Here is a 107,354-nt window from a genome sequence, read left to right on the forward strand (position 1 = left end):
TTGCCGCGAGCGTGGGTGCTACGGCTGGGCCGGCGCACGCCGACACGGTCGTGCGGGAGCGTGGCTTCGATGACTGCCCGGCCCTCTCCGAGCTCCCCGAAGGCGCCGATCCGGCGAAGTGGCGCTGCGAGGCCATGACCGCCGTCGGGCATCTGACGCTCGGCCGCGTCGATGTACCGATCGAGCGCCCTCTGGGGATCACCTTCGCGGAGGGCACGGTCGACGGCGAGTTCCGTCAGGTGTTCGGCGCGATGGCCGCCACTCCCCTACGGGTCCGGGGCACACCTCTGTCGATCACGCCCCGGTACGGCGGCTATTCGGACTTCGAGTCGAACGACGAGCGGCGCGGCGAGCTGGCTCTGACGTTCCGGATAGCCGGTCCCGGGGTGCCGCCCGGTTGCTCGATAGGCACCGAGGCGGCCCCGGTCCACCTGGTGCTCAAAGAGACGGACCCGCCGAGGGTCGTCACGCCGGAGCCGCTGGTCGTCGCCTTCGGTATCGAGGACAACCGGTTTGCGGCACCGGGGACTTCGGGCTGCGGCTGGCTGGGCCCCGTGCTCGACAGGGCCCTGCGGCTCCCGTCACCGTCCGGCGCGAACGGCATCGACCAGGATGCCCGGGTGGCGCTGCGCTCGTACGGCGAGGCGGGGTAGCCGAGCGCGGTGACCAAACATGGCAGCCGAATGCGGTGGTCGAACGCGGCAGCCGAATTCGGTAGTCGAACACGGCAGCCGAACGCGGTCTCGAACGCGGCAGCCGGTTCTTCAGCCCAGCAGCTCCCGCAGGACCAGTACCAACCCCCGGAACGCCTTCCCCCGATGGCTGATCGCGTTCTTCTCCTCCGGGGTCAGTTCCGCGCAGGTTCGGGTGTCGCCGTCCGGCTGGAGGATCGGGTCGTAGCCGAAGCCGTGGGAGCCGGCGGGCTCTCGGCGTAGCGTCCCCCGCAGCCGTCCCTCCACCACTCGCTCCGTACCGTCCGGCAGGGCCAGTGCGGCGGCGCAGGCGAAGTGGGCGGCGCGGTGTTCGTCGGGGATGTCGCTGAGCTGGTCGAGGAGGAGGGTGAGGTTGGCTCGGTCGTCGCCGTGGGAGCCGGACCAGCGGGCGGAGAAGATGCCGGGGGCGCCGCCGAGGACGTCGACGCACAGGCCCGAGTCGTCGGCGACCGCCGGGAGGCCGGTGGCCTGGGCGAGGGTGTGGGCCTTGAGGAGGGCGTTCTCGGCGAAGGTGACGCCGGTTTCCTTGACGTCGGGGATGTCCGGGTAGGAGTCCGCGCCGACGAGGTCGTGGTGCAGGCCTGCGGCGGCGAGGATCGTCCTCAGCTCGGTGATCTTTCCGGGGTTGCGGGTGGCGAGGATCAGGCGGGTCATGGTTCTCACCCTAGCCAGCCGGGCCGCGCCGCCCGGCCTGGTGGGCCGCGCCACTCGCGCGGCCCCCGCCCGTGTCGCGGTGTGCCGCTACGGCGTGCAGACCTTCGTGAGCTCGCCCGCCGCGTCGGTCACGGGGCTGATGTCGGGCGTCTCGTCACCGTTCTTGATGGCGTCGCGGACGTTGGTGACCGCCGTCTGGAGGTCGTCCACGGCCTTGTTGATGTCGGTGTCGTCGGTCTTGTCGCCGATGGTGTCGAGGTTCTTGTCGATGGAGTCGAGCGCCTCGTCGGCCTGCGTCGGGTCGTTCGCCGCGTTCTCCACGGCCTGCTGGAGGTCGGTGACGCTGTCAGCGATCGTGTCGGCGGTCTGGACGCAGTCCAGTGCCTTGTTGACGGCGTCGCAGCCGGTGGTCAGCCCGGCCGTCAGCGCGACGGCTGCCACGGCTGCGGCGATGGCAGTGGTACGGCGGGCTCGGCGGCGGCTCGCGGCCATGGAACGGTCCTCCCGTTGGTCAGGCCCCACGGGCCCCGTTGGTCCGGCCGGGGCCGGTGGGGCCCCGTCTGGTACTGGCCGGGCGTACAGCGGTGTGCCGTACGCCCGTACTCGTAGGGACGCGACGGCCGGTGCCGTGGTTGCCCGCGGCGGGGCGGCTGTCTTGGTGCGTCCTTTACCTTTCCAGGACCGTATCAAGTGCCTTGCGCTGGGCGACAGCGAGTTCCGTACAGCCCAGAACGGCCAGATCGAGAAGGGAGTTGAGTTCCTCGCGGGCGAACGGCTCGGCCTCCGCGGTGCCCTGGACCTCGACGAAACGGCCGTCGCCGGTGCAGACGACGTTCATGTCGGTGTCGGCGCGCACGTCCTCCTCGTAGCAGAGGTCGAGGAGCGGTACGCCGCCGACGATGCCGACGGAGACGGCGCTGACGGTGCCGGTGAGGGGCTGGCGGCCGTGCTTGATGAGTTTCTTGCCCTGCGCCCAGGCGACGGCGTCGGCGAGCGCGACGTACGCGCCGGTGATGGCGGCGGTGCGGGTGCCGCCGTCGGCCTGGAGGACGTCGCAGTCGAGGACGATGGTGTTCTCGCCGAGCGCCTTGTAGTCGATGACCGCGCGCAGGGAGCGGCCGATGAGGCGGCTGATCTCGTGCGTACGGCCGCCGATCTTGCCGCGGACGGACTCGCGGTCGCCGCGGGTGTTGGTGGCGCGGGGAAGCATGGAGTACTCGGCGGTGACCCAGCCCTCTCCGCTGCCCTTGCGCCAGCGCGGGACGCCCTCGGTGACGGAGGCGGTGCAGAAGACCTTCGTGTCGCCGAAGGAGACGAGGACGGAGCCCTCGGCGTGCTTGCTCCAGCCGCGTTCGATGGTGATCGGGCGGAGCTGTTCGGGCGCGCGGCCGTCGATTCGAGACATGGCGTCGAGCCTAGTCGTATACGGGTGAGGGGCCGCCCCCGGTAACGGAAGCGGCCCCTCAGGTGTGAGGCTTCATGAGTGTTCGTGAGGCCTCGGGAGTCTTCGGGGTGAGCGTTCAGACCCGCGGTCCGCGCCCCCGAGCCGGCGTCGGAGCCCGGTGGTTCAGCCCCGGAGCCGGCGCTGGAGCCCGGTGGTTCACATCATGTCTTCGATGTCCGCGGCGATCGGGTCCGCGTCCGTGCCGATGACGACCTGGATCGCCGTGCCCATCTTGACGACGCCGTGGGCGCCCGCGGCCTTCAGGGCGGCCTCGTCGACCTTGCTCGGGTCGACGACCTCGGTGCGCAGCCGGGTGATGCAGCCCTCGACCTCTTCGATGTTGTCGATGCCGCCGAGCCCGGCGACGATCTTCTCAGCCTTGCTGGCCATGTCCCTACTCCCTGATCCGAACCGCTTTGTCGCAGTAACCCACAGTTGGCCCATCTTCGCGAGCGGTCATGTCACCCGTACCGAATGATGGCGATCACGACAGCTCAACCGTTCGCCGACTGGTCTACACCAGTTTTCAACGACCGCCAAACCCGGCCCCGTTCCAGGGAGCGAGGGAAGGTGCACAGGGGCGCGGTGGGGCGCGGGAGGACGCAGGGAGGAACGCCGATGAGTGCCGACAGCGCGGCCGCACCCGAGCGCACTCGGTGGAGCAACCTGTTCCAGGGCCTGCAGAAGATGGGCCGCAGCCTCCAACTGCCCATCGCCGTGCTGCCGGCCGCGGGCATCCTCAACCGCCTTGGCCAGCCGGACGTGTTCGGGGACGACGGTCTCGGCTGGACGAACGTCTCGAAGGTGATGGCGGGCGCGGGCAGCGCGCTGCTCGACGGTTCGCTCGGGCTGCCGCTGCTGTTCTGCGTCGGTGTGGCCATCGGCATGGCGAAGAAGGCGGACGGTTCGACGGCGCTGGCGGCCGTGGCCGGGTTCCTCGTCTACTACAACGTGCTGCGCCAGTTCCCCGAGGACTGCGCGAACGGGGCGAAGGAGGTCGCCACCGGATGCCAGGCGGCGGACGGCACGGTGACGGCGTTCACGTACCAGAACCCGGGTGTCTTCGGCGGCATCATCATGGGCCTGATGGCGGCCTATCTCTGGCAGCGCTACCACCGCACCAGGCTCGTCGACTGGCTCGGCTTCTTCAACGGGCGGCGGCTCGTGCCGATCATCATGGCGTTCGTGGCCATCGTGTTCGCGGCGCTGTGTCTGTGGGTGTGGCCGCCGATCGGGCGGGGCCTGGAGGACTTCAGCGACTGGCTGGTAAGCCTCGGGGCGTGGGGTGCCGGAGTCTTCGGCGTCGCCAACCGGGCGCTGCTCGTGATCGGGCTGCACCAGTTCCTGAACGTGCCCATCTGGTTCCAGTTCGGCAGTTACACCAAGCCGGACGGGACGGTCGTGCACGGTGACATCAACATGTTCCTGGCGGGCGATCCGGACGCGGGACAGTTCACGTCGGGGTTCTTCCCCATCATGATGTTCGCGCTGCCGGCCGCGTGCCTGGCCATGGCGCACTGCGCGAAACCCCACCGCCGCAAGGAAGTTGGCGGCCTGATGCTCTCGGTCGCGCTGACGTCGTTCGTCACGGGCATCACCGAACCGATCGAGTACTCCTTCGTGTTCATCGCACCTCTGCTGTACGCGGTGCACGCGGTGCTCACCGGGGTTTCCATGGCGGTGACCTGGGGTCTGGGTGTCCACGACGGCTTCAGTTTCTCGGCGGGCCTGATCGACTACGTCATCAACTGGAACCTCGCGACCAAGCCGTGGGCGATCATTCCGATCGGGCTGTGTTTCGCTGTCGTGTACTACGTGATCTTCCGGTTCGCGATCACCAAGTTCGATCTGCCTACTCCGGGGCGGGAGGCGGAGGAGGAGGTCGAGGACGTAACCAAGGCGTGAGCGCTCCGCTGGGTTGGGCGGGTTCGTCGGGTCGTGGGTGACGTGCGGGTCGTAGGGGGCTGAGCGCGCCCACGCGGCGGAGCCGCATATGTCACAGCCCCGCGCCCCGAAAGGGGCTTTCGCCCCACATGCGCAAAGTCCTCAGGTATGCGCCAGGCCACAAAATTCGCGGGTTCCTTATCTCACCTTCACCGTGCTACAACAGGTCTACACCACTGAGTGGTGTAGACCACGTGGATGCTTCCCGTCCCCGGCAGCACCCAGCACATGGAGGAACCATGACCACCGCCACAGCACCGGCGGCCCCCACGAAGAAGTGGGGCTCCGGCCTGTTCCAGGGCCTGCAGAAGGTCGGCCGCAGCCTGCAGCTCCCCATCGCCGTGCTGCCTGCGGCCGGCATCCTGCTCCGTCTCGGCCAGCCCGATGTGTTCGGCGCGGACGGACTCGGCTGGGACAGGGTCGCGTCCGTGTTCGCCACCGCTGGCGACGCGGTCTTCGCCAACCTGCCGCTGCTGTTCTGCGTCGGCATCGCCATCGGCTTCGCCAAGAAGTCCGACGGTTCCACCGCCCTCGCGGCGCTCGTCGGCTTCCTGGTCTACAAGAACGTCCTCACCGCCTTCCCGATCACCGAGGCCAAGGTTCAGGACGGCGCGGACGTCGCCGCGACGTACAACGACCCCAAGGTCCTCGGCGGCATCGTGATGGGCCTGATAGCCGCCGTCACCTGGCAGCGCTTCCACCGCACCAAGCTGCCCGACTGGCTCGGCTTCTTCAACGGCCGCCGGCTCGTCCCGATCCTGATGGCCTTCATCGGCACCGCCGTCGGCGTCTTCTTCGGTCTGGTCTGGGAGCCCATCGGCGACGTCATCACCAACTTCGGCGAGTGGATGACCGGCCTCGGCGCGGTCGGCGCGGGCATCTTCGGCGCCATCAACCGCGCGCTGCTCCCGGTCGGCATGCACCAGTTCGTGAACACCGTGGCCTGGCAGGAGATTGGCTCCTTCAAGGACTCCGCCGGCGCTGTCTGGCACGGTGACCTGCCGCGCTTCTTCCACGGCGACCCGACGGCCGGCCAGTTCATGACGGGCTTCTTCCCCATCATGATGTTCGCGCTCCCGGCAGCCGCCCTGGCGATCACACACTGCGCCCGGCCCGAACGCCGCAAGGCCGTCGGCGGCATGATGATCTCCCTCGCGCTGACCTCCTTCGTCACGGGCATCACCGAACCGATCGAGTTCGCGTTCATGTTCATCGCGCCGGTCCTGTACGTGATCCACGCGGTCCTGACCGCCGTCTCGATGGCCGTGACCTGGGCGCTGGGCGTGCACCACGGCTTCAGCTTCTCCGCCGGCGCCATCGACTACTTCCTGAACTGGAACCTCGCCACCAAGCCATGGATGATCATCCCGATCGGCCTGGTCTTCGCGGCGATCTACTACACGACCTTCCGCTTCGCGATCATCAAGTTCAACATCGCGACGCCGGGCCGCGAGCCCGACGAGGAGGTCGAGGACCTCACGAAGGCGTAGGCCCCGCCGCGCCGCAAGAGGCATGACGAAGGCCCCCGGAACCGATCGGTTCCGGGGGCCTTCGATCGCGTACGAGCCGCTGTGTACCCAGGAGGTACCCACGAGGTACCTACGAGACGTACGAGGCCGTCAGATCTCGTACGTCACTCGCGGCGCCGCCAGCTCCACCGGTCCCCCGTACACCGCGCGGGCGTCCGCCAGGTTCACCTGGGGGTCCGTCCACGGTGGGATGTGGGTGAGGACGAGGCGGCGGGCCGCGGCGCGGGTCGCGGTCTCGCCTGCCTCGCGGCCGTTGAGGTGGAGGTCCGGGATGTTCTCCTTGCCGTGGGTGAACGCGGCCTCGCAGAGGAACAGGTCGGTGTCGCGGGCGAGTTCGCCGAGCGTGTCGCACACGCCCGTGTCCCCGGAGTACGTCAGCGACCGCCCGCCGTGCTCCACGCGGATGCCGTACGCCTCCACGGGGTGGCTCACCTTCTCGGTGTGCACCGAGAACGGGCCGATCTCGAAGGAGCCCGGCTTGACGGTGTGGAAGTCGAAGACCTCGCTCATGGAGGAGGCGGAGGGGGTGTCCGCGTACGCAGTGGTCAGGCGCTGCTCCGTGCCCTCGGGTCCGTAGACCGGGATCGGATCGCAGCGGCCGCCGTCATGGCGGTAGTAGCGTGCGACGAAGTACGCGCACATGTCGATGCAGTGGTCGGCGTGCAGGTGGCTGAGGAAGATCGCGTCAAGGTCGTAGAGACCGCAGTGGCGCTGCAGCTCGCCAAGGGCACCGTTGCCCATGTCGAGAAGCAGCCGGAAGCCGTCGGCCTCGACGAGGTAGCTCGAGCAGGCCGATTCCGCGGACGGGAACGACCCCGAGCAGCCGACGACGGTGAGCTTCATAAAGCAGAAACCTCCGCTGGCGGGGAGTGAAGACGGGGGTCGTGCGGTCCGTCGAGCGTAAGGCGCAAAAGGGTGGGTCGCTCCTCCGTCGAGGGCTGTTGTGGGGGAACTCACCTGCGGTGTCACCGGTTCGGGGGCCAGCGGGGTGGACAAGCGTGGGCCAGGTCACGCTTGTACCGTCATATGCATGGACACGTCGTGGTGGCTGGCGTTGGCGGCGGTGGTGCTGCTCGCGGTTGTCGCGGCGCTGGTGGACGGGTGGGGGCGGCGGCGGCCGTCCGGACGGGTCCGTCCGCCGGGGCGGGGCCGTAGGCTCCGCCGGTCCCCTCGGCCTCGGCCGGGCGAGATCTGGTGGGCGAATGTTCCGTACGAGGACCGGCCCGGTGCCAAGGACCGGCCCTGCCTGGTGCTGGCCGTGCGTGGCCATACCGCCGTCATCGCCAAGATCACCAGCAGGGAGCACGGCGAGCGGGACGGGATCGTTCCGCTCCCGCCGGGGTCCGTGGGCGATGCCCACGGCCGGGCGAGCTTCCTCGAGACCGATGAGCTGCGGGATCTGCCGGTGTGGGATTTCCGGCGGAGGGTGGGGGTGGTGGATCCGGTGGTGTGGGATCAGGTGCGGCACTTGGCCGGCTAGGGGGTTTTCGCCCCCGCCGCCCCTACCCGTCCCATCCTTCTGGGGCTCCGCCCCAGACCCCGTTCTCGGGGGCCGGCCCCCCAACCCCCGCTCCTCAAACGCCGGAGGGGCTGAATTTCAGCGGGGGTCTGGGGGTGGGAAGGCTACGCCCAGAGCTGGCCCTGCAGCGTCTCGATGGCCTCCTCCGTGGTGGCGGCCGTGTAGACGCCCGTGGAGAGGTACTTCCAGCCGCCGTCGGCCACGACGAAGACGATGTCCGCCGACTCCCCCGCCTTGATGGCCTTCTTGCCCACGCCGATCGCGGCGTGGAGGGCCGCCCCCGTGGAGACGCCCGCGAAGATCCCCTCCTGCTGCAACAGCTCCCGCGTACGGGTCACAGCGTCGGCGGAGCCGACCGAGAAGCGGGTCGTCAGCACGGACGCGTCGTAGAGCTCGGGGACGAAGCCCTCGTCCAGGTTGCGCAGACCGTAGACCAGGTCGTCGTAGCGCGGCTCGGCGGCGACGATCTTGACATCGGGCTTGTGCTCGCGCAGGAAGCGGCCCACACCCATCAGCGTGCCCGTGGTGCCGAGGCCTGCGACGAAGTGGGTGACGGAGGGGAGGTCGGCCAGGATCTCCGGGCCCGTCGTCGCGTAGTGCGCGCCCGCGTTGTCGGGGTTGCCGTACTGGTAGAGCATCACCCACTCGGGGTGCTCGGCGGCCAGTTCCTTCGCCACGCGCACCGCCGTGTTGGACCCCCCGGCCGCCGGAGACGGGATGATCTCGGCACCCCACATGGCGAGCAGCTCACGCCGCTCCTGGGAGGTGTTCTCGGGCATGACGCAGACCATGCGGTAGCCCTTGAGCTTCGCGGCCATGGCGAGCGAGATGCCGGTGTTTCCGGACGTCGGCTCGAGGATCGTGCAGCCGGGCGTCAACCGGCCGTCCTTCTCCGCCTGTTCGATCATGTGGAGCGCGGGCCGGTCCTTGACCGAACCCGTCGGGTTCCGGTCCTCGAGCTTCGCCCAGATCCGTACGTCCACGGACGGCGAGAGCCGCGGCAGGCGCACCAGAGGGGTGTTGCCCACCGCGGCGAGCGGGGAGTCGTAACGCATCAGCGATCAGAGCCCGGGCCCGGTCAGACCATGCCGCCGGCGACGGCCGGCAGGATCGTGACGCTGTCGCCGTCGGTGAGTTTGGTGTTGATGCCGTCGAGGAAGCGGACGTCCTCGTCGTTCAGGTAGACGTTCACGAAGCGGCGCAGCTCGCCTCCGTCGACGATGCGGGCCTGGATGCCCGTGTGGCGGGTCTCGAGGTCGGAGAAGAGCTCGGCGAGAGTCTCCCCGCCGCCCTCGACGGCCTTCTGACCGGCGGTGTAGGTGCGGAGGATGGTGGGGATGCGGACCTCGATGGCCATGGTTGCGGGCTCCTGTCGGGAGGAAGTCAGGTCGGTGGGCGCGCGGCAGCGCGGAAGTGCGTGGGTGGTACGCAGGTTGGGCGCCGCGGCTCACGGCCGTACGGCGGCAGGCGGCATCAACAGATGGCGCTGGCGAGCCTGCACAGGTCGACGTGCAGCCGCGCCACGAGCAGCATGCCCGGCGTCTTGTCGCTCACGTCGTGGGAAACCATGGGGTCATCGTATCGATTCCCGGTCCGGGTCCTGGAATGTGATCTCAGATAGTGGATGAATTCTGACCGAAATGCGGGATGCGGCAGGGCACGGCAGGGAACGAGGGTCGGATCCGGCGAGGGTCGGACGGAGTCAGTACGCCTCCACGATCTTGACTTCCTCCTCCGTCACCTCGCCCTCCACGATCCGGAACGAGCGGAACTGGAAGGGTCCGGCGTCGTCCGTGTCCGCCGTGGAGACGAGGACGTAGTGCGCGCCGGGCTCGTTCGCGTACGAGATGTCGGTGCGGGACGGGTACGCCTCGGTGGCCGTGTGGGAGTGGTAGATGACGACCGGCTCCTCGTCGCGGTCGTCCATCTCGCGGTACAGCTTGAGCAGGTCGCCGGAGTCGAACTCGTAGAAGGTGGGCGAGCGCGCGGCGTTGAGCATCGGGATGAACCGCTCGGGGCGGTCGGTGCCCTCCGGGCCGGCGATCACGCCGCACGCCTCGTCGGGGTGGTCCTGGCGCGCGTGCACGACGATCAGGTCGACGAGCATCTGGGTGATGGTCAGCATGACGGTCAGGATAAGCAGAAGGGCCACCTCGTACCGAAGGGTGGTACGAGGCGGCCCACATGCTGAGCCACGAGCTCAACATGGCCCCGGAGAGATTCCGGAAGAGGCCTCGGAAGAGACCTTGAGAAAGACCCGTCAGCCCATCTCAGCCGGTCTCAGCCGACCTTCTCGAAGACCGGATCGCGGCGCTCCGCGACCTCCGGGTTCCGTGACTTCAGTACGGCCCAGCCGATGCCCAGGGCGGCCGCCCAGCCCGCCATCACGTACAGGCAGACGCGGGAGTCGGCGTCGTACGCGATGAGGCCGGTGACGAAGAGCAGGAACGCGACCGCGACCCAGCTGAACTTCGAGCCGCCGGGCGCCGGGAAGGACGAGGCGGGCAGGCGCCCGGCGTCGACCGCGCGGCGGTACAGGATGTGGCTGACGAGGATCATCAGCCAGGTCCAGATACCGGCCGCGGTGGCCACCGAGGTGACGTAGCCGAAGGCCTTCTCCGGGACGATGTAGTTCAGGACCACGCCGATGCCCATGAAGAGCATGGAGACGGTGATGCCGAGCGCGGGGGTCTTGGTGGAGGACAGCTTGTTGAAGACCCTCGGGGCCTCGCCGTTGTCCGCCAGGGTGCGCAGCATGCGGCCCGTGGAGTACATGCCGGAGTTGCAGGAGGAGAGGGCGGCGGTGAGGACGACGAAGTTGACGATGCCCGCGCCCGCCGGGATGCCGATCTTCGCGAAGGCCTCCACGAAGGGGCTGACCCCTGGGGCGAACTCCGTCCACTTCACGACGCAGAGGATGACCGTGAGCGCGCCGACGTAGAAGAGGGCGATGCGCCAGGGCAGGGTGTTGATCGCCTTGGGGAGGGTCTTCTCCGGGTTCTCCGACTCGCCCGCCGTGACGCCGACCAGTTCGACGGCCAGGTACGCGAACATGACGCCCTGCAGGGTCATCAGGGACGAGCCGATGCCCTTGGGGAAGAAGCCGTCGAAGGCCCAGAGGTTGGAGACCGCGGCGGAGTCGCCCGCCGAGCTGAAGCCGAAGGTGAGCACGCCCAGGCCGATCACGATCATGCCGATGAGGGCGGTGACCTTGACCATCGAGAACCAGAACTCGATCTCGCCGAAGAGCTTGACGGAGATCAGGTTGGCCGCGAAGAGGACGATCAGGAAGACCAGGGCCGTGACCCACTGCGGGATGGCCGGGAACCAGTAGTTGACGTAGATCGCGGCGGCGGTGAGCTCCGCCATGCCGGTGACGACCCACATCAGCCAGTACGTCCAGCCGGTGAAGTAGCCGAAGAACGGGCCGAGGAACTCGCGGGAGTACTCCGCGAAGGAGCCCGAGACCGGCCGGTAGAGCAGGAGCTCGCCGAGAGCCCGCATGATGAAGAAGATGATGACGCCCGCCAGGGCGTACATGAAGATGAGACTGGGGCCCGCCTTGGCGATGTTCGCCCCGGCACCCAGGAAGAGGCCGACGCCGATGGCGCCGCCAATCGCGATCATCTGGACCTGACGGCTGCCGAGCCCGCGTTCGTAGCCCTCTTCGGGGGCGCCGCTGCCCGCGACGCCATTACCGTCGTGCCCGTCGTGATTCTTACCGACCTGCACTGAGGTCATGTGTGCTGCGCCTTTCTCCACGCCGATCCGAGCCGGCTGTGCGGCCTCGGATCGGGTCCCGATCCCCCCGGATATGGATGGAGCCTGTGCCTGGCCGGCGATCAACCGGCTCGGTGGCGCCTCTGACCGGACATGGGTGGTCCCGTCAGGCGGTCGTGAAGATTTATCACGGCGGAAACGTTGATCGACTGCGCGGCGCGTGGCGCACACCACAGGGAGAACCGGACAAACGTCGAACCGCGCCCCATAGGGCGCGGCCACGGTGACGCGATCTTTATCCGGATTTGAGTGTCCGTTGAGCGAACAGCAGTTGTCTTTTGTCCCGACAACTCAGGGCATAAGGGTTCAGGGCATCAGGGTTTCGACGAGCGTCTCCTGAAGCCCGCCCAGCCACAGATACGCCATCACCATCGGCTTGCGCGGATCCTCGTCCGGCAGCCGGTAGAGGAGGTCGGTGTCCTCCTCGTCGACGACGTCGAGGCGGGAGCCGATCGCCAGGCGCAGGTCGTTCAGGGCGCGCAGCCACTGCTCGGACTCCTCGGCGGACAGCTTGAGGATCGCGCCGCCCTCGCCCTGGACCGTCAGCGCGTCCAGGGAGCGGATCACCGCGAGGGCGTTGTCGCGCTTGCCCGCGCGCAGGTCGTTCTCGGTGAAGCGGCGGAACTCCGCGGAGTACGCCCGCTGCTCCTCGGCCTGCTCCGGCGAGTTCGCCTCGACGTCGGGTCCGCTGTACGCGTCCGGGAAGAGGCGCTGCAGCACGGGGTCGGAGGGCGGCTCGCTCGGGCCCTCCGCGAACAGTTCGGCGAGCGGATCGTCGGAGGAGTCCTCACCGGGGCCCGGTCCGATGAGCTCCAGGAGCTGTACGGCGAGGGAGCGGATGATGGAGATCTCGACCTCGTCGAGCGCGACGGCCGCGCCGCCGCCGGGGAGCGGTTCGAAGTGTCCTGGCATCAGGTTGCGTCGCTACTTCCGTACTGCGCGCTGCGTCGGGTTGTTGCCGGTCCTGTTGTTGTTTCCGGTGCTGCGGGGCCTACTGCGTCCGGTGTTACTTCCGGTCCTGCTGGAGGGTGGCCCACAGACCGTAGCCGTGCATGGCCTGTACGTCGCGTTCCATCTCCTCACGGGTGCCGCTGGAGACCACGGCCCGGCCCTTGTGGTGGACGTCGAGCATGAGTTTGGTGGCCTTGTCCTTCGAGTAGCCGAAGTACGACTGGAAGACGTAGGTCACGTAACTCATCAGGTTGACCGGATCGTTGTGGACGATGGTCACCCAGGGGACGTCGGGCTCGGGTACGGCGAAGACCTCCTCCGCCGACTCGGTCTTTTCGGTCTCTAGGGGTGCGGGAGCCGTCACACGGCCCATGCTGCCACCACAGGTGGGTACCCGGCCAAACGAGCCCCACAAATCGTCAGAGTGACGAGATTAGGGGTAGCATCCTTTGCCATGAACACTGCGGACCTAGGGCTGCCGGTGGACGTGCCGTCGACAGCGCTCTTCACGGACCACTACGAGCTGACCATGCTGCAGGCCGCCCTCAAGGGCGGCACCGCCGACCGGCGTTCGGTCTTCGAGGTCTTCACGCGCAGGCTGCCCGAAGGGCGCCGCTACGGCGTCGTGGCGGGGACCGGGCGGGTGCTGGACGCGGTCGAGAACTTCCGCTTCGACGCGGACGTCCTCGGCTTCCTGCGCGAGCGCAACGTCGTGGACGGCCCGACCCTTCAGTGGCTGGCCTCGTACCGCTTCAGCGGCGATGTCTGGGGCTACCCGGAGGGCGAGGTGTACTTCGCCGGCTCGCCGATCCTGCGGGTCGAGGGCTCGTTCGCGGAGTGCGTGCTCCTGGAGACCGTGATCCTCTCCATCCTCAACCACGACTCGGCGATCGCGGCCGCGGCCTCCCGGATGGCCTCGGCCGCCGGCGAGCGCCCGCTGATCGAGATGGGCGCCCGGCGCACGCACGAGCTGGCCGCGGTGGCCGCGTCCCGGGCGGCGTACGTCGGTGGCTTCACCACCACCTCCGACCTGGCCGCGGGCTTCCGCTACGGCATCCCGACGGTCGGCACCAGCGCCCACGCCTTCACCCTGATCCACGACAGCGAGCGGGACGCCTTCCGGGCCCAGGTGGACTCGCTCGGCCGGGGCACGACGCTGCTCGTCGACACGTACGACGTCGCCGAGGCCGTCCGGCTGGCCGTCGAGGCGGCCGGGCCCGAGCTCGGGGCCGTGCGTATCGACTCCGGCGACCTGCTGCTCGTGGCGCACCGGGTGCGGCAGCAGCTGGACGAGCTGGGCGCCACCAAGACGAAGATCATCGTGACCTCGGACCTGGACGAGTACGCGATCGCCTCGCTGGCCGCGGCGCCCGTGGACGCGTACGGCGTGGGCACGCAGCTGGTGACGGGATCCGGCCATCCGACGTGTTCGATGGTCTACAAGCTCGTGGCGCGCGCCCACTCGGCGGACCCGAAGGCTCCGCTCGAACCGGTGGCCAAGAAGTCGACGGGCGGCAAGACGTCCATCGGCGGCCGCAAGTGGGCCGCGCGACGGCTCGACGAGTACGGGGTCGCCGAGGCCGAGGTGATCGGCACGGGGGCCGTCCCGGCGGAGCTCAGCGACCGTCAGCTCCTTGTGGAGCTCATAAAGGGCGGCCAGGTCGTCGCCCGCGAGCCCCTCGACGTCGTACGCGACCGGCACGCGGCGTCCCGCGCGAACCTGCCCCTCTCCGCGACCCAGCTCTCCCGCGGGGAAGCCGTCATTCCGACGGAGTACGTGTGAGCCGCGTGGGCCCGGCCCGGCGGGGTACCCAGGACACACCTCCAGCCAACCCGTGCCCGTACGCGCCCGTACGGGAATGAACGGGCGAGGAGAGGGAATGCAACCTCGAAGCCTCTCGGCTCGGTCCAACGGCCGCGCCCCCTCAAGGGGCGCGGGGAACTGCGCGACCAGCCCCCACGACCCGCACGTCACAACCGGCCTCCCCGCGGGGCGCCCCGCCTGCCAAGCCAAAGGACACCGACCATGCGCCGCGCATTGATCGTCGTAGATGTGCAGAACGACTTCTGCGAGGGAGGCAGCCTCGCGGTGACCGGAGGGGCGGACGTGGCGGCCGCGATCACGGAGCTGATCGGCCAGGCCCCGGCCGGCTACCGCCACGTCGTGGCGACCCGCGACCACCACATCGCCCCCGGCGGCCACTTCGCCGACAACCCCGACTACGTCCACTCCTGGCCCGCGCACTGCGTGGCGGGCACCGAGGGCGTGGGCTTCCACCCGAACTTCGCACCGGCGGTCGCCTCCGGCGCGATCGACGCCGTCTTCGACAAGGGTGCCTACGCGGCGGCGTACAGCGGCTTCGAGGGCGCCGACGAGAACGGCGTACCGCTGGGCGACTGGCTGCGCGCCCGCGAGGTCACCGAGGTCGACGTGGTGGGCATCGCCACCGACCACTGCGTCCGCGCCACCGCCCTGGACGCGGCCCGCCAGGGCTTCCGCACCCAGGTCCTGCTCGACCTCACGGCCGGCGTGGCCGAGGACACCACCGAGCAGGCCCTGGAGGAGCTGAGCGAGGCAGGCGTGGAACTCAGCGGCAAGCCGATCGTCTAGCAGCGCCCCCGTAAGGGGCTTGGGGCTGTAACACTATGCGGCTCCGCCGCGTGGGCGCGACAAGCCCCCACGACCCGCAGACGAAGCACAAGCTCCCAGCGGAGCGCTACCGCACAGCGGTCCGGATCAGCGCCCGGATCGGATGCCACAACTCCGCCGCGCAGGCATCGGCGCCGGGGGCCGTGCGCCATATGAGCCCGTCGGGATGGTGCAGCACCGCGGTGATCTCGTCCGGGGTCGGAGGCTCCGCGTTACCCCGCAGATACACCGCCCGCAGGCCCAGGTTGCGCAGCCGCGTCAGCGCGCGGGCGCGGTTGTGGGCGTGCACGAGCACGCGTACCGAGCCGCTGCCTGCGGTGGACGGGCTGGGCAGGTTCAACGCCACCACCACCGTGCCGTTCGGCAGCTTGCAGAAACCTCCTGCGGCCATGCAGTCACACCCCCGTGAGAACCTGTGTCAATAAGAGAGTCACAGGGGGCACCTAAACACGATCGGCCGCAACCCGCCAGGGGGTTGCGGCCGATCATGGTTTGACCTGCGAAAACGCTTCTTACTTCGTCGCGGCCGAGACCTTCACCGTGATCGACGAGCCGTCGCGGGGCTCCTTGACGATCGCGATCTTGGTGTTGGTGTCAGTTATCTGGACGCCCGCGTACGGGGTGGCCGGGTCGTAGTACGTGTTCGTGTGGTCGTTGAAGATCCGGTTGCCCGGGAGCGACGGGATCTTCGTGGCGACGTCCGCCTTGTGCAGCGTGAACCCGTCCGTCCGGTAGGAGCTGAACGGCGAGTCGTACGCCTGGATGCGGCTGCGCATCGCCGTGCCGTCGGCCCACTTCAGCGCCTTCGGGTGGGCGTCCACCGGCAGCAGCAGGCCCTTGCCGGGGTGCGCGCTGACGTTATTGTCCCGCTGGGAGGTGTCCCACTTCCAGACCAGCAGACCGTTCTGGTAGGGGAAGTGCTCCACCCAGGACGGACGCGTGTTCGCGAAGCCGAAGTTGTACGGGCCGGTCTTGAGGGTCTTGTCGTACGACACGTACTGGCGGTTCTCGGCGATGTAGTACTGCGCGTAGTCCTTGGTGAAGGACGCGCCGATACGGGAGAAGCCGGTGGCCTTCCAGGCGGCGTCCGCGGTCTCGGCGTTGTCCGAGAAGAGCGGGGAGCCGTCGGCGGTGACGGTGATCTGGTCCGCCGCGAAGCCCTTCTGCGCCACACCGCCGTCGGTGGAGTAGCGGAAGCGCAGGTCGATCTTCTTGCCCGCGTAAGCGTCGAGCGGGTACGACAGCTTCTTGTACGCGTCCACGGTGCCGGTCAGCGCGGGGCTGCCGCTGGCGTCGCGCGGGATCGCGGCGCCGTCGACCGTGCCGTCGACCGGCGTCCACTTGGCGCCGCCGTCGGTGGAGACCTCGGTGTAGAGGTAGTCGAAGTCCGTCTCGATGTCGTACCAGCCGTCGAGGGTCAGCGTGGCCGAGGACTTGCCGGTGAGGTCAACGGAACGAGTCAGCGTGTTCTTGAGGTTGTTCGCGCTGCCGCTCCACCACTGGGTGGCGCCCTGCGCCGGGGTGACGACCTCGGTGGCGACCGCCTTCTTCGGCAGTTCGACCACCAGCGCCTGCGCGTTCCTGGTGTTGTACTCCGCCACGCCCAGCTTGTGGGTGGAGCGCGTCGCGGCCTTGGCCGTGTCGTACTTCAGCCAGCCCAGCTGGAGCTTGTCCCAGGCGGTCATGTCACCGGGCAGGTCACCGATGGCGTCCTTGCCGGTGCCGAGCCAGGAGCCGGAGGACATCAGGGTCCAGAAACCGGTCGAGTTCTCGGCCGAGTTGGTGGTGTCGTAGTGGTCCGGCAGACCCAGGTCGTGGCCGTACTCGTGGGCGAAGACACCGAGTCCGCCGTTCTCCGGCTGGATGGTGTAGTCGCCGACCCAGATTCCGGAGTCGCCGATCTGCGCGCCGCCCATCTTGTTGCCCTCGGGGCCGGTGGCGCCGGCGTCCGTGCCGAACGCGTACCAGCGGTGGGCCCAGATGGCGTCCTCGCCCTGGGCGCCGCCGCCCGCGGACTCGTCCTCGCCGGCGTGCACGATCTGGAAGTGGTCGATGTAGCCGTCGGGCTCGTTGAAGTTGCCGTCGCCGTCGAAGTCGTTGCGGTCCCACTTGTCGTAGGCGGACAGCTCCGACTTGATCTCGGCGTCGGTCTTGCCGGCCGCCTTCTGGGCCTCGACCCAGGCGGTGACACCGTCGGCGACGGCGTTCCACGCGCAGGTGTCCGGCTCGCACTTGTTGGAGCCGTAACGGGCCTCGTTGTAGGGCACCTTGACCCAGTCGGAGACCGCGCCGTCGATGGAGTAGCGGCCCGAGGACTGCTTCTCGTAGTACTTCTTCATCGACTCGACACCCTTGCCGGTGCCGAAGTAGAGCTTCTCGAAGTGTTCCTTGTTGTAGTCCGCCTGCCAGGCCGTGCTGTTGTCCTCGGCACGGTCCGGCTCGGCTATCTGGTTGTGCAGCGGACCGGGGGTGCCGCCGTAGCGGGGGTCCGTCTTGTCGCCGAACTCCACGAGGACCGTGAAGATCTGGTCGGTCTTCTCGCGGCCGAGCTCCACGTACTTGCCGTCCTGGAGCTTCACGACCTGCGAGCCGCCACGCTTCGTGACTGCGGCGTCGCCGGATATGACCTGCTTGAGCGCCTCCTCGCGCTGGGCTTCCTGACGGTCGGTCAGCGGGCCCTTGAGGTCGTGCTCGCGCTCGGTGTGCTCCTCGGCACGTGCCGGGTCCTGCCGGTTCGCGGCCGGATCCTGAAGCTTGGCTGCCGCGGCCGGCTGGTCGCCGCTGTCGGCCTGCGCCACCGCGAAGGTCGAGAACGTGGCAGCGGCCGCCGTGAGCGCCACACCCACCGCGGCTGCTCTGAACGTCCATGGTCTGCTGGTCACTTGATGCAGTCCTCCCCCGCGCCCGGGCGCGCGGAATGGAGGGGTGTCCAGGTCATGGAGTCCGCGCGCGCTCTATGCGCGTCACAAGTGACGCCATTCGACCGGAGTTGAAGGAGAAAAGACAGACCTTGACTTGAACAGGTCAAATGGACTATGTACCTCCGGCCGCGCGCTGTACACCACCGTCCGGCCGCTCCGCGGCGATTGGTGTACCGCTCAACAGGCGCGTTCGAACGTCCACTTGGTGGACGCCATGACTCCGTGCGCCCCCTGTGCACCGGCACCGTGGGTTAGGTCACGCTTACCGCTCGTTCCACTCGGGCAGACAGGCGAATAGAGTCGGTTGGCGGCTCGCCGGATTTCCGACGGTTTGCCAACCCGACACCGTTGTCGAACCCCCGATTCTTATCCGCACCCTCCCCCATCGCGAGAGGCACGGGGGGAGACCCCCATCCCGAGGACGGAATAGCCATGCCTCGTCCGACCGCCGCACAGCTCGTCTACGGTTCCTGCACCGTGATCTTTTCCACGCTCGCCATGTTGCTGCTGTCACAGACGAGTTCGGGCCCGGGAGTCGTATTGATCGCGCTCTCCGCCCTCGTGCTCGGCCTCCTCGTGGCCATGACGGTTCCCGTACCGAAGCCCGCAGCGCGGGTTACGCCGACCCCTGCCTCTACTTCTGTTTCCTCTTCTGCTTCGACTCCTGCTTCGGCTTCTGCCGCGCCTGCCGCCGTCACGGATCAGCGCGTTCCGGAGCGGCGTATTCCGGTGCAGCGTGAGACCGTCGCCGCCGCGAGCGCGCCCGAGCCGGTACGCGAACGCGCCTGAGCCCGAACCCCACAAGCCCGGAAATGTGAAGCGGTACGCGAACCGGCGAGCCCGTCGACCACGGACCCGCCGGTGTCGTGAGACCGCCTTCTCTCTCTTGCAGCCCTCTCAGCCGCTGCTCCGGCCACCGACCGCGCCGCTCAACTCGTGCTGACCACCACCGTTTTGGCGGCCTTGTCGTGCAGGCCCTGTTTGTACGGTTTGTCGAAGAAGCTCCAACCGCCCGCGATCGCGGTCCAGATGCACGCGCAGCAGAACGCGAACGGCACCCACAGGACCAACGCGCGGACCAGTGAGGTCTGCACGGAGGGCGTGGAGCCGTTGTCGAGGTTCGCCACGCGCAGATGCAGCCACTTCTTGCCGAGGGTCTGCCCCGACTTGGCGGTCATGAAGGTGTCGTAGCCGATGTAGAGCAGCGCGGCGATCAGGGACTGGCCGAACGAGTTGCCGTAGTCGATCTTGTCCGTGTCGACGTCGTACTCGTTGACGTTGAAGCCCCACGTCAGCAGCCACACCACGATGATGACGAGGATCATGTCGATGATCCGGGCGAGCACGCGCTTGCCGCTGTCGGCGAGCGGCGGCATCCCGGCGAGCGGGTCGTTGCCGTGCGGGCCGCCGCCGTAGGGGTCACCGTAGGGAGAACCACCGCCGGGCGGGGGCTGGTTGCCGGACGAGGGGCCGAACGGCGGGCCCTGGCCCTCGCCGCCGCCCGAGGGAGGCGGGGGGCCGTACGGGGAGCCGTCGCCCTCGCCGGGTGGCGGCTGCTTCTTCTTGAACGGGTCGTCTTCCGGAGGGGGCGGCGGCTCGGTGGTCATACCCCGAGTCGACCGCGAACCCTCCGACTGCGCAATGGGGGGCGGCCGTCCGGGGTAGCCGTCAGCCGGCGACGAACGTGTGGGCCGCCTTGTCGTGCCAGCACTGGCGCCACGGGCGGTCGAACAGGCCCCACACGACACCCACGACACCGATGGCGAGAATGCCCGGGACGCTGTAGACGAGCCAGCGGCGCAGGGCCAGCCCGAACGACGGGGGTTCGCCGCCCTCGATGTCCCGCACCTGCAGGCCGCACAGTTTCTTGCCGAGGGTGCGGCCCCACTTGGCGGTGGGCAGCGCCTCGTAGAGGACGCCGAAGAGGAGCAGGACGGCGAGGATGATGCCGAGATAGACCGCGGTCGTGCCGTCCAGCAGCCAGACCGTGACGGTCTCGCCGGAGAGCTTGGCGGCGTCGATCTTCTCGTTGACGTGGTCGAGGGCCTTGGTGCCCAGCGGTACGGCGGCGGCGCCCGTGACGCCTGCCAGTACGACGGTGTCCACGAGGCGGGCTGCCAGCCGCTTCCCGAGCCCCGCCGGACGCGAGTTCGCCTGCGAGCGGGCCGCAGCCTGGAACGGGTCCTCCCGCACCGGCTTCCACGGCACGACGGGCGGCTCGTTCTCGGCCCCGGCCAGCCGGTGCACCTGCTGGGCCCAGGAGGGCTGTCCGCCGCCGGCGCCCGCGGTCATGGGGGCGCCGGTGCCGGACTGCGGGGGGACGGTGGGGGTGGAGCCGGCCGCGGAGGCCTGGGCTGCCGGAGGCTGGGTCGCGGACGGGGTGGAGGGCTGGGCGGAGGGCTGGGACCCGCGCTGCTGTCCCGCTCGCGGCGATACGGCCCTGAAGGTCATCGTGCCCTCGGAGGCGAGGGGCTCACGAGAGCCGGGGATGCCGGGCCGGTCGGGGCCCGTGGAGTTGCCGGCGCCGGCCGGGGCCGTACCTCCGGCCGCGGCGTCCGTGCGCCCGGCGCCGGATGTGCCCGCGACATGCGCGCGCCCCGCGCCCATGGCTCCGGCCGCCTTGCCCGCTCCCCCGGCCGACCCGTCCGAGCCCGCGGATCCGGTGGGGCGTACCGGTCCGGTGGGCCTGCGGAACACCACCGTGCCGCCCGAGGCGGGCGGCTTGACGGCCCCCGAATCCCCGTCCGCCTCGGACGCGCGGAACGTGGCCGTGCCGTCCGTGCGGTCCGACTTGCCGTCCGGCTGGGACGGCTGGGCGGGCCGATCCGGCTCGGACGGTACGCGCGGGTCCGGCGAGCCCCAGGCGACCCGGCGGTCCGGGTCGCCGCCGAAGCCGGTCTGCCGGGAGCGGTCGGCGCCCCACGCGGACGCGGGCTCGGGACGGCTGCCGTGCTGGGCGTCGGCGGGCGATGGACCGGCCGTCGGCGGGTCCTCGTCGAAGAAGTGCGGGCCCGTCTCCTCCGTGGAGACGGGGCCCGGCCGTGCGTCACCCGCGGGCGACGGGAGCGGCAGGCCGTCGGACGGCGCCGGTCGGCTGGTGCCCGGCACCCACGAGGCACCGTTCCAGTACCGGACATATCCAGGAATGGACGGGTCCGGGTAATACCCTTCGCGGGGCCTGTCGTCGCCGGGGGCCGGGGTTGGGGCGCTCATGTCCGTCGTCCCGTATCTGCTCGGGGGTCGTGTTGAGCAACCACATCTATCAGACGGGGGCAAGCGCCACTGCCGCTCCTGCCGTACCTCCCCCCTTCGAGCAAGGTTCTGCCACGCTTTGCCACCGCACGCGGCCGTATGGCGGAGCCGTAGGAAAAAAGTTCTGCGCACCCGCGTAATGCTTCGAACCCCGCGCCCTCTCCACTCGTACGGGCCCACCCACAGGGCCCCGGACGCGAGAGGAAACGTACGACATGTACACCGTGGTGGAACGCGAGCTCGAGCTCAAACTGGTCCTGTCCCCCGAGCGCAGCATCCCGGTCCCGGCCCGGCTGAGCTTTCGGACCGACGATCCGTACGCCGTCCACATCACCTTCCACATCGGCTCCGACCACCCCGTGAACTGGACGTTCGCGCGGGAGCTGCTCGTCGAGGGGGTGTTCAGGCCGTGCGGGCACGGGGACGTGCGGGTGTGGCCGACGAAGGTCGGCGGACGGAGCGTCGTCCTGATGGCGCTGAGTTCACCCGACGGGGACGCCCTGCTCGAGGCGCCCGCCGCGCAGGTGTCGGCCTGGCTGGAACGAACCCTGCGGGCGGTCCCTCCGGGCTCTGAGGCCGAGCAGCTCGGCATCGACCGCGGCCTCGCCGAGCTGCTCGCGCCCACCCCGGCCGACGATCTCTGGCTGCGCGACCCGTGGCCGTCGGACGAGTCGAAGGACGGTGAGTGAGACGTATGGGACGCATGGGACGAATGGGTGGTGCTTCAGAACAACTTGCCCGGGTTGAGGATGCCCAGTGGGTCGAACGCCGCCTTGATCGCCCGCTGCATCTCCACACCCACCGGGCCGATCTCCCGCGCCAGCCACTCCTTCTTGAGGACGCCCACGCCGTGCTCGCCGGTGATCGTGCCGCCGAGTTCCAGGCCGAGGCCCATGATCTCGTCGAAGGACTCGCGGGCGCGCCGGGACTCGTCGGGGTCCTGGGCGTCGAAGCAGACCGTCGGGTGGGTGTTGCCGTCGCCGGCGTGGGCGACGACCCCGATGGTCAGCTGGTACTTCTCGGAGATCCGCTCGACCCCTTCGATCATCTCGCCGAGCTTCGACCGCGGTACGCACACGTCGTCGATCATTGTCGTGCCCTTGACCGCTTCCAGCGCGGTGAGGGACAGCCGGCGGCCCTGGAGGAGCAGTTCCGACTCGGCCGCGTCGTCCGCCGGTACGACCTGTGTGGCGCCCGCCGCCTCGCACAGCGCGCCGACCGCGGCCAGGTCGACCGCGGGGTCGAGCGTGTCGAAGGCGGCGAGGAGCAGGCCCTCGGTGGTCTCCGGAAGGCCCATGTTCGCCATGTCGTTGACGGCCTTCACCGTCGTACGGTCCATCAGTTCGAGGAGGGACGGCACGTGCCCGCCCTCCATGATCCGGCAGACCGCGTCGCAGGCGGCCGACGCCGACGCGAACTCGGCGGCCAGCACCAGCTGCTGGGGCGGCTGCGGCCTCAGGGCCAGCGTCGCCCGTACGACGATGCCGAGTGAGCCCTCCGAGCCGACGAAGAGGCGGGTCAGGTCGTATCCGGCGACGCCCTTCGCCGTACGGCGGCCCGTGGACATGAAGCGGCCGTCGGCGAGGACGACGTCCAGGCCGAGGACGTACTCGGCCGTCACCCCGTACTTCACACAGCACAGGCCGCCGGAGGCCGTGCCGATGTTCCCGCCGATGGTGCACATCTCCCAGCTGGAGGGGTCCGGCGGGTAGTAGAGGCCGTGTTCGCCCACGGCGCGGGAGAGCGTGGCGTTGATGACGCCCGGCTCGACGACCGCGATCCGGTCGACCGGGCTGATCTCCAGGATGCGGTCCATCTTGACGAGGGACAGCGCGATGCAGCCCTCGGAGGTGTTGGCGGCGCCCGACAGGCCCGTACGGGCGCCCTGCGGGACCACCGGGACGCGCAGCTCGGTGGCGATGCGCATGATGTGCTGGACCTGCTCGACGGTGCGTGGCAGGACGACGACGGCGGGGGCGTTGGCCTCGCAGAAGCTGGCCATGTCGTTGGCGTACGAGGCCGTGACGTCCGGGTCGGTGAGGACCGCCTCGGCCGGCAGGCCCGCGAGGAGACGGTCGACGAGGTTGCCCGTCGCTTCGTCGCGTGGGGCTTCGATACGGCTCATGATCACAGCGTCGCACCCGGGGCCATCGGTGTGAACCCCGCCCGCGAGAGGCTTTCCGTGCCGGGGTGGTGGCCGGATGTGCTCTTCGTATTGACGCACAGTGAGCGGCATGGAGAGCGCCGTGGAGAACGAGCAGGCTTCTGATTCGGTGACTGGTCCGGCGAGGCGTGAAGTCGGCCTGCGGTGGGCGCTCGTCGGCTCCCTCGTGGGGTGCGTCGTCCTCGGTGGTGTGCTGATGGCGATGCCCTCGGGGCAGGGCGGACCGCCGCCCGCGCCCGGGCCGGTGGCGCGGGCCATGGGCGCGGTCGGGGCCGGGACGCCCGCCTCGCTGCCCGATCTGGCGGCGCTCATCGGTGACCGTGAGGCGCATCTGCGGGCCCATCCGGGTGATGTGCAGTCCTGGGCGGTGCTCGGGGCCGCGTATGTGGAGCGGGGCGAGCGGACCGCCTCGACGCGGTACTACCCGAAGGCCGAGAAGGCGTTGCGTACGTCGTTGAAGGCGAAGCCGAAGGGGAACGTGGAGGCGCTCGGCGGTCTTGCCGCGCTCGCCAACGCCCAGCACGACTTCCGGGCGGCGCGGAAGTGGGGCGAGGCGGCGGTTGCGGCCTCGCCCAAGCGGTGGACGGCCTATCCGACGCTGATCGACGCGTATCGGGGGCTCGGGGACTACAAGGCCGCGCGCAAGGCGCTGGCCCGGCTTGTCGAACTGCGGTCGGGGGCGCGGGGGGCGGGAGCCCGGGGGTCGGGTGCGCAGGTGTCGGGTGCCCGGGGGTCGGGTGCGCAGGTGTCGGGTGCGCAGGTGTCGGGTGCCCAGGTGTTGATGCGGGCCGGGCTGGTGTACCGGGATCGGGGGTGGCGCGAGGATGCCGGGGCCGCGCTCTCCGACGCGGCGGCGCTCGCCGCCACGCCCGCGGAACGGGCGGCATGTCTCGTACGGGTCGGGGAGCTGGCCTGGGAGCGGGGGGAGCCTGCCGAGTCGTTGCGGGCTTTCGACGCCGCGTTGCGGGCCGATCCCGACGGGCACGCCGCGCTGGCGGGGCAGGGGCGGGCGCTGGCCGCGCTGGGGCGGATCTCGGAGGCGTTGCGTGCGTACCAGTCCGCGTTGACCAAGCGGCCGTTGCCTCAATACGCCCTGGAGTTGGGCAAGTTGTACGAGTCGCTGGGGTTGGGTGGGGCGGCTCGGGCCCAGTACGACGTGTTGCGGACCCGGGTGCGGGAGAGGGCCGCCGGGGGTGTGAACGACGAGCTCGTTCTTGGGCTCTTCGAGGCGGACCACGGTGATGCCGAGGCCGCGGTGGGGCGGCTGCGGGACGAGTGGAGGCGGCATCCCTCCGTCCAGGTCGCCGATGCCCTCGGGTGGGCGCTGCATCGCTCCGGTGCCGACGAGGAGGCGTTGCGCTTCGCGACGAAGGCGATGGACGAGGAGCGCGGGGGTGGGGTGCGCAGTGCGTTGTTCGCTTATCACCGGGGGGTGATCGAGCGGGAGTTGGGGCGGTACGGGGCGGCTCGGCGGCATCTTGAAGAGGCGCTGCGGATCAATCCGGAGTTCTCGCCGCTGTTGGTGCCTTTGGCGGAGGAGGCGTTGGAGGCGTTGGGGGAGCCGGAGGAAGGGGGGCCGGAGGGGGTGGAGGGGAGTGAGGTTGAGGAAGGGAGTGAGGTTGAGGAAGGGGCTGAGGTTGAGGAGGGGGCTGAGGATGGGGCTGAGGCTGAGGAGTAAGGCCGGGGTTTCTCTTCCGGGTTACAGCTCGGCCGTCCCGATCAGCGCGTTTCGCGTGACCAGGCCGGTCAGCTCGGCTTCGGACATGGAGTCCGTATCGGCGGGCCTGCGGGGCAGCACCATGTAGCGGGTCTCCGCGCTCGAGTCCCAGACCGTGATCTCTGTGTCGTCGGGGAGGTTGAGCCCGAACTCGGCCAGCACGGCGCGGGGTTCGCGGACCACTCGGGAGCGGTATGCCTCGGACTTGTACCAGGACGGGGACGGGCCGAGGAGGCGTAGCGGGTAGCAGGAGCACAGGGTGCAGACGATGACGTTGTGGGTCTCGTCCGTGTTTTCCACTACTCGCAGGCGTTGGAAGCCGCCTTCCATGAAGCCGAGTTCGCGGACCGCCGCCGTGCCGTCGGCGAGGAGGCGGGACTTGTACGCCGGGTCCGTCCAGGCGCGGGCCACCACCCTCGCGCCGTTCGCCGGGGAGGCGCCCGACAGGGACGCGTCGATGATCTCGTCCAGCTGGGCGCCGGAGAGTACGCCCTTCTCCTCCAGGAGGGTCTCCAGCCGCCGTACCCGGCGGGCGATCAGCGTGTCGGGGTGGTGATCAGCGCTCGTCATCCGCGTCCGCCTCCAAGTAGCTTTCCCACAGGTCCAGTACGACGTGGTGGTCGCCCTCGCCCCACAGGTCGCGCGCGGCGAAACGTACCGCGTAGATCTGCTCGACCGGCGCGTCGCCGCGTCCCTGCGCGCTGATGTCGGCGAGTTCCGCGTGGCCTTCGGGTTCCACTACTACGCCGCTCTTGCCGCGTGCGTACCGTGGCAGTCGGGTGTGGTGCGGTGGGTCGTGGCGGAACGTCCGTACTCGTGTGCCCGGTGCGAAGCGGTCAGTCATCGAGCTCACCCGGCTCGATCACGCCCTTGCGCTCCAGCAGCGTGCAGATCGCCTTGAACCATCGCTCGTAGTACGAGGTCGCCAGGTACTCGGCGGGGGGCATGGACTCGATGGCGTCCCTGAACTCGTTGGTGTTGAACACGTCTTGGGCACGGAGGGCGTTGAAGAGGCCTACTACGCGGGCCTCCCAGTCTGCGTGGAACGGCTCGGTGTCTTCGGTGGTGTCGATGGGGCCGAAGCCCTGCATGCCGCCGATGTCGTTCATCCTGGCCATGGGTCGACAGTAGTGCCGGGGTGGGGGTGGGCGCGTGGGCGCGCGGCGTCGGTGTGTGGGTCGGGGCCGTGCCGGTACGTCGAGTCCGCCACCACTGGGTATCCGGCTGTGGTTTTGGAGGGTGGCGTTTCCTGGAGGAGCCCTACGTGGCGGACTGCGACGTACCGGCACGGCCCCTCCCGTGCGATGGCGACTGCGGGTGCGTTGTGCGTGGGGTGGGGGTACGCACGGCGGGTTGGGCTGCGGCCCCACGGGGCGTGGGTTCCGTAGGGCCGTGAGGTCCGGTGAAGTCGCTGCGGTTCGGCGGCACCCTGAAGGGGCGCGGGGAACTGCGCGACCAGCCACGATGGCGCCGCAGACGATCGACGGCACATCGCGGCACTTCCAGCGGAGCGCTAAGGCTCAGAGGTTGCCGCGCTTCTCCTGCTCTCGTTCGATTGCCTCGAAGAGGGCCTTGAAGTTGCCCTTGCCGAAGCCCATGGAGCCGTGGCGTTCGATGATTTCGAAGAAGACCGTCGGGCGGTCCTGGACCGGCTTGGTGAAGATCTGGAGCAGGTAGCCGTCCTCGTCGCGGTCGGCCAGGATCTTCAGTTCGCGGAGGGTGTCGAGGGGGACGCGGGTTTCGCCCACCCACTCGCCGAGGGTGTCGTAGTAGGAGTCCGGGGTGTCCAGGAACCGGACGCCTGCCGCGCGCATCGTGCGGACCGTCTGGACGATGTCGTTGGTGTTGAGGGCGATGTGCTGGACGCCTGCGCCGCCGTAGAACTCCAGGTACTCGTCGATCTGGGACTTCTTCTTGGCGATGGCGGGCTCGTTGATCGGGAACTTGACCTTGAGCGTGCCGTCGGCGACGACCTTCGACATCAGGGCGCTGTACTCGGTGGCGATGTCGTCGCCCACGAACTCCTTCATGTTCGTGAAGCCCATGACCTTGTTGTAGAACGACACCCATTCGTTCATGTGGCCCAGTTCGACGTTGCCCACGCAGTGGTCGATGGCCTGGAAGGTGCGGTGGGCGGGTGGTTCGACGATCGGGTCGGCTGCCGTGAAGCCCGGGAGGTACGGGCCGTCGTAGCCGGTGCGCTCGACCAGGGTGTGGCGGGTCTTGCCGTATGTGGCGATCGCGGCCAGGACTACCGTGCCGTGCTCGTCCTTCAGCTCGTACGGCTCGGTGACCGAGCTGGCGCCGTGCTCGACTGCGTACGCGTACGCGGCTCGGGCGTCCGGGACCTCGATGGCGAGGTCTACGACGCCGTCGCCGTGCTCCGCCACGTGCTCTGCCAGGAAGTGGCCCCAGGGGGTGGTGGCCTTGATGACGGAGGTGAGGACGAAGCGGGCTGATCCGTTCTCGAGGACGTAGCTCGCGGTCTCGCGGCTGCCGTTCTCCGGTCCGGAGTAGGCGACGAGCTTCATGCCGAAGGCGGTGGAGTAGTAGTGCGCCGCCTGCTTGGCATTGCCCACGGCGAAGACGACCGCGTCCATTCCCTTGACCGGGAAGGGGTCTGCCTGCCGCGCGGTGTCGGGGGTGTGGTGGGTTGTCTGTGTCATGGCCGCAGGCTCTCTCCGTTCCGCAAGGTGCGCAATAGTTTGCGGATTGGCTGAGCAATTTGCCTAGTGAGATGCTAGTGCAGGCGGGCGTTGTGTACAGGATGACCATTCCGGAGGGCACCATGGCGATCGATCATCTGGACGGGCAGCTGCTGGTGCTGCTCGCTGAGGAGCCGCGGATCGGGGTGCTGGAGATGTCGCGGCGGCTGGGGGTCGCGCGCGGGACCGTGCAGGCGCGGCTCGACCGGCTTCAGTCGAATGGAGTCATCCGGGGGTTCGGGCCGCAGGTGGATCCCGCGGCCCTCGGGTATCCCGTCACCGCCTTCGCGACGCTTCAGATCCGGCAGGGGCAAGGCGCGGACGTACGGGCGCACTTGGCGACCGTTCCCGAGGTGCTGGAGCTGCACACGACCACGGGTAGCGGGGACATGCTGTGCCGGCTCGTGGCGCGGTCCAACGCCGATCTTCAGCGTGTGATCGACCGGGTTGTCGGTTTTGATGGCATCGTCCGGGCCGCGACCGCGATCGTCATGGAGAACCCCGTGCCGCTGCGGATCATCCCGCTGGTGGAGCAGGCCGCGGAGGACCGTGACTGACAGGAGTCCGACGGGAGTGGTGGCGTGTGGGGTGACCGTGTGCGGGGTGAGCGCGGGTGAACTTCTGGGAGTACCTCGGCAGTCGCCATCAGCAGCTCCTCATCGACGCCTACCAGCACGCCAGTGCCGTCTTTCAGTGCATGGTCGTCGCGACGGTCGTGGGTGTGGTGATCGGTGTCGTCACCTATCGGAGTGAGTGGGCCGGCAATCTCGCCACGACCACGACGTCCACGATTCTGACCATTCCCTCGCTCGCCATGATCGGTCTGCTGATTCCGATCGTGGGGCTGGGGGTGCCGCCGACTGTCATCGCACTGACCCTCTACGGGCTGCTGCCGATCGTTCGTAACGCCATCGTCGGGCTGCGCGGGGTCGATCCGTCGCTGGTCGACGCCGCGAAGGGCATCGGGATGTCCCGGCTCGCCCGGCTCGCGCGGGTCGAGCTGCCGCTCGCCTGGCCGCCGATCCTGACCGGGATCCGGGTCTCCACGCAGATGCTGATGGGGATCGCCGCCATCGCCGCCTATGCCTCCGGCCCCGGTCTCGGCAATGAGATCTTCCGCGGTATCGCCTCCCTGGGCAGCAAGAACGCGCTCAACCAAGTGCTCGCGGGCACGCTCGGGATCATCGTCCTGGCGCTGCTGTTCGACGCCGCGTACGTCCTTGTGGGGCGGCTGACCATCCCTAGGGGGATCCGTGCCCGAGACGACTGAGGTGGCTGGGGTGAGTGGAGTGGCTGGGGTGGGTGCGAAGGGTGCCGTTTTCGGCGCCGCCATCGAGCTCGAGAACCTGACCAAGCACTATCCGGGGAGCTCCGCCCCCGCTGTGGACAGCGTGAACATGCAGATCGACGCCGGTGAGCTCGTCGTCTTCGTGGGGCCCTCGGGGTGTGGGAAGTCCACCACCCTGAAGATGATCAACCGGTTGATCGAGCCCACGGGCGGGCGGATCAGGATCGGTGGCGAGGACGTCACCGACATGGATCCCGTGAAGCTGCGGCGGAAGATCGGGTACGCGATTCAGGCCTCGGGGCTCTTCCCGCACATGACGGTCGCTCAGAACATCGCCCTCGTACCGAAGATGGTGGGGTGGGAGAAGGGGCGGATCAGGGCTCGGGTCGAGGAGATGCTCGATCTGGTCGGGCTGGATGCGGGTGAGTTCCACGGGCGGTATCCGCGGCAGTTGTCCGGTGGGCAGCAGCAACGCGTGGGGGTGGCACGGGCGTTGGCCGCCGATCCGCCCGTGCTGTTGATGGATGAGCCCTTCGGGGCCGTGGACCCCATTACCCGTGATCACCTTCAGGACGAGTTGATCCGGCTCCAGCACGAGTTGCACAAGACCATCGTCTTTGTCACTCATGACTTCGACGAGGCCATCAAGCTGGGTGACCGGATCGCCGTGTTGCGGGAGCGGTCGCACATCGCCCAGTTCGACACCCCGGAGGCGATCCTCACCAATCCCGCCGACGATTTCGTGTCCGGGTTCGTGGGCGCGGGGGCCGCGTTGAAGCGGCTCAATCTGTCGCGCGTACGGGATGTGGAGATCACCGGATATCCGACGGTGATCGTCGACGATCCGCTCCAGGAGATCTTCAACAAGCTCAAGTCGAGCGGTACGAACGAGATCCTGCTGCTCGACAGGCGCGGGCGGCCCTACAAGTGGCTGCGGCGCGGGGATCTGATGCGGGCCAGGGGCTCGCTGGCCCGGGCGGGCACCCTGGTGCACGACACGGTGACCCGGGACGCGACGTTGCGGGACGCGCTGGAGGCCGTGCTCACGGACAACGCGGGGCGGGTCGTGGTGACCGGGCGGCGCGGGGAGTACACGGGCGTCGTGGACATGGAGACGCTGATGAACTCCGTGCACGAGCTGCTGGAGGCCGACCGGCTCGACGCCCTGGAGCACCAGCACGAACTGGAGGAGACGCGAGCCGAGCAGACCCGTCACGAGCAGGAGGGCGTGGACGGCGGGGAGGCGAAGGCATGAGGGCTTCCGAGGCAGATCCCGGGTCTGAGGTGGACAGCGGGTCTGAGGCGGGCAGCGGGTCCGGGGTGGAGGGCGGATCTGGACTGGGCAGCGGCTCTGGGCCGGACGACGGTTTTGAGGGCGGCTCCGGGGGTGCCGAGGCCGGTAGTCCCGCGCCCTCCGAGTCCAGTGCCCTCAGGGTCGGTTGGCAGAAGCTCACCCTTCTGCCCGCCGTGCTCGTGGCCGTGCTGCTCGCCACCTGGCTCTGGTTCCGGCAGGCGGATCTGGACCCGCTCTCCGAGAACGCGCTGTCGGGCGGCCAGGTGTGGAAGGCGCTGCGGCAGCACATCGAACTGACCGTGATCTCCACGTTCTTCGTGCTGATCATCGCGATTCCGCTGGGCATTCTGCTGACGCGCAAGGCATTCAGGAAAGCGACCCCGGTCGCCATGGCCGTCGCCAACATGGGGCAGGCCACCCCGGCCATCGGCCTGCTGGCCCTGCTGGTGATCTGGCTGGGCATCGGCCGTAAGGCGGCGCTGATCGGTATCATCGCGTACGCCGTCCTGCCGGTCCTCTCCAACACGATCGCCGGGCTGAAGGCGAACGACCCGACGCTCCTGGAGGCCGCCCGGGGCATCGGCATGTCGCCCGCGGGCGTGCTGACCCGCGTCGAACTCCCCCTCGCCGTACCGCTGATCCTCGCCGGCGTCCGTACGGCACTCGTCCTGAACGTGGGCACGGCGACGCTCGCCACCTTCGGCGGGGGCGGTGGTCTCGGCGTACTGATCACGACCGGGATCACCAACCAGCGGATGCCGGTCCTGATGCTCGGCTCGATCCTGACCGTCGTGCTGGCGCTGCTGGTGGACTGGCTGGCTTCGCTGGCCGAACTGCTGCTCAGTCCGCGCGGGTTGGAGGCGGGGGCATGAGGCGACGGCGTACGGGTCTGGTGGCCGCCGGGGCAGTGTTGCTGGCGTCGGCCGGGTGCGGGCTGACCAGTGGGTCGCCCATGGTCGACGACGTGCGGCCCGGCTCGATCGGAGAGGGGGCGCCCCTCAAGGGCGCCGATCTCACCGTGACGTCCAAGGAGTTCACCGAGCAGCTGATCCTCGGCGCGATCATGGGCATCGCCTTCCAGGCGGCCGGCGCGGACGTGCTGGACCGCACCGGCATCCAGGGCTCCATCGGCGCCCGCGAGGCGGTGAAGGGCGCGGACGCGGACGCCATGTACGAGTACACGGGCACCGCCTGGATCACGTACCTGGGCAACTCCGAGCCCATCCCCGATCCGCGGAAGCAGTGGGAGGCCGTGCGCGACGCCGATCTGAAGAACGGGCTGACCTGGCTGCCGCCCTCGTCGCTCAACAACACGTATGCGCTGGCGATGAACCAGGCCAACTTCAAGAAGTACGGCACGAAGACCCTCTCCGACGTGGCCGCACTCTCGAAGTCCCAGCCGAAGGCCGTCACGGTGTGCGTGGAGAGCGAGTTCGCCAACCGGGCCGACGGGCTGCCGGGCATGGAGAAGGCGTACGGGATGAAGCTGCCCGCCGGGAACGTCACGCAGATGGACACCGGGATCATCTACACGCAGGCGGCGAAGGGGAGTTGTACGTACGGGGAGGTCTTCACCACCGACGGGCGCATCAAGTCGATGAACCTGGCCGTGATGGAGGACGACAAGAAGTTCTTCCCCAACTACAACGTGGCCCCTGAGATCAACTCCAAGTCCCTGAAGAAGCATCCGGCGATCGCGGCCGTGCTTGATCCGATCACAAAGCGACTGAACAACGATGTGGCCCAGGAGCTGAACGCGAAGGTGGATGTCGACGGGGAGGACCCGCATGCGGTGGCACTGGACTGGATGAAGGAGGAGGGGTTCGTGAGGGAGGGATGAGCCCTTGTTTGTGAGCCCTTCGCGCGGGTTCCGGACGGCCTCAGCGCCCTGGGTGGCTCCCGCCCACTAACAGCTCGGTACCGAGCCCGATCCCTTCTCCAGCGCCACCAGCGCGTTGACCGCGCTCTTCAGCGTCGACACCGGAATGAGGCGGAGCCCCTTCGGCAGCTCCGACTTGGCATCCGAGCACTCCGCCTTCGGGACCAGGAAGACCGTCGCGCCGTCGCGGCGGGCGGCCTGCGTCTTGAGGGCCACTCCGCCGACCGCGCCGACCTTCCCGTTGGCGTCGATCGTGCCCGTACCCGCGATGGTGCGGCCCCCCGTGAGGTCGCCGCCGCTGCCGTCGCCGTCCAGTTTGTCCACGATGCCGAGGGAGAAGAGGAGGCCGGCGCTGGGGCCGCCGACGTCGGCGAGCTTCAGGGTGACCTTGATGCCGTCCGAGTCCTCGCCGAGGTGGTTCAGGGCCGCCTCGGTGGCGATGTCCTGGGACTTTTTCATCTCCTCGGCGTTGTACTCCTCGATCTCCTGGACGCTGTCGCCGCTCGGGTACACGGAGTCGCGCGGCATCACGGCCCGGTCCGTGGCGAACCAGCCGTCGAGCACGTCGCCCAGGTTCACGTCCTGGTCCGGTCCCGTCGCCTCGATGGTCGTCATCCGGAGCTGCCCGCGCGTCTCGCGGCTGTCCGCGCCGGAGATCGTGATGACCGGGTCGCCCTGGTTCTCGCCGAGGACGTTCGCCGTCATCCCGGGCTGGGCCACCGAGAAGGGCAACGGCGCGAACGCCGCCGCGGCGAGCAGAGCCACGACGGGGAGGGCGCAGACGGCGACGGCCTGGGGGCGCGTGAAGCGAGAGAGCACGGGATCAATCTAACGCGAGTACGAATTCCGCTGACGAGCCGGGCAGCGCCCCGTAAGGGGCGCGGGGAACTGCGCGACCAGCCACGACGGGCCCGCAGTGTCCGTACAGCCCTTCCCGCGGATCGTTTAGCGCCGAGCAGCAGTCGGATCCGCCGTCGGTCAACCGCTCAGACCCACGTCAGCCCCCGCACCGATCAACCGCTCAGGACCAGCGTCAGCGCAACGCGTCGGCCACTTCCTTCGCCGCGTCGACCACCCGTGGACCCACCCGCTCGGGTACGGCGTCCGCGAGCATGACCACGCCGACGCTGCCCTCGACGCCCGTGACGCCGAGCAGCGGCGCCGCCGCCCCGCTCGCTCCGGCCTCCAGTTCGCCGTGGGTCAGGGTGTATCCGGGTTCGTCCACGGAGGCGACCCGGGCGGAGAGGATCGCCTTGCCCGCGGCGCCCCGGTCCAGCGGGTGCCGGAAACCCGCGCGATAGGCCACGTGGTAGTCGGTCCACGTCGGCTCGACCACGGCGACTGCGAGCGCCTCCGTGCCGTCGACCAGCGTGAGATGGGCAGTCGCCCCTATGTCCTCGGCCAGCGAACGCAACGCGGGCAGCGCGGCTTCGCGTACCAGCGGATGCACCTGCCGCCCGAGCCGCAGCACGCCGAGCCCGACCCGGGCGCGGCCGCCAAGATCACGGCGTACGAGAGCGTGCTGCTCCAGTGTGGCGAGCAACCGGTACACGACGGTCCGGTTCACCCCTAGTTTGTTGGACAACTCGGTGACGGTCAGACCGTGGTCGGTGTCGGCGAGCAGTTTGAGGACACGTAGTCCCCGGTCGAGCGTCTGGGAGGTCTCCGCGGTCACGACGCCCACTCCTTAGTGGTGAGAGTCGACGGCCCCCTACGCGGCGGTTGCGTCACCGGTCCCATCGGCGACGCGCGTCAGAGGCCGCCGGTCGGCAGCGTCCCGGGCACTCCCGGGCGGGCACCGGCTGCGCTCCGCGGCGGCGCTGCCACGGGGCGTGTGCGTAGCGGGACAGTAGCGAGCTGGTTCGCTCAGCGGAAGTCTCCGTCCAGAATCCGGGCATCAGCAGGTACGGACCGCTTTGGCTTACCCCGGGTTAGGTTCACTTTTGTCCCGATGTGACCGGCGCGCGCCGTCCGACGTGCACCACCTCCGCACAGAGCGCACAGAGCGCACAGACGCGGGAGCGCCGGTGTCGTGACGACACCGGCGCCCTTATCTCCGTACCCGAGGTACGAACGTCTTCGTGTGTGACGTGCGAACGTCACCGCTCGCGACATCGCGACATGCGAACGTCACCGCATACGGGTGGCCCACTCCTGCACCTTGGCGATCCGCTGCCGCAGCTGGCCGGCCGTCGCTTCCGCGCTCGGCGGGCCGCCGCACACGCGGCGCAGCTCGGTGTGGATCACGCCGTGGGGCTTGCCGCTCTGGTGGACGTACGCGCCGACCATGGTGTTGAGCTGCTTACGGAGCTCCAGCATCTCCTTGTGGGAGACCACCGGCCGTCGCTCGGCGGGGAGTTCGAGGAGATCGGCCTCGTCGTCCGGCTTCTTGCGGCTGTGCGCGATCTGCCGGGCCTGCCGCTTCTGGAGGAGCAGCTGGACCTGGTCGGGCTCGAGGAGGCCGGGGATGCCGAGGTAGTCCTGCTCCTCCTCGCTTCCCGGGTGGGCCTGCATACCGAACTCGGCGCCGTCGTACAGGACCCGGTCGAAGACGGCGTCGGACTCCAGCGCCTCGAACGGCAGCATGTCCTGCTCGCCGGTGTCCTCGTCCTGCTCCTTGTTCGCCTCCTCCATCTCCTTCTCGGATTCGGCGTACGGGTCCTCCTCGCCTTCCTTCTTCGGCTTGTCGAGGACGTGGTCGCGCTCGACCTCCATCTCGTTGGCGAAACCGAGGAGGTCGGGGACGGTCGGCAGGAAGACGGAGGCGGTCTCGCCGCGCCGCCGGGACCGTACGAAACGGCCGACGGCCTGGGCGAAGAAGAGCGGGGTCGAGATGGTCGTCGCGTACACGCCCACCGCGAGCCGCGGTACGTCGACGCCCTCGGACACCATGCGGACTGCGACCATCCAGCGGTCGTTGTTCTGGCTGAACTCGTCGATACGGTTGGACGCGCCGGCGTCGTCGGAGAGGACGAGGGTGGCCTTGTTGCCGGTGATGTCGCGGATGAGCTTGGCGTAGGCGCGGGCCGAGTCCTGGTCGGAGGCGATGACGAGGGCGCCCGCGTCCGGGATGGCCTTCCTGACCTCGGTGAGGCGCTGGTCGGCGGCGCGCAGCACGCTCGGCATCCACTCGCCGCGCGCGTCGAGTGCGGTGCGCCAGGCCTGGCTGATGGCGTCCTTGGTCATCGGCTCGCCGAGCCGGGCGGCGATCTCGTCGCCCGCCTTCGTACGCCACCGCATGTTGCCGCTGTAGGAGAGGAAGATGACGGGCCGCACGACGCCGTCGCCGAGCGCGCTCCCGTACCCGTACGTGTAATCGGCGGCTGACCGCCGGATCCCGTCGTTCCCCTCCTCGTACGTGACGAAGGGGATGGGGTTGGTGTCGGACCGGAAGGGCGTACCGGTGAGCGCGAGCCGGCGGGTGGCGGGCTCGAAGGCCTCGAGGCAGGCCTCGCCCCAGGACTTGGAGTCACCGGCGTGGTGGATCTCGTCGAGGATGACGAGGGTCTTGCGCTGCTCGACGCGGTTGCGGTGCAGCATGGGCCGCACACCCACACCCGCGTACGTCACGGCGACGCCCTGGTACTCCTTGCTGAGCGGCCCCGCGCTGTATTCGGGATCCAGCTTGATCCCTATCCGTGCGGCCGCCTCCGCCCACTGCTTCTTCAGATGCTCGGTCGGCGCGACCACGGTCACCTGCTGCACGACATGGTGGTGCAGCAGCCACGACGCGAGCGTCAGCGCGAAGGTCGTCTTGCCTGCGCCGGGTGTGGCGACGGCGAGAAAGTCACGTGGCTGCTCCTGGATGTACTTCTCCATCGCCCCCTGCTGCCACGCGCGCAGCTTGCTGGCGGTACCCCAAGGGGCGCGCCCGGGGAACGCGGGTGACAGGTGATGCGAAGAAGTGGCACTGGCGGCGGTGGTAGTCACGGTCTCCGTGGGGTGGTTGGGCGGCTCGGCTACGTATGGCAACGGCTGTGTATGACAACCGGGCCACCCTACCGGCGGCCCGGCGGCGTCAACGCGCGGACGACGCCGGGTCACCCCTGGATGGGATCCAGGTCACAGTGAGCGCAGGCGCTCCGCGATCACCCCGATGTCGCCCTCGGCACCGGAGGCCACGTCGATGACCAGGTCGTACGCCGTGTCCTGGTCGCATGCCGCGAGGTCCACGCCGTTCAGGGCGAGAAAGGTCGCGGCTGCCAGCCAGGCGGTCCGCTTGTTCCCGTCCACCAGGGGGTGGTTGGTAGCGAGGGCGTGGAGCAGCGCCGCGGCCTGCTCGTACGGGTCCTGGTAGGCGGCCGTGCCGAACATGCGGGCGCGGGGGCGGTGCACGGCCGAGGCCAGCAGCCCCGGCTCGCGGGCCTCGGGCGCCCGCCCGCCGAAGGCGATCTCGGCGATGCCGGTGACGTCGGCGACGGTGAGGTGGCGGGTCGCGGCCGCCACCGAGTCGTTCCGCGTCATTCGCCCAGCCTCCTCAACAGCTCCGCGTGCTCCTTCGCGAGCCGCTCGGCGAGGGCACGCACGGGTGCGCCCTCCTCGTGCAGGTACCTGAGCACGGCTTCCCGTGCGAGCTCTTCGGGCAGGCGGTCCCGCGCGTCCGCGAGGTCGGCGAGCGTCTGCTCCACGGCGGGGTCGAGGCGAAGTTCCATGGGGCCGAGGGTAGGACTCGGCACCATCCGGTTTCGCCCTGTTTACGATCACCGCGTCCCGTTTACGATCACCGCTCCCGCAGCCGCGTCGTCACCCAAGCCCCCACCAGCGCTACCCCCGCCATCGGCAGGAACACGGCGGCGAAGGCGGCCGGGTGACCGCCGGAGGCCTCCGTGGCCGTGTGCGTGACCGTGCCGCCGCCCAGCGCCGCGAAGGCCGCGCCGCCCGCGGACAGGAGGATGACGTTCGAGAGGCCGTCGGAGATCTGGAGGGCGGCGGAGTTGGTGCCGGCCTCCTCGGGCGGGGAGAGGTGGAGCAGGAGGACGCTGGTGGAGGAGATCACCAGACCCATCCCGAAGCAGCCGAAGGCCCACGCCACCGCCAACGTCCACACCGGCACCCCGTCGATCAGCACGCTCGGCGCGGCGGCGATCGAGGCCGCGACCAGCACCATGCCGAGCAGCATCAGCCGGTCTCGGTACGGCTCCACGCGCGCCCTGGACTGCACGAAGGACCCCAGCGCCCAGGTGCCCCCGCCCGCCGCCAGCGAGAACCCGGCCAGCGTCGGCGACAGCCCGCGCTCGGTGACCAGCATCAGCGGCACGAAGGACTCGGCCGCGATGAAGGACCCGGCAGCGACCCCGCGCAGCAGCACCACGGACGGCAGGCCGCGCGCCGCCCGGTAGGTCCCGCGCGGCAGCAGCCCGAGCATCGCCGGGACCAGCAGCGCGGCCCCTGCCACAGCCGGGACCAGGGACAGCCACCGCACCCTTTCGTCGGATACGGCCTGGGCCGCGTACTGCAACAGCCCCGCACCCAGCGAGATGCCCAGCGCCAGCCGGATACGACGCCGGTCGAAGGGCGCTGCGACGGTTCCCTCCGTCGGCCCGGACGCCCGGCGCCGTATCTGCGGCAGCGCGAGCGCCAGCGGCAGGACGACCAGCACAGGTATCCCGACGAACACCCAGCGCCAGCCGAGGTGTTCGGTCACCGCGCCGGAGGCGAGCGGCCCGACCACGGACGGAATCACCCAGCTCGCCGCGAACGCCGCCATGATCGACGGCCGCAGCCGCTCCGAATAGGCCCGCCCCACGACCACGTACAACGCGACGATCACCAGCCCGCCGCCGAGCCCCTGCACGGCCCGCCCGAGGATGAACAGCCACATCACCCCCGCCGTCCCGGACAGCAACAGGCCCGCCGCGAACGCCCCGATCCCCGCCGTCAACGACCCCAGCGGACCCGCACGGTCCGACCACTGCCCGGCCAGCACCATCCCGAACAGACTGGTCGTGAAGTACCCGGAGAACGCGAACGCGTACAACGACACCCCGTCGAGCTCCCGCGCCGCCACGGGCATGGCCGTCCCGACCGCCGTCGCCTCAAAAGCGATCAGCAGCACGACGGACACGATCCCGATGCTGAGCGCCCGGTGGGAGCGGCTGAGGACACTGTCCTGGGTGACGTCTTCGGTGGGTGCGGTCGGTGCTGTCGGCGCGGTCGATGCGGTTGGAGCGGTCGGGGTGTGCGCGACGTCGGTGTCGCTCGGTTCCGGGGTGGTCATGACCGTCAGCGTAAGGGGCACCACTGACGTTGACCCCTGTCGGGAGACGGTGCTCGACCGGGACCTTGGTCGTACGACCACTCTTCGGCCCTCCTCTCGGCCGTCCTTCTCGGCCCTCCTTTCATGAACGCCGTGTGGCAGTCCCGTTGCAGCCCCGGCCCATTCCTTGAGCCCTCGCCCGACCGCCGCCTACGGTCGACACATCGAGTTCGGAACGAGCACTTCGGAGCAAGCGAAACGCAACGTTCCCAACCCGGCCGTGTGCCCGAGTGGTTGAGGGGCTCGCCTGCAAAGCGAGTAACGCGGGTTCGATTCCCGCCACGGCCTCTCAGTGCGGTGGTGGGCTCGGCCGTTGTCAGGTCGGGCTCAGAGCACCCCGCCGGCCTCGTCCTGGAACAGCTCAGTCCAGTAGTGCCACTCCCCCTGCGGGGCGGAGCCCGTGGGGTCGATCGTCGAGAGGGTCTGGGTCATCGTCGTGGCCAGTTGGTCGTAGACCTCCGAGGTCAGTGCGTGGGAGAGGGACTCGTCGATCGTCTTCTCGCGGTGGAGCAGCCAGAGGGTGAAGGCCAGGGTGGAGATGTCCGTGTTCAGGGCGTACAGGGTGGCCTCGGGCTCGCTCCAGTTGAGGATCGCGCCCGTCGCGCCGTCGACGACCAGGCTGTTGTCCTCGATGAGGTGGCCGAGGCGTATCAAGTGGTCGGCAGTATCGGGGAGTTCGTCGGTGTACTCGCCGGGGCGCTCGTCCTCGTAGTACTCGGCGAGGGTCGGCAGCGGTACGTCCGTGTCCAGCTGGAACAGGTGGCCGTCCTCGGGCAGGCCCGTCTCGCGCAGGAAGCGGCGGGTCGGCTCGTGCGTGAGCGCCGCCGGGAAGTCGACGTCCTCGAAGCGCACGACCCGGCCCTGGCCGAACTCCTGGTCCAGCAGGCGGGCGGACAGGTCCAGGGTGAGCGCCGAGTCCGCGGGCGGGCCCGCGATCAGGGCCAGTGGGCGGATCAGCGCCGCCATCCTCCAGAACGGCGGGACCTCGCCCCCGGTGCCCTCCTCGAACACCGTGCGCAGCTGTCGCGACGCCTCCGTGACCGCCTTCGGCCCGAACCGGCCCTCGTAGGCGGCGAATTGACCGCGCCGCGCCGTCATCTCCTCCGTCGCCGTCACGAACTCCGTCAGCGTCCGGAGCGACGGCGCGAGCGGGCGGCGGTCCATGAGGTCGGGGCGGTCGTGGAGGAAGTAGGTGGTGGACACCTCGCCCGTCGCTCCGTCGAGCAGGACCGACTCCGCCTCGGCCCCGGCGGGGCCACGGAGCGCGCCTATCACCAACTGGTCCCGCAGCGACTCCGGCAGGCGGTCCGGGTCTCCGGTCGAGTCCGCCACCGTCCGCAGGCCGTCGACGCGCAGTGCCTCGAAGGTCAACAGGCCGCTGTCATCCGGCAGTCCGGGGCCCGCCAGCCAGCGCCGTGTCGGTGTGTGCGCGACGTACGGATCGAGTTCGCCCTCGGTCAGAGTGATCGTCTTGGTGCCGGTGTCCGTCGTGCTCATCGTTCCCCCGCGCATGGTTGTTCACAGTCCCCCGGCAGGACCGAGCCAGGCGGCAAGCACGCGGAAAACCCCACGGAAAACCCACGGAAGATGTCCCGCCGCCCAGCGGTCCTCCCCACTGCCCAGAACACTACGCGGCACCACTGACAACGCCCCGGCACAGCCGTGACCAGCGGACTCGCAGCAACTCCCGGCCGGAATCGGACCTCAGCCGAAGTACACGCCGCCCGCGACGACCACCACCGCCGCCAGCACGAACACCAGCACCCACAGCGTCAGCTTCCCGACGCCGGGCCCGGGCTCGTACCGCGGCGGCCCGGACGGCTGCCGCTCGGACCGCGGCGACCCGGAAGGCTGCGGCTCGGACCGCTGCGGCTGCGGTGACTCGGTCACTGCGTCGCCGTCACCACGGCTGCCTGTGGACGTATCGGCAGACGGTTCACCGGACGCCCGGTGGCCGCCCGTACCGCGGACGCGACCGCGGCCGGGGACGTGACCACCGGCACCGCGCTGACGGCCTTCGCGCCGAAGGGGGCGACCACGTCGCGCTCCTCGACGAGTTTGACGATGCGGATGTCGGGGGCGTCCAGGGCGGTCGGCAGCGAGTACCCGGTGAGGTCGGGGTGGCGCACCAGCCCGCGCGCGGTGCGCAGGTTTTCCGTGAGGGCGACGCCGATGCCCTGGGTGACGCCGGCCTCGATACGGGCGGTGAGCTGCGCGGGGTTCAGCACGCGCCCCACGTCCTGGGCGAGCGCCAGCTCCACGACCCGTACGGAGCCCAGCTCGATGTCGACGTCGACGACCGCGCGGATCGCACAGAAGGCGAGGCCCACGAAGGCGTCACCCTGCCCGGTGCCGTCCAGCGGCTCGGTGGGATGCGGGCGGCACTGCGCGGTGGCCCACAGCTCCTTGCCGTCCAGCGCCTCCGTGACGGTGGTCGACAGCACGCCGTCGTACGAGGTGATCTTGCCGTCGGTGATCTGGAGCAGCTCGGTGGACATGCCGAACTTGTGCGCCAGGGGCTGCAGCAGTTGCGTACGGACCATCTTGGCGGCCCGTTCGACCGCGCCGCCGGAGACCCAGGTGTGGCGACCGCGGCAGCCCGGCCCCGCCGGGGGCTGATCGGTGTCCACGGAGGCGACGTGCACCTCCTCGACGCCGAGCGTCTCCTGGACGATCTGCCGGGCCAGCGTGGTGAAGCCCTGGCCGGTCTCCACGGCCGCGCAGAGCACCGTGGCGACACCGTCGTGGACCTTCACGGTGGCCGTCGAGACCTCGTCCGCGCCCTCGGCGCCGAGCATGTGGACCATGCCGAGCGCGTAGCCGACGCCGCGGCGTACGGCACCGGGTTCGCCGGCGCCCTCGGGGCCGCCGGGCAGCAGCCACTCGTCCTCGGGCGTGTCCTTCGGGAGGGCGGGCAGCGGGAAGTCCTGTACGGCTTGCAGGAGTTCGGCCACCGGGGCCGGGCAGGTCACGGTCTGGCCGGTGGGAAGTACGTCCCCCGTAGCCATCGCGTTGCGCAGGCGCAGCTCGGCCGGGTCGATGCCCAGCTTCTTCGCCAGCTTGTCCATCTGGGCCTCGTAGGCGGCGCACACCTGCATGGCGCCCTCGCCGCGTACGTGCCCGGAGGGCGGGTTGTTGGTGCGGACGGCCCAGCCCTCGATGAAGGCGTTCGGGACGACGTACGGACCGCAGGCGAAGGAGACGGCGGCGGCGAGAGCGTCGGACGACGTGTCCGCGTACGCGCCCGCGTCGAGCAGGATCTGCGCCTCGACCTTCACCAGCTTGCCCTCGGCGTCCGCGTGGTGCCGGTAGCGCAGCAGTGTCGGATGCCGGTGGACGTGGCCCAGGAAGGACTCTTCGCGCGTCGCGGTGAGTTTGACCGGACATCCGGTCTGCAGGGCGAGCAGCCCGAGAGGGAGCTGGAAGCCCTGGTCCTCGCGGTCGGCGGTGGCGCCGGGCACGCCGGTGACGACGACCTTCACGCGCTCCGGTTCCAGGCCGTAGCAGGCGGCGGCCGTGTCGCGGTCGGCGTGCGGGTCGGTGGACGCCACGTAGAGCTCGACCCCGCCGTCGGGGCGGGGCACGGCGAGGCCGGCCTCCGCGCCGATCGGGGCCGGGTCCTGGCGGCCGATGCGGTACAGGCCCTCGACGACGATGTCACCGGCCGCGTCCGGGTCGCCGTGGCGCAGCGGGATGTGGCGGATCAGGTTGCCGTCGGGGTGCAGGGGTTCGGCCTCGAAGGCCTGCTCCGGGTCGGTCACCGGGTCGAGTACTTCGTACTCGACGATGACGGCGGCCGCGGCCATGCGCGCGGTGTCGGGGTGGTCGGCGGCGACGGCCGCGATGGGCTCCCCGTGGTGGCGTACGACCTCGGAGGCGAACACGGGGCGGTCGGCCTTGCCGCGGCCGTGCAGTGCGGCGCCGGGCACGTCCTCGTGGGTGATGACCGCCCGTACGCCGGGCATCTCGCGCGCGTGGGTGGTGTCGATGGACAGGATGTGCGCGTGCGGGTGCGGTGACCTGAGGACGGCCGCCCACAGGAGGCCCTCGGCCCACAGGTCCGCCGCGTACGGGAAGGTGCCCTCCGTCTTGGCGCGGGCCTCCGCGGGCAGCAGAGACACGCCGAGGCCGTGCGGTGGCGGCTCCGGGGCGGTGCCCGGCTCCGCGGTGGTCGCGGTGGCGGTGTCGTTGCTCACGCCTGGCCTCCGTCCTGGCCGTACGGCTGCTCGTGCGGCTGTGGTGACTCGAACGCGGACGGGTTGACGCCACCGGCGCCCGGGCCCGCCTGGTGCGGGATACGGGCCTCGTCGGCGTCCTGGGCGGACTCGGCGGACGCGTGGGCCTCGCGCTCGGCGACGACCTCGCGCACGGCGTCCAGGACACCCCGGTAGCCGGAACAGCGGCACAGGTTTCCGCACAGGGCCTGGCGGGTCTCCAGCTCGGTCGGCGCCGGATTGCCCTCGAGGAGGTCGTGCACGGTCATCGCCATGCCCGGGACGCAGAAACCGCACTGCACGGCGCCGCACTTGGCGAGCGCCCGCTGGACGTCCGAGGGCTGCCCGTCGGCGGCGAGGCCCTCGACCGTGCGCACCTCGCTCCCGGCGGCGGTCACGCCGGGCACGAGGCAGGACGCCACGAGCCGTCCGTCCACCTGCACGTTGCAGGCCCCGCACTCGCCCTGCGAGCAGCCGTCCTTGGCGCCCGCGAGACCGAGCCGTTCGCGCAGTACGTAGAGCAGCGATTCGCCGATCCAGGCGTCGGTCACGGGCCGTTCCACGCCGTTCACCCGCAGGATGTACGAGGCGAGGGGGTGGTCGATGTGCGAGGACGCGCCCTGGGAGTCGTCGGCCGCGGGCTCCTCGGCGGTGTCGTCGGGCGCCTCGGCGGACTCCTCCGGAGAGACCGCTTCGGGCTCGGCGGCAGGTTCGTCGGCGGGCTCCGGGGTGCCGTGTCCCGCCGGTGCCTCCGCGGGTTCCTCGTGCACCGGTTCTTCGCGCTCTACGGAGACGGCGATTTCGTCGGCGTGCTCTCCGGAGACGGCGATGATCTCGGCGGCGTCGTGCTCGGCGCGGGGCGGCGCGATGTCGTGGTCGGCGTGCGGCGCGACGGCGTGCTCGGCGCGGGACGCCGCCTCGTCGGCGGACGGCGGCTGGTCCGGGGCGGGCTGCTGGGCCCAGGGCTCGTTGGCCCAGGGCGCGGCCGCTCCGCCCGGCAGGGTGGCCGGCGGGGTGCCGCCCCACTGCTCGACCAGCGACGACGTGGTGAACTCGCCGGACTCGTCGGGCAGCTCACCGTCGGCGACGGGGATGGACCACTGTCCGGTCACGTCGTGTCCGGGCGCGCCCTGGCCTCCCTGGCCGCCGTGTGAGGGCTGGTCGAAGGTCCACTGGCCGGTGGCCCCGGGGTTGTACGAGAACGCGTCCTGGGCGGGCTGCCGGTGCTCTTCAGGCATGGCGTTCGGGTCGGGCCACTGCACGGTCTGCGGCTGCCCGGCGTCGGCGACCTCGGGCGGTACGGCCCAGGACCCGGAGGCGGCCGGGTCGGTCCCCGTGTCCGTGGTGGGAGCGGCCGTTATCGGCGGCGGTACGTAGCCGTGGCCGGGCGCGGCGAGCGGCGAGTCCGCGAGGAGGGCGTCGATGCCCCCTTCGGGGAGCTTGACGAAGGCGGTGGCGCCGTCGTCGTAGTCGCCCTGAGGCAGCGGATCCCAGCGGCTGCCCGCCTGAGGGGCGCCCTCTCCGTGCTGGTCGTCGGTCACGAAAGTGCCCTCCCCAGTGCTCGTCGGGCCAGCGCGGCGACAGTGCGCCGCAGGTGCAGTACGGCGGGCGGCAGCTGCTCTACGGAGCCGTCCTCGGCGGGGGCCGGGTCGGGGATGCAGGCCGCGGCGACGTACTCCCCGAAGGCGGTCAGCGCCTCGGGGACGATCGCGCGGTTGTTGTCCCAGTCGATCAGCGAGGCGACCCACTGCTCGGCGTCCAGGGGACGCAGCGGCATCGGCGCTATGGCCCCCACGGCGCACCGCACTCCGCGCCGGGCGGGGTCGAGGACGAGCGACACGGACGCGATGGAGCGTCCGGGGCCGGTCCGTCCGGTCGCCTTCAGGAAGACCTGCGGGGCGTGCAGCAGCGGCACGCGCACGTACCCGATGAGTTCGCCGCCGCGGAGCATCTCCATGCCCGCGAGCAGGTGCGAGACGGGGATCTCACGGCGGGCGCCGCCCGGGCCCGCGATGATGAGTGTCGCCTCCAGGGCGGCCAGTACCGGAAGCGCGTCCCCCGTAGGGGATGCCGACGCGATGTTGCCGCCCAGGGTGCCCGCGTTGCGGATCTGCGGTGGTCCCGCGGCTCTCGCGGCGGCCGCGAGGGCGGGGATGAGGGCGGCGAAGTCGGGGCGTCCCATGCGGGCGTGGGTGAGGCCCGCGCCGAGGAGCGCGTGGCCGTCCTGGTACTGCCAGCCGCGGATCTCGCTGATCCGGCCGAGGCCGACGAGCGCGGCGGGCCTCATCTGCCCGGAGTTGACGGCGGCCATGAGGTCGGTGCCGCCGGCCACGGGAACGGCGGCCGGCATGGCGGCGAGCGCCGCCACTGCCTCGTCCAGCGAGGCGGGCAGCGTGACGGCCTGCGCCGCCTGCGGTGCGTGCGTGGTCAAAACCGGCTGCCCCTTCCCGCTGCCCCACCTGGTCCCACCTGTGTTGCCGTACGGTACGTGCTGACAGGGCGGACGTGGCAACTCTGGCACATCTTCCCCGTCCCTCGACGCGGGGGTCCGCTAGGAGGCATTCCTACCCGCCACCGGCGGATGGTCCGTTTTCGCACCACATCGCCCGTCAGCGTGAATTGACATTCTTCGATGCCTCTTGGGCACCTTTCTCCTCGGGGGCCACCGTCCCAGGGCAACCGCTTCGGACGACACCCTGTGGGAGCCACCTCACACGTTTGGAGGCGCCCCCTCGATCGGGCGTCCGAGCACACCGGGGCGTCGCTGCCACGGCAACGGCCCGGTGGGCGGGCGGTAGGCGACCCCCAGGGCGTCAAGTCGCCGGTAATGGGCGGTCATCCGTCGCTCGAAGTCAGTGAAGTCGCGTTCGGCGGGGGCGGGCAGGGCGCTCCAGGCGACCTCGGCGAAGGCCGCGAGCCGTGGGAACGCCTGGTAGTCCACGCGCGCGTGGTCCTCCATCACCTCGGTCCACAGGTTTGCCTGGGTGCCCAGGACGTGCCGCGCCTGACCTGGGGTCAACTCCGGTGGTACGGGCTCGAAACGGTAGACGTCCTCCAGGGTGCGTACGTAGCCGATGGGCACCGGCTCGTCCGGGCCGCCGTGCTGACGGTGGTCCAGGTACACCTGCTGCTCGGGGCACATGACGACGTCGTGGCCCGCCCGTGCTGCCGTGATGCCGCCCTGGTAGCCGCGCCACGAGGACACCGCGGCACCCGGAGCGAGGCCGCCCTCCAGGATCTCGTCCCAGCCGATCAGTCGGCGCCCGCGCGCGGTCAGCCACGTGTCGAAGTGCCGGATGAACCACGACTGCAGTTCGTCCTCGTCCGCGAGCCCGAGTTCCTCGATCCGCGCCTGTGCGGTGGGCGACGCCTTCCACTGCTCCTTGGCGCACTCGTCGCCGCCGACGTGAATGAACTGCGAGGGGAACAGGTCGAGGAGTTCCTCGAAGACCCCCTCGTAGAAGCGCAGGGCGTTGTCAGTGGGGGCGAGTACGTTTTTGGAGACGCCCCAGGTGTCCCAGACGGAGAGGGAGGTCGTGTCGATGACGTCGGTGTTGCCGAGTTCCGGATATGCGGCGATGGCGGCCTGCGAGTGGCCCGGGATGTCGATTTCGGGGACGACGGTGATATGCCGCTCGGCCGCGTACGCGACGATCTCGCGGATGTCGTCCTGGGTGTAGAAGCCCCCGTGCGGCTTCTCCTCCCAGAGGGGCGAGGCACGATGGCCGAATTTCGTGCGCGCCCGCCATGATCCGGTCTCCGTGAGCTTCGGGTACCGCTTGATCTCGATGCGCCAGCCCTGGTCGTCGGTGAGGTGGAAGTGGAAGACGTTCAGCTTGTGCGCGGCCATCAGGTCGAGATAGCGCAGGACACCGTCCTTGGGCATAAAGTGCCGTGAGACGTCGAGCATGAGGCCGCGCCAGCCGAATCGCGGGGCGTCATCGATGATCTGGAGCGGGATGCCGTAGGTGGTGTCCGGCCGGACGGGAGCCCGCCGGAAGGCGTCCGGACCGATGAGCTGACGCAGCGTCTGGGCGCCCCAGAACACCCCGGCGGGGCCGCCGCCGCGGATCTCGACGCCCCGGTCGGCGACGACACTGAGTTTGTAGGCCTCCGGTTCCAGGGTGCCGTCGATACGCAGACGTACGGAGTTCTCGGCGTCCTCCTCGCCGGGCGGCAGGGAAAGTCCCAGGGCCATGCCGAGCGTCGCGCGCAGCCAGCGTTCGGTGGTGCCGGTACCGGGCCCGGCCCACAGCGAAGTGCCCGCGTCGAGCGGGACGCCTCGGCGCATGGGGCCCTCGACGGCGGAGGGCGCCGGAATCACATCACTCACGTCAGTCCTTCACCGCGCCGCCCAGTCCGGAGACCAGCCGTCGCTGTACGAGTACGAAGAAGATCAGTACCGGAATCGTCATCACCGTGGACGCTGCCATCACACCGCCCCAGTCCGGGTCGTCGGGCTTGTAGAAGACAAGGAGGGCCATCGGCAGCGTGGACTGCGAAGTGTCGCTGATGATGAAGGACTTGGCGAAGAGGAAGTCGTTCCAGGCGGAGATGAACGAGAAGACGCTGGTGGCGACGAGCCCCGGAAAGACCAGCGGGAAAAGGATCTGCCACAGGAACCGCGTCCGGCTCGCCCCGTCGATGTACGCCGCCTCCTCCAGCGCCTCCGGGACGGCCTTCACAAAGCCCCGCAGCATCCAGATCGCGAAGGGCAGCGAGAAGGCGATGTGCGGCAGGATCAGCGCGCCCAGCGTGTTGAGCTGCCCGAGGTCCCGCATCTGGAAGAAGAGGGGGATCGTCAGGGCCTCGATGGGCACCATCTGCGCGATCAGGAACATGATCAGCAGGGTGGTGCGGAAACGGAAGCGGAATCGTGTCACGGCGGTCGCCGCTAGAAACGCGATGAGGGCCGAGACGGCGACCACGGTGACCGCCACGACAAGGCTGTTGAGGAAGTAACGGCCGAATTCCTGCTGCCCGAAGACGCGTCGGAAGGAATCCAGGGACGGGGACAGCGTCCAGGGCCGCGGCTCGGTCGACTCGATCTCTCCGGCGGGCTTGAAGGCGCTGAGCGCCATCCAATAGAGGGGGAATGCGACGACGGCCGCGATCAGCAGTGCCGAGGCCTCCGCGGCCAGCCGCCACGGTCGCTGTACGGAACGGCGTACGAAACCGCGTACAAAGCCCTTGGTCTGCACGGGAGTTGCGGTACTCGCGGTACTCGCGAGCCCCGTCGGACGCGTGGAAGTCGTGGAAGTGGTGGAACTCATGGAACTCACAGCTCCTCACCCTGCCTTCGCAGCAGCCTCAGATATACGAGCGTGACCGCCAGCAGAATCAGCAGCATCACCACTCCGATCGCCGAGCCGAGGCTGTACTGCGAGGACGCGAAGGCCTTCTGGTAGGCGTACACGTTCAGGACGAGGTTCTGGCCGGCGATGCCGCCGCCGTTGGTCATCACATAGATCTGTGTGAAGACCTTGAAGTCCCAGATGACCGACTGGATGGTGACGACCACCAGGATCGGGCGGAGCATCGGCGCGAGCACCGAGCGCCAGATCCGCCACTGGGAGGCACCGTCCAGGGACGCGGCCTCCAGGACCTCGGCCGGTACGGCCCGGATGCCGGCGTACACCGTCACCATCACGAACGGGAAGGAGCACCAGACCACTTCGAGCAGGACGAGGGCGAAGGCGCTGTAACGGCCGTACGTCCACGAGTGGTCGCCGAGCCCGAGGATCCGGTTGACCGGCCCGAAGTCGGCGTCGAACAGGAGCAGCCACACCGTCGACCCGGTGACCGCGGGCGTCGCCCACGCGCCGAGCCCGGCCAGCATCAGCGCGAGCCGTGGCACGGCACGGACACGTGTCAGGAGGACGGCGAGCGCGCAGCCGACCGCCAGGGTCGACACGACGCACGCCGCCGCGAACAGCACGGTGGCCAGCAGCACTTGCCAGAACTGCTGGTCGCCGAAGAGCGTCGCGTAGTTCCCGAACCCCTGGAAAGTCGTCGGCTCCCCGCCGCTGACCTGCGCCTGCGTGTACTCAAGGAACGAGATCAGCCCGAGCTGGTAGACGGGGTAGACGAGCAGCCCACCCAGCACGACGAGAGCGGGCGCGAGATAGAGCCAGGGCGTCCAACCGCCCCGCGCGAGCGGCGACTTGCGCCGCGCCGCCGCGCCGCGGCCCGGCCGGGGGGCGGCGGGCGGCCGCGACCCCTTCGCCGACTGCTCGGAGCTCGCCGCCTCCCGGACCGCGACCGACACCGCGGCCCCCGACCGGCCTGCGCCGAGATCACCCGCCGCCCCAGAGCCAACACCCGCCACCGGAGAACGAAGCCCTCCGGGTGGAGTGATGCCCGCGGAACCGGCACCGGCCGCCAAGCGGGACACCTCCTGCCCGCCAGACAGAGCCCCCTCGCCAGGCAGGGCCTGCACCGGGCCGCGCCCGGCGGCGTCCGGCGCCGCCGCCTCGCCCGGCCCGGGCACAGCCCCGGACTCGGCGGAAGCCGCCTTCTCTGGTTCGGCCGACCGGGCCTCCCGGGGCCCCGCCGCCGGGGCCTCACCGGGCTCGGCCGCTCCGGCCGCCCTGTCGCCCCCGGCCGGAGCCGGCTCACCGGCCCGCCGCGCAGGGACACCGCGGCCGGGCGGTGGGGCGGATCCGGGAAGCGGACGGTTCGTCATCCGGCTCACCCCGCGGAGCTGAACGCGGCGTTCATCTTCTTCGCCGCGTCCTTCGAGGCCGCCGCCACGTCCTTACGGCCGCTGACGATCTCCTGGAACATCGTCGGCAGGACGAGGGACGCGTCGATCTGGGACCAGGCGGGCGAGGCCGGCACGAACTTGGCGCCCGCGCCGAGGGTCTTCACGAAGGGCTCGACGTACGCCTCGCGCTGCGCGACGTCCTGGCGTACGTCCGTGAACGTCGGCAGGAAGCCCATCGCGTCGAAGAGTTCGCCCTGCGTCTTCTTCGAGGCCAGTTGCTCCATCAGGTCGACGGCGAGGGTGCGGTGCGTGGTGCTGTTCAGTACGCCGAGGTTGTTGCCGCCCGCGAACGCGGGAGCGATCTCGCCCGACTTCAGCCCCGGCAGCGGCACGACGGCGAACTTGCCCTTCACCTTCCCGGCCTCCACCGCCGTGTAGTTGAAGTCACCGCCGATCGCCATGCCCGCCTTGCCCGAGGCGAAGGCGGTGACGGTGTCGTTGCCGCCCATGCCCGCGCACTTGGCGGCCGGGCAGTTGTCGTCGCCGAAGAGCGAGGTGTACGCCTTGATGCCCTTCTGGGACGCCGCGCTGTCGATCGTCGAGGCGTACGAGCCGCCCTTGCCCTGGGCGATCTCGCCGTCGTTGGACCAGATGAACGGCATCGCGCCGAACGTGTAGGCGCCGCCGACCGCGAGCCCGTACAGGTCCGGCTTCGCCTGCCGGATCGCCTTGGCCGTGCTGATCAACTCGCCCTGTGTCTTGGGGACTTCGAGGTCCAGCTCCTTGAAGATGTCCGTGCGGTAGTAGAGGGCACGGACGCCTACGAAGTAGGGGGCGCCGTAGATCTTGCCGTCGACCGTGACGGACTGCTTGGCGGTCGGGTCGGTGTCCTTGGACTCGCTCCAGTCCGTGAACTCCTTGGTGACGTCGGCGAGTCCGCCGTCCTTGACGTAACCGGCCGTGTCGGTGTTCCCGTACTCGATGAGGTCGGGCGCGCTCTTGGGGTCGTTGAAGGCGGCCTTGATCTTCTCGGCGCGGGTCTCGACGGGGATGTACTGGACGTCGACCTCGGTGTCCTTGTGGGCCTTCTCGAAGGCCGCGACGACACTGTCGACGACCTTCTCCTTCGGCCCGTTGTTGACCTCCTGGAAGAGCCAGACGCGCAGGGTGCCGCTTTCCTCGTCCTTTCCACCGGAGTTGTCGGAGGACTCGGGGGCACAGGCGGTCGCCATGAGTCCGGCGACGACAAGTGCGGCGATCGGGGCGGCCGTTCGGGCAGAGAGCTTAGGGAGCTTCATCAGGCGTCCTCCGGGGGCGCGTTGCAGCACGTGCAATGGTGGTTTTGCGCTGCACAACACCCGGAGGCTATGGAGTACATGAACATGCCCACAAGAGGTCTCAACCACTCTGTGACCGGCTGAAGCACTCCGTGCAACGAGTGGTCGGTACACGGGTATCGCGCGGGCAGCACAAAGGCCCCGGATGCGCCGAGAATGCGCATTCGGGGCCTACGACTTCAGGGCCTACGACAGACAAGCCGCCAGGGAAGACGTCAGGGAAGACGACGAGAAGTCGAGCTCCGGGTACGACGAGACCGCGACAGCCCCCACCGGGGCGCCGCGGCCGTGCTCAGCCTCCGCCGCGTACCGAATCAGCCGCGCACTGAATCAGAAGGAGCCGGAGGCGTTACTTGTCGCCGCCGCCCTTGCCCTCGTCGCCGCCGGAGCCCATGGACTCGTAGATCTCCTTGCACATGGGGCACACGGGGTACTTCTTCGGATCGCGGCCCGGCACCCAGACCTTGCCGCAGAGCGCGACGACGGGCGTACCGTCCAACGCGCTCGCCATGATCTTGTCCTTCTGGACGTAGTGGGCGAAGCGCTCGTGGTCCCCGTCGCCGTGCGACGTCTGCGGCGTCGGCTCTACGAGGGTCCCCGTCCCAGTGCCTCGCTGGGGCTGGGTCTCAGGCTCAAGAGTGCTCATAAACGCAAGAGTACTGAAGCCGAGGGGCATCAGTTGAGCGAAGGGTCGTCCGGATACGTGGCCACCATCGCCAGCTCGTTGCGCTGGCGGCGCAGCACCTCGCGCCACAGCCGTTCCGGAGAGGGCGAGGAGACGTCTCCGGGCTCGGACTCGACGACGTACCAGGCGCCCTCGACGAGCTCGTCCTCCAGCTGTCCGGGGCCCCAGCCCGCGTACCCGGCGAAGATCCGCAGCGAACCGAGGGCCGAGGCCAGCAGCTCCGGCGGAGCCTCCAGATCCACCAGACCGATCGCGCCGTGCACCCGGCGCCAGCCGAGCGGAGCCCGCTCCCCGGAGGCGCCGCCGGGAATCACCGCCACGCCGAGCGCCGAGTCGAGCGAGACCGGACCGCCCTGGAAGACGACGCCGGGATCGCCCGCGAGGTCCGCCCAGCCCGAGAGAATGTCGCCCACGTCCACCGGTGTGGGGCGGTTGAGGACGACGCCCAGGGAGCCCTCCTCGTCGTGGTCGAGGAGCAGCACCACCGCACGGTCGAAGTTCGGGTCCGCCAGGGCGGGCGTGGCCACGAGCAGCCGCCCTGTGAGCGAGGACACCTCGGTCATGGCAGACATGATCCCGCATCTTCCCCGCGCGGGGGGAGCCAATGCCCGTACCCGAGTGAATGCAGCTCAGGGCGCAGAGATGCAGGTGGAGCGCACACCCCTGCCGGTGACCCCGAGTGTCCGATCAGGAGCGGCTCGTGTTGTGGCAAAGCTATGACGTCCTTGGTGCGCACTTGGGCTTACTGAACGGGGGTAGGCGGCCATTACGCTTGCTTCTTCGCCCCTGCCCCACCAACCGGAACGCGAGATACATGACCGTCAACGGTTCAGACGACGTACTCCTTGTCCACGGCGGAACCCCGCTGGAGGGCGAGATCCGTGTCCGCGGTGCGAAGAACCTCGTACCGAAGGCCATGGTCGCCGCGCTGCTCGGGAGTGCTCCGAGCCGACTGCGCAACGTCCCCGACATCCGTGACGTGCGCGTCGTACGCGGGCTGCTGCAGCTGCACGGCGTGACGGTCCGTCCCGGGGAGGAGCCGGGCGAGCTGGTCATGGACCCGTCGCACGTGGAGAGCGCGAACGTCGCGGACATCGACGCGCACGCGGGTTCGTCGCGCATCCCGATCCTGTTCTGCGGCCCGCTGCTGCACCGTCTCGGGCACGCGTTCATCCCGGGTCTGGGCGGCTGCGACATCGGCGGCCGGCCGATCGACTTCCACTTCGAGGTGCTGCGGCAGTTCGGCGCGACGATCGAGAAGCGGGTGGACGGCCAGTACCTGGAGGCCCCGCAGCGGCTGCGCGGCACGAAGATCACGCTGCCGTACCCGTCCGTGGGCGCGACCGAGCAGGTGCTGCTGACGGCGGTCCTCGCGGAGGGCGTGACGGAGCTCTCGAACGCGGCCGTGGAGCCGGAGATCGAGGACCTGATCTGCGTTCTGCAGAAAATGGGCGCGATCATCGCGATGGACACGGACCGCACGATCCGTATCACCGGTGTCGACTCGCTCGGCGGCTACACCCACGCGGCCCTCCCGGACCGCCTGGAGGCCGCCTCGTGGGCTTCCGCGGCGCTGGCGACCGAAGGCAACATCTACGTCCGCGGCGCCCAGCAGCGCTCGATGATGACGTTCCTGAACACCTACCGGAAGGTGGGCGGCGCCTTCGAGATCGACGACGAGGGCATCCGCTTCTGGCACCCGGGCGGCCAGCTCAAGTCGATCGCCCTCGAAACGGACGTGCACCCGGGCTTCCAGACCGACTGGCAGCAGCCGCTCGTCGTCGCCCTCACGCAGGCGACGGGCCTGTCGATCGTCCACGAGACGGTGTACGAGTCCCGCCTCGGCTTCACTTCGGCCCTGAACCAGATGGGCGCGCACATCCAGCTCTACCGCGAGTGCCTCGGCGGCTCGCACTGCCGCTTCGGGCAGCGCAACTTCCTGCACTCAGCGGTCGTGTCGGGCCCAACCAAGCTCCAGGGCGCCGACCTCGTGATCCCCGACCTCCGCGGCGGCTTCTCGTACCTCATCGCGGCCCTCGCGGCCCAGGGCACGTCCCGGGTCCACGGCATCGACCTGATCAACCGCGGCTACGAGAACTTCATGGAGAAGCTCGTGGAGCTGGGCGCGAAGGTGGAACTGCCGGGCAAGGCGCTGGGCTAGCGAGGATCAGCCCGGCCGGGTATCACTCAGGCCGGCCGGGCATCAGTCGGCCCGGCCGGCGTTCGAGGCTGTTTTTGAGCACAACAACGATGGGGCGGCACCCGGAGAAGTCCGGGTGCCGCCCCATCGCATTGCCTACGTGCCGTACACCGTCCCGTGAGGTGTAGACGGCAAGGTCACTTGCCCTTGGCGGCTTCCTTGAGCTTCGAGCCCGCGGAGACCTTCACGCTGTAGCCGGCCGGGATCTGGATCGGGTCGCCGGTCTGCGGGTTGCGCGCGGTACGAGCGGCACGGTGGGTGCGCTCGAAGGTCAGGAAGCCGGGGATGGTGACCTTCTCGTCGCCCTTGGCGACGATCTCGCCGACGGTCTCGGCGAACGCGGCCAGAACGGCGTCGGCGTCCTTGCGGGTCACCTCGGCGCGGTCGGCCAGCGCGGCCACCAGCTCACTGCGGTTCATGTTGTTACTCCCGTGTTCTTCTTGCCGTTGAGGCGTGCCACGCGGCGGAGCCGCATATTGGGCACAGCGAAGTCGATGCTGCCAGGGTCCTCGGTCGGTCCCCGGACCCGGGTCCGTAGCCAGACCCTCGCGCCCGAAGACGCATCCTGCCCCCACCTGCGGCGGGAAAGCCAATCCGGCACCCCTGGGAGTCACACGAACACCCTTGGGAGTCACACGAAAAGGCCTGCAAGGCCCGAACCTGGCCGCCACCCTAAAGGCGGCCACAGGCCCCACGTTCCGCGACGCGCCGGAGCCTGCACGGCCGTGGCGGCCGTCACAGCCGCCGGTTCGGCCGCCGTACGGGGCACCGAGACTCCTTATACCAGTGCGCCTGCCCACACCATCACAGGGCACACGGCGTACGGCGGCCGGGGTGGCTCAGACCGTCGTCTCCGTCGCGCCCGCGGCCTTCGCCGCGTTGCGGACCGCGCCGGCGACCGCGCCCGCGACCTTGTCGTTGAAGACGCTGGGGATGATGTAGTTCGGGTTGAGCTCGTCCTCGGTCACCACGTCCGCCAGGGCCGTTGCGGCCGCAAGCATCATCTCCGTGTTGACCGTGCGGGACTGGGCGTCCAGCAGGCCGCGGAAGACGCCCGGGAAGACCAGCACGTTGTTGATCTGGTTCGGGAAGTCGGAGCGGCCGGTGGCCACGACGGCCGCGGTCTGGCGGGCGATCGCCGGATCGACCTCGGGGTCGGGGTTCGCGAGCGCGAACACGATGGCGTCCTTCGCCATGGCCGCCACGTCGTCGCCGTCCAGGACGTTCGGGGCCGAGACGCCGATGAAGACGTCCGAGCCGCGCACGGCTTCCTTCAACGTGCCCGTGACGCCCTCGGGGTTGGTGTTGTCGGCGATCCACCGCAGCGGTGAGTCGGGGGCCGCCTGGACCAGGTCCTCGCGGCCCGCGTGCACCACACCGTGGATGTCGGCCACGACGGCGTGCTTGACGCCGGCGGCGATCAGCAGCTTCAGGATGGCCGTACCGGCCGCGCCCGCACCGGACATGACGACGCGGATGTCACCGATCGCCTTGCCGGCCACGCGCAGCGCGTTCGTGAGGGCCGCGAGCACGACGATCGCCGTGCCGTGCTGGTCGTCGTGGAAGACCGGGATGTCGAGGGCCTCGCGCAGGCGGGCCTCGATCTCGAAGCAGCGCGGGGCCGAGATGTCCTCGAGGTTGATGCCGGCGAAGCCCGGGGCGATCGCCTTGACGATCGCGACGATCTCGTCGGTGTCCTGGGTGTCCAGGCACAGCGGCCAGGCGTCGATGTCGGCGAAGCGCTTGAAGAGGGCCGCCTTGCCCTCCATGACCGGCATGGCGGCCATCGGGCCGATGTTGCCGAGGCCCAGGACCGCCGAGCCGTCCGTCACGACCGCGACGGTGTTGCGCTTGATGGTGAGGCGGCGGGCGTCCTCGGGGTTCTCGGCGATCGCCATGCACACCCGGGCCACGCCCGGCGTGTAGATCATCGAGAGGTCGTCACGGTTGCGGATCGGGTGCTTGGACTGCATCTCGATCTTGCCGCCGAGGTGCATCAGGAACGTACGGTCGGAGACCTTGCCGAGCGTGACGCCCTCGATGCCGCGCAGCTGCTCGACGATCTCGTCGGCGTGCGCCGTGGAGGTCGCGGCGATGGTGACGTCGATCCGAAGCTTCTCGTGGCCGGAGGCCGTGACGTCGAGGCCGGTCACCGAGCCTCCGTGGGACTCGACGGCTCCGGTGAGCTGAGACACCGCTGTGCCACTGGCGGGCACCTCGAGGCGGACCGTCATCGAGTAGGAGACGCTGGGCGCCGTTGCCATGGCCGACTTCCTCTGCTTTCACCGGGTACTGCGAGCGCTATTGGTTCGCGGGTTTGCCGTCCGATCGTCGCACCTACCGCGGAGTACGTGGTAGCCGCCCCGGATTGCGAACGTTTTGTTCTCAATGAAAAAGAGGTCCACGTCACCGGGTGACGTGGACCTCTCGTAGATCTAATGGCACCGACCCGCCATGCTCGCCTCGCGGCAAGTGGTCGCTCGTAGCGACGAAGGTTGGGCCCGGGGGCTTGGATCGGGCCGGTGCCACATCCAAGGTAACAAACGATCCCCGTAAGGCAATTCCCGCACCGGAGGTTCACAGGGACCGTTCACCGGCTCAGTCCCACGGGTTCACCGGTTCAGTCCCGCAGCAGGTCCGGCACCCCGTTCGCGTCCGGTTCGTCGCGGTCCGCCGAGACGACGGTGAGCTGCTGGGTGGCCCGGGTCAGCGCCACGTACAGCACGCGCAGCCCGGCCGGCGACTCGTCGGCGATCTCCGCCGGAGAGACCACCACCGTGGCGTCGTACTCCAGTCCCTTGGCCTCCAGGCTGCCGAGGGCCACCACGCGGTCCCCGAGCCCGGCGAGCCACCGGGCGGCCTCCGCGCGCCGGTTCATGGCGACGACCACGCCGACCGTGCCGTCGACCTGGTCGAGCAGCCGCGTGGCCTCCTCCCGCACGGTCTTCGCGAGTGAGTCCCGTACGACGGTGCCGTGTCCTTTGCTCGTGGTCACAAACCGCGGCCGCACGCCCGTGGAGCGGACCGCGGACGGGGAGTCGGAGCCGGGCATGGCGAGGGCCAGGACCTTGGCGGCGAGCTCGGCGATCTCGGCCGGGTTGCGGTAGTTCACCGTGAGCGTGAAGCGGCGGCGCGGGCGGGTGCCGAGGGCTTCGTCGCGGGCCTCGGCGGCCTCGTCCGGGTCGGACCACGAGGACTGGGCGGGGTCGCCGACGACCGTCCAGGTGGCGTGCCGGCCACGGCGGCCGATCATGCGCCACTGCATGGGCGTGACGTCCTGCGCCTCGTCGACGATGACGTGCGCGTACTCCGTGCGCTCCTGGGCCAGCCGCTCGGCGCGCTCGCGCTGCGTCTCCTCGCGTACAGGCATGAGCTCCTCCAGGCCCGTGAGCTGGTCGAGCGGGTCGAGGTCGCGCTTCCTGCGGGGACGGGCCGGGGTGCCGAGGATCGCCTGGAGTTCGTCGAGCATGGCCACGTCGTGCACGGAGAGCCCGTCCCGCTTGAGGGAGCGCGCCACGCGCCGGACCTCGCCGGGGTTGAGGATCCGCCGCGCCCAGCGCCCGAGCCGCTTCTCGTCGGCCATCGCCTCCAGGACGGCGCGCGGGGTCAGCTCGGGCCACCAGGCGTCCAGGAACGCGATGAAGCTGTCCTCGGAGCTGACGTCCTCGTCGAACGACGAGCGCAGTTCCGCCGCCAGCTCGGGGTCGGTGTGCCGGGTCCCGGCGCCGGACTGCGCCCAGAGGGCGTCGAGCAGCAGCTTGCGGGCGCGCGGGCGCAGCAGGTTCACGGGCGCGGTCCCGGAGAGCGCGTTGTGCCGGATGCGCTCCAGCTCGGGTGCCTCCAGCTCCAGCCGGCGTCCGAAGGCGACGACGCGGAGGCGGGCGGGCGGTCCTGCCGGGGGCTGCGGATCGCGTTCGTCACCGAAGTCGTCGCCGGGTTCGCCGAACGCGAGCTGCCCGGCCCGCTCGGCCGCACCCGGCTGTCCGCCGGGCCCGCCCGGCGTCTCCAGCGCTCCCCGAGCCGCCTTCCGCAGCACCTTCAGCATCCGGTACGAACCCTTGGCCCGGGCCACGGCCGGCGAGTCGTACAGCGTGGCCTCGGCGCCGTCGACCAGGGAGCCGACCGCGCGGATGGCGACCTGGCCCTCCTCGCCGAGGGACGGCAGGACGCCCTCGGTGTACGCCACCAGCAGGGGCGTGGGCGAGACGATCAGGATGCCGCCCGCGTACCGGCGGCGGTCCTGGTAGAGCAGATACGCGGCCCGGTGCAGGGCGACCGCCGTCTTGCCGGTGCCGGGCCCGCCCTCCACGTACGTCACCGACGCGGCGGGTGCCCGGATGACGAGGTCCTGCTCGGCCTGGATGGAGGCGACGATGTCCCGCATGGTGTGGCTGCGGGCCTGGCCCAGCGCGGCCATCAGCGCACCGTCGCCGATCACCGGCAGTTCACGCCCGGCGAGGGAGGCTTTCAGCTCCGGGCGCATCAGGTCGTCCTCGACCCCGAGGACCTTGCGGCCCTTGGAGCGGATGACCCGACGGCGTACGACCCGGCCGGGATCGACCGGCGTGGAGCGGTAGAACGGCGCGGCCGCCGGGGCCCGCCAGTCGATCACCAGCGGCGCGTAGTCCGCGTCGAGGACGCCGATACGGCCGATGTGGAGTGTCTCCGCGATCTCGGCGGTGTTGTCGGGCCGTACGGCGCCCTCGGCGGGTTCGACCGCCGTGTACGCGCCGTCCGGGCCCTTCTGGCCGTCCTTGCCGAGGAGCAGGTCGATCCGTCCGAAGAGGAAGTCCTCGAACTCGTTGTTCAGGCGGTTGAGGTGGACCCCCGCCCGGAACACCTGCGCGTCACGCTCCGCGAGTGCTCCCGGCGTACCGACCTGGCCGCGCTTGGCGGCGTCGTTCATGAGGAACTCCGCCTCGTGGATCTTCTCCTCGAGGCGCCGGTACACCCGGTCCAGGTGTTCCTGTTCGACGCCGACCTCGCGGTCGCGCACGGAGTCGCCCACCGGATCGAACGCCGTTTCCTGCTGAACCTGAGCGGCCACCGGGCCCCCTTCTGACGTGCATGGCAGCCGTCAACCGTACGCGAAGGGGGGCCCGTGAGGCTACGTATCCGCTCGTGATCCGCTTACACGTCGACTTATACGTCGACCTGGACCAGTTTCTTGCCGTCGAAGGTCACGACCTCGAAGTGGTCGATGTCGGCGGTGTTCATGGCGACGCCGCCGTGGACGTAGAGCGGGTTCTTGGCCTGCTCGGTGGTGGCGTTCTCGATGCCGTAGCCCCATTTCGGGACCGCCCAGGTGGTCGCCGTCTCCCGCTCGCCGTTCTTGCCGACGGCGATGAGGGAGCACTTCTCCGGGCCCTTCACGTTCTTCAGCTCCAGGACCGAGTGGGTGCCCCAGGCCTTGCTCTCCATGCCGACCACGGCACTGACCTTGGTGCTCGCGTCCGTGGCCTCGACCTTGTCGGTCATATGCGTGAACGCGTCCTTGGCGGGACTGCTGGACTGGGCCAGCGGCCGCGTGCCGGAGTCGTCGTCGCCGCCGGTGACCGCGATCGCGGCGACCGGGCCGCCGATGATCAGCGAGGCCGCGAGCCCGAAGAAGGCGCGGCGAGTCCTCTTCGCGCGGACACGGCGCTGGGCGACCTCGTCGACCAGCTTGTCCGCGAGCCGTGGGCTCGGGCGGGCGGCCAGCGACTCGCCGATGGCCGGCGTGCCATGGGAGGCTGGCAGATCCGCGAGGGCGGCGAGCATCGGCTCCATGCCCGCGAGCTCGTCGAGCTGCTGCGCGCACCACTCGCAGGTCGCGAGGTGCGCCTCGAAGGCGGTGGCTTCGACGTCGTCGAGGATGCCGAGCGCATAGGCACCTACGGTCTCGTGCACATCGCCCTGCCCTTGCGAACTTTGCATGGGTCCAGGACTACCCGTTCCGTATCCCCCGTATGTGCTCATGCCGTCACCCCCCGCTCCTCCAGTGCGAGCTTCATCGAACGCAGGGCATAGAACACCCGTGAGCGCACCGTTCCGCTGGGTATCCCCAGGGTCTCGGCGGCCTCGTTCACGGTACGCCCCTTGAAGTACGTCTCGACCAGTACCTCCCGGTGGGCGGGGGTCAGGTCGTCGAGCGCGTCAGAGAGTGTCATCAGCCACAACGCCTTGTCGATCTCGTCCTCCGCGGGAATGACCTCCAGCGGCGACGGGTCCACCTCCTGCGGCCGGGCCTGCCGGCTGCGGTGACCGTCGATGACGATGCGCCGGGCGACCGTCACCAGCCAGGGGCGTACCGAACCGGTCGCTCGGTTGAGCTGACCGGCGTTCTTCCAGGCACGGATGAGCGTCTCCTGCACGACGTCCTCCGCACGCTGCCGGTCCCCGGCGACCAGCCGCAGCACATAGGCGAGCAGGGGTCCTGCGTGTTCGCGGTACAGCGCACGCATCAGCTCCTCGTCCGGTTCCGAGGGCTGGGACATGCGATGTCGGGCCCTCGGCAATCGTTCATCGGCCACGGCGGAATCCTTGCGCACGCCTACCTCCGGTGTCCGGGGGATCCCCCAGTCGGTCGCTCATCACCGGATACGGGTGGAGGCGCTGCGCTGTTCAATGTGCACGGAATTCTTTGTGAGGAACGTGGGACTGAGAGCAGGTCAACTCTCTTCACATGCTCCACATTTGCTTCACGGGGGCTCCATCGAGGGATCCTAGCCCGCGCGAACGCCGCTCCATACTCGCAGGTATGCGATCACCCTATGCCCGCGCGAGCGCCGCCCTGCGCCGATGCCGCGCGACCCGTTCACGGTTCCCGCACACCTCACTGGAGCACCACCTGCGACGACGCCCCCGGGACGTGTCCAGGTAGACGATGGGACAGTTGTCTCCCTCGCACTGGCGGATGCTCGCGCGGGCGACGGGATCTGTGAGGAGTTCCACTGCGTCGCGGGCGATCGCCGCGAGAAGAGCGGCGCAGCTCGGCGGGCCGTCCAGGGCGCGTACGAGCGAGCCGCCGGCGTCCCACACCGCGCGCGGTACGGGCGGTGCGGCGCGGGCGAGTTCGTTGACGCGGGTCAGCGCGATGTCGAAGGGCCGGGAGTCCCGGGAGGGCTCGCCGCGCACCAACTGCCCGATATGGGCGCGCAGTTCGCGAAAGCCCACGAGCCAGGAGGAGTCTGCCGCCGCGAGTGGCGTACCCGGCGGGACGAGTCCGGATCCGTTGATCCAGGCCCGCAGCGGCTCGGCCGAGTCGAGCCGTTCCTCCGGGTGCGTGGTCGCCAGGAGATCCAGGCAGAGCCGCCCGGAGTCGAACCGCAGCTCGTACGAGGCCGTGGCCGTGCCAAGTGCCATGTGCCTGTCACCGCCTTGGGGTTACCGCCGTGAGGGGTCGGTGAGGGGTCCGTCTCCCTACAGTGCCTTCCCGCACGCGCCGCCGGAACCCCCAGTAACGCCTTGGCCTCCGTACGGACCTGGACCGGCCCTGGACGTCCGCGTATGCGCGTGCGAGCCACGGCCATGTCGTCCGCCCGGGCCCGCCGCTTGACTCGTAGGCATGACGAACACGACAGCAAGGACAGAGAACAGGGAGCGGCGGTGGACGACCGCCGGGGGTGTCCTGGTCGCGGCGACGGTCGCCACGGGTCTGATGGCCGGACTCTTCGCCGCGTACGCGAACAACGTGATGCCGGCGCTGGCCCGCAGCGACGACCGCGTCTACATCGAGGTCATGCAGAACATCGACGACGTCATCCAGAACCCGGCGTTCCTCCTGATCTTCAGCGGCGCGCTGGTGCTGACCGCCGTCTCGGCCTGGCAGCTGCGCGGTTCGCCACGTCTTCGGGTGTGGGTGTTCCCGGCACTCGTCATGTACGTGCTCGCGTTCCTGGTGACCGTCGTCTTCAACATCCCGTTGAACACCGACCTCGTGGACGCCGGGAATCCGGCCACGCTGGCCGATCCGGCCGCCGTGCGCGAGAAGTTCGAGGACCCGTGGGTGGCCTGGAACGCCGTACGGGCCGTACTGCACATCCTCGCGTTCGTCCTGCTGACGCCGGCGCTCGTGCTGTACGGGCGCCACGGCCGCAGCGGGCGTCAGACGTCGCCGTACTTGGAGTCGGCGGCCGGGTCGAGCGCCAGCCGGTAGCCACGCTTGACGACGGTCTGGATCAGCTTGGGCGTACCGAGCGCCGTACGCAGCCGGGCCATCGCGGTCTCCACGGCGTGCTCGTCCTTGCCCGCACCGGGCAGTGCCCGCAGCAGCTCGGCCCGGGCCACCACCCAGCCGGGCCGCCGGGACAGCGCGCGCAGCAGCGACATCCCGGCGGGCGGCACGGGCCGCAGCGCGTCGTCCACGAGCACCGCGTGCCCCCGGATCTCCACCCGGTGACCGGCGATAGGCAGCGTCCGCGCCCTGGACGGCAGTTCCTGACACAGCAGCTGTACGAGCGGGCCGAGCCGGAAGCGCTCCGGCTGCACCGTGTCGATTCCCCGGGCCTGCAGCGGCAGCGCGGTGACCGGGCCGACGCAGGCGGGCAGCACGTCGTGGCTGAGGGCGGCGAGCAGTTCGGGCAGCAGCCCGCGGTCCTCGGCGCGGCCCAGCAGCGAGGCGGCGGCCGGGGCGCTGGTGAAGGTCAGCGCGTCCACACCGCGGGTGACCGTGGCTTCGAGCAGCCGGTCGACGGGCCCGATGTCCTCCGGGGGCATCCACCGGTACACGGGGATGCCGACGACCTCCGCGCCCCCGGCCCGCAGCGCCTCGACGAAACCGGGCAGCGGTTCGCCGTGCAGCTGGATCGCGATACGGCGCCCGTCGACCCCCTCGTCCAGCAGCCGGTCGAGCACCTCGGCCATGGATTCGGAGGACGGGGACCATTCCTCGGTCAGCCCCTGGGCCCGTATCGAGCCCTTGACCTTGGGTCCGCGGGCCAGCAGCTCGACACCGCGCAGCATGGTGAGCAGATTCTCCCCGAGACCCCATCCGTCGGCGGCCTCGACCCAGCCCCGGAACCCGATCGCGGTCGTGGCGACCACGATGTCCGGGGCCTGGTCGAGCAGCTGCTTGGTCGCCGCGAGCAGTTCGCTGTCGTCGGAGAGTGGCACGATGCGCAGCGCGGGCGCGTGGATGACGGCCGCCCCACGCCGCTGGAGCAGGGCTCCGAGTTCGTCGGCACGGCGGGCGGCGGTCACACCGACGGTGAACCCCGCGAGGGGCCCGTGATCCTGTCGGTCCGGTCGCTGCTCTTGTCGCTGCGGTTCCTCGTACATGGCTCTCGTCCCGCTCGAGTGGTGTTCGTCCTGCGTCACCCGCTGGGTTGGGGCGTACGGCTTGGAGCGCCCGGGCCGGTGAGTCCGGCTCCGGGGTGTCCCGCTCCGGGGGCGTCCTCTGCACGCCCCATTTGCCCGCATCATGGCGGTCGACCGAGCCTGTCAATGGTGCATGACAGGCTCGGTTCCGCTTGATGTCGTCCGTGTTACGTCACACCTCGGCGTAGCTGAGCTGCGTCTTCGCCTCCGAAGCCGTCGTGGCGGGAGATCCGGTGGCCGCCGGGCGGCGAAGGTATACGGCCCAGGTGACCACGAAGCAGACCCCGTAGAAGGCGAGGAAGGCGACGAAGGCCCCGGTGCCGGAACCGACACTCAGGAACGACTGCCGGAAGGCGAGGTTGATCCCGAGCCCGCCGAGCGCGCCCACGGCCCCGATGAGCCCCATCGAGGCCCCGGACAGCCGGCGCCCGTACGACGCGGCCTCTTCACCGGTCAGCCCCATGGCCGCGGCCTTCGCCTGGAAGATGCCGGGGATCATCTTGTACGTGGACCCGTTGCCGAGCCCGGTCAGCACGAACAGCAGGATGAAGGCCGTGGTGAACAGGGCCAGCGACTTCTCCATGGAGGCGGCCACGATGACGGCGGTCGCGACGCCCATGCCGACGAAGTTCCACAGGGTGATGCGGGCCCCGCCGTACTTGTCGGCGAGCCAACCGCCCACCGGCCGGATCAGCGAGCCGAGGAGCGGCCCGATGAAGGTGACGTAGGCCGCCTCCAGCGGCGTACGCCCGAACTGCGTCTGGAGTACGAGCCCGAAGGCGAAGCTGTACCCGATGAACGACCCGAACGTCCCGATGTAGAGGAAGGACATGATCCAGGTGTGCGGGTCCTTCACGGCCTCCTTGGCGGCGCCGGTGTCGTTCTTCACGGACGTGATGTTGTCCATGTACATGGCGCCGAGGACGGCGGCGATGATGATGAGCGGGATGTAGATCCCCAGCAGGACACGCGGCCCGGCACTGGCGCCGATGACGGCGAGCCCGACGAGCTGCACAACCGGCACGCCGATGTTGCCGCCACCGGCATTGAGCCCGAGAGCCCACCCCTTCTTCCTCAAGGGGAAGAAGGAGTTGATGTTGGTCATGGAGGAGGCGAAGTTGCCTCCTCCGACGCCGGCGAGCATGGCGCACACCAGGAAGGTGCCGAAGGACGTCCCCGGCTCCATCACGATGAACGCGGCGATCGTCGGCAGGAGCAGCATGCTCGCCGAGACGATGGTCCAGTTCCGGCCACCGAAGCGGGCTACCGCGAAGGTGTACGGCACCCGCACGATCGCGCCGACCAGCGTGGCCATCGAGATGATGAAGAACTTGTCGGCCGGGGTGAGCCCGTACTCGGGCCCCATGAAGAGGACCATGACCGACCACAGGGTCCAGATCGAGAACCCGATGTGCTCGGAGAGAACGGAGAAGAACAGGTTCCGATGGGCGACCTTCTCCCCCGTCTCCTTCCAGAACGTCTCGTCCTCCGGGTCCCACTGCTCGATCCAGCGGCCCCCCTTGCGCGGTGCGATGCTGCTGCTCGGGGCTGTCATCTCACGCCTCCACATTTCTACGGGTGGTGTGCCCGAAGGTAGGGATGGCGCGTTTCCGGCCTGTGGCTGCGAGTGACCGCCGGGGAACTTTGCTCTCACCCCGGGGCGCGGGGCGCGGTGAGGGTTTTTTCGGGGGGTGGGGGTTTTCTACTGGTGAGGGGGGTGCCGGGGGTGCGATTGCGGGGGCTCCTGCGGGTGCGGGGGCTGCGGCTGCGGCGGTATGGGGGCGGCCGGGCCCGGGCCCGGGTGGGCGTAGGGGGCCGGGGGGCCGCCGTACGGGCCGGGGGCCTGAGGAGGAGGGTACGGGGCAGGGGGCTGGGGTGCGGCGTACGGAGCGGAGGCTTGCGGTGCGGCGTACGTACCCGGGGTTGGAGGGGCGGCGTACGGACCTGGGGCTGGAGGGGCGGCGGCGTATGGGCCCGGGGCGTGTGGACCTGGGGCGTGTGAACCCGGGGGGTGTGGACCCGGCGTCGGCGAACCGAAGGGATTGCCGTGGCCCGCGCCCGCCGCTCCGAGGGGATTGCCGTGGCCCGGATCTGCCGCTCCGTAGGGGTTGGCGTGGCCCGGATCCGCCGTTCCGTAGGGGTTGGCGTGGCCCGGATCCGCCGTTCCGTAAGGGTTGCCGTGGCCCGGATCCGCCGTTCCGAAGGGGTTGCCGTGCGCCGGGCCCGCAGCGCCGAAAGGGCCGAAAGGATTGGCATGCCCCGGCAGCTGCCCACCCGGGGGCAGATACCGCACCCGCCCCGTCTCATCCGTGACGGGCATGAACCCGGAGGCCTGCAACCGGGCCGCGAACTTCGCGTTCCGCTTCCGCGTGACGAGGAATCCAACACCCAGGATCACCATGAGCACCGCCCAGGACGCGATCACATAGGTCACCCCGTCCCCACTCGCCCGCATGACCCCGATGGCCATGCCGACGGTGAGGCCGACCGCTCCGAACCCCATCCGCTTCTCGGCACTCCTACCGGTCAGGTCGAAGTTGATCCGAGCCTTGAGCAGTTCCAGGGCGTCGGGCACGAGGGGCGGCAACGCCCCGCCGCCGGCCGCCTGCGGAAACTGGGCCCAGTTCTGCGCTGCCCGCGCCCGGGCCTGCGGACTCGGATCCGGCACGATGAGCATCTTCAGCGAACCGTTCTGCCCGCCCTGCCGCACATCCGCGTACTCGTACCCGAACTGCTGAGCAATGAAGGCAAGCCGAGCAAGCTTCTTCACGGACGCCATGGCGCTGGTGAGCTCCACGGGCTCCCCACCGGCCATGAGCTGGAACATCTTCTGGACTTGGCGGTTGCTCATGCCTGTCTTTCGGGTCGCCGGCCGGTGATCGTTGTTCGCGTGGGCAGCCTAGCCACTGCCGCGGAGGGCCAACGAACCCTCACGCGGACTACACGGAAGGCTCACACGCAACGACTCCGCCCAGCCGGACTCCCGCCAGCCTGAATTCATGACGGCGGCTGGCGGATCGACTGTCATCGCACGGATACCGACTGCGACACCTCCTCTTCCCTCCCTCCGACCTCGAACCACAGCAGCTTCCCGACACCACGCCCGAGCAAGCCGCCACCGAGGGACCAGCCGCCGCACGAACTCGCGCGCTGCTGCACGAGGAGCAGTCCGCGCCTTCCTTCCGCATCTGTCGGAGCGGGCGGGACACGGTCACTTGGGGGCTTATCGGAGGGCGGCGGAATGTGCGGGCTGCTGTCCCACACACCCACTCGCACTCGCTCGTCCCCCAGCGCGGACAGCCGCAGGGAGGCGTGGCCTCTCGTGTGCCGGTACGCATTGGTGATCAATTTGGCACCTATGGGTCACACAGTCGGCGGTGGTCACTTCGTACCACTTCCTTGCGGCCCGAGGCCCATTTTCACGGTCAACGGGCCTCGCTCGCGCCTTCTTCCAGCGGATTGTCGAAGCTGACCGTTTCGGCGATCTGCTTGAGGATCGCGCGGTACTGCTCGCGGTGGGCCGCAGCCGTCGTACTCAGCGTGAGGACGACCAGGCGCCTGCAGTCCGGGTGCGGCAGGTGGGCGTGGATCTGGAGAAGTGCCTGCCGAGGAAGACCACTGTCGGCTGATGGTGTGCGCACGGTCTCGCCGAACGTGGCGGGACCACAGGGCAGTTCGAGGTACTCAATGTGCGTATGACCCTCGGCAGAAGCCACGGCACGGGCTGCGGTGGCCGCACGCGACGACAGGGTCGTGTCACGCCAGGAGAGGGTGACGAAAGAGAGCAGGGGCTGACCATTGGCTCCGCTGTCCGCGTCATCGACGTCGTCGCGATGTAGGCCGATGGAGCAGTGGACGGTACCGATCTCACGCAGTGCGGCCAGCAATCGCTGCCCTTCCGCGACTTGAGCAACGAACCGCTGACGGGTCACCTCGTCGGGTGCCGCGTCGAGGAACGGGGCGAAGGCGGTACGCAGGTCGTGGGCGGCTGGGGAGTCAGGTGCAGCGAGCAAGAGGTCGAGAGGGAGCGGGGTGAAACCTGCGGGTTCGGCGAACCAAATGTCTGCCTGGGGGTCCTTGGCAGAGTCGTCAACGGTGAAGCGGGGGGTGGCGGTCATGGGTCCTGTCCGGTACGCGTAGCTCAGCGTCGGCGCTACTGCTTAGCCGACGGGTCGGGCACGTGAGCTCCGGCGCGGCGGGCGCGTTCGAGGGCGGCAGGGCTGGCGTTCCAGTCGGTCGGGGTGATTCCCCGGCGGCCCGTGGCCGTGCGCTGGTAGAGGAGGTGCAGCCGCTTGGGCGTGTTGCCTCCGCGGCCGGTGGCCGCGACAACGGCGATAAAACGGGGATCGCCGGCGAACCAAAGGGGATCGATCTGAGCCTTCAGTTCTGGTTTGGTACGGGAGGTTCCGAATCGCCTCATCCACCAGAAGGTGCGCATGTTTGCCAGGAAGAGCAGAGGAATCTGCTCCTCTGGCTTCTCAGGATTGGGGATCTCGAACCACATCTCGTCCTCCTGAGCCTGGAGGTGCTTGTTCCGGCCACGGGGGACGCCGGTGAGGAGCTGCCAGGGGTACTGCTGGAGGACACGCCGGATGTGGAGGGACGGACGAAAATAGGCGAGTTGGAGCACGGCGCGGAAGGTCGCGTAGACGAGGACGGGAAGAAAGACCCAACCGATCCAGGGTGGTGTCGCCACGATGAGAAAGAGGACCCCGAACCAGACGGAGATCCAACCGACCAGCCGCCCGACGATCATGATCATGTGCTGGTTCCAGGCCTGCTGGGTTGGTGAATGGCCCCAAGCTGTCGGGGAGGTGGTTGGGTTCATGTGGCGGGTTCTCTCTATGTTTGGGGCTCAGAAAACATGCCGGGCTAGGTCGACGAGCGCACCACCGTCAATACCGAGCCGCGCTCCGTCGATGCCTGCCACGGAGCCGTCCTTGATCCCGTCGTCGTCGGCGTCCACGGCCTTCATGACCAGGCCGAAGCCTGCGGTAGCCACGCCGATTGAGGCTGAGGTGACCTCGACCGATCTAATGGTCTGCTCGGCCCGGGCGCCCCGAATCGTGAAATTAAGGAGGGAGTTGTCCAGGGCAGAGATGGATTTCGCCTGTTCCATGGTGGCAGTACCGAAACGGGCAGCTCGCTGGCCCAGCGTGATGACTTCTCCCGCCTCGCCAGTGGCTCGCACGGCAGCCATAACGCCTTTGCCCGCTGCGCCGACTCCAGGAAGCATGCCAAGGGCGTCGCCGCTGACCGTGACGAGGTTGCTCCAGAAGTCCGTGTCGAACTCACCTTTGGTGAACCCATCCCACAACGAAGCACGCAGCGCTGGGTCGCCCAGCACCCGCATCCCCAAGGCCGTAGCACTAAACGCCCCCGCGACGAGCAGCAGCACCGCAGCCGCCGTCCCACCCGTCAGCACGAACAGCGCCGCCAGCCCGACCACTGCCGCCACACTGCTGAGGATGTCCGGCAGGTTCTCACCAAGCCAGTCAAGCGCCGAGTCGAACCACCCCGGCTCATGCGGCGCCAGCTTCTTCGTAGCGTCCCGGATCTTGCCGGCGCGGTACTGCGCCTGGGTCTCGTGCTCCTCGGCCAGCTTTCGGGCCCTGCTCAGGATCTTCTCAAGGTCGGCTTCCGCCTCGTCGACGGCCGTGTTCGCGCGGGTCAGCGCCTTCTGCGCGTCGTCCTGGGCGGTGCCCTTCTTCTCCAGGGCCGGGTCGTCGCCCGCCGTGGTCGCCTTGCCCTTGGCGGTGTCGACTGCGGCGCGGGCGTCCTTTGCCTCTTCGTCAAGGCGCTTGGCTCGGCGCTGGAAATCGTCGAGTTCACCCTCCCAGAGGCTCAGTTGCTTGGCCGCCTTGCGAATGGAACGCGCGGCGTTCTTCAGGTTCAGCGGCAGCGGACCGCCGTCGAGCTGCTCCCGGAAGGCGACGGCCGCGTCGCCCTTCCAGTAGCTGCCGTCCATCAGCTTGGTGACCAGGTCACGCGTGTCTTCGAGGACCTTCGCGCAGCTTGCAAGCTTCTTGTGCAGGCCGCTCACTGTGTCGGTGCTGCCCGGCACAGGGTTGAAGCCCAGGTGCGGATAGTCGGGGTTGGGCATCCTCGGCGAGGATTTCAGCCCTTGAGGCAGCGGACCGTCCTTGGCTGCCTGGGAGCTGGGGAGGGACGACGGTTCAAGGCCGGAGGTGACAGTCACTTCTTGCCGCCGCCTTCGCCGTTGCCGGCCTTCTTCAGCGCCTCTTCCAGCGCCTTGTCGACCTCGAGGTAGCTGTCCCGGCTCTTGCCGATGATCTCGGCAAGGTCTTCGGTCTGCTTGCCGATCTCCTCCGAGCCGTACTTCCAGTCCTCCTGGAAATCCTCGCACGCGGAGTCCAGGTCGTCGGTGCCCAGGCCCGTGATGGTCGCTTCGGACAACGCCTTGCGGACGCCCTTGAGCGAGTCCGTCGACTTGTTCAGCATCTTCATGAAGCGCCCGAGCTCATCCCCGTCAACAGCCAGCCGCTCCGCCACGCGCACCTGCTCCCCGCTCGACTGCCGTTCCTGCAGGGCAGCGACGCTAGTTGCTTCACCCCGCCTGGGGCAGTCGCGGTCGGCCCCGCGGTCTGTGGTTGACGGCCTGGAGGAGTTCTTGTGTTTGCGATGCCGGCGGGTGGAGCCTCGCCCCGGTTCATCCGAAAGCAGGAAGAGGAGCAGAACGGTCTAAGCGGCTACACCACCGTGACCTGTCTCCAGCCTCCCGCGTCCGCGCCCCGTACAGGAGCCGCATACCCCTCCGGGTCGGCGAACACCCGCACCTGGTCCCGACGGTCAAGTCGCCACAGTGCGCCGGCATCGGCGCCCACGATCTTGTCCTTGTCCTCGGAACCGTCGTCGCTGCCACAGGCTGACAGCGACAGGGCCGCGGGGGCGGTCGGCGCGATCGCTGCGAGCAGGGTGGGGCGGCGGTTCACGGACGGTTCCCGGTGGGGCGAGGGTTGGATGAGCGAAGTGACGCTATCGATGCGGTTGTGGTGACACCAGAGCGAACTGCGTCGAAGGCGGCGGCTCCGTGCCGACCCCAAAGCGCCCATCAGGCCGTCAAATGGCAGCCAGGAGACTTCTATTGAGTGATCTCCGTGAAGCGGAGCCGTTACAGCGTTTGCCGCACGGTCCACTCGCGCGCGGCACCGCTCGGGCGAGCGCGCCGACCGGGCCTCGCAAAGGGCCAGCCGTTGGACCTGCATTCGCAGCCCCAGCGCCGCTCTGGCTACTTGTTTCCCTCGATGAGCTTCTCGAGTGCTTTGTCGCCGGTGTCCGCCAACAAGCTCACGTAGTCCATACCGTGGTAGACCGCCCCATTCTCGGCCATGGTCAGGTAGAAGTTGCCGCGGGCGGCGTCGCCGATGGGATAGAGATAGGTCCCGACTTCCTCACTTTGGACATCGATGATCTCGAAGTCCCATTTCGCCACTAGCGGGTCAAGCCGGAATGGTGACCGGCCCATCGTCCGACCAGGCCCCTTCACCTGGAACTCCAAGCCGCCGAATTCAGTGAGGAACCGCCGTGCGGCATCATGCATCTCGAAGCCCTCGTCCTCCTCGTACAGGACGCGTTCCCACTCCTCGGTGGACACCGAGCGTCCTGGGTGCCACCCGGCCAGCCGCAGCACCCGATCTGTCTCGGCGGACCACCGGGTCCCGATCTCGGCGCTCACATCGTGTTCGGGACGGTGCGGCAGCGCGAGATGGTCACCTGCCAGCACGAACGGCAAGGGGGCATTGGTGGGCTGCTCCATGACCAGCTTTTCCACCGCGTCACAGCCGGTATTCGCCAGCAACTCAAAACGGTCCTTGCCAATGTAGACCGCCCCGTTCGCGGTCATACCCAGATAGCTTTCACCACTGTCAGCCTGGCCGATGGGGTAGATCGAGATCCCGGCTTCGTTGGTCACCCTGGCGAAGGCACGGCTGTCCGCTTCAGTGATGAGCGGGTCGAACCGGAATGGCGACTGGGGCATGATCGGGCCCGGTGTCCACTCGTCGGTCCTCAGCCCGCCGAACTCGGACAGGAACCTCCGCGCGGCATCGTGCATCTCTACGCCATCGTGCTCACGAACACGGCCTTCCCGAATCTCGGTGGGTACTGATCGACCGGGGTACCATCCGGCATCCCGCAACACGCGGTACGTCAACATGGACCAACCCGAAGGTACTTCGTCGCTCACTTCTAGATCACCGCCGTAACTCTGAGTTCGTCAAGCACGTGCTGACACAACGGGCAGGGAGGCTTCGGCGAACCATGTGCCGGATTGCCCGGGGCCCGCACATTCACGGCCGCCATCACTCCACCTCGCAGGCGGCCAGCGACAGGACCGCGGCGGCGGTCAGCGCGATCGCTGCGAGCAGGGTGGGGTGGCGGTTCACGGACGGCTCCCGGTGGGGCGAGAAGGACATGAGCGCAGCCACGCTACCGACGGGGCAAGGGGCGACACGAGAGTGAACTACAGCAGCGGCAACCACACAGCGCCTGGGACCGGCAGCGCACGCGGACTATGTGTTCCGTTCCTCCTGGCCGCTCGCATCGAGCAGTTTCTCCAGCGCGCGGGCATGGGCCCGGAAGCCCGCCTTGCCGCTCTCCGGGGCATCCGAACCTGGACGGAGGTTGCCCGGCAGGAAGTTGACCCGCCACGTCCTGAACGTGCCCTCAGCAGTGCTTCGCCCCGCATCGTCCGCGAGGGACACAGCAAGGGTGAGAGCTTCGGCGATCCTTTCCGCTCCGCAACCCGCTGAACGTCCTTCCCTCCAACGATGGCGGCGGTGACCAGCGCCTGCAGGAAATGTGCCAGTTGAAGATCGGCCCCCATGCGACACAGGCGTCGCACCGCCGACGGCTCCTCGAGTTCTTCGAGGCGGGGCGAGATCTCCTCGATGGCGCCGGACCAGAGCAGCAGGGACGGTGCCGTCACCTGGTGGTCCCGCAGCCAGCCCAGTTCGTCCGCGATCGCCATCGACGCGTCACTGAAACCGCCAATCTCACGGACGGTGGCGAGCAACCGGCCCACCTCGTCCTGTCGACGGGCCAGAAAAGCTCCCACCGAGACGTCCGGCAGCGCCCAGGCGCGGGTGGCTTGAACAGCCCCGATCTCTACGATTCCGCCGAGCGGCCCGAAGATCTCGCGTGCCAAGAGTTCATCCGTAATGGGAATGGCGTTTCCTGACACTCTCGCATGCTCCAAATTCTCTAGAATTCTCCCATCCCGTTCTGAACGAAAGCATCGTCCTCCCTGAAGAGCAACGCCATATCGGCCTCAATCCCCATAGATTCATGAAATGACGGTCTGGAACCTTCAAAAGAGTGACCTTCTGAGAGCTTCGTCATCGCCGCGTTGGCCGTCGCAAAGCCTCCGTACCGAGCTGACGCCGAGGCGTCGGCACCGTCGGCACCTTGGGGGTTGTCTAAGCATAGGGATCTGTCGAGAACTCCAGGTGATCGCTCGGGAAGCCATCAGGGAAGAAGCGAAAACGAAGCGCTCTCGTTAGGAGATTCAACACCACACCCGTAGAGCTCTTGAGTAAGACTACAAAATCGAGCTGGCCAGCCTGAATGACAACTGTCGGCGTCAGGTTCACGTTGTCTGCGCCATTCGCAAAGACCCACAAGAATTCGTCGAAGCATCCGGCGCCGTACGCGGCAATCAGGTCGTCGTGACTACCAGGAATCGTTCGGGTTGTCGTTGTCCGTTCCAGTGATTCAGGGCGAGACGGACCAGGGGACGCTGGAAGCGGGCAGAGTGCCGTGACGCTCAGCAGCTCGTCCGCGTGGTTTACTCCGAATCGTCCTTGAGGGTCCATGCGGGCGAGCCCTTGGGCGGCAGCGGACGGATCGGCAGCTGTGTGAAGTCGATGTCTGCGTCCGCGTCAGCGTCCCCGGTCGGAAGGCGATCTTTTCCGTCGGGGTAGTAGTACGCGCCATAGGCCCAAAATTCCGGGAACTCGTGGCACATGAGATCAGGGTACGGAGAGATCTCCAAGTTGCCGTACCTCTCATTGATCCTCGCCACCGCCTCTGCGCGAGAAATATCAAAACGCTCCATCATTTCGCTCACCATGTCGCGAAAATATTCGAGCATTCCTTCATCGAGCTTCATAAGGAATTCTGCAGTCACGATGTCGGGGGCCCTACTCTTCTATGAATTGAATTAGTGAACAGTTCCGCTGCCCGGTCTCCAAATATGGCGATCTGATGTCCATCGAAGACCGGATCCTTGCCACGCAGGAATCCTGCGGGATTCATCACCATGGGGCCTTCAACCATCTCATAGTTGTGCATGGCGCCTCCCTCACGATGATGCCTGATGAAGGATGCGAGATCATCGCCTGGGCCATTGAATATCCTACTGCTTAGGTTGTCCAGCTCTGCCCGGGGAACCCGGAAGTGGATCACAGCAGGCACACCTCCTCGGCGTGCGGCAAGTTTCTTGGCCCAGTCGAGGGCCTGCCGGGGGTCATTGGTCACGTAGAAACCGCCCCTACCGAAGTCCATGTTGCGCGTGGAAGCATTGATATCAATTCCGTCCCGCATAATATTGTCCGCATGGTGACCCAGGGTCCCGTGATAGAGATCCACCATGCATGGGGCCTTGAGCCCCAGCGGGTCTGTCCACTGCAGCGGGTTCTTCACATACGCGTAATGATTCGGCGCGGGCGTGCGCCCCAACGGGTCGGGACTCAGATAACGTGCCGTGCCTGGCTCGTAGTAGCGGTGATGGTTGTAGTGCAGCCCGGTTTCCGCGTCGAAGTACTGGCCCGGGAAGCGCAGTGGGCAGTCGACGCGACTGCTGCCGCCGACCGGTCCGGCCGGAACGCCCCACAGCGTCGACGACTGCGTCCAGACGACGTCTCCGTCCGCGTCGACCAGTTCCGTCGGCGTCCCGATGAGGTCGGTGACGATCGCGTAGAAGCGCTCGTCGATCTCTTCCTGTGGTGAGCCCGGCCCCACGGGCCCGCTGCCTCGGACCCGCTGGCCGACCGGGGTCGTTCCGCCGCTCCCCCAGTCCCACGACGTGCTGACAACGCCGTCCGTCTGCTCCACTAGCTGGTCACCGTCCCAGAAGAAGGTGACCTGCTCGACAACCATCGTGCCGTCGTCCCCGAGCAGTTGCTTCGCCACGCGCCGACCGAGGGGATCGTAGACGTAGTGCCAGTGGCTGCCGTCCGGAGTGCGGACGTCCGTGAGCTGGTCCTCGGCATTCCATGTGTAGCGCCACTCGCGCCTGCCGCCGGACAGCAACTTCGTGACCCGGCGGACCACCCGGCCCTGACCGTCGTGACGGTAGAAGGTGCGGCCCGCCCGGTCGATCAGCGTGCCTGAATACGTCCGGTCCCCGGGGCCTGCTTCCTCGTCGTCCACTGGCGCCGACGTGCCGAAACCTATGAGATTGCCGAGATCGTCGTACTGATACGTCTCGTCCCAGCCGCCGCCCCGCGCGGCGGTCACCCGCCCGGCCCGGTCCAGCTCGAAGGACCGTTCGCCGTGGCGGAGGTCGGACACTCCGATGAGGCCACCGTCGGCGCTGTGCTGGTAGGTGCGCCGCATCACGTCGCCCGAGCCCGCCGAGCGCAGCTGCTGCGTCGTCCGCAGGCGGTCCGAGTCCCAGTCGTGGGTCAGACGCGCGGCATCGCCGAGCACCCGCTCGATCTCGCGTCCCGCGACGTCGTACTGGAAGGCGATGTCGTGGCGCCCGATCCGCTGTACCAGCGAACGCCGCGCGGGCGCGTACGTCCAGCGAGTGACCGCACCGCTCGGTGTCCTTCGAAGGGTGCGGCGCCCGGTGATGTCGTACTCGGTGCGGACCTCGTGCCCGTTCCACCGCTCACCCAAGACCCGCCCCGCCGCGTCGCGCTTGATGCCGAACTCGACGTCGGTGTTCCGCGCCTGGACGAGCCTGCCCAGCGGGTCGTAGGCATACGTCGTGGTGGCGCCGTCGGCATCCATGGCCACGATGTTGCCGAGTGAGTCGTGACGGAATGCCGTGGCCTGTCCCGCTCCGTTGACGCGCTTCACCAGCTGGCCCGCCGCGTCGTACCGGTAGGTCAGTGTGCGGCCGTTGAAGTCCGTCTCCGAGGTCAACCGGCCCACTGGGTCGTACTCGTAACTCCAGACCTGTCCGGCTCCGTTGGTGACGCTTCGCAGCCGCAGTTCGGTGTCGTACTCGAAGCGCTCCAGGGTCCCGTCCTCGTTCTCGCGCACGGAGCAGAGATCGAAGTGAGTGTTCTGGTACGTGGTGTGGCGGCCGGTCGACGACGAGTACTCGAGGGGATTGCCCTCGGCGTCGTACGACCAGCGCTCGGTGGTCCCGTCCGGCAGCTCACGCCAGGAGATCTGGCCCTCCACCGTCCAGCCGACGCGGGTGACTCCCCCGAGAGGATCGGTGAGTTCGATGATCCGGCCGAAAGCGTCCCGCACGAACCAACTGCTCGCGCCCAACGCGTCCGTTGTGCCGACGACCAGGCCGGCGGCATCGTTGACGACGGTCTGCTGCCGGTTGCCGAGCGCGTCCATGACGCTGGTGAGGCTGCCACGCTCGTCGAACGTGAAGGAGGTCGTGGCACCGAGCGGGTCGACGACGGCAACACGGTTGCCACGCTCGTCGTAGACCGACTCCCATGAACTGCCGTCCGGCTGCGTCACCTTGGTGATCAGGCTGAGTTCGTTGTACTCGGTGGCGACAACACCCCCATCGGGGCGCACGACCTCCGTGACGTTGCCTGCCGCGTCATGGCTGTAGCGCGTGGTACGCCCGAGCGGGTCGGTGAGCGCGGCCAGCCGGCCGCGGTCGTCCCAGGTTCGCGTCGTGGTGTGGCCGAGGGGGTCGGTCTCGCTGACGGGCCGGTACGTGGCATCGAAGCTGTACGCCAGGGAATGCCCGAGAGAGTCGGTCGCGACCGTGGTGCGAGTCTCGTCGTCGTACGCATAGGAGTAGGCGAGGGCTCCGTCCGCACCGCCCGAGCGAACACACCGGTCGACATCGTCGTACGCGTACCGATACCAGTCGCCGTCCCTGCTCTGCCAGCCAGTGATCCGCTGCCGGTCGTCATAGCTGTAGCGCTGAGGCACCATGGACGAGTCGCTGACCCCGGTGAGACGGCCCTGCTCGTCGTACTCGTAAGCCATGAGGCGGGGCCGGTCGGGAGCACTGAGCAAGGTGAGAGCGGTGACTCGGTCCGACTCCGTGGTGATGCCGAGTCGGTAGCCGGAGTGGTGGATCAGCTCTTCCGGGGAGCCGTCGGGGGCGTACCGGATGTCGATGGTGTTGCCGTTGCGGTCTTCGATGCCGACCAGGGGCAACTCCGCAGTCCGTCCGCCTGGTACCCGCTTGAACCGCAGCGTCGTACCGCTGTCCGGCTGCCGCACCCTGATGTCCCCATCGGGGGTGCCGTCCCAGCTCAACGGCCAGCTGGGCCCGACGATCGGCTGCATCGGCTCGTCGGCTTCCGGAACGGCGTAGTACAACACGGTGCCGTCGTCGGCGACGAGCCGGATGCCTTCGCCGTCGACGAGGAGCCGCTGGTCCAAGGTGGATATCCATCCGGCACCGAACCAGTGCCCGGCCTTAACGCCGGTGCGATGGCTTCGTTCGACCACGAGGGGCAGGACGCCGGACAACGAGACGTCCGATATCGACATCACCATCTGGCCCGTGGCCATGTCGATCGGATCGCCGCAGGTGAAGAGGTTCTTCATCTGGCGCCCGAGGCCCTGAATGCGTGGGCCGAGCCCCTTGAGGCCCATGGCCATGCCCTTGAGGCCCATCTTGCCGAGAGATTTCAGGCCCTTGGCGAGGCCACCGAGGGTGGTCAGGCCCTTCATGCCGGGGATGCAGTCCAGCGCCGCGAACGCCACATCCCACAGAGAGGCTTGGCCTTTCGCGTATTTGTTGAGGGTGTCGGCGAGGACGACGAGCGCGGCGATGAGGACGATGGCGCCCAGGATCGGCCCGCCGATGATCATCGCGATGATGCCGAGGACGGCGACGACGACCTTGCAGACCGCGACGATGGTGTCCCAGTTGTCGGAGAACCAGTCGCCGACCTCCTCGTACCACTTGCGGTTCTGGATACCCGCGTCGGAGGCCTCGTCGAGCTTGCGTTTCGCTTCCCCGGCGGCCTCCTCGCGCATCTTCCGCGCGTCCTCGGCCATCTTCTTCGCCGCGTCCAGGGCGTTCTGCGCGGAGGTGACATCCGCCTGGGCCGAGGTCTGCGCCGACTCGGCGTTGGTCGCGTCCCGGGTGGCGGCGCGGACCTTGGCCTCGTCCGGCTTCTCGACGTCCTTGCCGCCGGTCGGGTCGTCCTTGTACTTGTCGGCTTCCTTGTTGGCCCGGGTCACCCACGAATCGGCCGTGGACAGGCGGGACTTGGCGGAGGACAGATCGGCCTGCGCTTCGCGGCCCTTCGCGAGAGCCTTGTCGGCGAGCGACTGGGCCCGCTCCAGCTTCGGCCAGTACGCCGCCAGCGCATCTCCGGCCAGGTCGTAGGACTTCTTCAGCTTCTTCAAGTTCTTCGGGACCCCGGAGAACTCGTCCTGGAACACCTTGGCGGTCTTGCCCACCCACGTCAGGACGGCCTCTTCCTCCGCCATCCCCTTGACCAGACGAAGGGCATCGGAGACGTCGTCAGCGAAGTCGTGCAGGCTCTTGGCCAGCGACCGCACCCGGTCCGGATCTCCCGGTGTCGGATCCTTGTCCAGATCCAGCACATGCCAGTCCGTCGGCCGATAACCCGCCACGCCGCAACCCCCGTCACGCCAACCCCACCAGAAACGTACGCACAAGCGAAGCTACCGCACCACCCAGGCGGCCGTGCGATGTAGGCGAGGCAGCCCGAGATCCGCCTCACGTTGTGAAACGGAGCCCGGGCTCTGCGAGTTGTCCCTGCGTTCCTGTCAGCGGTTGACGGCCTGGATCTCCTGGACGATCACGTCCTGGTCGGCCCCGAACTCGCCGTCCGGCAGTGGCTGTTCACCATTGACGCCGGTGCCGGTCCAATGGATCTTCCAGGTGACCGTCGCCTGGAGCTTGTACGTGTCGTCGCCCGAGGAGCGCAGGTACTTCACACCACACGGCGGGGTCTCGTCGGACTTGCCCTTCGCGTAGGCCTCGCCGATCTGGTCGCCGTTCAGTTCGCACACGCCGGAGGCGGGATAGGTCGTCGCGTCGGCCGTGCCCGGCTCGATCTTCAGGGAGATCGGTTCGGCCGTGGTGGTCGCCTCGACGCCCAGCAGCGGGACGGATGCCGTCACGGAGACCGGCTTGAACTGTGCCGCGTCCAGCCACGCCCACGTCGGGAGGTTCACCTTCGTGGTGCCCTCCGGGGCGAGTTCGACCTTGGTCGAGGGCACGCGGATTTCGGCGTAGGCGAGTTGGGCCAGCATTTCGGGGGTGATCGCCTCAGGGATCTCAGGGGGAGGAGGGTCGCCCGTGTCCACCCAGAAGTAGTCTCTGTCACAGTCGAGCGCGCCAGGGTCACCTTCCCTTCCCTCGGTGACGTACGACGCCCAGAAGTAGCCCTCGCCGGTCTTCTCCTTGTTGAAGTCCTTGTACGGGTCGCCGCCTTCGAACTTCTTACGCTGCTTCGCGTCCCACTCGTATCCCGTCGAGCCCGCCTCCCAGACCGGCTCCAGGACCTTCTGCAACTGGGCCGGGGTGTACTTGGGGGCGTAATAGCAGGCGGGTGGGGTCCAGTTGGCGGCGGACGAAGTCACCGGGCCCGCGGATTCACCGGAGCCGTTCTTCGAACGGTCGAAGACCACGGCGCCGGCGGTCGCGGACACCGCATCGTCCTTCTGGCCCCCATCCACCTGGGTCTCGGAGCCTGTGCCGTTGCCTCCCGGAACGAAGTCGGCCCAAGCAGTCGGGCCGACGGCCAGCACCGTGATGCCAGCCATGACGACGGCACGAACCGAGATCCTTACTACGGCTGACACTGTGCCGCCCCCCTCGTGGAAAGGATCTGGGACGTCTGCCAGACCCCGTCGGCGTTCTTGTCCAACTTGGTGTTGTACAGGACGTAGCTGTTCTTGGTGACCGGAGTCTTGGCGATCTTGTTGGTCTTCTTGTCCCTGCTGAAGCCCTTACTCTCGTCTGCGCAGAACGTGACTACTGCGGACGTCTTCCCCTGGAGCGTCACGTTGCGGTCGTAGTACCTCGCCTCGCCTGTGAGCGTGGCACCAGCATCCTTGAACTGCCCGACCCAGGTCAGTGCAGCTTCGCGAGCTTTGCCTGTGTTGTAGAAGGCAAGCGCTTCGCCCTTTGGATCTGTCCCTGTGATCGCAGCGTCCACAGCACGCATGCGCTCCGCACTGTCTGCAAGCACCGCGTCTTTGACCGCGTCCCCGGTGTCCGTGTCCTCAAAGGTCAGCGTCAGGTCAGACGGCAGTTCAATCTTTGGGCGGCCAGCAGCCGACGAGGCCGAGGCGCTCGGCGATGCCGCCGTCTCTCCTCCTGTGTCGGCGCCGGCGATCTTGTCCTTGTCCTTCGAACTGTCGTCGCTACCGCAGGCGGACAGCGACAGGGCCGCGGCGGCGGTCAGCGCGATCGCTGCGAGCAGGGTGGGGCGGCGGTTCACGGACGGCTCCCGGTGGGGCGAGGGGGTCATGAGCGCAGCCACGCTACCGAGGGGGCGGGGGCGACACCAGAGCGAACTACGCCAAGGCCCTTACGGAATGGGGCCAAAGCCTGCATATCGGCACACGGAATCATCGAAAGAAGGACAACAAGTGGCGGGCCAAGTCCCCGACTTGGCCCGCGCAAACGGCATAACGGCGTACCTGCGCAAGGGCGCGACAGCGCCCAATGGCACAACAGCGCAACGAAATGACGCAGCCATCGTGGGCGGCCGCCCAACGGCCACCCAACGGCCGGCCGTTGGCGGCCCGTGGAGCCCGTGTGCCTACCTCGCCCTTGCCCGTCCCCGGGAGCTGGGTCGGAGAGCCCGGGGCTTCTTCGTTCCGCTGGGCCACAGTTGCGGCCGGCGCTTGGCCGCCAAGTCCTCTGCCCAGCCGAAGCACAGGATGCAGCCGCCGATGAGGACCCAGGCGACGGCGAAGACCGGCCATGGGCTCTCCAGGAGCCAGGGGACGTTCTGGTCCAGCACGTCGACGCTCCAGAGGCGGTCCCACTGGGTCACGGCGATGAGGATGCAGATGTTGTGCCAGAGGTAGATCGTCACGGCACGGGAGTTGAGGAGGGTGATCGGTTTGTCCCAGCGGCGCAGCCGGCCCGGCCATTCGGACCAGGTCGGGCTGAAGTGCAGCAGGAGCAGCACGGTGCCGCAGGACCAGAGGGCCTGGGCCAGCGGGATGCTGTCCAGGTCGTGGCCCTCGGAGAAGTTGTGGTTCGTGGCGTACCAGAGGCCGACCAGCGCGATGACGGGGGCTATGGAAGGCACGATGTAGCGCGGCAGGCGCTGCAGGATGCCCTCCTGGTGGGCCATGCCGAGGATCCAGCACGCGCCGAAGGTGCTGAAGTCCGTGACGGCTGACGGGAAACGCTCGCCGGGGAGGCTCAGGTACCCCAGCTCGAACGCCGCCGACAGAGCGATCGGCGCCGCGATCGTCACCAGCGGAATCGCGCGCAGGGCGCGGAGCAGGACCGGCGACAGCAGCACGTACCAGAGATACGCGCGGACGTACCAGAGCGGGCCCGCGAGCTCCGCGGCCCAGTCGCCGCCGATGAAGCCGTGGATTCCGGGCAGCCCCTCCGCGTACGGCGGATCGCTGAAGGGGACGATCCAGAACGTGAGGTGGAGCAGCCACCAGACCGGGTGCCCGTCCTCGTCCGGTCCCCAGCCCTGCAGGACCATGCCGGTGACACCGACCGCGCCGAGGAGCCACAGCGGAGGCACCAGGCGGCGGATGCGGCTGCGGATGACCTGGGCGGCCGGGCGTTTCAGCGAGCGCGCCATGAGGTTGCCCGCCAGCGCGAACATCACGCCCATGGAAGGGAACACCAGCGGCAGCCAGGCCCAGCCTGTGAGGTGGTAGAGGACTACGCGGAAGAGGGCGAGCGCTCGGAGGAAGTCGAAGTAACGGTCCCGGGCGGGGGCGCGCTTGGCGGCCGCCGGTTCCGGTGTCTCCCCCGGCTCCTCCGCCGTCACCTCCGCGACGGGCGGGGCCGCCATCGCCGTCACCATCGCCGTCGCCGACGCCGGCGGTCCGTCCGTGAAGCCCGGAGCCTCGGCATGGTCGGAGAGCTTCTCGTCGCGGGACCCATGTGACCCGTACGGCCCGTATGGCTCGTACGGCTGCTCGTACGGCTCGTATGCGTCATACGAGTCGTGCGTCGAGCCGTCCTGCCCGGACCCTCCCCCGGCCCCTGCCCCCGTACCTGTCCACGGAGTCCCGGAGGGTGGAGGTGTGCTCATCCCACGGGCCTCCGGTCCATCGACTGCTGCTGCGGGGCGGCGGGTCCCGCGGCTCCGGGGAGCCCCACCGCGCCCGTACGACGGAGTTTCTGCCAGCGCAGTCGGCCGCCGGTCAGGGCGGTGATCCAGGACTGGAGGAGTACGACGTACATGAGTTGGCGGTACAGGATCTGCTGGAGCGGGAGGGAGAGGAGGTGGGTCATGCGTTCCTTGTCGAGGCGGAAGGCGTAGGCCGCGCATATCGCCTGGACCACCAGGACGCCGAACCAGGCGAGGATCGTCTCCTCGGTCGGGCCGAACACCAGGCCGTAGAGGAGGAACACGTCGATCAGGGGGGCCAGGAGCGGGGCCACGACCATGAAGAGGGAGACCAGGGGCATGCCTACGCGGCCGAAGCGGCCCGACGGGCCCCGTTCGATGATCGCCCTGCGGTGCTTCCAGATCGCCTGCATGGTGCCGTACGACCAGCGGTAGCGCTGGGACCACAGCTGCTGGACGGACTCCGGGGCCTCGGTCCACGCGCGGGCGTTCTCCGCGTACACGACCCGCCAGCCGTCGCGGTGCATCGCGATGGTGATGTCGGTGTCCTCGGCGAGCGTGTCGTCGCTCATGCCGCCGACGCGCTTGAGAGCGGAGCGCCGGAAGGCGCCGACCGCTCCCGGGATGGTCGGCATGCAGTTCAGCATGTCGTACATACGGCGGTCGAGGTTGAAGCCCATCACGTACTCGATGTGCTGCCAGGCGCCGATCAGCGAGTCGCGGTTGCCGACCTTCGCGTTGCCCGCGACCGCACCGACGCTGGGGTCGCCGAAGGGCTGGACCAGCTCGCGGACGGTGGCCGGTTCGAAGACGGTGTCGCCGTCCATCATCACGATGAGGTCGTAACGGGCGTTCGCCACGCCCCTGTTGAGGGCGGCGGGCTTGCCCGCGTTGAGCTGGCGTACGACGCGTACGTTCGGCAGGCGCAGGTTCTCGACGATGCGCGCGGTGCCGTCGCTCGACCCGTCGTCGATGACGATCACCTCGATGGGGTGATCGCTCGCCACCAGGGAGCGGACCGTCTGCTCGATGCACTTCGCCTCGTTGTAGGCGGGCACGAGGACCGACACCGGTTCGGTGATCGGTCGCCCCCAACTGAAGCCCCGGCGGCGGACCTTGCGGGCGTGCATGACGGAGAGCAGCAGCATCAGCCCGAAGCGGGCGAGGACGAGCACACCGATCACGGCGAGGCCGACGACGAGGACGCTGGTCGTCTTCTCGGAGGCCTGGACCGCGAGGACCCACGCCTTGCCCTTCCACAGGTCGACGCCGGTGACCTTGGTGTGCGCGCTGGGCGCCTTCAGAGCGGCGGTGAGGGTGTCGAAGCTGTAGCCGTCGTCCTTGAGCCCGCCCACGAACCGGTCGAGCGCGGCCACGGTCTGCGAGCGGTCGCCGCCGGAGTCGTGCATGAGCACGATGGCGCCCTTGCCGCCCTTGGGCATGGCGTTGCTGATGATCTTGTCGACGCCCGGCTTGCGCCAGTCCTCGCTGTCGGTGTCATTGACGATCGTGATGTAGCCGCGGCTGCCGATGTACTCGGTCACCGGCCACGACTTGTTGTCCATGGCGCCGGCCTGCGACGAGTACGGCGGCCGGAACAGCGAAGTCCGGATGCCGGCCGAGCCCGCCAGCGCGAGCTGGTTCTGAGACAGTTCCCAGTCGATGCGCTTCTTGGACTGGAGCGAGAGGTCCGGGTGGTTGAAGGTGTGCAGGCCGACTTCGTGGCCCTCGTCGACCATGCGCTTGACGAGGTCCGGGTGGCGCGAGGTCATGGTGCCGGTGACGAAGAAGACGGCGTGCGCGTCGTGCCTCTTGAGGACGTCGAGCACCTTCGGCGTCCACTTGGGGTCCGGGCCGTCGTCGAACGTCAGGACCACCTTGCGGGCCGGCATGTCGACACTGTCCTCGCGGCCCTGCCGGGTGTCGATCACCGGGCCGCCCTCCAGGATCTCCTCGGGGACCCGGTCGGACGCCGCCGGCGAATTGACACGGTGGTCGCCGAGGATCTCGCTGTGCACGAAGCCCCGCAGCATCAGCATCGCCATCAGGGCGACGAGGACGAGCGAGGGCAGCAGGTAACGCATGGGCAGGCGTCGGCGCCGGGCGGCGCCCCGCTCTGCGCCGCGGCGGATGCGGGGTGCCATCAGAGAACGTTCTCCGGGGACGACTGGGTGTACAGGGAGTACAGGGAGTACCGGACGGATTCCAGGGACTGGGATGCCGACGGCATGGCGGGATCGTCCGAATCGGCCGGATCCTGCGACACGGGTATCGGGTCGGGCGTGAGCAGGTCGCCGGCGACCGTGTCGAGGCCGCCCGCGGGCGGGGGATCCGAGGGGCCGGGACTGACGCTGCCGCTCGGATTCGGGTCGGGGTCGGGGTCGGACGGCACCGGGTTCGAGGGCCCGGTGACCGTCGGCTTCGGATCCGTGCCCGGCTTGGTGTTGCTGACCGAGGGCTTCGGGTCGGGGCTCGTGGCCGGGTCCGAGGCGCTGGCCGACGGGTTCGGTGCCTTACTGACCCCCGGCGAACGGGTCGTCGTGCCGCCGGCCGACGGAATCACGCCCTGCGAGGGGTTCGCCGAGCCGGACGGCTTCGCGGACTCGGCGTCCAGCGGCGGGGAGTCGACCCGGTCGGCCGGCTTGTCGTCCTGCTGCCGGCCCAGTTCCGGGAGCCAGGGCGCGCTCGAGTTGCCCGACAGGAGCGTGGCGAGGATGACCACCGCGTACACCGCGCAGGCCATGCCGACGGCCATACCGATCCTGCGGTACCGGCGACTGCGGCGGCCCGACTCGTCGACGAAGACCGGGCCGTCCGGGGCCTCCTGGGCGCCCGGGGCACCCTTGGCCTGCTGGACGAGCCAGTCCTCCATGTGCCGTCCCACACCGTCGAGCTGGACCGTGACCTCGTGCGGGTCATGGGTGTGCTCGGGGTGCTCGGACTCCTGCCAGGAGGCGTCGCCGTCGTCGGAGTCGGAGTCGGCGCCTGCGCCATCCCAGGCGGACGGGCGGCCGGACTCCGGCCAGGTCACGCCCGGCTCGTCGTCCCTGCGCCCAGGGCGCCCCTCGCGCGCGTCCCGCTCAGGGTCTTTCCGTTCACGGTCATTCCGCTCGTCGATTTGCTGCTCCTCGACTCGCTGTTTGTCCTGCTCGTCCCGCTCGTCGACTCGGTGTTCGTCCTGCTCGTCGACTCGCTGACCGTCGTCCCGCTGCCGCGCCACCGACGTGGCCGCGGCACGGCGGAACCACTCGTCGGTGCCGTCGGAGTCACGGGATCTACTCGAGTCACTCGAGTCACTCGAGTCCCTGCGATCGGAGTCACTACGGAACGATTGGTCAGTCTCCATACGGACCGGCTCACCGGCCTGTTCACGGAACGACTGATCGTCCTTACGACGGACCGACGGATCGGCTCCACCCTCACCCGGATCATCGGAATCGCTCCGACCCGGCTGGGCGTTTTCCCGCCAACTTTCCACGCGCACGCTCATCCCCCCACGGGACTGGTTCAGGGGTGCGCGCACGACCCGGGCACTCGCACTCGTCGTCCGGATCGGACCCCCATCCGATCCGAGCGCCCCCATTATCACACTGCACCCGGACCATGAATGTAGCGCACGTAAGCATCAGTGAGAGTTGTGTGTCAGGCGCGACTCATCATGATGAGCGCATCTGTGGCCGGAATCCACCCCTCAGAAGGGCACTCCAGCCACCCTTCTTCGGCTGCGAGTCGCGTCGCCGCGGTGCGCAACGCCTCGAGACCGCGATGCATCAGCCCCTTCCGCCACACCAGCGACAGGGGTGACAGCGGGACGGGGTCGACGAGGGGTCTGAGTATCGATTTGGGCATGGCCGGAAAATCCACCGCGGCGAGGACGGGGGTCCGCGTCTTGGCCATGATCCTCTGGAACTCCTCGGCGCCGACGGCTAGCGGCGCGGGCGCCGCGACCTCGATGCCGCGCCCTTCGAAGAGCTGACGGGCGAGATCGGTCCACTCCAGCGTCCGGGGATTGCCGGCACCCGCGTACACCTGCTCGCCCGCCAGCGCGTCCAGCGGTACGGCCTCCAGCGCGGCCAGGCGATGGTCCTCGGGCAGGATGACAGCCATCGGCTCGTACCGGACGGGCTGCTGCTCCAGGCGGGCCCGGACCGCCGGGTCCAGGCCCGCGAAGCGTCCGAAGGACGCGTCCAGGCGGCCGGCGAGCAGCTCGGCCGCGGCACCGGTGAGGCCGCTCTCGAAGCGGGCCATCAGCTCGCAGTCGGGAGCGAGTTCACGGGCCAGGGCCAGCACACGCTCGGCGGCCAGGCCGGGGCCGGGGCTGTTCACATCCACCAGCAGAGGACGCTCGGCGTCGGTCCGCCCGAAGGCGGCGAGCAGCTCGTCCTGCGCCTCCAGCGCCCGGCGCGCGTACGGCAGCAGCCGCTCGCCGTCGGGGGTGAGCGTCACCTGGCGGGTGGTGCGTACGAAGAGGTCGGCGCCCAACTCCCGCTCCAGGCGCCGGATGTCACGGCTGAGGGCCTGCTGGGCGACGTACAGCCGGGCGGCCGCGCGCGTGAAGTGCAGGTCCTCGGCGACGGCGAGGAAGGCGCGCAGCAGGCGTGGGTCGAGGTGGGCGGGCATCCGGCGAATTTACAACGTGAGTGCGTCAATCGGTAGGCAGAAGGTGTTGGACCCCTGGTGGCGGGCCGGGCGAACGTTGATCCATGCCGCAACAGCCGCAGCACTCCCCCCGTACGACCATCCTGACCGTGACCGCCGACAGCCTGGTTGCGGCCGACTTCGGACCACGAGGTCCACAAGGTCCACGAGAACGGCGAGAGCCGCGAGGACCAGGAGAGCCAAGAGAACCAAGAGAACCAGGACGTTCACGAGCGCCCCGCCGCTCCTCCCGCAACCCCTACCGCCGCCTCTTCACCATCCCCGGCACCCGAGCCTTCACGATCGGGAATCTGATCGCCCGCCTGCCCATGGGCATGTTCAGCGTGAGTGCCGTGATCATGATCGCGGGGGCGCGGGGCTCGTACGCGCTCGCCGGTGCCGTCACGGCGACCGGGCTGGCGGCCACGGCGGTCGTCGCGCCCTGGACGGCGCGCCTGGTCGACCGCCACGGGCAGGCGCGGATCGCCGTACCCGCGACGGCCGTCGCGGCGCTCGGCTCACTCGCGCTGCTGCTCTGTGTCCGGTACGAGGCGCCCGACTGGACCCTGTTCGCCGCGTACGCCGCCACGGCCACCACGCCCAACACCGGAGGCATGTCCCGGGCACGCTGGGCCCATCTCCTCAAGGGCGACCCGGCACGGCTGCACACCGCGAACTCCTTCGAACAGGCCGCGGACGAGCTGTGTTTCATGCTCGGACCGGTACTCGCCGCGTTCCTGTGCGGGGCGTTCTTCCCGGAGGCGGGCACCCTCGTCGGGGTCGTCCTGCTGCTGGCCGGTGTGCTGCTCTTCGCCGCCCAGCGGTCGACGGAACCGCCCGCCCAGGGCCGTACGGGCGCCCGGACCCCGTCCCCGGTCCGCGCACCCGGCATACCCCCACTTCTGATCGGGTTCCTCGCCACCGGAGCGGTGTTCGGCTCGATGGAGGTGGTGACGATCGCGTTCGCGGACGCGCAGGGGCACCGGACGGCGGCGGGAGTCGTGCTCGCCCTCCAGGCGGCCGGGTCATGCGCGGCGGGGCTCCTCTACGGAGCGCTGAAGCCGGCGGGCCCGGCCGAGCGGCGATACCCGTGGAGCCTCGCCGCGATGGCCCTGCTCATGTCGCTGCCCCTGCTGGCCGCCTCGCTCACGGGTTCCCTCGTGGTGCTCGCCGGCGCCCTGCTGATCGCCGGGATGGCGACGGCCCCGGCGATGGTCACCGCCATGACCCTGGTCCAACACCGCACCCCCGAGGGCCGGTTGAACGAAGGGATGACCCTGGCGGTGACGGGGCTCCTGGGCGGCATCGCCTGCGGATCCGCGCTCGGCGGGTGGGTCGTGGAGCACGGGTCGGCCGCCGCCGGATACGTCGTCCCGGTCACCGCGGCCGCGACGGCTCTGCTGATCGCCCTCGCAACGGTGCGACCAGCGGCTCGGTGAACCGCGCCGCCGCCCGGGCATCCGAGGTCACCAACCAGGCGATGCCCCTGCTGGAGCGGACTGGAGCGGACGAACTCGTGCTGCCTCGTACTGCGGGGCGATGGCGTCGCAGACGATATCGAGCAGCCGGTCGTACGGCATCCGCCGACCCGCCCGGGCGGCCGCCCGTCGAAGCGTTTCGCGGTCGGCCCGTCGAAGCGTCTCGCACCCGATTCATCGAAGCGTATTCTGTCCGACCGGTCGGATCTTCGATCCAATTCGTGCGCACCCCATTGACGCGTCCACAGCCCCCACATACCTTCCCCCGTCGAAGCGCTTCGACATCGCGCATCGAATCGATTCGATGAACGCTGCGTGATGTCCCGATACCCATCCGACTCCCCTGGAGGAACTGGATGTTGACGGCACGAAGGCGTGTGATGGCTGCGGCCGCGGCGGTGGTGAGTACCACCCTGCTGCTGGCCTCATGCGGTGACTCGGACAGTGGGTCTTCCGACGGGAAGACGCTGAAACTGTGGCATTACGAAGCGCCCAACAGCGCGATGGGCCTGGCCTGGAACGAGGCCATCAAGGAGTTCGAGAAGACGCATCCGGGCGTGAAGGTGAAGTTCGAGGAGAAGGGCTTCGAACAGATCCAGAAGACCGCCCCGATGGTCCTCAACTCGGGCGACGCGCCCGACCTCATGGAGTACAACAAGGGCAACGCGACGGCCGGGCACCTCTCCCAGCAGGGGCTTCTCACCGACCTGAGCTCCGAGGCCACCAAGCGCGGCTGGGACAAGAAGCTCAGCGCCGGGGTGCGGACCACCAGCCAGTACGACGCAAAGGGCGTGATGGGTTCCGGGAAGTGGTACGGGATCCCCAACTACGCCGAGTACACGATGGTGTTCTACAACAAGGATCTCTTCAAGAAGCACGGGATCAAGGAACCCACCACGTTCGACGAACTGACCGCCGCGATGGACAAGTTCGTCGACGAGGGCGTCACCCCGCTCGCCAACTCGGGCGCCGAGTATCTGGCCCACCAGTACCTCTACCAGCTGGCGCTGTCGAAGGCCGACCGGGCCTGGGTGGACTCGTACGAGCTCTACAAGGGCAAGACCGACTTCCACGACGCCGCCTGGACGTACGGCGCCGAGACCTTCGCGGACTGGGTGAAGAAGGGCTACATCAGCAAGGATTCGACCAGCGCCAAGGCGGAGGACGCCGGGGTCTCCTTCATCCAGGGCAAGAGCCCGATCCTGTTCTCCGGCAGTTGGTGGTACGGCCGCTTCGTCGATGAGAACAAGTTCGACTGGGGCACCTTCCTCTGGCCGGACTCGAAGATGACCCTCGGCTCCGGCGGCAACCTGTGGGTCGTTCCCAAGGGGGCCAAGAACAAGGATCTGGCGTACGACTTCATCGAGATCACCATGTCGGAGAAGATCCAGAACCTGCTCGGCAACAAGGGCGGAATCCCGGTGGCCGCCGACCCCGCCGCCATCACGGACCCGCGGGCCAAGAAGCTCATCGGCGACTTCAACACCCTCTCCGATAGGGACGGTCTGGCCTTCTACCCCGACTGGCCGGTCACCGGCTTCTACGACGTCCTCGTCTCCGAGACACAGAAGCTGATGACGGGAAGCGCCAAACCCGACGCCTACCTGGACGCGGTGCAGGCGGCGTACGACAAGGGCGTACAGGACCAATGACGGTCACTGTCGAACGGGGCGGCCGGGGCGGCCGCGTGGTCGCAAAGCAGCACCACGCGAAGAACCCGCGCCGCCCCCGCGACTCGTACGCGCTGTTCCTGCTCCCCGGATTCCTCGCCTTCTTCGCGATCATCGTCGTGCCGTTCCTGATGAACACGGGCGTGAGCTTCACCGACTGGCAGGGCGTCGGCAGCCCGGAGTGGTCCGGGCTCGCCAACTACCGCGAGCTGATGGACGATTCGGAGTTCTGGGCGTCCTTCCGGCACAGCCTCTTCATGGTCGTGGCGATGGCGGCCGTACCGACCGTCGTCGGACTCGTCCTCGCCGCCGCCCTCTTCGACTTCGTCGGCAAGAACTTCGGCAGTAGGACGGCCGCCGTGCTGCGGGCCTGCTTCTACCTCCCGCAGGTGCTGCCCATCGCGGTCGCGGGCATCGTGTGGAGCTGGATCCTCGCGCCGGAGAACGGCTCGCTGAACGAGCTCCTGAAGGCCGTCGGGCTCGGCAGCCTCCAGCAGGACTGGCTCGGCGACCCGGACATCGCGCTCTACAGCGTCATGGGCGTGATGGTCTGGGTGCAGATCGGCTTCCCGCTGGTCGTCTTCATGGCGGGGCTGCAACGCGTCGACCCGCAGCTGTACGAGGCCGCCGAGCTGGACGGCGCGGGCTGGTGGCGGCGCTTCTGGCACGTCACGCTGCCGCAGATCAGGCCGGAGATCTACGTCGTACTCCTCTGGTGCACGATCGCCGCGCTCAAGGTGTTCGGCGCGGTGTACGTGCTCACGAAGGGCGGTCCTGGCGGGGCCACGAACGTGCCCTCCTACTTCTCCTTCACCACCTTCTTCGAGAAGACGCAGGTCGGCTACGGCGCGGCGATCTCCACCGTGCTGACCGTGATCATCCTCGTCCTCGCCCTCGTGGGGCTGAAGCTCCAGACCCGCGCGGAGGACGCAGAGGAAGGGCTCCGAGTATGACCGCCGTACGAGACGTGACAGCCGTACGCACCGAGGCGCGCCGGCCCGCCCGCGCCGTCATCAGCCGCTACCCCGTCCTCGTCGCCCTGTTCATCGGCGCCCTCTTCATGGTGCTGCCCTTCCTGATCGTCGCGGTCAACGCGGTGAAGTCGCCCGCCGAATACTCGTCGAACGGGCCGCTGAGCCTGCCCGAAGGGCTCTACCTCGACGGCCTGAAGGACTTCTGGGAGCGCGTCGACTACGGGCAGAAGCTGATCAACTCGATCCTGATCAGCGGGTCGGTCGCCATCGGCGCCGTCGCCCTGTCGGTCCTCAACGCGTACGCGATCGGCATCGGCCGGATCAAGGGACGCACCTGGGTGCTCGCCTTCTTCGTGCTCGCGAACATGCTGCCGCAGGAGGCGCTGGTCTACCCGATCTACTACCTGAGCAAGGAAGCCGGCCTGTACGACACCCGGTTGAGCGTGATCATCGTCTTCACCGTGATCCAGGCCGCCTTCGGTACGTATCTGCTGTCCTCCGTCCTCGGTCAGTTCCCGCGCGAGATCATCGAGGCCGCCCGGATCGACGGGGCGAACAAGTGGCAAGTGCTGTGGCGGATCGTCGTCCCGGTCAGCAGACCGACCATCGGCGTACTGCTTGTCTTCTTCTTCATCTGGACCTGGAACGAGTTCCTGCTCCCCCTGGTCATGCTGATCTCCAACGACAACCAGACCGTGTCGGTGGCTCTCGGCGTCCTCCAGGGCCAGCGCCTGATGGACGCCACGATGACGAACGCGGCCGCGCTCCTCGGCGTCCTGCCCGCCATCGTCTTCTTCCTCGTCTTCCAGCGGACGCTCACCCGCGGCATCGCCGTGGGCGCGGTCAAGTAAGGGGTGTGCTTGTGAAGTTCACCGACGGCTACTGGCTGCTGCGCGAGGGTGTGACCGCCGCGCACCCGGTCGAGGTCCTCGATGTGACCGCCGAACAGGGCGCGTTGGAGATCCACGCGCCGACCCAGCCCATCCGCCACCGCGGCGACCTGCTGAAGGGACCGGTCGTGACGATCAGCGCCCACGCGCCGATGCCCGACGTCATCGGCGTCACATTCACGCACTTCGTGGGCGAGGAGCCGCGCGGGCCCCAGTTCGAGCTGGGCAAGGAGGAGTTCGCCGCCCACGCCGAGTACGACGAGGAGTCCGCGACCCTCACCGCGGGCGCCCTGTCCGTCAAGGTGAGCCGCACAGGACCCTGGCACGTCGACTTCCTCGCGGACGGCCGCACCCTCACCACCAGCGGCCCCAAGGGCATGGGCATCATGCGGGAGGCCGGCGGCGGCCACTATCTGCGCGAGCAGCTGAACCTCGGCGTGGGCACACAGGTCTTCGGGCTCGGCGAGCGCTTCGGGCCGCTGGTCAAGAACGGCCAGGTCGTCGACATGTGGAACGCCGACGGGGGCACGGCCACGGAGCAGGCGTACAAGAACGTGCCGTTCTATCTGACGGACGCGGGCTACGGCGTGTTCGTCGACCATCCGGGCCGGGTGTCGTTCGAGGTCGGCTCGGAGGCGGTGTCCCGGGTCCAGTTCAGCGCCGAGACACAGCAGTTGACGTACTACGTCATCTACGGCCCGACCCCGAAGGACATCCTGCGCAAGTACACGGCGCTCACCGGCCGTCCGGCGCTGCCGCCCGCCTGGTCGTTCGGGCTGTGGCTGTCGACGTCCTTCACCACCTCCTACGACGAGACGACCGTCAGCTCCTTCATCGACGGGATGAAGGAGCGTGAACTCCCGCTCTCCGTCTTCCACTTCGACTGTTTCTGGATGCGGGAGTTCAACTGGTGCGACTTCGAGTGGGATCCGCGGGTCTTCCCGGACCCGGAGGGGATGCTGGCCCGGCTCAAGGAGCGCGGGCTGCACATCAGCGTATGGATCAACCCGTACATCGCGCAGCGCTCGCCGCTGTTCGCGGAGGGCAAGGCCCTCGGGCATCTGCTGAAGAAGCCCGACGGCAGCGTCTGGCAGTGGGATCTGTGGCAGCCGGGCATGGCGCTCGTCGACTTCACCAGCCCGGCCGCCCGCGACTGGTACGCGTCGAAGCTGGAGGCGCTGCTCGCGCAGGGCGTCGACTGCTTCAAGACCGACTTCGGGGAGCGGGTCCCGGTCGACGTCGCATACGCGGACGGCGGCGACCCCGAGCGGATGCACAACTACTACTCGTACCTCTACAACCGGACCGTCTTCGAGGTGCTGCGCAAGCACCGCGGGGAGGCCGAGGCCGTCGTCTTCGCGCGCTCGGCGACCGCCGGCAGCCAGAAGTTCCCCGTGCACTGGGGCGGCGACTGCGAGGCGACATACGAGTCGATGGCCGAGTCCCTGCGCGGCGGGCTGTCGCTGGGCCTGTCCGGGTTCGGCTACTGGAGCCATGACATCGGCGGCTTCGAGGGCACACCGACACCGGCCCTCTTCAAACGGTGGATCGCCTTCGGACTGCTGTCCTCGCACAGCCGACTGCACGGCAGCTCGTCCTACCGCGTGCCCTGGCTCTTCGACGAGGAGGCCGTGGACGTCCTGCGCCTGTTCACCCGGCTGAAGCTGCGCCTCATGCCGTATCTGTACGAGGCCGCCCGCACCGCGCACTCCGAGGGCGTCCCGATGATGCGTGCGATGGTCCTGGAGTTCCCGGACGATCCCGGGTGCGCGCATCTGGAGCGGCAGTACATGCTCGGCCCCGATCTGCTGGTCGCGCCGGTGTTCTCCGACGACGGCGACGTGTCGTACTACGTGCCCGAGGGCACCTGGACGCACTTCCTCAGCGGGCAGCCGGTCACCGGGCCGCGCTGGGTGCGCGAGAAGCACGGCTTCTCGAGCGTGCCGCTCCTGGTCAGGCCGGGCGCGGTGATCCCGGTGGGATCCGTCGACGACCGGCCGGACTATCCGTACGCGGACGGGGTCACCCTGCACGCGTACGGCCTTGAGCGCGGCGCGCAGGTCACGGTGCCCGTGGACGGCGTGACCTTCACCGTCGTACGCGAAGGGGACACGCTGCGCGCCTCGTCGAGCGATCCGTCGGCGCCCTGGGGGCTGGCGGCCGGCGAGCGGACGGTGCGGGCGAAGGCCGGGACCGGCTTCCTCTCCCTGGAGCTGGCTGCCGAGCAGGAGCGGGGCTGATCATGGTGAAGATCACCGACGTGGCACGGCACGCGGGGGTGTCCCCCAGCACCGTCTCGTACGCGCTGAGCGGCAAGCGCCCGATCTCCGAGGAGACCCGGCAGCGCATCGAGGACAGCATCCGCGAGCTGGGCTACCGGCCGCACGCGGGCGCCCGGGCCCTCGCCAGCAGCCGCTCGAACGTGCTCGCGCTGGTGGTGCCGTTGCGGGCGGGCATCCATGTGCCGGTGGTGATGCAGTTCGCGGTGTCCGTGGTGACGGCCGCGCGCCGGCACGACCACGACGTGCTGCTCCTCACGCAGGAGGAGGGCGAGGACGGTCTGCGGCGGGTCGCGGACACGGCCCTGGTGGACGCGCTGATCGTGATGGACGTCCAACTCCACGACCGGCGGCTGCCGTTGCTGCGCGGGCTGGACCGGCCGTCGGTGCTCATCGGGTTCCCGGCCTCCCCGGATGGTCTGACCTGCATCGACCTGGACTTCAAGGCGGCGGGCGAACTGTGCGTCGAGCATCTGGCCGGGCTCGGACACCGGGTGATCGGGCTCGTGGGCTCACCGCCCGAGGTGTACGTACGGGAGACGGGGTTCGCCCAGCGCGTGGTCCAGGGCTTCACGGCCGCGGCCGACCGGAACGGGCTGTCCTCCTCGGTGCACCCGTGCGAGGCGGCGCCCGCGGCGGCCCGGCAGATCGCCGAGCAACTCCTGCGGGAGCGGCCCGCGTTGACGGGTGTCGTGGTGCACAACGAACCGATCCTGGAGCCGCTGATCGACGCGTTCGAAGCGCTCGGGTTACGGGTCCCGGGGGATCTGTCCGTCACGGCGATCTGCCCGGACGAGATGGCCGAGCGGGCCCGCGTCCCCGTCACCTCGATCGCCATACCGGCCGACGAGGTGGGCGCCGGGGCGGTGGAACTGCTGATGAAGAAGCTGGGCGGCGGGACCGTACCGGAGGCGACGCTGCTGTCCCCGCGGCTGGCCGTGCGGGCGAGCACGATGCCGCGTCCCTGACGCCCCGAGAAGACCACCCCCCACGGAAGAGAACTGTCCAAGCCCCAAGTGCGAGGCCCTAGTTGAAGGAGCCATGCCATGCAAGGCAAGAGAAGACAGAGAGCCGCCGTGAGGCTGAGACGGGGCGTCCCCGCCCTGGCCCTGGGCCTGACCCTGGTCGCGGGACTCGGCGTCACGGCCACGGGAACGGCCGCGGCGGACGACTCCGCGGCCGGCCCCGCATACGCCTTCCGCAACCCGACGCTCTCCGTCGACCGCCGTGTCGACGACCTGCTCGACCGTCTCACCCTCGACGAGAAGATCTCGCTGCTCCACCAGTGGCAGCCCGCGATTCCCCGCCTCGGCATCCAGTCGTTCAAGACCGGCACCGAGGCCCTGCACGGCGTCGCCTGGCTCGGTGAGACCACCGTGTTCCCGCAGGCCGTGGGGCTCGCGTCGACCTGGGATCCGGCCCTGATGCGGCAGGTCGGCTCGGCGGTCGGCGACGAGGCGCGCGGCTTCCAGCAGGAGCGCCCGACCGGCTGGGGCCTCAACCTGTGGGCACCCGTGGTCAACCCGCTGCGCGACCCGCGCTGGGGCCGCAACGAGGAGGGCTACTCCGAGGACCCGCACCTCACGAGCGCGATGGCGACCGCGTACGGCACCGGCCTGACCGGCGGCGACCCCGACCATCTCAAGACAGCCCCCACGCTCAAGCACTTCCTCGGCAACAACAACGAGGTCGACCGCACCACGACCTCCTCCGACCTGCGCCCACGCGTGCTGAAGGAGTACGAGGAGCAGGCGTTCAAGCCGGCGATCGAGGCGAACGCCGCGACCGGCGTGATGTCCTCGTACAACCTGGTCAACGGCCGCCCGGCGACGGTCAATCCGGCCCTCGACGACGATGTGCGCACCTGGTCCTCGTACGACCTGCTGAACGTCACCGACGCCTACGCGCCCAACAACCTGATCGGCACCGGCAGTCAGAAGTACTACGACACGCTGGCCGAGGGGAACGCGGCCGCGCTGAAGGCGGGCATCGACAGCTTCACGACGGACGACTCGAACTCCGCCCCGACGACCACGGCCGTCAAGTCGGCAGTCACGGCAGGCCAGTTGAAGGAGTCGGATGTCGACAGGGCCGTCGGACACATCCTGAGCGTCCGCGTGCGGCTCGGCGAGTTCGACCCGGGCGGCGGGAAGTACGGGTCCATCGACAAGTCGGTCGTGAACAGCCCGGCGCACCAGAAGCTCGCCCGGCAGGCAGCGGCCGACGCGGCGGTGCTGCTGAAGAACTCGGGCGGCACCCTGCCCCTGAAGAGCTCGGCGAAGAACGTGGCCGTCGTGGGCCCGCTCGCCGACACCCTCTACACCGACTGGTACTCGGGCACGCTCCCCTACGCGGTCACCCCGAAGGAGGGCATCGCCGCGAAGCTCGGCACCTCCGTGACCAGCAGCGAGGGCGTGGACCGGATCGCGCTGAAGAACGCCGAGACCGGGGCGTACGTGACGGCGGGCTCGGACGCCGACGGCGAGGCGCTGAAGGAGAGCGCGTCCGGTGGGGCCGAGACCCAGGCTCAGTTCGACGTGTTCGACTGGGGCGCCGGCATCGTGACGCTGAGGTCGGCGGCGAACGGCAAGTACGTCGGCTACAACTGGTCGAACTTCGTCAACGACCAGGTCCAGCCGAACGGTTGGTTCGTCCAGCAGCAGTTCGCGCTGGAGGAGCAGACCGACGGCACGTACCTGCTCCGCTACGCCGGCTACGAGACCAGGGAGCCCTGGTGGTCGAACCCGGTCTACCTCGGTCCGACCGGCGACGACGGCACACTCGGACTCGTGACCAAGGAGGAGGCCGCGCACTACACCAAGGACGTCGTCCGCAGCGGCGCCGAGGAGGCCGTGGCGGCGGTGAAGGGCAAGGACACGGCGGTCGTGGTGGTCGGGTCCATGCCCGCGATCAACGGCCGTGAGAACGACGACCGCGAGGACATGAGCCTCGCGCCGTCCCAGGAAGCCCTGGTCAAGGCGGTCCGCGCGGCCAACCCGAAGACGGTCGTGGTCGTGGAGAACAGCTACCCGACCACCCTCGGCGCCCTCCAGAAGGAGGTCCCGGCCCTCCTCTGGACCACCCACGCGGGCCAGGAGACCGGCAACGCCCTCGCCGACGTCCTCTTCGGCGACGTGAACCCGGCCGGACGGCTCACCCAGACCTGGTACGAGTCGGAGGCCGACCTCCCCTCCATCCTCGAGTACGACAACATCAAGCACGACCGCACCTATCAGTACTTCAAGGGCGACCCGCTCTACGAGTTCGGCTACGGGCTCTCGTACTCCTCCTTCCGCTACGGGGAGTTGCGGCGGGTCGACGGCGGATACGAGGTCCCGGTGACGAACACCGGCCGCCGCGCCGGTGACGAGGTCGTGCAGCTCTACACCCACCAGCGCGTCTCCCGCGACAAGCAGCCGCTGAAGCAGCTGGAGGCCTTCCAGCGGGTTTCGCTGAAGCCGGGCCAGACGAAGACGGTGAAGCTGAAGCTGCGGGAGAAGGACCTCGCGCACTGGGACGTGACCCGCTCCAAGTGGGTGGTGGAGAGCGGCACGTACGACGTGCTCGTGGGCGCGTCCTCCGAGGACATCCGCTCCCGTACGTCGCTGAAGGTGCGGGGCGAGACGATTCCGGCGCGGGATCTGTCCCGGGTCACGCGGGCCGAGAACTTCGACGACTACGAGGGTGTGCGGCTGGTCGACGAGTCGAAGGCGCGGGGCACGGCGGTGGGGGCTTCGGGGGACGGGGCCTGGGTGAAGTTCGCCGACTCCCAACTCGGCTCCGGCACTTCGAAGTTCAGCGCCCGGGTGGCCGGGGCGGCCGGGAAGGTCGAGATCCGGCTCGGGTCACCGACCGGAACGCTCGTCGGTACGGCCACGGCATCCGGCACCGGGTCGCCTTACACGTACGAGACGGTGGACGCCTCGCTCTCCAGCGCCGCCAAGGACCGCCAGGACGTGTACCTCGTCCTGGGCGACGGCATGCGATTGTCGGCCTTCTCCCTGCGCTGACCCGCACGGCGGCAGAACAGCGGAACGGCACAACGGCCCAGGGCGCCGAAAGGGCGCCCTGGGCCGCACCTCATCTCGGCACTCGCTCAGCGCCGCCGTCCTTGAGAACTCAGCACTCCGCCGGCTTGCGCCACGAGCACTCCAGATCCCCGTCCCGCTCGGCCCCGCGCGCGCTGCCCGGCTTCACGAGCACCGCCTCGTCCGCTGTGGACTTCGCCAGCGTCACCACGATCGCGTCCTCCAACGGCTTCACGGACGACGCCAGGTAGTTGTTGAGCACGATGCTGTAGACGAGCTCGCGCCCGCCGGCATCCGTGACATATCCGGAGAGCCCCGACGCGCCCGTCAACGACCCGGTCTTCGCACGGGCGTTGAGCGCGGCGGGCGTCCCGCACATCCTGGTCCGCAACGTCCCGCCCACGAACCGCTCCGGATCGCAGGCCACCGGCAGGGACCGGTACCAGTCCGCGTACCAGGGCTCGCCCCGCACGGCGAGCAGCAGCTCGGTGAGCTGCCCGGCGGGGATGTTGTTCATCCGCGACAGCCCTGACCCGTCCGCCTGCCTCAGCTTGCCGGTGTCGACGCCGACGCCCTTCAGATAGCCGCTGACGGCAGCGAGCCCGGCGCTCCAGCTTCCGGCCCCCGAGACCTTGTGCCCCATGGCCTTGGTCAGAACCTCCGCGTGCATGTTGTTCGAGAGCTTCATGAAGGGGATCAGCAGGTCCTTCAGCGGCATGGAGTCGTGCGAGGCGAGCCGCCGCGCGCCCTCCGGGGTGGCCCGCCCGAGCCGCGTCGGCCCGGTCACCTTCACTCCGTGCGCGGCGAGCGCGTCCCGGAACACGGCGGCCGCGTACCCGGTCGGCTCCCACACGGTGACCCACTCCTTGGCCCCCGAGCCGCCGACCGGTGTCGTACCGCTGACGGTGATCGTGTTGGTGCCGTGCTCCCGCTCGACGATGAGGTCGTCCGCGCCGCCCGCGCCGACGGTCGTGGCCCGCACGTCGATGTCGACGTACTCGGTCTTCGGGGTGACGGTGACGACGGGCTCCTCCCCCGCCGCCGCACCTGGCGCGACCTGCACGATCACGGTCCCGGTGTCGTAGTCGGTGTCGGGCGCGACACTCAACGCGCTGATCTGCGCCGAGTAGTACGAGGACTCGTCGTCGGCAGCCCAGGAACGGCCGAGCCGCACACTGTCGAAGCGGGTGTCGTCGGCGAGGAGCCGCCCGTTGACGCGGGTGACACCCGACTCGGCCAGATCGGCGGCCAGCGCGGCGTAGTCCTTGGCGAGTGCCGTCGGGTCTCCGGTGCCGCGCAGATACAGATCGCCGTTCAGAACGGAGCCCTGGCGACGTCCGGTCGCCAGGACATCCGTCGTGAACGTGTGGTCGGGGCCGAGGATTTCCATCGCCGCGGCCGACGTGGGCAGCTTGGTGTTGGAGGCGGGCATCAGCCGCGAGGTGGGCTGCCGCTGGTACAGCACCTCTCCGCTCGCGGCATCGGCGACCACGACGCTCGCGGCCCCGCCCTCCATCCGGCTGTCCCCGAGGATCGTGTCGATGGCCTCCGGCAGCCCACTGTTCTCGGAGTCCGCCCCGGCCGGCGCACTCCAGCTGAGCCCGGCCGCCGCGATCCCGATCACGACAGGCCAAATCCACCGGTGCATACGGGAGTTGACGCGCCCCCCAGAACACTTCGCGGTTCTTCTCACGGGTCTACTCATGCCACAGCAGCATCCCGGACGACGCGCCTCGTGGACAGTACGCCTCCAAAGCGCTCAGCCGATTCCCCACGACCGCCCGAGCCGGTAGGCCGCGCAAAGGTTCACATCGAGGACATACGGCCCCGCCGTACCGCACTGCTCACCACCGCTCCCCGGATCGACGGGCTGCCCATGCCCCATCCCCGTGAGGCTGTACGTCTCCACGACCACCGTCCCGCTCGCGTCCCGGAACGCCTGGTGGGGATAACCGGCGACGCTGTCGCTCACGTCCGCGACCTGGTCGGCGCCGTGTACGTCGGTCCACTGCTTCATGAGGTCGGTCATGTTGACGGGCTTGACGGTGTAGTCGGCGGTCCCCTGGAACACGGTGAGCCTCGGCCAGGGCCCGTCGTACCCGGGCCGGGCGGCCCGCACCCGGTCGCCCCACTGCGGCGCACTCTGGGTGGCGCCCACGTACATGCACACGTACGGCGACCCGGCGGCCTGCGCGCACCCGTACGGCAGCCCCGCGACCACGCCACCCGCGGTGAACTTCTCCGGGTACGCGGCCATCATCACGGAGGTCATCCCGCCGCCGGCGGACAGCCCGGTGACGTACACCCGCGAGGCGTCCCCCGACACGTCGGCGAGTTGCCGGTCGACCATCTGCGCGACGCTGGCGGCCTCGCCCTGCCCCCGCGCGATGTCACCGCTCTGGAACCAGTTGAAGCACGACGAGGCGTTGTTGCCCGACTGCTGCTGGGGCAGCACGACGGAGAACCCCCAGCGGTCGGCGAGCTGCGTCCAGCCGCTGCCGGTGCCGTACCCGGCGGCGTTCTGCGTGCACCCGTGCAACGCGACGACGACGGGCCGTCCGGCGGGCAGCCCGTCGGGCACGTAGCGGAACATCTTCAGAGCCCCGGGATTGGCCCCGAAGCCGGTGACCTCCTGCACGGAGGCGGCAGCGGCCCGCCCCGGCGGCAGGACGAGGGACAGCAGGGCGGCCAGGAGGGCCACCAGTACAAGACGCGTGAATGTTGCGGCTCTGGTCTCGGTCATGAGGAGGGACCGTAGAAGCGTGAACCGTCCCCCGATATGTTCCCGGACCCCACAACGAGGTCGTGCGTCGTGTGCCCCATAGACACGACAAAGGCCCCGCTGCCTGAGCAGCGGGGCCTTCGCCTGCTGTATTCAATTGAAACATGGGAAAGTGGAGATGGCGGGAATCGAACCCGCGTCCACCGGTGCAGAATCAGGGCTTCTCCGAGCGCAGTTCGCTGCGATTTTCTCAGCCCCGGAGATCACGCGAACAAGTCTCCGACGGGCTCAGTCACTGTTTGATTTCCCGTTGAACCCCGTGACCGGGCTCGACGGTTTAGTTCCCTAGATTATGCCAGGGTCCGGGTCGGGAACACCCCCGGGCTGACACCCATTAAGGGTCCTTCACTCACTGCTTATTAGGCAGCGAGGGCGAAGGACTGGGAATCGCTCTTGGAATTGGCGATTATTGGTTGCGACATATGGTTAACGAGATCATTGCCGCTTCCTCGGCTCGCTTCCCCTGCTTCGACAGCCGCTGTCGAAACCGATCATCCCCATGTTGATTTTTCAAAGCCGGGTCTTTCGACCCACGCACCCTCGGTGAGGTGCAGGTGCCATCGTACGTGACCAACGCGCGACGATGCCACCGTATTCCCGACGGCCGGGCGCCACCCGCCCGCCACGCGCCCGCTACTCGCCCCGCTGCTTCCTCTTGGCCGCCGCGATCGCCCGGTCCGACTCCCGCCGGTCCTGCTTCTCCCGCAGCGTCTGCCGCTTGTCGTACTCCTTCTTGCCCCGGGCGAGCGCGATCTCGGCCTTGGCGCGACCGTCCTTGAAGTACAGGACGAGGGGCACGATCGTGTGACCCGTCTCCTCGGACTTCGACGCGAGCTTGTCGATCTCCTCGCGGTGCAGGAGCAGCTTGCGCTTGCGGCGCGCGGAGTGGTTGGTCCAGCTGCCCTGGCTGTACTCGGGGATGTGGGCGTTGTGCAGCCACGCCTCGTTCCCGTCGATCTGGACGAAGCCGTCGGCCAGCGAGGCGCGGCCCTGGCGCAGCGACTTCACCTCCGTGCCGGTGAGGACGAGCCCGGCCTCGTAGGTGTCGATGATCGCGTAGTCGTGCCGCGCCTTCTTGTTCTGCGCGACGATCTTGCGCTTGCCGTCCTTGGCCTTGCCGGAGGCTCCCCCGCCCTGCTTCGGCTGGGACTCTTTCGGTACGTACATGCCCTTGCTCATAGTGCTGCCATTTTCGCACTAGAGAGGGGTCCGGGGGAAAGCCGATTACCAAGGCCATGACCCGTCGGCCACCAAGGCCGTGCGCGGTCGGCTACGTGGGGTCGCCGAGCCCGCTCAGTACCGTCTCGGCCCGTTCCAGGGCGCTCTCCTCGACCTCCAGGTCGGGGGTGATGCCGCGACCGTCCACACCGCGCCCGGACGGGGTCCGGTAGTGCCCGACGGTCAGCTCGGCGACGGAGCCGTCGGGCAGCCGGCTCGGCATCTGGACCGAGCCCTTGCCGAAGGTCCTGGAGCCCACCACGATCGCGCGGCCGCGATCCTGAAGGGCCCCCGTGAGGAGCTCGGCCGCGCTCATCGTGCCGCCGTCGACGAGCGCGACCAGGGGTCTGGTGGTGTCACCGCCGGGATCGGCGTGCAGGGCACGCTGGTCGCCGTTCACGTCGTACGTCGCCACGAGGCCGCCGTCGAGGAAGGCGGAGGCGGCGGTGACGGCCTCGGTGACCAGACCGCCGGAGTTGCCCCGCAGGTCGAGGACGACACCGGCCCCGGTGGGCGCCTCGGCCACGGCGGTCCTCACGAGATCGCCGGAGCCCTTGGTGAAGGAGGCCACCTTGATCACGGTGACCCCGCCGGGGAGCTCGCGGACCGTCACGGAGTCGGTGGACAGCCGCGCCCTGCGCAAGGTCTCGCTCCACGCGCGCGTGCCGCGCTCGACGCCCAGGGCGACGGTGGTGCCGGCGGGGGCGTCAGTGGCGTCACCCCTCAGTAAGGAGACGACCTCGGTGACGGGCCTGCCGTCGACGCGGTGGCCGTCGACGCTGCGCAGCCGGTCGCCCTGGCGGATCCCCGCCGCGGCCGCGGGCGAGCCGGACTGCACCCGGGTCACCTCGATACGTCCGTCACGCTCGCGCCTGGCCCACAGGCCGACGCCGGTGTACTGGCCGTCTAGGGCTTCCTCGAACTCCTCGTACTCGCCCTGGGAGTAGATCGCGCCCCAGCGGTCGCCGCTGCGGCTGACGGCCCGTTCGGCGGCCTCGACCGGGGACTTGCCGTCGGCCATGGCCTCGGCGGCGGCGTCGGCGACGTCCTCCTGGTGGCCGGCCGGGGTGGACCGGGCCGACGGGGTCGCCGTTTTCCGGCCGGGGGCGTCGAACGAGCCGGTCGCGGCGCCCGCCGCGAGGACGCTCGCGAAGACCAACGTCAGGGCTGCCCCGCGGCGGATGCGGCGGGGCTGACAGAACAGGTCACGGCCTGACATGCCGGTGAGTCTAGGACAACGCGAAGGGCCGTACCGGCGGTTGCAGGTACGGCCCTCTTGGCATGCGTCACACCTTCAAGTACTTGCGCAACGCGAAGAACGCGGCCAGCGCCGGCATCAACAAGCTCGTGGCGAGGATGAGCGGCAGATACTTCAACACCGCGTCCCAGCCGATGAAGTTGATCAGAGTCAGCTTCTCCGACAGGGCGAGTCCGTGATCGATGATGAAGTATCTGGCGGTCACCAGGAACCCGCACGCGACCGTCCCGCCGATGAGCCCCGCGACGGCGGCCTCCATGATGAACGGCGCCTGGATGTAGAAGCCGGAGGCGCCCACCAGACGCATGATGCCGGTCTCACGCCGACGACTGAAGGCGGAGACACGCACCGTGTTGACGATGAGCATCAGCGCTACGACGAGCATCATCGCCATCAACGCGCGGGCCGCCCAGTTCATGCCGTTGAGCAGCTCGAAGAGGTTGTCCAGGATGCCCTTCTGGTCCTGCACGGACTGCACGCCGTCACGGCCGTCGAAGGCGGTCGCGATGACCTGGTACTTCTCCGGGTCCTTCAGCTTGACGCGGAAGGACTCCTGCATCTGGTCCGGGGTGAGCGAGGCGGCCAGGGGGGAGTCGCCGAACTGCTCCTTGTAGTGCTTGTACGCCTCGTCGCTGGACTCGTGCGTGACGTTGTCGACGACCGGCATCTTGTCCAGGTCGGTCTGGATCTGCTCCTTCTGCTCGGTGGTGACCGCTCCCTTGGCACAGTTGGGGTCGGACTCCGCGTCGCTCTTGTTGCAGAGGAAGATCGAGACGTTGACCTTGTCGTACCAGTAGCCCTTCATCGTGCTCACCTGGTCGCTCATCAGGAGCGAACCGCCGAACAGGGCGAGGGAGAGGGCGACCGAGACGACGACCGCGAAGGTCATCGTCAGATTGCGGCGGAGACCGACACCGATCTCCGACAGAACGAACTGGGCGCGCATGGCGTCTGCTAAGCCTTTCCGTGGACCGTCGTCAGTGCTGGTAGCCGTAGACGCCGCGCACCTGGTCGCGGACGAGTCGGCCCTGCTCCAGCTCGATGACGCGCTTGCGCATCTGGTCCACGATGTTCTGGTCGTGGGTCGCCATCAACACCGTCGTACCCGTCCGGTTGATGCGGTCGAGCAGCTTCATGATGCCGACGGAGGTCTGCGGGTCGAGGTTTCCGGTGGGCTCGTCGGCGATGAGGAGCTTCGGCCGGTTGACGAAGGCCCGTGCGATGGCGACTCGCTGCTGCTCACCACCCGACAGCTCACCCGGCATCCGGTCCTCCTTGCCGCCGAGCCCGACAAGGTCGAGCACCTGCGGAACGGACTTGCGGATCTCACCGCGCGACTTGCCGATGACCTCCTGCGCGAAGGCGACGTTCTCGGCGACCGTCTTGTTCGGCAGGAGCCGGAAGTCCTGGAACACCGTCCCCAGCTGGCGCCGCATCTGCGGCACCTTCCAGTTGGAGAGGCGCGCGAGGTCCTTGCCCAGGACGTGCACCTGACCGTGGCTGGTCCGCTCCTCGCGGAGGATCAGCCGCAGGAAGGTGGACTTTCCGGAGCCGGAGGACCCCACCAGGAACACGAACTCGCCGCGCTCGACCTCCAGGGAGACGTCCCTCAGAGCGGGGCGGGTCTGCTTCGGGTAGACCTTGGACACGTTGTCGAATCGGATCACGGATGCACCACAGGCCGTCGGGGGTAGATGAGCGTGACCATACGCGAACCGAGTACGCAAGCGCAGGCGCCGGGAGAGGTTGCGGAAGGGTTGTGCGCTTTTGTTCCGGGCAACCTCTCAGAAGGGCTGCGCCCCGAAGGGGCGCGGGGAACTGCGCGACCAGCCACACACAGCCTGTAGCCGCGAGACAACAGCAACCACCCCATCTCAGAGCGACCCGCGCGACCTCCGGTGGAACCTGGCACAGTGGAGGGGGAACGTTCGCGTTCCCGAGAGCGTTGTGTACGTGGAACCGGTGCAAGGAGGGCGAGCGCATGACGTACGACCGGCTGGTGTGCGCGAACTGTGCCGCGCCCGTGAACGAAGGCCGCTGCCCCGTCTGCCGCGCGAACCGCCAGCGGCTGCAGCAGGAGGGCCCCTTCGGAGGCCTGAACCCCATGGCGCTGATCGCCCTGCTCGCCGTACTGATAGCGGCGGTGGCCCTGCTGGCCCACCAGACCGCGTAGGACCCGCGAGACCGGACGCGCAAGGGCGTTCGGCGGGAAGAACGCGCGAGGCAGCACGGAGCCACGGAGAGCAATACACAGAGACGCAACGCAAGTCACAGAGACATACGAGAAGGGCCCGGAGCCGATGCTCCGGGCCCTTCTCGCGTTGCGTACGCCTATGACGTCCGTCACCTACGACATGCGTCAGGCAGCGGTGCCGCGGCCGTTCATGAGGCGCGGCAGCATACGGAAGCCGATACCGCCGGCGATCATCGTCGCGGCGCCGATCAGCAGGAACGTGACATTCTCGGCGGCGCCGGTCTCGGCGAGCTCGCCGCCGCCGGTGCCCTGGGCGGAGGTGTCCGAGCCGGTGTCGGTCAGGCTCTCCTTGCCGGCACCCTGCTCGACGGGCTTGGAGCCGCCGTCGGGGTCGGTGTCGTTGCCGCCGCCGTTACCGCCGCCATTGCCGTTGCCACCGCCGTTGCCGTTACCGCCGCCGTTCCCGTTGCCCGGGTCGGTCGGCTCGGTGGTGGGCTCGTCGGTCGGGTCCTCCGTCGGCTCGGTGGGCTCGACGGTCGGCTCATCGGTGGGCTCGGTGGTGGGCTCCGTCGGGATCACCGTCGGGTCCTCCTCCGACGGAGTCGGCGTCGGAGTCGGGTCCTCGACACCGATGCCGACCTCGACACCGTTCTCGTTGGCGCTGGCGCCGACGTTGAGGCCGCCCACGTTGACACCGACATCGAGAGCCGAGGCGGCACCGGCGGCGGTCAGCGAAGCACCGGCGGCGATCACCGTACCGGCGGCTATCCGCGCGATCCGGATCCGCGTCTTCTTGGTCATCTGGTTGCTACCCCCAGTAGCTCATCGTCAATGGAGCAGCGTCCGGGGCCGCGACGTCGGGGAAAGCTCAGTGAAGCCCCCGGTTCACATGCGCCCCAGAGATACGCATGCCGCGCATTAGCCTTCCCACTTTTCGAAGCAACGTCAAGGTCGTTGCGACCGCGATGTCCAGATCAACGTCATTTGACCGGCAGAGCGACGCGTGAGTGTGATGTAAAACCCAGACATCGGGTCATACAAAGGGCAACTACCATCCACTGCATGGTAGTTGCCCTGTCGACAAAGCGACGTCTTCAAATGTCGCTTACTTCTCCTGCTGCTTGCGCCAGCGAATTCCGGCCTCGAGGAACCCGTCGATCTCGCCATTGAAAACGGCCTCGGGGTTTCCGACTTCGAACTCCGTGCGCAGGTCCTTGACCATCTGGTACGGGTGCAGGACGTACGAACGCATCTGGTTGCCCCAGGAGTTGCCGCCGTCGCCCTTGAGGGCGTCCATCTTGGCCTGCTCCTCCTGCCGGCGCCGGTCGAGGAGCTTCGCCTGCAGCACGTTCATCGCGGACGCCTTGTTCTGGATCTGCGACCGCTCGTTCTGGCAGGAGACGACGATTCCGGTGGGGAGGTGGGTGAGCCGCACCGCGGAGTCGGTCGTGTTGACGCCCTGACCGCCGGGCCCGGACGACCGGTAGACGTCCACCCGCAGCTCGGACTCGTCGATCTCGATGTGGTCGGTCTGCTCGACGACGGGCAGCACCTCCACACCGGCGAACGAGGTCTGCCGACGGCCCTGGTTGTCGAAGGGCGAGATCCGTACGAGCCGGTGCGTGCCCTGCTCCACCGACAGCGTCCCGTACGCGTACGGGATCTGGATGGCGAAGGTGGTCGACTTGATGCCGGCCTCTTCCGCGTACGAGGTCTCGTAGACCTCCGTCTTGTATCCGTGCTGCTCGGCCCAGCGCAGGTACATGCGCTGCAGCTTCTCGGCGAAGTCGGCGGCGTCGACGCCTCCGGCCTCCGCGCGGATGTTGACGAGCGCCTCCCGGGAGTCGTACTCCCCCGACAGCAGCGTCCTGACTTCCATCTCGTCCAGCGCCTTCTTGACGGCGATGAGCTCGGTCTCGGCCTCGGCACGGGTGTCCGGGTCGTCCTCCTCCTCGGCCATCTGGAAGAGCACGCCAAGATCGTCGATGCGCCCTCGGAGCGCCTCGGCCTTCCTTACCTCCGCCTGGAGGTGGCTCAGCTTGCTGGTGATTTTCTGCGCTGCTTCCGGGTCGTCCCACAGGGACGGCGCTGCCGCCTGCTCCTCGAGCACGGCGATGTCTGCCCTCAGCTTGTCGAGGTCCAGGACGGCCTCGATCGACTCCATGGTCGAGGAGAGGGACTTGAGCTCTTCGGATACATCGACGACTGCCACGCCTCCCAGCGTAACGGCTCCGCCGGTTGAGCAGGTCTGTGGTGGGTTGGGGGACCTCGGAACTGGGTGGTTCGCCCCCAGACCCCCTCAGGCTGGTACGTAGGCCGCGGGCCGGTGGGGGTTTGTCGCGCAGTTCCCCGCGCCCCTTACGGGGCCCAGGCCTCACCTACCCAGGGGCGCGGGGAACTGCGCGA

The 107,354-nt window shown here is 69.0% G+C and carries 94 protein-coding genes, 1 tRNA gene and 1 other RNA gene (1 of these 96 only partly in view); 25 read left to right on the forward strand and 71 right to left on the reverse strand.

Translation table 11 applies throughout. The annotated features are described in order from the left end of the window. Positions 1-653, forward strand: the 3' portion of a protein-coding gene (locus tag GAS53_RS06855; protein WP_151476541.1) for a hypothetical protein. 46 nt of this gene lie to the left of the window's left edge; 653 of the gene's 699 nt are visible here — the last part of the coding sequence; the start codon falls outside the window, past its left edge; it ends in the stop codon at positions 651-653. 111 nt (positions 654-764) lie between these two features. Here GAS53_RS06855 and rdgB read toward each other — a convergent pair whose 3' ends face one another. The 4 genes from rdgB to GAS53_RS06875 all read right to left on the reverse strand — a co-directional run bounded on the left by rdgB (position 765) and on the right by GAS53_RS06875 (position 3,201). Continuing rightward, positions 765-1,367: an RdgB/HAM1 family non-canonical purine NTP pyrophosphatase gene (gene rdgB / locus GAS53_RS06860; protein ID WP_151476542.1), complete on the reverse strand. Its 603-nt coding sequence runs from the start codon at positions 1,365-1,367 to the stop codon at positions 765-767. A gap of 87 nt (positions 1,368-1,454) precedes the next feature. Next, entirely contained in the window at positions 1,455-1,859 is a 405-nt protein-coding gene (locus GAS53_RS06865; protein WP_151476543.1) for a hypothetical protein, read from the reverse strand. A 175-nt stretch (positions 1,860-2,034) separates the two neighbouring features. Further along, positions 2,035-2,772 (reverse strand): ribonuclease PH, encoded by a 738-nt coding sequence (gene rph / locus GAS53_RS06870; protein ID WP_151476544.1) that lies wholly within the window; start codon positions 2,770-2,772, stop codon positions 2,035-2,037. 195 nt (positions 2,773-2,967) lie between these two features. Beyond that, complete coding sequence (locus GAS53_RS06875; RefSeq protein WP_093660495.1) at positions 2,968-3,201, reverse strand: glucose PTS transporter subunit EIIB; 234 nt, start codon at positions 3,199-3,201, stop codon at positions 2,968-2,970. Positions 3,202-3,429: 228 nt separating this feature from the next. Between GAS53_RS06875 and GAS53_RS06880 the strand changes: the two genes are divergently transcribed. Together GAS53_RS06880 and GAS53_RS06885 are read left to right on the forward strand one after the other, a co-directional pair. Then, positions 3,430-4,716 carry a PTS transporter subunit EIIC gene (locus tag GAS53_RS06880; protein ID WP_151476545.1) on the forward strand — a complete coding sequence of 429 codons (1,287 nt, stop codon included), beginning with the start codon at positions 3,430-3,432 and terminating at the stop codon, positions 4,714-4,716. 278 nt (positions 4,717-4,994) lie between these two features. Continuing rightward, complete coding sequence (locus GAS53_RS06885; protein ID WP_151476546.1) at positions 4,995-6,245, forward strand: PTS transporter subunit EIIC; 1,251 nt, start codon at positions 4,995-4,997, stop codon at positions 6,243-6,245. 129 nt (positions 6,246-6,374) lie between these two features. Here the strand turns inward: GAS53_RS06885 and GAS53_RS06890 are convergent, their stop codons facing one another. After that, positions 6,375-7,127 carry an MBL fold metallo-hydrolase gene (locus tag GAS53_RS06890; RefSeq protein WP_151476547.1) on the reverse strand — a complete coding sequence of 251 codons (753 nt, stop codon included), beginning with the start codon at positions 7,125-7,127 and terminating at the stop codon, positions 6,375-6,377. Between the two features lie 187 nt (positions 7,128-7,314). On the opposite strand from GAS53_RS06890, the gene GAS53_RS06895 reads away from it, so the two are divergent. Continuing rightward, a complete protein-coding gene (locus tag GAS53_RS06895) occupies positions 7,315-7,764 on the forward strand; it encodes a type II toxin-antitoxin system PemK/MazF family toxin (protein ID WP_151476548.1) in 450 nt (149 codons plus the stop codon). A gap of 143 nt (positions 7,765-7,907) precedes the next feature. On the opposite strand, the gene GAS53_RS06900 is transcribed toward GAS53_RS06895, so the two are convergent. The 7 genes from GAS53_RS06900 to clpS all read right to left on the reverse strand — a co-directional run bounded on the left by GAS53_RS06900 (position 7,908) and on the right by clpS (position 12,907). Then, positions 7,908-8,858, reverse strand: coding sequence for a PLP-dependent cysteine synthase family protein (locus GAS53_RS06900; RefSeq protein ID WP_151476549.1), 951 nt, complete (start codon positions 8,856-8,858; stop codon positions 7,908-7,910). A 23-nt stretch (positions 8,859-8,881) separates the two neighbouring features. After that, a complete protein-coding gene (locus GAS53_RS06905) occupies positions 8,882-9,160 on the reverse strand; it encodes a MoaD/ThiS family protein (protein WP_151476550.1) in 279 nt (92 codons plus the stop codon). Positions 9,161-9,276: 116 nt separating this feature from the next. Beyond that, positions 9,277-9,372 (reverse strand): putative leader peptide, encoded by a 96-nt coding sequence (locus tag GAS53_RS57970; RefSeq protein ID WP_004000920.1) that lies wholly within the window; start codon positions 9,370-9,372, stop codon positions 9,277-9,279. A 133-nt stretch (positions 9,373-9,505) separates the two neighbouring features. Continuing rightward, positions 9,506-9,928 (reverse strand): Mov34/MPN/PAD-1 family protein, encoded by a 423-nt coding sequence (locus tag GAS53_RS06915; protein WP_151476552.1) that lies wholly within the window; start codon positions 9,926-9,928, stop codon positions 9,506-9,508. Between the two features lie 155 nt (positions 9,929-10,083). Beyond that, positions 10,084-11,544 carry an amino acid permease gene (locus tag GAS53_RS06920; protein WP_192582996.1) on the reverse strand — a complete coding sequence of 487 codons (1,461 nt, stop codon included), beginning with the start codon at positions 11,542-11,544 and terminating at the stop codon, positions 10,084-10,086. Between the two features lie 345 nt (positions 11,545-11,889). Next, entirely contained in the window at positions 11,890-12,495 is a 606-nt protein-coding gene (locus GAS53_RS06930; protein ID WP_151476553.1) for a DUF2017 domain-containing protein, read from the reverse strand. Between the two features lie 94 nt (positions 12,496-12,589). Then, positions 12,590-12,907 (reverse strand): ATP-dependent Clp protease adapter ClpS, encoded by a 318-nt coding sequence (gene clpS, locus GAS53_RS06935; protein ID WP_151476554.1) that lies wholly within the window; start codon positions 12,905-12,907, stop codon positions 12,590-12,592. Positions 12,908-12,988: 81 nt separating this feature from the next. On the opposite strand from clpS, the gene GAS53_RS06940 reads away from it, so the two are divergent. Next, complete coding sequence (locus tag GAS53_RS06940; protein WP_151476555.1) at positions 12,989-14,317, forward strand: nicotinate phosphoribosyltransferase; 1,329 nt, start codon at positions 12,989-12,991, stop codon at positions 14,315-14,317. Between the two features lie 243 nt (positions 14,318-14,560). Beyond that, positions 14,561-15,145, forward strand: a complete 585-nt coding sequence (locus GAS53_RS06945; RefSeq protein WP_151476556.1) for a nicotinamidase — start codon at positions 14,561-14,563, stop codon at positions 15,143-15,145. Positions 15,146-15,251: 106 nt separating this feature from the next. Here the strand turns inward: GAS53_RS06945 and GAS53_RS06950 are convergent, their stop codons facing one another. After that, positions 15,252-15,575, reverse strand: a complete 324-nt coding sequence (locus GAS53_RS06950) for a hypothetical protein (RefSeq protein ID WP_151476557.1) — start codon at positions 15,573-15,575, stop codon at positions 15,252-15,254. A gap of 121 nt (positions 15,576-15,696) precedes the next feature. Next, complete coding sequence (locus tag GAS53_RS06955) at positions 15,697-18,066, reverse strand: immune inhibitor A domain-containing protein (RefSeq protein WP_151476558.1); 2,370 nt, start codon at positions 18,064-18,066, stop codon at positions 15,697-15,699. A gap of 471 nt (positions 18,067-18,537) precedes the next feature. On the opposite strand from GAS53_RS06955, the gene GAS53_RS06960 reads away from it, so the two are divergent. Then, positions 18,538-18,894: a hypothetical protein gene (locus GAS53_RS06960; protein ID WP_151476559.1), complete on the forward strand. Its 357-nt coding sequence runs from the start codon at positions 18,538-18,540 to the stop codon at positions 18,892-18,894. A 140-nt stretch (positions 18,895-19,034) separates the two neighbouring features. On the opposite strand, the gene GAS53_RS06965 is transcribed toward GAS53_RS06960, so the two are convergent. After that, on the reverse strand, positions 19,035-19,712 hold the full coding sequence (locus GAS53_RS06965; RefSeq protein WP_151476560.1) for an RDD family protein: 678 nt from the start codon (positions 19,710-19,712) through the stop codon (positions 19,035-19,037). Between the two features lie 61 nt (positions 19,713-19,773). Continuing rightward, complete coding sequence (locus tag GAS53_RS06970) at positions 19,774-21,318, reverse strand: RDD family protein (protein ID WP_151476561.1); 1,545 nt, start codon at positions 21,316-21,318, stop codon at positions 19,774-19,776. 254 nt (positions 21,319-21,572) lie between these two features. Here GAS53_RS06970 and GAS53_RS06975 point away from each other — a divergent pair, with 254 nt between their 5' ends. Next, positions 21,573-22,046, forward strand: coding sequence for an SsgA family sporulation/cell division regulator (locus GAS53_RS06975; protein ID WP_151476562.1), 474 nt, complete (start codon positions 21,573-21,575; stop codon positions 22,044-22,046). 35 nt (positions 22,047-22,081) lie between these two features. On the opposite strand, the gene GAS53_RS06980 is transcribed toward GAS53_RS06975, so the two are convergent. Then, on the reverse strand, positions 22,082-23,488 hold the full coding sequence (locus GAS53_RS06980; RefSeq protein WP_151476563.1) for an FAD-binding oxidoreductase: 1,407 nt from the start codon (positions 23,486-23,488) through the stop codon (positions 22,082-22,084). 103 nt (positions 23,489-23,591) lie between these two features. Between GAS53_RS06980 and GAS53_RS06985 the strand changes: the two genes are divergently transcribed. Further along, positions 23,592-25,199 carry a tetratricopeptide repeat protein gene (locus GAS53_RS06985; RefSeq protein WP_151476564.1) on the forward strand — a complete coding sequence of 536 codons (1,608 nt, stop codon included), beginning with the start codon at positions 23,592-23,594 and terminating at the stop codon, positions 25,197-25,199. Positions 25,200-25,220: 21 nt separating this feature from the next. On the opposite strand, the gene nthA is transcribed toward GAS53_RS06985, so the two are convergent. From nthA to hppD, 4 genes are all read right to left on the reverse strand, one after another. Further along, positions 25,221-25,808, reverse strand: a complete 588-nt coding sequence (gene nthA / locus GAS53_RS06990; protein WP_151476565.1) for a nitrile hydratase subunit alpha — start codon at positions 25,806-25,808, stop codon at positions 25,221-25,223. Beyond that, positions 25,795-26,082 (reverse strand): SH3-like domain-containing protein, encoded by a 288-nt coding sequence (locus GAS53_RS58270; protein WP_151476566.1) that lies wholly within the window; start codon positions 26,080-26,082, stop codon positions 25,795-25,797. The genes nthA and GAS53_RS58270 overlap by 14 nt, the downstream gene beginning before the upstream one ends. Then, complete coding sequence (locus GAS53_RS58275; RefSeq protein ID WP_151476567.1) at positions 26,075-26,356, reverse strand: SH3-like domain-containing protein; 282 nt, start codon at positions 26,354-26,356, stop codon at positions 26,075-26,077. The genes GAS53_RS58270 and GAS53_RS58275 overlap by 8 nt, the downstream gene beginning before the upstream one ends. A gap of 402 nt (positions 26,357-26,758) precedes the next feature. Continuing rightward, positions 26,759-27,904 carry a 4-hydroxyphenylpyruvate dioxygenase gene (gene hppD, locus GAS53_RS07005; RefSeq protein WP_151476568.1) on the reverse strand — a complete coding sequence of 382 codons (1,146 nt, stop codon included), beginning with the start codon at positions 27,902-27,904 and terminating at the stop codon, positions 26,759-26,761. A gap of 122 nt (positions 27,905-28,026) precedes the next feature. On the opposite strand from hppD, the gene GAS53_RS07010 reads away from it, so the two are divergent. Genes GAS53_RS07010 through GAS53_RS07030 form a run of 5 tightly spaced genes read left to right on the forward strand, consistent with a single transcriptional unit; the run spans position 28,027 to position 32,365 of the window. Next, positions 28,027-28,500 carry an Lrp/AsnC family transcriptional regulator gene (locus GAS53_RS07010; protein ID WP_151476569.1) on the forward strand — a complete coding sequence of 158 codons (474 nt, stop codon included), beginning with the start codon at positions 28,027-28,029 and terminating at the stop codon, positions 28,498-28,500. A 56-nt stretch (positions 28,501-28,556) separates the two neighbouring features. Further along, positions 28,557-29,213: an ABC transporter permease gene (locus tag GAS53_RS07015; RefSeq protein ID WP_151476570.1), complete on the forward strand. Its 657-nt coding sequence runs from the start codon at positions 28,557-28,559 to the stop codon at positions 29,211-29,213. A gap of 10 nt (positions 29,214-29,223) precedes the next feature. Further along, entirely contained in the window at positions 29,224-30,486 is a 1,263-nt protein-coding gene (locus GAS53_RS07020) for a betaine/proline/choline family ABC transporter ATP-binding protein (protein WP_225858783.1), read from the forward strand. Next, on the forward strand, positions 30,483-31,397 hold the full coding sequence (locus GAS53_RS07025; RefSeq protein WP_151476571.1) for an ABC transporter permease: 915 nt from the start codon (positions 30,483-30,485) through the stop codon (positions 31,395-31,397). Before GAS53_RS07020 ends, GAS53_RS07025 begins: the two co-directional genes overlap by 4 nt. Further along, on the forward strand, positions 31,394-32,365 hold the full coding sequence (locus GAS53_RS07030; protein ID WP_151476572.1) for a glycine betaine ABC transporter substrate-binding protein: 972 nt from the start codon (positions 31,394-31,396) through the stop codon (positions 32,363-32,365). Before GAS53_RS07025 ends, GAS53_RS07030 begins: the two co-directional genes overlap by 4 nt. Positions 32,366-32,431: 66 nt before the next feature. Here the strand turns inward: GAS53_RS07030 and GAS53_RS07035 are convergent, their stop codons facing one another. The 6 genes from GAS53_RS07035 to GAS53_RS07060 form a co-directional block, all read right to left on the reverse strand. Then, on the reverse strand, positions 32,432-33,223 hold the full coding sequence (locus GAS53_RS07035; RefSeq protein WP_151476573.1) for a S16 family serine protease: 792 nt from the start codon (positions 33,221-33,223) through the stop codon (positions 32,432-32,434). 214 nt (positions 33,224-33,437) lie between these two features. Next, the gene (locus GAS53_RS07040) at positions 33,438-34,079 is read right to left on the reverse strand and encodes an IclR family transcriptional regulator (RefSeq protein WP_151476574.1); all 642 of its coding nucleotides are present in this window, start codon (positions 34,077-34,079) and stop codon (positions 33,438-33,440) included. A 455-nt stretch (positions 34,080-34,534) separates the two neighbouring features. Continuing rightward, entirely contained in the window at positions 34,535-36,334 is a 1,800-nt protein-coding gene (locus tag GAS53_RS07045) for a DEAD/DEAH box helicase (protein ID WP_151476575.1), read from the reverse strand. Between the two features lie 132 nt (positions 36,335-36,466). Next, the gene (locus GAS53_RS07050) at positions 36,467-36,868 is read right to left on the reverse strand and encodes a type II toxin-antitoxin system death-on-curing family toxin (RefSeq protein WP_151476576.1); all 402 of its coding nucleotides are present in this window, start codon (positions 36,866-36,868) and stop codon (positions 36,467-36,469) included. Then, positions 36,865-37,056, reverse strand: coding sequence for a hypothetical protein (locus tag GAS53_RS07055; RefSeq protein ID WP_151476577.1), 192 nt, complete (start codon positions 37,054-37,056; stop codon positions 36,865-36,867). Before GAS53_RS07055 ends, GAS53_RS07050 begins: the two co-directional genes overlap by 4 nt. Positions 37,057-37,124: 68 nt before the next feature. Beyond that, on the reverse strand, positions 37,125-38,621 hold the full coding sequence (locus tag GAS53_RS07060) for an MFS transporter (RefSeq protein ID WP_151476578.1): 1,497 nt from the start codon (positions 38,619-38,621) through the stop codon (positions 37,125-37,127). A gap of 255 nt (positions 38,622-38,876) precedes the next feature. On the opposite strand from GAS53_RS07060, the gene GAS53_RS07065 reads away from it, so the two are divergent. Next, a tRNA-Cys gene (locus GAS53_RS07065) sits at positions 38,877-38,948 on the forward strand. 39 nt (positions 38,949-38,987) lie between these two features. Here GAS53_RS07065 and GAS53_RS07070 read toward each other — a convergent pair. From GAS53_RS07070 to GAS53_RS07120, 11 genes are all read right to left on the reverse strand, one after another. Beyond that, positions 38,988-40,157, reverse strand: coding sequence for an SUKH-4 family immunity protein (locus tag GAS53_RS07070; protein ID WP_151476579.1), 1,170 nt, complete (start codon positions 40,155-40,157; stop codon positions 38,988-38,990). Positions 40,158-40,364: 207 nt separating this feature from the next. After that, entirely contained in the window at positions 40,365-40,550 is a 186-nt protein-coding gene (locus GAS53_RS07075) for a hypothetical protein (protein WP_151476580.1), read from the reverse strand. Continuing rightward, positions 40,547-42,856, reverse strand: coding sequence for a xanthine dehydrogenase family protein molybdopterin-binding subunit (locus GAS53_RS07080; RefSeq protein WP_151476581.1), 2,310 nt, complete (start codon positions 42,854-42,856; stop codon positions 40,547-40,549). The genes GAS53_RS07075 and GAS53_RS07080 overlap by 4 nt, the downstream gene beginning before the upstream one ends. Next, positions 42,853-44,415: a 2Fe-2S iron-sulfur cluster-binding protein gene (locus GAS53_RS07085; RefSeq protein WP_151476582.1), complete on the reverse strand. Its 1,563-nt coding sequence runs from the start codon at positions 44,413-44,415 to the stop codon at positions 42,853-42,855. The genes GAS53_RS07080 and GAS53_RS07085 overlap by 4 nt, the downstream gene beginning before the upstream one ends. Further along, complete coding sequence (locus GAS53_RS07090; protein ID WP_151476583.1) at positions 44,412-45,305, reverse strand: FAD binding domain-containing protein; 894 nt, start codon at positions 45,303-45,305, stop codon at positions 44,412-44,414. Before GAS53_RS07090 ends, GAS53_RS07085 begins: the two co-directional genes overlap by 4 nt. Before the next feature lie 279 nt (positions 45,306-45,584). Continuing rightward, positions 45,585-47,207 carry a beta-N-acetylhexosaminidase gene (locus tag GAS53_RS07095; RefSeq protein ID WP_225858784.1) on the reverse strand — a complete coding sequence of 541 codons (1,623 nt, stop codon included), beginning with the start codon at positions 47,205-47,207 and terminating at the stop codon, positions 45,585-45,587. Between the two features lies 1 nt (position 47,208). Further along, positions 47,209-48,147, reverse strand: coding sequence for a carbohydrate ABC transporter permease (locus GAS53_RS07100; protein WP_225858785.1), 939 nt, complete (start codon positions 48,145-48,147; stop codon positions 47,209-47,211). 5 nt (positions 48,148-48,152) lie between these two features. After that, positions 48,153-49,142, reverse strand: coding sequence for a carbohydrate ABC transporter permease (locus GAS53_RS07105; RefSeq protein WP_151476584.1), 990 nt, complete (start codon positions 49,140-49,142; stop codon positions 48,153-48,155). Between the two features lie 422 nt (positions 49,143-49,564). Next, positions 49,565-50,878 (reverse strand): extracellular solute-binding protein, encoded by a 1,314-nt coding sequence (locus GAS53_RS07110; protein ID WP_151476585.1) that lies wholly within the window; start codon positions 50,876-50,878, stop codon positions 49,565-49,567. 388 nt (positions 50,879-51,266) lie between these two features. Beyond that, positions 51,267-51,563 carry a DUF3039 domain-containing protein gene (locus GAS53_RS07115; protein WP_151476586.1) on the reverse strand — a complete coding sequence of 99 codons (297 nt, stop codon included), beginning with the start codon at positions 51,561-51,563 and terminating at the stop codon, positions 51,267-51,269. A gap of 29 nt (positions 51,564-51,592) precedes the next feature. After that, complete coding sequence (locus tag GAS53_RS07120; protein WP_192583003.1) at positions 51,593-52,165, reverse strand: YqgE/AlgH family protein; 573 nt, start codon at positions 52,163-52,165, stop codon at positions 51,593-51,595. A 251-nt stretch (positions 52,166-52,416) separates the two neighbouring features. Between GAS53_RS07120 and murA the strand changes: the two genes are divergently transcribed. After that, positions 52,417-53,763, forward strand: a complete 1,347-nt coding sequence (murA, locus tag GAS53_RS07125) for a UDP-N-acetylglucosamine 1-carboxyvinyltransferase (protein WP_151476588.1) — start codon at positions 52,417-52,419, stop codon at positions 53,761-53,763. Positions 53,764-53,939: 176 nt separating this feature from the next. Here murA and GAS53_RS07130 read toward each other — a convergent pair whose 3' ends face one another. From GAS53_RS07130 to GAS53_RS07155, 6 genes are all read right to left on the reverse strand, one after another. Continuing rightward, on the reverse strand, positions 53,940-54,221 hold the full coding sequence (locus tag GAS53_RS07130; protein ID WP_007382399.1) for an HU family DNA-binding protein: 282 nt from the start codon (positions 54,219-54,221) through the stop codon (positions 53,940-53,942). Positions 54,222-54,641: 420 nt separating this feature from the next. Next, complete coding sequence (locus tag GAS53_RS07135; RefSeq protein ID WP_151476589.1) at positions 54,642-56,066, reverse strand: NAD-dependent malic enzyme; 1,425 nt, start codon at positions 56,064-56,066, stop codon at positions 54,642-54,644. Between the two features lie 356 nt (positions 56,067-56,422). After that, the gene (locus GAS53_RS07140; RefSeq protein ID WP_192582997.1) at positions 56,423-58,849 is read right to left on the reverse strand and encodes a HelD family protein; all 2,427 of its coding nucleotides are present in this window, start codon (positions 58,847-58,849) and stop codon (positions 56,423-56,425) included. Positions 58,850-58,944: 95 nt separating this feature from the next. Further along, positions 58,945-59,718, reverse strand: coding sequence for an anti-sigma factor family protein (locus GAS53_RS07145; RefSeq protein WP_151476591.1), 774 nt, complete (start codon positions 59,716-59,718; stop codon positions 58,945-58,947). A 38-nt stretch (positions 59,719-59,756) separates the two neighbouring features. Beyond that, on the reverse strand, positions 59,757-60,278 hold the full coding sequence (locus GAS53_RS07150) for a sigma-70 family RNA polymerase sigma factor (RefSeq protein ID WP_010039908.1): 522 nt from the start codon (positions 60,276-60,278) through the stop codon (positions 59,757-59,759). 274 nt (positions 60,279-60,552) lie between these two features. After that, positions 60,553-61,146: a CGNR zinc finger domain-containing protein gene (locus GAS53_RS07155; RefSeq protein WP_151476592.1), complete on the reverse strand. Its 594-nt coding sequence runs from the start codon at positions 61,144-61,146 to the stop codon at positions 60,553-60,555. A gap of 202 nt (positions 61,147-61,348) precedes the next feature. On the opposite strand from GAS53_RS07155, the gene GAS53_RS07160 reads away from it, so the two are divergent. After that, entirely contained in the window at positions 61,349-61,939 is a 591-nt protein-coding gene (locus GAS53_RS07160) for an anthrone oxygenase family protein (RefSeq protein WP_151476593.1), read from the forward strand. On the opposite strand, the gene GAS53_RS07165 is transcribed toward GAS53_RS07160, so the two are convergent. The 18 genes from GAS53_RS07165 to GAS53_RS07260 all read right to left on the reverse strand — a co-directional run bounded on the left by GAS53_RS07165 (position 61,888) and on the right by GAS53_RS07260 (position 86,159). Then, positions 61,888-63,060 carry a uroporphyrinogen-III synthase gene (locus GAS53_RS07165; RefSeq protein ID WP_151476594.1) on the reverse strand — a complete coding sequence of 391 codons (1,173 nt, stop codon included), beginning with the start codon at positions 63,058-63,060 and terminating at the stop codon, positions 61,888-61,890. The genes GAS53_RS07160 and GAS53_RS07165 overlap by 52 nt on opposite strands. A 211-nt stretch (positions 63,061-63,271) precedes the next feature. Further along, positions 63,272-64,654, reverse strand: a complete 1,383-nt coding sequence (locus GAS53_RS07170; RefSeq protein ID WP_151476595.1) for a nitrate/nitrite transporter — start codon at positions 64,652-64,654, stop codon at positions 63,272-63,274. A gap of 147 nt (positions 64,655-64,801) precedes the next feature. Next, on the reverse strand, positions 64,802-65,950 hold the full coding sequence (locus tag GAS53_RS07175) for a hypothetical protein (RefSeq protein ID WP_151476596.1): 1,149 nt from the start codon (positions 65,948-65,950) through the stop codon (positions 64,802-64,804). A 574-nt stretch (positions 65,951-66,524) separates the two neighbouring features. Next, complete coding sequence (locus GAS53_RS07185) at positions 66,525-67,217, reverse strand: hypothetical protein (protein WP_151476597.1); 693 nt, start codon at positions 67,215-67,217, stop codon at positions 66,525-66,527. 35 nt (positions 67,218-67,252) lie between these two features. Next, the gene (locus GAS53_RS07190) at positions 67,253-67,861 is read right to left on the reverse strand and encodes a hypothetical protein (protein WP_151476598.1); all 609 of its coding nucleotides are present in this window, start codon (positions 67,859-67,861) and stop codon (positions 67,253-67,255) included. A gap of 93 nt (positions 67,862-67,954) precedes the next feature. Next, positions 67,955-69,202, reverse strand: a complete 1,248-nt coding sequence (locus tag GAS53_RS07195) for a hypothetical protein (protein ID WP_225858786.1) — start codon at positions 69,200-69,202, stop codon at positions 67,955-67,957. 92 nt (positions 69,203-69,294) lie between these two features. Then, entirely contained in the window at positions 69,295-69,612 is a 318-nt protein-coding gene (locus tag GAS53_RS07200; protein WP_151476600.1) for a hypothetical protein, read from the reverse strand. A 197-nt stretch (positions 69,613-69,809) separates the two neighbouring features. After that, entirely contained in the window at positions 69,810-70,052 is a 243-nt protein-coding gene (locus tag GAS53_RS07205; protein WP_151476601.1) for a hypothetical protein, read from the reverse strand. Positions 70,053-70,348: 296 nt separating this feature from the next. Continuing rightward, on the reverse strand, positions 70,349-71,305 hold the full coding sequence (locus tag GAS53_RS07210; RefSeq protein ID WP_225858787.1) for an SUKH-3 domain-containing protein: 957 nt from the start codon (positions 71,303-71,305) through the stop codon (positions 70,349-70,351). Positions 71,306-71,581: 276 nt separating this feature from the next. Next, positions 71,582-72,265 carry a hypothetical protein gene (locus GAS53_RS07215; protein ID WP_151476602.1) on the reverse strand — a complete coding sequence of 228 codons (684 nt, stop codon included), beginning with the start codon at positions 72,263-72,265 and terminating at the stop codon, positions 71,582-71,584. A gap of 639 nt (positions 72,266-72,904) precedes the next feature. After that, positions 72,905-73,228 carry a hypothetical protein gene (locus GAS53_RS07225; RefSeq protein ID WP_225858788.1) on the reverse strand — a complete coding sequence of 108 codons (324 nt, stop codon included), beginning with the start codon at positions 73,226-73,228 and terminating at the stop codon, positions 72,905-72,907. Positions 73,229-73,242: 14 nt separating this feature from the next. Next, positions 73,243-77,865, reverse strand: a complete 4,623-nt coding sequence (locus tag GAS53_RS07230; protein ID WP_151476605.1) for an RHS repeat-associated core domain-containing protein — start codon at positions 77,863-77,865, stop codon at positions 73,243-73,245. A gap of 156 nt (positions 77,866-78,021) precedes the next feature. Then, positions 78,022-79,023 carry a hypothetical protein gene (locus GAS53_RS07235; RefSeq protein ID WP_151476606.1) on the reverse strand — a complete coding sequence of 334 codons (1,002 nt, stop codon included), beginning with the start codon at positions 79,021-79,023 and terminating at the stop codon, positions 78,022-78,024. Between the two features lie 26 nt (positions 79,024-79,049). Next, entirely contained in the window at positions 79,050-79,733 is a 684-nt protein-coding gene (locus GAS53_RS07240) for a hypothetical protein (RefSeq protein ID WP_151476638.1), read from the reverse strand. Between the two features lie 294 nt (positions 79,734-80,027). Continuing rightward, a complete protein-coding gene (locus GAS53_RS07245; protein WP_151476639.1) occupies positions 80,028-81,257 on the reverse strand; it encodes an acyltransferase family protein in 1,230 nt (409 codons plus the stop codon). 239 nt (positions 81,258-81,496) lie between these two features. After that, positions 81,497-83,683, reverse strand: a complete 2,187-nt coding sequence (locus tag GAS53_RS07250) for a glycosyltransferase (protein WP_151476607.1) — start codon at positions 83,681-83,683, stop codon at positions 81,497-81,499. Next, positions 83,683-84,885, reverse strand: coding sequence for a hypothetical protein (locus GAS53_RS07255; protein WP_151476608.1), 1,203 nt, complete (start codon positions 84,883-84,885; stop codon positions 83,683-83,685). The genes GAS53_RS07250 and GAS53_RS07255 overlap by 1 nt, the downstream gene beginning before the upstream one ends. Before the next feature lie 296 nt (positions 84,886-85,181). After that, positions 85,182-86,159, reverse strand: coding sequence for a LysR family transcriptional regulator (locus tag GAS53_RS07260; RefSeq protein ID WP_151476609.1), 978 nt, complete (start codon positions 86,157-86,159; stop codon positions 85,182-85,184). Between the two features lie 83 nt (positions 86,160-86,242). On the opposite strand from GAS53_RS07260, the gene GAS53_RS07265 reads away from it, so the two are divergent. The 7 genes from GAS53_RS07265 (at position 86,243) to GAS53_RS07295 (ending at position 97,478) form a co-directional block, all read left to right on the forward strand. Next, positions 86,243-87,616, forward strand: coding sequence for an MFS transporter (locus tag GAS53_RS07265; RefSeq protein WP_151476610.1), 1,374 nt, complete (start codon positions 86,243-86,245; stop codon positions 87,614-87,616). A 395-nt stretch (positions 87,617-88,011) separates the two neighbouring features. Continuing rightward, positions 88,012-89,307, forward strand: coding sequence for an extracellular solute-binding protein (locus tag GAS53_RS07270; RefSeq protein ID WP_151476611.1), 1,296 nt, complete (start codon positions 88,012-88,014; stop codon positions 89,305-89,307). After that, positions 89,304-90,278 (forward strand): carbohydrate ABC transporter permease, encoded by a 975-nt coding sequence (locus GAS53_RS07275; protein ID WP_151476612.1) that lies wholly within the window; start codon positions 89,304-89,306, stop codon positions 90,276-90,278. The genes GAS53_RS07270 and GAS53_RS07275 overlap by 4 nt, the downstream gene beginning before the upstream one ends. A gap of 107 nt (positions 90,279-90,385) precedes the next feature. Beyond that, a complete protein-coding gene (locus tag GAS53_RS07280) occupies positions 90,386-91,150 on the forward strand; it encodes a carbohydrate ABC transporter permease (protein ID WP_151476640.1) in 765 nt (254 codons plus the stop codon). A gap of 11 nt (positions 91,151-91,161) precedes the next feature. Next, the gene (gene yicI, locus GAS53_RS07285) at positions 91,162-93,429 is read left to right on the forward strand and encodes an alpha-xylosidase (RefSeq protein WP_151476613.1); all 2,268 of its coding nucleotides are present in this window, start codon (positions 91,162-91,164) and stop codon (positions 93,427-93,429) included. Positions 93,430-93,431: 2 nt separating this feature from the next. Next, positions 93,432-94,436 carry a LacI family DNA-binding transcriptional regulator gene (locus GAS53_RS07290; RefSeq protein ID WP_151476614.1) on the forward strand — a complete coding sequence of 335 codons (1,005 nt, stop codon included), beginning with the start codon at positions 93,432-93,434 and terminating at the stop codon, positions 94,434-94,436. Positions 94,437-94,544: 108 nt separating this feature from the next. Further along, the gene (locus GAS53_RS07295; RefSeq protein ID WP_225858790.1) at positions 94,545-97,478 is read left to right on the forward strand and encodes a glycoside hydrolase family 3 protein; all 2,934 of its coding nucleotides are present in this window, start codon (positions 94,545-94,547) and stop codon (positions 97,476-97,478) included. Positions 97,479-97,587: 109 nt separating this feature from the next. On the opposite strand, the gene dacB is transcribed toward GAS53_RS07295, so the two are convergent. From dacB to ftsE, 7 genes are all read right to left on the reverse strand, one after another. After that, entirely contained in the window at positions 97,588-99,144 is a 1,557-nt protein-coding gene (dacB, locus tag GAS53_RS07300; RefSeq protein ID WP_192582998.1) for a D-alanyl-D-alanine carboxypeptidase/D-alanyl-D-alanine endopeptidase, read from the reverse strand. A gap of 111 nt (positions 99,145-99,255) precedes the next feature. After that, positions 99,256-100,239, reverse strand: a complete 984-nt coding sequence (locus tag GAS53_RS07305; protein ID WP_151476617.1) for an extracellular catalytic domain type 1 short-chain-length polyhydroxyalkanoate depolymerase — start codon at positions 100,237-100,239, stop codon at positions 99,256-99,258. A gap of 149 nt (positions 100,240-100,388) precedes the next feature. Next, positions 100,389-100,777: a transfer-messenger RNA gene (gene ssrA, locus GAS53_RS07310) on the reverse strand. A 134-nt stretch (positions 100,778-100,911) separates the two neighbouring features. Then, positions 100,912-101,445: an SsrA-binding protein SmpB gene (gene smpB / locus GAS53_RS07315; protein WP_192582999.1), complete on the reverse strand. Its 534-nt coding sequence runs from the start codon at positions 101,443-101,445 to the stop codon at positions 100,912-100,914. A gap of 103 nt (positions 101,446-101,548) precedes the next feature. Beyond that, on the reverse strand, positions 101,549-102,715 hold the full coding sequence (locus GAS53_RS07320) for a S41 family peptidase (RefSeq protein ID WP_151476619.1): 1,167 nt from the start codon (positions 102,713-102,715) through the stop codon (positions 101,549-101,551). Positions 102,716-102,782: 67 nt separating this feature from the next. Beyond that, a complete protein-coding gene (gene ftsX, locus GAS53_RS07325) occupies positions 102,783-103,700 on the reverse strand; it encodes a permease-like cell division protein FtsX (RefSeq protein ID WP_151476620.1) in 918 nt (305 codons plus the stop codon). 31 nt (positions 103,701-103,731) lie between these two features. Beyond that, positions 103,732-104,421, reverse strand: a complete 690-nt coding sequence (ftsE, locus tag GAS53_RS07330; protein ID WP_151476621.1) for a cell division ATP-binding protein FtsE — start codon at positions 104,419-104,421, stop codon at positions 103,732-103,734. 314 nt (positions 104,422-104,735) lie between these two features. Between ftsE and GAS53_RS07335 the strand changes: the two genes are divergently transcribed. Beyond that, on the forward strand, positions 104,736-104,927 hold the full coding sequence (locus tag GAS53_RS07335; RefSeq protein ID WP_151476622.1) for a hypothetical protein: 192 nt from the start codon (positions 104,736-104,738) through the stop codon (positions 104,925-104,927). 186 nt (positions 104,928-105,113) lie between these two features. Here the strand turns inward: GAS53_RS07335 and GAS53_RS07340 are convergent, their stop codons facing one another. After that, positions 105,114-105,749, reverse strand: a complete 636-nt coding sequence (locus GAS53_RS07340; protein WP_151476623.1) for an LPXTG cell wall anchor domain-containing protein — start codon at positions 105,747-105,749, stop codon at positions 105,114-105,116. Positions 105,750-106,053: 304 nt separating this feature from the next. Beyond that, on the reverse strand, positions 106,054-107,160 hold the full coding sequence (prfB, locus tag GAS53_RS07345; RefSeq protein WP_151476624.1) for a peptide chain release factor 2: 1,107 nt from the start codon (positions 107,158-107,160) through the stop codon (positions 106,054-106,056). Between the last annotated feature and the right edge of the window lie 194 nt (positions 107,161-107,354).

This window comes from Streptomyces albicerus (assembly GCF_008905045.1).
Classification (GTDB): Bacteria; Actinomycetota; Actinomycetes; order Streptomycetales; family Streptomycetaceae; genus Streptomyces; species Streptomyces albicerus.

Coding starts and splice junctions, on each gene's coding strand:
- rdgB (WP_151476542.1), bottom strand. CDS start 1,367: ATGACCCGCCTGATCCTCGCCACCCGCAACCCCGGAAAGATCACCGAG.
- GAS53_RS06865 (WP_151476543.1), bottom strand. CDS start 1,859: ATGGCCGCGAGCCGCCGCCGAGCCCGCCGTACCACTGCCATCGCCGCA.
- rph (WP_151476544.1), bottom strand. CDS start 2,772: ATGTCTCGAATCGACGGCCGCGCGCCCGAACAGCTCCGCCCGATCACC.
- GAS53_RS06875 (WP_093660495.1), bottom strand. CDS start 3,201: ATGGCCAGCAAGGCTGAGAAGATCGTCGCCGGGCTCGGCGGCATCGAC.
- GAS53_RS06880 (WP_151476545.1), top strand. CDS start 3,430: ATGAGTGCCGACAGCGCGGCCGCACCCGAGCGCACTCGGTGGAGCAAC.
- GAS53_RS06885 (WP_151476546.1), top strand. CDS start 4,995: ATGACCACCGCCACAGCACCGGCGGCCCCCACGAAGAAGTGGGGCTCC.
- GAS53_RS06890 (WP_151476547.1), bottom strand. CDS start 7,127: ATGAAGCTCACCGTCGTCGGCTGCTCGGGGTCGTTCCCGTCCGCGGAA.
- GAS53_RS06895 (WP_151476548.1), top strand. CDS start 7,315: ATGGACACGTCGTGGTGGCTGGCGTTGGCGGCGGTGGTGCTGCTCGCG.
- GAS53_RS06900 (WP_151476549.1), bottom strand. CDS start 8,858: ATGCGTTACGACTCCCCGCTCGCCGCGGTGGGCAACACCCCTCTGGTG.
- GAS53_RS06905 (WP_151476550.1), bottom strand. CDS start 9,160: ATGGCCATCGAGGTCCGCATCCCCACCATCCTCCGCACCTACACCGCC.
- GAS53_RS57970 (WP_004000920.1), bottom strand. CDS start 9,372: ATGGTTTCCCACGACGTGAGCGACAAGACGCCGGGCATGCTGCTCGTG.
- GAS53_RS06915 (WP_151476552.1), bottom strand. CDS start 9,928: ATGCTGACCATCACCCAGATGCTCGTCGACCTGATCGTCGTGCACGCG.
- GAS53_RS06920 (WP_192582996.1), bottom strand. CDS start 11,544: ATGACCTCAGTGCAGGTCGGTAAGAATCACGACGGGCACGACGGTAAT.
- GAS53_RS06930 (WP_151476553.1), bottom strand. CDS start 12,495: ATGCCAGGACACTTCGAACCGCTCCCCGGCGGCGGCGCGGCCGTCGCG.
- clpS (WP_151476554.1), bottom strand. CDS start 12,907: ATGGGCCGTGTGACGGCTCCCGCACCCCTAGAGACCGAAAAGACCGAG.
- GAS53_RS06940 (WP_151476555.1), top strand. CDS start 12,989: ATGAACACTGCGGACCTAGGGCTGCCGGTGGACGTGCCGTCGACAGCG.
- GAS53_RS06945 (WP_151476556.1), top strand. CDS start 14,561: ATGCGCCGCGCATTGATCGTCGTAGATGTGCAGAACGACTTCTGCGAG.
- GAS53_RS06950 (WP_151476557.1), bottom strand. CDS start 15,575: ATGGCCGCAGGAGGTTTCTGCAAGCTGCCGAACGGCACGGTGGTGGTG.
- GAS53_RS06960 (WP_151476559.1), top strand. CDS start 18,538: ATGCCTCGTCCGACCGCCGCACAGCTCGTCTACGGTTCCTGCACCGTG.
- GAS53_RS06965 (WP_151476560.1), bottom strand. CDS start 19,712: ATGACCACCGAGCCGCCGCCCCCTCCGGAAGACGACCCGTTCAAGAAG.
- GAS53_RS06970 (WP_151476561.1), bottom strand. CDS start 21,318: ATGAGCGCCCCAACCCCGGCCCCCGGCGACGACAGGCCCCGCGAAGGG.
- GAS53_RS06975 (WP_151476562.1), top strand. CDS start 21,573: ATGTACACCGTGGTGGAACGCGAGCTCGAGCTCAAACTGGTCCTGTCC.
- GAS53_RS06985 (WP_151476564.1), top strand. CDS start 23,592: ATGGAGAGCGCCGTGGAGAACGAGCAGGCTTCTGATTCGGTGACTGGT.
- nthA (WP_151476565.1), bottom strand. CDS start 25,808: ATGACGAGCGCTGATCACCACCCCGACACGCTGATCGCCCGCCGGGTA.
- GAS53_RS58270 (WP_151476566.1), bottom strand. CDS start 26,082: ATGACTGACCGCTTCGCACCGGGCACACGAGTACGGACGTTCCGCCAC.
- GAS53_RS58275 (WP_151476567.1), bottom strand. CDS start 26,356: ATGGCCAGGATGAACGACATCGGCGGCATGCAGGGCTTCGGCCCCATC.
- hppD (WP_151476568.1), bottom strand. CDS start 27,904: ATGACACAGACAACCCACCACACCCCCGACACCGCGCGGCAGGCAGAC.
- GAS53_RS07010 (WP_151476569.1), top strand. CDS start 28,027: ATGGCGATCGATCATCTGGACGGGCAGCTGCTGGTGCTGCTCGCTGAG.
- GAS53_RS07025 (WP_151476571.1), top strand. CDS start 30,483: ATGAGGGCTTCCGAGGCAGATCCCGGGTCTGAGGTGGACAGCGGGTCT.
- GAS53_RS07030 (WP_151476572.1), top strand. CDS start 31,394: ATGAGGCGACGGCGTACGGGTCTGGTGGCCGCCGGGGCAGTGTTGCTG.
- GAS53_RS07050 (WP_151476576.1), bottom strand. CDS start 36,868: ATGACGCGGAACGACTCGGTGGCGGCCGCGACCCGCCACCTCACCGTC.
- GAS53_RS07055 (WP_151476577.1), bottom strand. CDS start 37,056: ATGGAACTTCGCCTCGACCCCGCCGTGGAGCAGACGCTCGCCGACCTC.
- GAS53_RS07060 (WP_151476578.1), bottom strand. CDS start 38,621: ATGACCACCCCGGAACCGAGCGACACCGACGTCGCGCACACCCCGACC.
- GAS53_RS07070 (WP_151476579.1), bottom strand. CDS start 40,157: ATGAGCACGACGGACACCGGCACCAAGACGATCACTCTGACCGAGGGC.
- GAS53_RS07100 (WP_225858785.1), bottom strand. CDS start 48,147: ATGAGTTCCACCACTTCCACGACTTCCACGCGTCCGACGGGGCTCGCG.
- GAS53_RS07110 (WP_151476585.1), bottom strand. CDS start 50,878: ATGAAGCTCCCTAAGCTCTCTGCCCGAACGGCCGCCCCGATCGCCGCA.
- GAS53_RS07115 (WP_151476586.1), bottom strand. CDS start 51,563: ATGAGCACTCTTGAGCCTGAGACCCAGCCCCAGCGAGGCACTGGGACG.
- GAS53_RS07120 (WP_192583003.1), bottom strand. CDS start 52,165: ATGACCGAGGTGTCCTCGCTCACAGGGCGGCTGCTCGTGGCCACGCCC.
- murA (WP_151476588.1), top strand. CDS start 52,417: ATGACCGTCAACGGTTCAGACGACGTACTCCTTGTCCACGGCGGAACC.
- GAS53_RS07130 (WP_007382399.1), bottom strand. CDS start 54,221: ATGAACCGCAGTGAGCTGGTGGCCGCGCTGGCCGACCGCGCCGAGGTG.
- GAS53_RS07135 (WP_151476589.1), bottom strand. CDS start 56,066: ATGGCAACGGCGCCCAGCGTCTCCTACTCGATGACGGTCCGCCTCGAG.
- GAS53_RS07145 (WP_151476591.1), bottom strand. CDS start 59,718: ATGCAAAGTTCGCAAGGGCAGGGCGATGTGCACGAGACCGTAGGTGCC.
- GAS53_RS07150 (WP_010039908.1), bottom strand. CDS start 60,278: ATGTCCCAGCCCTCGGAACCGGACGAGGAGCTGATGCGTGCGCTGTAC.
- GAS53_RS07155 (WP_151476592.1), bottom strand. CDS start 61,146: ATGGCACTTGGCACGGCCACGGCCTCGTACGAGCTGCGGTTCGACTCC.
- GAS53_RS07160 (WP_151476593.1), top strand. CDS start 61,349: ATGACGAACACGACAGCAAGGACAGAGAACAGGGAGCGGCGGTGGACG.
- GAS53_RS07165 (WP_151476594.1), bottom strand. CDS start 63,060: ATGTACGAGGAACCGCAGCGACAAGAGCAGCGACCGGACCGACAGGAT.
- GAS53_RS07170 (WP_151476595.1), bottom strand. CDS start 64,654: ATGACAGCCCCGAGCAGCAGCATCGCACCGCGCAAGGGGGGCCGCTGG.
- GAS53_RS07175 (WP_151476596.1), bottom strand. CDS start 65,950: ATGAGCAACCGCCAAGTCCAGAAGATGTTCCAGCTCATGGCCGGTGGG.
- GAS53_RS07185 (WP_151476597.1), bottom strand. CDS start 67,217: ATGACCGCCACCCCCCGCTTCACCGTTGACGACTCTGCCAAGGACCCC.
- GAS53_RS07190 (WP_151476598.1), bottom strand. CDS start 67,861: ATGATCATGATCGTCGGGCGGCTGGTCGGTTGGATCTCCGTCTGGTTC.
- GAS53_RS07195 (WP_225858786.1), bottom strand. CDS start 69,202: ATGCCCAACCCCGACTATCCGCACCTGGGCTTCAACCCTGTGCCGGGC.
- GAS53_RS07225 (WP_225858788.1), bottom strand. CDS start 73,228: ATGAAGCTCGATGAAGGAATGCTCGAATATTTTCGCGACATGGTGAGC.
- GAS53_RS07235 (WP_151476606.1), bottom strand. CDS start 79,023: ATGGCTGGCATCACGGTGCTGGCCGTCGGCCCGACTGCTTGGGCCGAC.
- GAS53_RS07240 (WP_151476638.1), bottom strand. CDS start 79,733: ATGACCCCCTCGCCCCACCGGGAGCCGTCCGTGAACCGCCGCCCCACC.
- GAS53_RS07245 (WP_151476639.1), bottom strand. CDS start 81,257: ATGGCGGCCCCGCCCGTCGCGGAGGTGACGGCGGAGGAGCCGGGGGAG.
- GAS53_RS07250 (WP_151476607.1), bottom strand. CDS start 83,683: ATGGCACCCCGCATCCGCCGCGGCGCAGAGCGGGGCGCCGCCCGGCGC.
- GAS53_RS07255 (WP_151476608.1), bottom strand. CDS start 84,885: ATGGAGACTGACCAATCGTTCCGTAGTGACTCCGATCGCAGGGACTCG.
- GAS53_RS07260 (WP_151476609.1), bottom strand. CDS start 86,159: ATGCCCGCCCACCTCGACCCACGCCTGCTGCGCGCCTTCCTCGCCGTC.
- GAS53_RS07265 (WP_151476610.1), top strand. CDS start 86,243: ATGCCGCAACAGCCGCAGCACTCCCCCCGTACGACCATCCTGACCGTG.
- GAS53_RS07270 (WP_151476611.1), top strand. CDS start 88,012: ATGTTGACGGCACGAAGGCGTGTGATGGCTGCGGCCGCGGCGGTGGTG.
- GAS53_RS07275 (WP_151476612.1), top strand. CDS start 89,304: ATGACGGTCACTGTCGAACGGGGCGGCCGGGGCGGCCGCGTGGTCGCA.
- GAS53_RS07280 (WP_151476640.1), top strand. CDS start 90,386: ATGGTGCTGCCCTTCCTGATCGTCGCGGTCAACGCGGTGAAGTCGCCC.
- GAS53_RS07290 (WP_151476614.1), top strand. CDS start 93,432: ATGGTGAAGATCACCGACGTGGCACGGCACGCGGGGGTGTCCCCCAGC.
- dacB (WP_192582998.1), bottom strand. CDS start 99,144: ATGCACCGGTGGATTTGGCCTGTCGTGATCGGGATCGCGGCGGCCGGG.
- GAS53_RS07305 (WP_151476617.1), bottom strand. CDS start 100,239: ATGACCGAGACCAGAGCCGCAACATTCACGCGTCTTGTACTGGTGGCC.
- smpB (WP_192582999.1), bottom strand. CDS start 101,445: ATGTACGTACCGAAAGAGTCCCAGCCGAAGCAGGGCGGGGGAGCCTCC.
- GAS53_RS07320 (WP_151476619.1), bottom strand. CDS start 102,715: ATGTCAGGCCGTGACCTGTTCTGTCAGCCCCGCCGCATCCGCCGCGGG.
- ftsX (WP_151476620.1), bottom strand. CDS start 103,700: ATGCGCGCCCAGTTCGTTCTGTCGGAGATCGGTGTCGGTCTCCGCCGC.
- GAS53_RS07335 (WP_151476622.1), top strand. CDS start 104,736: ATGACGTACGACCGGCTGGTGTGCGCGAACTGTGCCGCGCCCGTGAAC.
- GAS53_RS07340 (WP_151476623.1), bottom strand. CDS start 105,749: ATGACCAAGAAGACGCGGATCCGGATCGCGCGGATAGCCGCCGGTACG.